Source organism: Terracoccus sp. 273MFTsu3.1 (assembly GCF_000383675.1).
In the GTDB taxonomy this organism is placed as follows: Bacteria; Actinomycetota; Actinomycetes; order Actinomycetales; family Dermatophilaceae; genus Terrabacter.
This window is the reverse complement of record NZ_KB911821.1, coordinates 1-113,088: the sequence shown is the minus strand read 5'-3', so window position 1 is coordinate 113,088 and position 113,088 is coordinate 1. Positions and strand designations below refer to the sequence as shown.

Sequence of the window (113,088 nt, the reverse complement as noted above, 5' to 3'; positions counted from 1 at the left end):
TGCCCCTGGCGGCGTGCGTCGGGGTGGACCCCGAGGACGATCAGCTCGGCGGTGCCGGCATCGGTGTCGGCGTCGTCGGACGCGCCGACCGCGGCGAAGCCGACGACCTGCTCACCCGCGCACGCCACGAGCAGCACGCCGTCCCCGGATCGCTCGCCCTCGAGCGTCGCGCGCCAGGCGTTCGCGAAGGCCCGGGGCTCGAAGGTGGCGAGTACCTCGGGAGCGAGCACGGCGGCATACGCATCCCGGAAGACGACGGCCTGCACGAGGCCCACCGCGGGGGCGTCGGAGCCGCGAGCGACCCGGACGGACGCGTCGGCGACGGGACCGCGCTCGTGCGCGTGGTCGTGTGCCTCGTCGGGTCCGTGGTCGTGCCCGTGCTGATGTGCGTTCGCGTCCTCGTGTGCCACCCCGGCATCCTCTCAGGCGTGGACGCGCCCGATGTCCACCCCGGCGCACCCCGGCTTTGGACGCCCTCCCCTCCATCTCGCATACTGGACTCATGTATGGCAATGACGTCATCGACCCGAACGAACCGCTGAACGCGGCCGAGACCGCCGCCTACGACGCGGCGGCCGAGCACGACGACCAGCGGGACGGTCGGGACGCCGTCGGTGACGACTTCGACGCCCTCCTCGCCGCCGACCAGCGCATCGAGCCGCGCGACGCGATGCCGGACGAGTACCGCGAGACGCTGATCCGCCAGATCGCCCAGCACGCGCACTCCGAGATCATCGGCATGCAGCCCGAGGGCAACTGGATCACGCGAGCCCCCTCGCTGCGCCGCAAGGCGATCCTCATCGCCAAGGTCCAGGACGAGGCCGGCCACGGGCTCTACCTCTACTCCGCGGCCGAGACGCTCGGCATCGACCGGCAGGAGCTGCTCGACCGGCTCCACAACGGCAAGCAGAAGTACTCCTCGATCTTCAACTACCCGACGCTCACGTGGGCCGACTGCGGCGCCATCGGCTGGCTCGTCGACGGTGCCGCGATCATGAACCAGGTGCCGCTCTGCCGGTGCTCCTACGGTCCCTACGCCCGCGCCATGATCCGCGTGTGCAAGGAGGAGTCCTTCCACCAGCGGCAGGGTTTCGAGATCCTCTGGAACCTCATGCGCGGCACCGAGTCCCAGCAGGCGATGGCGCAGGACGCCGCCGACCGCTGGTGGTGGCCGGCGCTGGCGATGTTCGGCCCGCCCGACACCGGTGAGGCCGCCAAGGGTGGCCACACCGAGCAGTCGATGGCCTGGGGCATCAAGCGGTTCAGCAACGACGACCTCCGCCAGAAGTTCGTCGACATGACCGTCCCGCAGGCCCAGAAGCTCGGCCTCACGCTGCCCGACCCCGACCTGCGCTGGAACGAGGAGCGCGGCCACTGGGACTTCGGCGAGATCGACTGGGACGAGTTCTGGCAGGTCCTGCGCGGCGACGGCCCGTGCAACGCCGAGCGCATCGAGCACCGCCGCCGGGCCCACGACGAGGGCGCCTGGGTGCGCGAGGCCGCCAACGCGTACGCCGCCAAGCAGGCGTCCCGGGAGCAGCAGCAGAAGGAGAGTGCCGCGTGAGCGGAGCCACCACCCCGTCCACCGGTGCCGGGGCCCCGTCCGAGCCTGCCCAGGGGGAGCGCAGCTGGCCCCTCTGGGAGGTGTTCGTCCGCGGCAAGCGCGGACTGTCGCACGTGCACGTGGGCTCCCTCCACGCCCCGGACGCCGAGCTCGCCCTGCGCAACGCACGCGACGTCTACACCCGCCGCCAGGAGGGCGTCTCCATCTGGGTCGTCAAGGCCGACGACGTCACCGCGAGCAGCCCGTCCGAGAAGGACTCCTTCTTCGACCCGGCCGGCGACAAGATCTACCGGCACCCCACGTTCTACGACGTGCCCGAGGATGTCGAGTACCTGTGAGCACCCCAGCCAGCCCGTCCTCGACCGACACCGGCACCGAGCCGGTCACCGAGCCGGTCACCGGCGCCGCGGCCTCCGCCTCGGAGTCCGCGCAGCGTGAGTCGCTGCCCGGCGCCGCCGAGAACACCGGCGCCGACCCCGGCGCCAAGCCGTATGCCGCCTACCTCCTCGGGCTGGCCGACGACGCCATGGTCTACGCCCAGCGCCTCGGCGAGTGGATGACGAACGCCCCGCAGATCGAGGAGGACATGGCGCTCGGCAACGTCGCGCTCGACCTCCTCGGTCAGGCGCGCGGGCTCTACCCCTACATCGGCTCCATCGACGGCACCGGTCGCGGCGAGGACGACTACGCCATGCAGCGCGACGAGCGGGAGTGGCACAACGTCCACCTCGTCGAGCAGGAGCGCGGTGACTTCGCCGACGAGATGGCCCGGCTGCTCTGGTTCTCCGCCTACCAGGTCGAGCTGCACTCAGCCCTCACCGGCTCGGGCGACGACGTCGTCGCGGGCGTCGCGGGCAAGGCCCTCAAGGAGGTGCGCTACCACCTCGACCATGCCTCGCTCTGGGTCGTGCGCCTCGGCGACGGCACCGAGGAGTCCCACCGGCGCATGCAGGCGGCGCTCGAGCGCGTGCTGCCGCACCTCGCCGAGCTCTTCGACGACGACGAGGCCTCGGTGCTCGCGGCCGACCTCGACGTCGGCGTGCTGCCCTCGACCCTCCATGACGCCGTCGTGGCCCGGGTCGCGCGTGTCGTCGAGCAGGGGACGCTGACGCTGCCCGACGGCTCGCGGTGGCGCTCGCGCGGCGGCCGCGCCGGCATCCACTCGCGCCCCATGGGCTCGCTCCTGGCCGAGATGCAGCACATCGCACGGTCGCATCCCGGCGCGACGTGGTGACCGCCGTGGCCGTGGAGTCCTCTGTGGCAGAGACGATCTCGCGCATCCCGGACCCCGAGGTGCCCGTCATCAGCATCGCCGACCTCGGCATCCTGCGAGCCGTCGACGTCGACGAGCAGGCGCACACCGTCGCCGTGACGATCACCCCGACCTACAGCGGGTGCCCCGCCATGGAGGCGATCGCCTCACGCATCGTCTTCGAGGCCGCACGACAGGGATATGCCGCCGACGTCCGCACGCAGCTGTCGCCCGCGTGGACGACCGACTGGATGAGCGACGAAGGCCGAGCGGCCCTGCTGCGTTTCGGGATCGCGCCCCCCGGCGCGGTGCCGGTGGGGGAGCCGCACGGTCCCGTCGCCGTGACCCTGAGCCGCCACGTCGTCGCCTGCCCCCGCTGCGGCTCCGCCGACACGACCGAGATCGCCCACTTCGGCTCGACCGCGTGCAAGGCCCTGCGCCGCTGCAACGCGTGCCTCGAGCCCTTCGACGAGTTCAAGGCCATCTGAATGACCGACGTCTCCACCCCGACCGCAACCGGTCCCGCCCCGGACACGGCGGCTGCCCAGGCCACGAGCGCCCGCCACCGCGCGCGGTTCCACCCGCTCACCGTGACCTCCGTCGAGCGCCTCACCGACGAGGCCGTGGCCGTCACCTTCGCGGTGCCCGAGGACCTCGTCGACGAGTTCGTCTTCGAGCCCGGCCAGCACCTGACGCTCCGCGCCGAGATCCGCGGTGAGGACGTGCGCCAGTCCTACTCGATCTGCCAGTCACGTCGAGCCGACCCCGCCGGACGCAGCCTCCGGGTCGCGGCCGCGCGCGTGCCCGAGGGTCGCATGTCGAACTGGCTCAACGACGGTGTCTCGCCCGGCGTGGTGGTCGAGGTCATGACCCCGCAGGGGTCCTTCACGTGCCAGACCCGGCCGGACGGCACACGCCATCACGTCGCGATCGCGGCCGGCTCGGGCATCACGCCCGTCATCTCGCTGCTCACCACGGCGCTCGAGGAGGAGCCCGGGTCGCGCGCGACGCTGCTCTTCGGCAACCGCCGCACCAGCTCGATCATGTTCCTCGAGGAGCTCGAGGACCTCAAGAACCGCTTCCCGGGGCGCTTCCACCTCGTCAACGTCCTGTCCCGCGAGGCCCAGGACGTCGAGCTCTTCCACGGGCGGCTCGACAGCGAGCGGCTCGAGGCGATCTTCGGCACGCTGCTCCCGGTCGGGTCTGTCGACGAGTGGTACCTCTGCGGGCCGTTCGGCATGGTGACGGGCGCCGAGGCGCTGCTCACCGCGCGCGGCGTCGACCCGCGGCACATCCACCACGAGATCTTCCACGTCGACGACGGCACCGAGCCGAGGCGCAAGGTCGTCGTCGACGCCGGCGCGCCGCCCGAGGCCACGGTCACGGTCAACCTCGACGGGCGCACGACGGTCATCCCCATGCCGAGCCGCGAGGAGACGATCCTCGACGCGACCCTGCGCGCCCGCCCCGACGCTCCCTACTCGTGCACGGGTGGCGTGTGCGGCACCTGTCGCGCCCGGCTCGTGTCCGGCGAGGTCCGGATGGATCGCAACTACGCGCTGGAGCCGGAGGAGGTGGCGGCCGGCATCGTGCTCGCCTGCCAGAGCCACCCGGTCACCGACGAGGTCAGCCTCGACTACGACGCCTGACCGACCCGGCGGTCGCGAGTTGCCGAATGTCGCGCAGGCGGCGGTCGGTCGGCGCACACTGGGGACGAAGGCGAGGCGGTGACAGATGAGCAACAACGCGGGCGCCGCGGGTGGGGGCGCGATCTACGGCCTGGGCATCTTCGGGGCCCTGGTCTACTTCTGGCAGCAGGCGGACCAGTTCTGGGAGTACCTGCTCGCCGTCTTCCAAGGCCTCTTCTGGCCGGCCTTCATGGTCTACGAGGTCTTCGCCGCGCTGGGAAGGTGAGCAGCGGTGTCGGACGTCGGTGTTAGGTTGCCGACGTGCGGCAGTACCTCGATCTCCTCGACCACGTCCTGACCCACGGTCAGGAGAAGTCCGACCGGACGGGCACGGGCACGCTCAGCGTGTTCGGCCACCAGATGCGTTTCGACCTCGCCGACGGCTTCCCGGCCATGACGACGAAGAAGCTGCACCTGCGCTCGATCATCGGCGAGCTGCTGTGGTTCCTGCGGGGCGACACCAACGTGCGCTGGCTCCAGGAGCGCGGGATCTCGATCTGGGACGAGTGGGCCGACCCCGCCACGGGCGACCTCGGCCCGATCTACGGCTACCAGTGGCGCTCGTGGCCCACGCCCGACGGGCGCCGCGTCGACCAGATCGCCAATGCCATCGAGCAGATCCGCACCAACCCCGACAGTCGTCGCCTCATCGTCTCGGCCTGGAACGTCGCCGACGTCGACGACATGGCCCTGCCGCCGTGCCACACGATGTTCCAGTTCTATGTCTCGCCGCCCGGGCCCGATGGCCGCCGACGCCTCTCGTGCCAGCTCTACCAGCGCAGCGCCGACATCTTCCTCGGCGTGCCGTTCAACATCGCGAGCTACGCCCTGCTGACGCAGATGGTGGCCCAGCTGACCGACCTCGAGCCGGGGGAGTTCGTGCACACGCTCGGCGACGCCCACCTCTACCTCAACCACCTCGACCAGGCCCGCCTGCAGCTGACCCGCACGCCGCACGCCCTGCCGACGATGCGCATCACGCCCGGCAAGACGAACATCGACGACTTCGACCTCGACGACTTCGAGCTCGTCGACTACGTCGCCGAGCCCGGCATCAGGGCACCCATCGCCGTCTGAGCCGCCCGAGTCTGGGAGCCTTGCCGCCATGACCACCGCGCTGCCGAACGTGACGATGATCGCCGCCGTCGGACGCAACGGCGTCATCGGTGACGGGCTGACGATGCCGTGGCACCTGTCCGAGGACCTCAAGTTCTTCAAGCGCACGACGATGGGCCACCCGATGGTCATGGGTCGGCGCACCTTCGACTCGATGGGCGCGCTCCCCGGTCGGCGCAGCATAGTCATCACCCGCCAGCGCGACTGGAGCGCTCCCGGCGTCGAGGTCGCGCACTCCCTCCCCGAGGCGCTCGCGCTCGTGGCCGACGCCGAGCAGGTCTTCGTCGTCGGCGGGGGAGAGGTCTACCGACAGGCCATGCCGTATGCCGTCCGCCTCCTCGTGACGGACGTCGACCAGTCCCCGGAGGGCTCGGTCACCTTCCCGGCCATCGACCCGGCCGTCTGGACCGAGACGGCCCGCGACGAGCAGCCCGGCTTCGCCTGGGTCACCTACGAGCGGCGCGGCTGACACGGCATACGCGATCTCTCGGAAAGAAAGCCCGGATCGGGCTGTAACGCCCGGGCGCACCCACCGATATAGGAGATGGCGAGGCACTACTCGGACCCCCGAGCGAGTAGTGCCTCGCCTCTGTCGTGCCCGCCCCCCGTTTCGCGCGCTCATGGACCAGTCGCGCGACACGGACTCGAGGCGCGCGACACAGCCCGCGCTCGACGGCAGGATCGCGCGCTTCACGACGGAGCGCGCGAAACCTCGGTCCGCCGGGGGCGCGGGTGGGCGTTCGACGAACCTCCCGATGGTGGGCGCTAACCTTGGCCTCATGGCTGACGCACCCGCCCTCGGACGTGTTCTCTCGGCGATGGTCACGCCCATGCGGCCTGACGGCTCGATCGACCTCGACGCCGCCCAGCGGGTCGCGACCCACCTCGTCGAGGCCGGTCACGACGGGCTCGTCGTCTCGGGCACCACCGGCGAGTCGCCCACCACCTCGTCCGACGAGAAGGACGAGCTGCTCCGCGCCGTCATCGAGGCCGTCGGCGACCGCTGCGTCGTCATCGCCGGAGCCGGCAGCAACGACACCGCCAAGAGCGTCGAGGCGGTGCGGCACGCGCAGAAGGCCGGTGCCGACGCCGTGCTTGCCGTGACGCCGTACTACAACAAGCCGCCGCAGGCAGGCCTCGTCGCCCACTTCACGGCCCTCGCCGACGCGAGCGACCTGCCGGTCATGGTCTACGACATCCCCGGGCGCTCGGGCATCGCCATCGCGCGCGAGACCTACCTGCGCATCGCCGAGCACGACCGCATCGCTGCCGTGAAGGACGCCCGCGGCGACCTCTGGTTCGCGAGCGAGATGATGCAGGAGACGGGCCTCGACTGGTACTCCGGCGACGACGCCATGAACCTCGGTCACTTCGTCAACGGGGCCGTCGGCTTCGTCGGCGTCACGTCCCAGGTGGCCCCGGCGGCCTACCGCGAGATGGCCGACGCCGTCGTCGACGGTCGCTGGGACGACGCCCGGGCCGTGCACCGACGACTCACCCCGATCGTCAACGCCGTCATGAACGTCACCCAGGGCGCCATCATGGCCAAGGCCGGCCTCGCCGAGCAGGGCATCATCGAGTCGACGGCCGTGCGCCTCCCGCTCGTGCCCGCCGACGAGGAGCAGACCGCCCTCGTCCGTGTCGCTCTCGCCGCCGTCGCGGCCCACCCGGCGGTCTGATGACCGCCCGCCTCACCTCTGACCGGAGCCCCCGACGGCCCGGCAGCACCACCGAATGACAGGACACCTGTGAGCCACCCCCACCCCGAGCTGACCACGCCCCCAGCCCTTCCCGACAACGGCCTGCGGGTCGTCGCGCTCGGTGGGCTCGGCGAGGTCGGCCGCAACATGGCCGTGCTGGAGACGAAGGGCAAGCTGCTCGTCATCGACTGCGGTGTGCTCTTCCCCGAGGACCACCACCCCGGAGTCGACCTCATCCTGCCGGACTTCACCTACATCGCCGACCGGCTCGACGACATCGAGGCCATCGTGCTCACGCACGGCCACGAGGACCACATCGGCGCAGTTCCCTACCTGCTCAAGCTCAAGGGCGACATCCCGATCATCGGCTCGACGCTGACCCTCGCGCTCATCGAGGCCAAGCTCAAGGAGCACCGCATCCGGCCGTACACCATGGCCGTCAAGGAGGGACAGCGCGAGAAGCTCGGCGTCTTCGACCTCGAGTTCGTCGCGGTCAACCACTCGATCCCCGACGCGCTCGCCGTCTTCGTGCGCACCGAGGCCGGCACGCTGCTGCACACCGGCGACTTCAAGATGGACCAGCTGCCGCTCGACGGCCGCCTCACCGACCTGCGTGCCTTCGCCCGCCTCGGCGAGGAGGGGGTCGACCTCTTCCTCACCGACTCGACGAACGCCGACGTCCCCGGCTTCACGACCCCTGAGCTCGAGATCGCGCCGGCCATCGACAAGGTCTTCCGGCACGCCGAGCGGCGGATCATCGTCGCCTGCTTCAGCAGCCACGTGCACCGGGTCCAGCAGGTGCTCGACGCGGCGGAGAAGGCCGGTCGGAAGGTTGCGATGGTCGGCCGGTCGATGGTGCGCAACATGGGCATCGCCGCCGAGCTCGGCTACCTCAAGGTGCCCGACGGCATCCTCATCGACATCAAGAAGATCGACAGCCTGCGCGACGACGAGCTCGTCCTCATCTGCACCGGCTCCCAGGGCGAGCCGATGGCGGCGCTGTCGCGGATGGCGAACCGCGAGCACCGCATCGACGTCGGCCCCGGCGACACGGTCCTGCTCGCGAGCAGCCTCATCCCCGGCAACGAGAACGCCGTCTACCGCATCATCAACGGCCTCATGCGCCTCGGCGCCAATGTCGTGCACAAGGGCAATGCCAAGGTGCACGTCTCGGGCCACGCGAGCGCGGGCGAGCTGCTCTACTGCTACAACATCGTCAAGCCGCGCAACGTCCTGCCCGTCCACGGCGAGTGGCGGCACATGTATGCCAACGCCCAGCTCGCCATCGCCTCCGGCGTCCACGAGGACAACGTCGTGCTCGCCGAGGACGGCATCGTCGTCGACCTCGTCAACGGGGTCGCCGAGGTGACCGGTGTCGTCGAGTGCGGCTACGTCTACGTCGACGGCAGCAGCGTGGGCGGCGCCGACGAGGCGCTGCTCAAGGACCGCCGGATCCTGCGCGACGAGGGCTTCATCACCTGCGTCGTCGTGCTCGACGCGGCCACCGGCAAGATCGCGAGCGGCCCGGAGATCACGGCCCGGGGTTTCGTCGAGGACGACGAGATCTTCCAGCAGGTCATCCCCAAGGTGGAGCGCGCCATCGAAGAGGCCGTCGCCAAGGGTGTCCGCGACGACCAGCAGCTGCAGCAGGTCATCCGGCGCGCGGTCGGCTCGTGGGTCGGTGGCAAGATCCGCCGCCGGCCAATGATCATCCCGGTCGTGCTGCAGGCCTGACGTGACGGTCCAGGAGGTCGCCGGGGAGACCCCGCACGTCGAACGCGACGACGCCCACGACGCCCACGAGGCACACGACGGGCCCCCCGGTCCGCCGGGGGAGCCCGCCGAGCCGTCGACGGCGGAGCCCGCGGGGCGTCGTCCCGGCCGGCGGTGGGTCGACATCGTCCTCGGCGTCCTCCTGCTCGGGCTGGTCGCGGTCGGGGCGTTGCGCTGGTACGACTCGACGGCATACGTGGTCGTCGTGCTCCAGACGGCAGGGCCCTTCGTCGTCATCGGCCTGGGCCTGCTCGCCGTGGCGACGCTGGTGCTGCGCCGGTGGTGGGTGCTCGTCCCCGTCGTCGTCGCCCTCGTCGTGGCCGCGACGGTCGCGGCGCCGGCCTTCCGGGCCACCTCCTCGCCGAAGGCCGACCGCGACCTCACGGTCATGTCGGCCAACGTCTGGATCGGGTCGGCCAACGCCGGCCAGCTCATGGACGCCGTGCGCTTCCACTCCGTCGACGTCCTCGTCCTCACCGAGGCGACACCCGCGATCCTGAGGCGGCTCGACGCCGAGGGGGCGGCCGACTACTTCAGTCAGCGCGAGGGTGTCGCCCGGGCCAGCACCTACACGGGGACGATGGTCCTGTCGCGCTACCCGCTCTCGGTGCGCAGCCTCGGCACCGACCCGGCGGTCGAGGGCACCCGGAGCGTCCAGCCCGAGGTCGACGTCACCGTGCCCAACGGCACGGTGCGTCTCAAGGTCGCCCACCCCACGGCGCCACTGCGTGGTGACACTGTCGAGTGGCGGGCGGGCCTGCGGGCGCTCCAGTCGTGGAAGCAGCGTCTCGACAGCGACGAGCTCCTCGTCATGGCCGGCGACTTCAACGCCGGCTTCGGCCACCCCGGCTTCCGCGACCTCGCGGCGGGCCTCGACGACGCGCAGCGCACCGACGGGCAGGGATGGGTGCGCACCTGGCCCTTCGCGGGCAACCGGCTCCCGGCCTTCGTGCAGCTCGACCACCTGCTGAGTCGCCGCCTCACGGTCGTCGAAGCCGGGCAGGTGGCCCTCAACCGGGCCGACCACGCCGCGGTCTGGGCCAGCTACGCCCTGCCGGCGCGCTGACCGACCCCGGGACCCCGAGCGCACCGACAAGGGCCAGCGTGCTGACGCACGGATCGGATCAGGCGCGAACGCCAGCGGTTCACCAGGGTCGCTCGACCTCGACGTCACGCGGGTCGGTGCCCTCGAGCGCCCAGCCGGTCTCGGTGAGCGTCCACTCGGCGTCGGTGCCGTGCTCGACGAGCCGCGCGACGGCCGCGACGAGACGCTCGACCCCCTCGAGCGTGCTGCCCAGGCCGATGCTGGCGCGGACGGCGGTGGCGGAACGCTCGCCCCACGGGTCCTCGAGGAGCTCGTCGACGAGCAGGTGGGCGCAGAACTTGCCGTCCCGCACGCCGATGCCGTGCTCGACGGAGAGGACCTGCGAGACGAGCGAGGAGTCCCAGCCGTCGACGGTGAACGCGACGACGCCGACGCGGTCGCTGTCGTCACCGAAGATCGAGAGGACCTCGACACCGGCGACGTCGTCGAGACCGGCGCGGAGCCGCTCGAGCAGGCGGGTCTCGTGCTCCTCGATCGCCTCGCGGTGACGGCTGATCGTCGAGCAGGCCGCGGCGAGGGCGATGGCGCCGATGACGTTGGGGCTGCCGCCCTCGTGGCGCGCCGGACCCGTGGCCCACGTCGTGCCGTCCTCGGTCACCGAGCGCGTCGCGCCGCCACCGAGCAGGTAGGGGTTGCCGGCGTCGAGCCAGTCGGAGCGCCCGGCGAGGACGCCCGCGCCGTAGGGGGCGTACGTCTTGTGCCCCGAGAACGCGACGTAGTCCGCGTCCCACCCGGCCAGGTCGACGGTGCGGTGCGCCGAGAGCTGGGCGGCGTCGACGGCGATCCGGGCGCCGTGCTCGTGCGCCAGGGTGGCGAAGCGCTCGACCGGCCAGACCTCGCCCGTGACGTTCGAGGCGGCCGCGACGACGACGAGGCGGTGGCGCGACGGGTGGTCGGACAGCGCCTCCTCGAGCAGGGCGTGCGCGTCCTCGACCGTCTGCGGGACCGGGAGGCGCACGGTGCGGAAGCGCCCCCACGGCAGCAGGGTCGAGTGGTGCTCGGTGCCGAAGACGAAGACCGTCGTGCGGCTCGGCAGCGCCTTGCTCAGCAACGCCCAGGAGTCGGTCGTCGTCCGGGTGAAGATGACGGAGTCACCCTCACGGGCGCCGACGAAGGCAGCGACCTCGGCCCGGGCCTGCTCGTACCACGCGCTCGTCAGCCGCGAGGCGAACCCGGCACCGCGGTGGACGGAGGAGTAGGTCTCGAGGGCTCGGTCGACGGCGGCCTTGACCGTCTCGAGCGCGGGCGTCGAGGCCGCGTGGTCGAGGTTGGCGTATGCCGTGTCGCCGTGGAGCGTGGGCACGCGCAGCCCCGCGCCGACGACGGTCGGCAGGCTGCGCGCCTCCGGCACGACGTGCAGGGCGCGGGTGCGCAGGACGGGTGCGGGGGAGCCGCCACAGAGGGAGGCGGCGGGGTGCGTCGAGGGAAGGACCGACATGGGGGTGCTCCTGGGTCATGGGACCCACCCGGTGCAGGTCCGCGCTTGCCGACCTCGATGACGTTCGGACCGAGGGCGGCCTGGTCGTCACCCGGAGCACCCCACCGCGGAGGAGGGTTGCTGGCCAGCGAGCCGGGGCTTGTCACTGGCACTCATGACCTGCGCACGACGATAAACGGCTCGGTCGCCGACTGTCCACCGGTCGGTCCCCGGGTGTCGCGATCTGAGACGCCGAGCCCGCCGGGGACCTGGCGCGACGACGGCAGGCCCGCCCACGGCATACGACACCGTCGCCCGACTGGTCAGCCCTGTTGCGCGTGTGACGCGTGAGTTCAGCGGTGCGTTGACGTACGGTGCGAGCATGGCGTCACGTCCGTCCACCAGCCAGCGCTCGAGCTCCGCCGCGGCCACCCGCGCCAAGGGGTCCGCGGGCAGCGCCTCGTCACGCCCTCCGGCAGCCCGGGGCGGCCGGCCCGCGCAGCGCAAGCCCGCGGCCCGCAAGCCCGCCGCCAAGACCGCGTCCAAGACGCGGGGCGGAGGCCTCCCGTTCCCGCTCGGTGCCATGCGCAACACGTGGATGGGCGTCTCGCACATGGCCGGTGGAGCGGTGCGCCGCGTCGGCCACAGCGCCGCCGACCTCGAGCCGGAGCACCGCCGCGACGGCATCGGCTTCGCGCTCATCGCGCTCGCCGTCGTCGTCGCCGCCCGCGAGTGGTGGGGCGTCTCCGGCACCTTCGGCCAGGTCGTGCACGCCGTCTTCGCCGGCACCTTCGGCCGCGTCGCGTACGCCGTCCCGCTCGTGCTGCTCGCGCTCGGCCTGCGCATGCTGCGCGCTCCCCAGGACGACGCGGCGACCAACCGGATCGTCGTCGGCACGATCGCGCTGACCTTCGCCGCGTGCGGTCTGTCGCACCTCGCCGACGGCATTCCGAACCCGCCCGACGGCGCCGACGGCATGCGTGCAGCCGGCGGCATCCTCGGCTTCCTCGCGTCGAGCCCCCTCGCGGCGGCCGTCTCGACCTACGGCGCGCTCGTCCTGCTCATCCTGCTGGGACTCTTCGGCCTGCTCGTCATCACGGCGACGCCGGTCAACATGATCCCGACCCGCCTACGGCAGCTGCGCGCCCTCGTGATCGACCGCGACCACGTCGACGAGCAGCCGGACGAGGAGCTCGACGCCCCGGCCGCCGCGGTCAAGCGGGCCCGACGCAAGGCCGTCGACCTCGCCGACCGGGACGGCGACGAGGCGTTCCGCCAGGCTGCGCAGAAGGCCCTCGAGGACGAGGCGACGACGCAGCTCCGGCCGGGCGAGAAGCGCCCGACCCCTCCCGGTCTGCTCGCCCCGCGTCCCGGCGGCGAGAAGGGGGTCGAGAAGGTCATCGACGCGACCGACCCGAAGACGCTCGGGGCGCCCGACACGAGTCGGGTCGGACCCAAGGCGGAGCTCATCCCGCCGCCCATGTCCGACCTGCCGGCCCGCGTCGAGCAGCTGAGCCTCGGCGGCGACATCACCTACCAGCTGCCCGACCACGCGATGCTGACGCCGGGCCCGCCGCACAAGACGCGCAGCGAGACCAACGACCGCGTCGTCGAGTCGCTGACCAACGTCTTCGACCAGTTCGACATCGACGCCGCCGTCACGGGGTTCACCCGAGGCCCGACGGTGACGCGGTACGAGGTCGAGCTCGGCTCGGGCACCAAGGTCGAGCGCGTCACCGCGCTCTCCAAGAACATCGCGTATGCCGTCGCCTCGGCCGACGTGCGCATCCTCAGCCCCATCCCGGGCAAGTCCGCCATCGGCATCGAGATCCCGAACCTCGACCGCGAGAACGTGTCGCTCGGCGACGTGCTGCGCAGCAACACGGCCCGCACCAACGAGCACCCGATGGTCATGGGCGTCGGCAAGGACGTCGAGGGCGCGTACGTCATCGCCAACCTCGCGAAGATGCCGCACCTGCTCGTCGCGGGCGCCACCGGTTCCGGCAAGTCGAGCTTCGTCAACTCGATGATCACCTCGATCCTCATGCGCTCGACGCCCGAGGAGGTCCGGATGATCCTCGTCGACCCGAAGCGCGTCGAGCTGACGGCCTACGAGGGCATCCCGCACCTCATCACGCCGATCATCACCAACCCGAAGAAGGCCGCCGAGGCCCTCGCGTGGGTCGTCAAGGAGATGGACCAGCGCTACGACGACCTCGCGGCGTTCGGCTTCAAGCACGTCGACGACTTCAACAAGGCGGTCCGGGCCGGCAAGGTCAAGCCGCTGCCGGGCTCCGAGCGCCAGATCACGACGTACCCGTACCTCCTCGTCGTCGTCGACGAGCTCGCCGACCTCATGATGGTCGCCCCGCGCGACGTCGAGGAGTCGGTGGTGCGCATCACCCAGCTCGCGCGCGCCGCCGGCATCCACCTCGTCCTCGCGACGCAGCGTCCGTCGGTCGACGTCGTCACGGGACTCATCAAGGCCAACGTCCCCTCGCGCATGGCGTTCGCGACGTCCTCGCTCGCGGACTCCCGCGTCGTGCTGGACCAGCCGGGGGCCGAGAAGCTCATCGGCCAGGGAGACGCGCTCTTCCTGCCGATGGGCGCGAGCAAGCCGATGCGTGTGCAGGGTGCGTGGGTCAACGAGTCCGAGATCCACGAGGTCGTCAAGTTCGTCACGACCCAGCTCAAGCCCAACTACGTCGAGAACGTCACCGTCGCGGCGCCGAAGAAGCAGATCGACGACGACATCGGCGACGACCTCGACGTGCTGCTCCAGGCCACCGAGCTCGTCGTCACGACCCAGTTCGGCTCGACGTCGATGCTCCAGCGCAAGCTGCGCGTCGGCTTCGCCAAGGCCGGCCGGCTCATGGACCTGCTCGAGTCGCGCGGCGTCGTCGGCCCGAGCGAGGGGTCCAAGGCCCGCGACGTGCTCGTGCGCCCCGACGACCTCGAGCAGACCCTCGCGCTGCTGCGTGGCGAGGACGTGCCGCACCCCAACGAGCCCATCGACGACGACGACCTCGCCGACATCATCGAGCCCGCCGAGCCGTATGCCGCCCCGCCCGTCGACGTGGAGCCCCCGCAGATGTCGGCCGGCTACGCCGACGAGCCCGAGGAGGCCGCGCCCCAGCGCACGGCGGCACTCGTCGCCGAGCGCGGCGAGCAGCGTGCCCACGAGGACGAGACGACCGCCGTGCCGACCGCCCGGTGGACGCCCGGTGACCTGACGCGCACGGTCGACGAGGACGACGAGGAGTCCGAGGACGCCTGGAACCTCACCGACCGCGGGCCCCGCGAGCGCTACTGACTCCGGGGGCGCGACGGCCCTCGCGCTTCAGGGGTTGAAGCGGTAGCCGAGGCCGGGTTCGGTGACGAGGTGCCGCGGGTTCGCCGGGTCGGGCTCGAGCTTGCGGCGCAGCTGGTTGGCATAGACGCGCAGGTAGTTCGACTCGCGACCGTAGGACGGGCCCCAGACGGCTCGGAGCAGGTCCTGCTGCTGGACGAGGTGACCGGGCTCGCGGCACAACGCCTCGAGCACCCGCCACTCGGTCGGCGTGAGCCGGACGTCCTCGCCCTCGACGGTCGCCCTCCGCTCGGCGAAGTCGAGGACGAAGTGGTCGGTCACGACCGGTCCGAGGTGTCGGCCGAGGTCGCCGCCGCGGCGCACGGCCGCGCGCACTCGAGCCAGGAGCTCCTCGACGCCGAAGGGCTTCGTGACGTAGTCGTCGGCACCGAGGTCGAGCGCCTCGATCTTGTCGTCGGACTCGTGCCGCGCCGACAGCACGATGACGGGGACGACGGACGCGGCCCGGATGCGGCGCAGCACCTCGGTGCCGTCGAGGTCGGGCAGTCCGAGGTCGAGGATGACGACGTCGGGTGCGTCCTCGAGGACCGACTGCACGGCGGTGCGACCGTCGGCGGCCGTGACGACCTCGTTGCCGTGGGCCCGCAGCGCGATCGTCAGGGTGCGCTGCAGCCGCGGGTCGTCGTCGACGACGAGCACTCGGGTCACGCGTCCTCCTTCGTCTGGGTCGGCCCGGCCAGCCCGGTGGGCCCGGTCGGCTCGGTCGGCTCGGTCGGGGTGATGCCGTCAGCCACGTCCGTGCCGCCCTCACCTCGAACCGAGGGACCCGGCGGGGTGCTGGTCGGCGTGCTGGTCGGCGTGAGGGGCAGCTCGACGACCATCGTGAGGCCACCCCCCGGGGTGTCCTCCGGCACGAGCGAGCCGCCCAGCACGGTCGTCAGCCCCCGGGCGACGGCGAGGCCGAGGCCGAGGCCGTCGCCCTGCGGTGCGTCCCCGGCCCGCTGGAACGCAGCGAAGATCCGCTCCTTGTCGGCATCGGACACGCCCGGTCCGCGGTCGATGACCCGCAGCTGCACGGTGTCCCCGATGCGACCCGCGGTGATGCGCACCTCCGCGTCGCCGCTGTGCCGCAGCGCGTTCTCGACGACGTTGGCGAGCACGCGGTCGAGCAGTCCCAGGTCGGTCCGCACGAGGGGGAGGTCCGGCTCGAGGTCGACCTCGACGCGCTGGGGGGCGGAGGTCGTGCGCACCGTCGACACGACGGCGTCGAGCAGGTCGATCGAGTGGTGGTGTGCGCGCACGGCTCCGGTCTCGAGACGGGACAGGTCGAGGAGGTTGCCGATGAGGGCGTCGAGGCGGTCCGCGCTCTCCTCGATCGACTCGAGCAGCTCCGCCTCGTCGTCGGCCGTCAGGTCGAGACCGGACTGGCGCAACGTCGAGACGCCCGCCTTGATGCTCGCGAGGGGCGTGCGGAGGTCGTGCGAGACGGCGGCGAGCAGGGTGGTGCGTGCGGCGTTGTCGCGGGCGAGCCCTGCCGCCTCTCGCGCGGCCCGGACGAGCTGCTCGCGTCCGTGCAGGATCGCGGCGTGGGCCGCGTACGCGTTGACGACGCGCTGGTCCTCTGCCGCCACGGGTGGTCCGTCGAGGAGCAGGTGGACGCCGTCGTCGACGGTGACGTCGAGCGCCCAGCCCGTGTCGGCCGGTAGGACGCTTCCCACTGGCAGGTCGGGGTCGGTCGAGGCGACGACGGTCGGGGGCCGGTCCGGGTGCACGTCGGCGAGCACGGCGGCCCGCATGCCGAGGTCCTCCCGCGCCCGGTCGAGCAGGGCAGGCAGGGGCCGGGGCTCCGCGAGCAGGTCACGGCTCATCGCGGCGAGCGCCGACGACTCGCGCTCGGCCGAGACCGCCTGCTCGGTGCGGCGGGCGGCGACGTTGACGACCGACGAGACGGCCATGGCCACGAGCACGAAGACGGCGAGGGCCAGGGCGTTGGGTGGGTCGCTGATCGTCAGGGTGCCGCGCGGCTCGGTGAAGAACCAGTTGACGACGAGCGAGCCGACGACGGCGCAGAAGAGCGCGGGCCAGATGCCACCGACGAGCGCGCAGAGGACCGTCAGCGCGAGGTAGAGGAGCAGGTCGAGCGAGAGGGTGTGCCCCTCCTGGGTCGCGACGAGCGCGGCGGTCAGGCCGACGAGGGCGACGACAGCGAAGAGCATCCCGCCGACGACCCTGCGCGCGGGCAGGCCGGTGGTGCTCCGCCGACGGCTGGCGACCTTCGACCCCTCGTGAGGGACCAGGTGGACGTCGATGTCGCCCGAGCCGTCGGCCACCTCGGAGGCGATGCTCGGACGCAGGATCTGCTGCCACCGGCCTCGCCGGCTGACGCCGACGACGATCTGCGTCGCGTTGACGCCGCGGGCGTGGTCGAGGATCGCCTCCGCGACGTCCTGGCCGGAGACGTCCTGGAACTCCGCGCCGAGGTCGCGAGCCAGCTGGCGCAGCCGGACCAGCACGGCGGGGTCGGTCGACGTGAGGCCCTCGGACGACCGGACGTGACAGGCGATGAGGTCACCGCCGGCCGCGCGGGTGGCGATCCGCGCCCCTCGTCGGAGGAGGGTCTCGCTGCCGGCACCCCCGGTGAGCGCCACGACGACGCGCTCTCGAGTGGGCCACTGCTCGCTGATCCCCTGGTCGGCCCGGTAGCGTTCGAGCGCCTCGTCGACCCGGTCGGCCAGCCACAGCAGCGCGATCTCGCGCAACGCGGAGAGGTTGCCGGTGCGGAAGTAGTTGGCCAGGGCGGCGTCGACCTTGTCCGGTCCGTAGATGTTGCCGTGGGCCATCCGGCGGCGCAGGGCCTCGGGCGACATGTCGACGAGCTCCACCTGGTCAGCCCGGCGCACGATCTCGTCGGGGACGGTCTCCTGCTGGCGGATGCCCGTGATCGACTCGACCACGTCGTTGAGCGACTCGAGGTGCTGGATGTTGACGGTCGAGATGACGTCGATGCCGGCCTCGAGGATCTCCTCGACGTCCTGCCAGCGCTTCTCGTGCCCGTCACGCGACGCCCCGGCCCCGTCGACCGGCGGGACGGACGAGCCGGGGACGTTGGTGTGGGCGAGCTCGTCGACGAGGACGACGTGAGGCCGACGCGCGAGGACCGCGGCGACGTCGAGCTCGGTGAGCCGGCTGCCGCGGTACTCGACCGTGCGACGGGGGAGGACCTCGAGGCCCTCGAGCATGGCCGCCGTGTGGGGCCTGTCGTGCGTCTCGACGTAGCCGACGACGACGTCCGTGCCCCGCGAGAGGCGTCGGTGGGCCTCGTCGAGCATGGCCACCGTCTTGCCGACTCCCGGCGCTGCCCCGAGATAGATCCGCAGCGAGCCACGCCCCATACGGCGATCCTCTCAGGTCACCCGGCGCTCGGCGCCGTGAGGCGCGCGAGCGCGAGGTTCAGCTCGAGGACGTCGACCCGAGGCTGGCCGAGGAACCCGGCCTCGCGTCCCTGCGTGTGGGCGGTCACGAGAGACCGCACCCGGCTGACGTCGAGGCCCCTTGCCGCGGCGACGCGCTCGACCTGGGCTGCGGCATACGCCGGCGAGACGTGCGGGTCGAGCCCGCTGCCGGATGCCGTGAGCGCGTCGGCGGGCGCCGTGCGCGGCTCGAGGCCGGCGGCCCGGGCTCTCTCGGCCACCGCCGTGTCGAGCTCGGGGCCGGCACCGAGGTTGGTGCCGCCGCTCGTGTCCCCGGCGTAGTCACTCGCCGAGGGCCGGCCGTGGAACCACTCGTCGCCCCGCCACTGCTGGCCGAGGAGGCTGGAGCCGACGACGCGGCCGCCGAGCGACACGAGGGACCCGGCGGACTGGTCCCGGGCCACGACCTGGCCCACGCCCCACACGACGGCGGGGTAGAGGAGACCGAGCAGCACGGTGAGGACGAGCATGGCCCGGAGGCCGGCGACGGACTGCTTGAGGACGGTGTTCACAGGACTCACATCATTCCGGGGAGGTGGCTCACGACGAGGTCGATCAGCTTGATGCCGATGAACGGGGCGATGACGCCGCCGACCCCGTAGACGAGGAGGTTGCGTCGCAGCAGGGCGGTGCTGCCGGCGGGCCGGTAGCGAACACCCCTCAACGACAGGGGGATCAGTGCGACGATGATGAGCGCGTTGAAGATGACGGCCGAGAGCATCGCCGACTTCGGGGTCGACAGGCCCATGACGTTGAGCGCGTCGAGGCCGGGGAAGAGCACGACGAACATCGCCGGGATGATCGCGAAGTACTTCGCGATGTCGTTGGCGATCGAGAAGGTCGTCAGGGCGCCGCGCGTGATGAGCAGCTGCTTGCCGATCGAGACGATGTCGATGAGCTTCGTCGGGTCCGAGTCGAGGTCGACCATGTTGGCGGCCTCCTTGGCCGCGGACGTGCCGGTGTTCATCGCCACGCCGACGTCCGACTGCGCCAGGGCCGGGGCGTCGTTGGTGCCGTCTCCGGTCATCGCGACGAGCCGGCCGCCCTCCTGCTCCTTCCGGATGAGCGCCATCTTGTCCTCGGGCGTCGCCTCGGCGAGGAAGTCGTCGACGCCGGCCTCGGCCGCGATCGACCTCGCCGTGAGCGGGTTGTCGCCGGTGATCATGACGGTCCGGATGCCCATGGCGCGCAGCTGGGCGAAGCGCTCCTTCATCCCGGGCTTGACGACGTCCTTGAGGTGCACGACGCCGAGCACCCGAGGCTGCTCGCCCGGCCGCGCGGAGGCGACGACGAGCGGCGTGCCTCCCGCGGTCGCGATCGCATCGACGATGGTCAGCACTCCCCGGGGCACGTCGCCGCCGTGCTCCGAGACCCAGCGGCACACGGCGTCCGAGGCGCCCTTGCGCACGGCCGTGCCGTCCGGCAGGTCCACCCCGGACATGCGGGTCTGCGCGGTGAACTCGACGAACGTCGCGCCGTCGCTCCGCGCCTCGTCGGCCCGCGTCCGGGTCCCCTCGGACAGCCCTGCGGCGGCCAGCTCGACGATCGAGCGCCCCTCGGGCGTCTCGTCCGCCAGCGACGAGAGGTATGCGGCCTCGGTGACCTCGGCATCGCCGAGGCCGGGGGCGGCGAGCAGCTCGGTGGCCCGCCGGTTGCCGAAGGTGATGGTGCCGGTCTTGTCGAGCAGGAGGGTCGACACGTCGCCGGCCGCCTCGACGGCGCGCCCCGACATGGCGAGGACGTTGTGCTGGACGAGCCGGTCCATGCCGGCGATGCCGATCGCCGAGAGCAGGGCTCCGATGGTCGTCGGGATGAGGCACACGAGGAGGGCGACGAGGACGACGACCGACTGCTCCTGGCCGGAGTAGATCGCGAGCGGCTGGATCGCCATGACGGCGAGGACGAAGATGATCGTCAGCGTCGTGAGCAGGATCGTCAGGGCGACCTCGTTCGGCGTCTTCTGTCGGGCCGCTCCCTCGACGAGCGAGATCATCCGGTCGATGAAGGTCTCGCCGGGCCTGGTCGTGATGCGCACGGTGATGCCGTCGGAGAGCACCGTCGTGCCGCCCGTGACGGCCGACCGGTCGCCGCCCGACTCGCGGATGACGGGCGCGGACTCGCCGGTGATCGCCGACTCGTCCACCGTCGCCATGCCCTCGACGACGTCACCGTCGCCGGGAATCACCTCACCGGGCCGCACGACGACGAGGTCACCGATCGTGAGGTCCGAGGCGGCGACCGTCTCGGTGGATCCGTCGGCGCTCCGGCGGCTCGCGGTCGTCGTGGTCCGCGTGGCTCGAAGCGTGGCCGCCTGCGCCTTGCCGCGGCCCTCGGCGACGGCCTCGGCCATGTTGGCGAAGAGGACGGTCGCCCAGAGCCAGACCGTGACGCTCCACGCGAACCAGGACGGGTCGACGACGGCGACGACGGTGGTCAGCAGCGAGCCGACCCACACGACGAAGACGACGGGGCTGCGCCAGACGTGGCGTGGATCGAGCTTGCGGACGGCCTCCGGGAAGGTCGCGACGAGCTGTCGACCCAGCGACCTGAGCGACAGCGCCGCCGTCGACCGCCCGTTCGAGTGCCTGGACGGCACCGGGTCCCGTTCTGCGGCAGCACTGTCCGGTCCGGCGGACCGCGTGTCACCGGGTGGGGTCGACGACGGGTCCGTCATGCGTGACGGGATGACGGAAGGGGTCATGACAGTGCCTCCGCGAGGGGACCGAGAGCCAGGGCCGGGAAGAACGTGAGTCCGGTGACGACGACCGCCACCCCGACGAAGAGGCCCGCGAACGTGGGTGTGTGGGTGGGTAGGGTGCCGGCGTTGACCGGCCGACGTCGTTGCGCCACCAGGGAACCGGCGAGTGCCAGGACGAGGACGATCGGGACGAAGCGTCCGAGGAACATGCAGAGCGCGAGGGTGAGGTTCGTGTAGGGGGAGTCCGCGGAGAAGCCCGCGAACGCGCTGCCGTTGTTGTTGGCGGCGGAGGCGTACGCGTACATCACCTCGGTGAGCCCGTGCGGGCCCGAGGCGGACATCTGCGACGAGACGAGTGGAGCCACCATCCCGATGCCGGTGAAGACGAGCACGAGGGCCGGCATGACGAGCAGGGCGAGCGCGGTCAGGGTGATCTCGCGGCGCCCGACCTGCTTGCCGAGCAGCTCGGGCGTGCGCCCGACCATGAGGCCCGCGATGAAGACGGTCAGCACGGCCAGCAGCAGCGCGCCGTAGAGCCCCGACCCGACGCCGCCGGGGGAGACCTCGCCGAGGAGCATCGAGAAGAGGACGCCGCCTCCACCGAGGGGGCTGAAGCTCTCGTGCATCGAGTTGACCGCCCCGGTCGAGGTGCCGGTCGTGCTGGCCGCGAAGAGGGCGGACGGCCAGACGCCGAAGCGCAGCTCCTTGCCCTCGAGGCCGCCGAGGGGGCCGCTCGCCGCGCTCACCTCGGCCCAGGTCACGGCGGCGACCATGAGACCCCACAGCGTCGCCATGAACGCGAGCACGGTCCAGCCCTGCCGGCGGTCGCCGACGAGGATCCCGTAGGTCCGCGGCAGCGAGAACGGGATGACGAGGAGCAGGAAGATCTCGATGAGGTTCGTCACCGCGGTGGGGTTCTCGAAGGGGTGGGCCGAGTTGGCGTTGAAGTAGCCACCGCCGTTCGTGCCGAGCTCCTTGATGGCCTCCTGCGAGGCGACGAGGCCGCCCTGGACGACCTGTGAGCCGCCGGAGAGCGTCGTGACGCTGGTCGGCGACGTGAGGTTCTGGATGACGCCGCCGAGCAGGAGGACGACGGCTCCGGCGACGGCGAGCGGCAGCAGGACGCGCACGGTGCCGCGCACGAGGTCGACCCAGAAGTTGCCGATCTGCGCCCCGCTCGAGCGGGCCAGGCCGCGCACGAGCGCGACGGCCACGGCGAGGCCCACGGCAGGTGAGACGAAGTTCTGCACGGTCAGCCCGAGCGTCTGGACGAGTGGCGACGCGCCGGACTCACCGACATACGACTGCCAGTTCGTGTTCGTCACGAACGACACGGCCGTGTTGAGCGCGGTGTCGAGGTTCATCGAGGCGCCGCGCGCGAGCGGAAGGACGCCCTGCAGGGCGATGAGCGCGACGAGCAGGACGATGCCCACGACGGAGAAGCCGAGGACGGCGACGGCATACGTGCTCCAGCGCTGCTCGGACGCGGGGTCGATGCGGCACAGCCGGTAGACGAGGCGCTCGACGCGCCAGTGGCGGGCGTCGGTGAAGACCCGGGCCATCCACGACCCGAGGGGCACGTGGGCGGCGGCGAGGGCGGCGACGAGGACGGCGATCGTGAGCAGCCCGCTGACGGTGTCGCTCATCAGAAGCGGTCCGGGTGGAGGAGCACGTGGACGAGGTAGGCCAGCACGGCGACCCCGGCCACGAGCAGGACGATGGAGGTGAACATGACTCCTTCCTAGGGTCGCCACCGGGCCGCTCCACGTCCGTTGACCTCGCGCTGATGGCTCTTGACGCGTTCTTGACGGGCCCGCCACTAGAGTCCGAGTCGTGAGTGCGTCGCTGGAGCTCTGGCCGTCATCGCCCCGTCGTGCGGGGCCGCCGTCACGGCTCGACCAGCTACGGCGCAAGGTCAACGAGCTGCCGTGCGCCCTGCTCCTCTTCGTCCAGCTCGCAGCCCTGCTGACCTATCCCTTCGTCGAGACCGCGACGCTCGGGGACTACCGGGAGGCGGGACGCGCGGTCTTCGGCCTCATCGGCCTCCTCGTGCTCTTCCTCGCCGTGCGCGCGGTGCGGGCGACCCCTGCGCTCACGTGGGTCGCCGTCGTGCTGGGCGGGCCGGTGGTCCTGCTCACCGTGGCCGAGGCCGTGTGGCCCGACAACAGCCCGGTCGCCTTCTGGAGCGCCCTGCTGCACGCGCTCTTCTACTTCTACACGGGCTACGGCCTGCTCCGGTACATGTTCGCCGACAACTGGGTGACCCGCGACGAGCTCTATGCCACCGGCGCGACCTTCACCGTCGTCGCCTGGGGCTTCGCCTACCTCTACGTCGCCGTGCAGTTCATCTGGCCGAACTCGTTCACCATCTACGGCGAGACGCTGCCCGGGGTGCGCACCTGGTACGAGCTGCTCTACCTATCGATCACGACGATGACCTCGACCGGTCTCTCCGACATCTACGCCGTGACCCCCCACGCCCGCTCGTTCGTGCTGCTCCAGCAGATCGCCGGCATGCTCTACGTCGCGCTCGTCGTCGCCCGCCTCGTCGGGCTGACGATCGCCCGCTTCCGTCAGTAGGGCTGCGCCCCACCGAGGGCGTATGCCGCGTGCCCGGGTCGCGCTCGAGCGGTGCTCAGCCGTGACCGTCGAGCTCGGCGAAGGTCCTGAGGCTCGGGGTGCGGGTCGTCTGGAGGTCGCGGGCCACGGCCTCGACGTCGCGCATGACACGCAGCGTGTTGCCGCGCACGAGCTGGACGACGTCGGCCTCGGACCACGACCGCGCGAGCAGGGCGGCGACGAGCCGCGGGTAGCCGCTGACGTCCTCGAGCCCGACGGGGAAGGTGTCGGTGCCGTCGTAGTCGCCGCCGATGCCGATGTGGTCGATGCCGGCGACCTCGCGGACGTGCTCGAGGTGGGCGACGACCTGATCGACCGTCGCGTCGGGCTTGGGGTGCTCACGCTGCCAGCCGGCGGTGAACCGGCCGAACGCCTCCCAGTCACGCGCCTCGACGCCGACCTCCGCCGCGGCGGCGGCGGCCTCGACGCGCCAGGCGGCGGTCGCGGGCGACACGAACTCGGGGACGAAGGTCACCATGCACACGCCGCCGTTGGCGGACAGCGCGCCGAGCACGTCGTCGGGCACGTTGCGGGGGGTGTCGCACAGGGCCAGGGCCGAGGAGTGGCTGAAGATGACCGGGGCGTCGGTGGTCTCGAGCGCGTCGCGCATCGTCGTGGCGGCGACGTGACTGAGGTCGACCATCATCCCGAGGCGGTTCATCTCACGCACGACCTCCCGGCCGAACTCGCTGAGGCCGCCGACGACGGGCACGTCGGTGGCCGAGTCGGCCCACGGCGTGTTGTCGTTGTGCGTCAGCGTCAGGTAGCGCACACCGAGCACGTGGAGCATCCGCAGGGTGCCGAGCGAGCAGCCGATCGAGTGCCCGCCCTCGGCGCCGAGCAGCGACGCGACGCGACCCGTCGCGGTGGCAGCCTCCACCTCGTCCGCGGTGCGGGCGAGCGCCAGCCGGTCGGCATACGACCCGATCATCCGGTGCACGCCGTCGACCTGCTCGAGCGTGGCGGTGACGGCCGAGTCGCCCTGGAGGGTGCTCGGCACGAAGACGGACCAGAACTGCGCGCCGACCCCGCCCTCGGTGAGGCGAGGCAGGTCGGTCTGCGTCGTCGTGAGGCGGCCGGAGATGTCGAGCGTCTCGAAGTCGTAGCCCGTCTGCTCGCGCGCCTCCCACGGGAGGTCGTTGTGGCCGTCGACGAGGGGGTGCGCTCGCAGCAGGTCGCGCGCCTTCATGAGCAGGTCGTCGTGGCCGTGGGGGGCGGTTCCGAGCATGTCGGCCATTGAACACCCCGGCATCTAGAGTGGACGCATGACCCCTCCCCACCCGAGCGCCGACAAGAGCGTCGCACTCGTCACCCTCGGGTGCACGCGCAACGAGGTCGACTCCGAGGAGCTGGCCGGTCGGCTGCTCGCGGAGGGATGGCGTCTCGTCGACGACGCGTCCGAGGCCGACGTCGCCGTCGTCAACACGTGCGGCTTCGTCGAGCAGGCCAAGAAGGACTCCATCGACGCCCTGCTCGAGGCCTCCGACCTCAAGGGCGAGGGCAGCCGCACGCAGAAGGTCGTCGCCGTCGGCTGCCTCGCCGAGCGCTACGGCAAGGAGCTCGCCGACCAGCTGCCCGAGGCCGACGCCGTGCTCGGCTTCGACTCCTACCGCGACATGAGCGCACACCTGCAGACGATCCTCGCGGGCGGCCACGTCGAGAGCCACACCCCCGGCGACCGCCGCACGCTGCTCCCGCTGACCCCGGTCGAGCGCCAGCAGGGCTCCGCGTCCGTCGCGCTGCCGGGCCACGGCGACGCCCGCCCCGACCTTGCCGACGCCGACGTGCCGACCCCCGCCTCCGGTCCCCGCGTCATCCGCGCGCGCCTCGACGGTCGCCCGTGGGCGCCGCTCAAGATCGCGTCGGGCTGCGACCGGCGCTGCTCGTTCTGCGCCATCCCGATGTTCCGTGGCGCCTTCCTCTCGCGCCGTCCCGCCGACATCGTCGCCGAGGGCCGCTGGCTCGCCGAGCAGGGCGTCAAGGAGCTCTTCCTCGTCTCCGAGAACTCCACGAGCTACGGCAAGGACCTCGGCGACCTCGCCCTCCTCGAGAAGCTGCTGCCCGAGCTGACCGCGATCGAGGGCATCGAGCGCGTCCGCGTCTCCTACCTCCAGCCGGCCGAGATCCGTCCCGGCCTGCTGCGCGCCATGGCCGACACCCCCGGCGTCGTGCCCTACTACGACATCTCCTTCCAGCACGCGTCCGAGCCGCTCCTGCGCTCGATGCGCCGGTTCGGCTCGCGCGAGGTCTTCCTCGAGCTCCTCGGCCGGGTGCGCGCCGACGCCCCCGAGGCCGGCATCCGCTGCAACGTCATCGTCGGCTTCCCCGGCGAGACCGAGGCCGACCTCGACGAGCTCGAGGCCTTCCTCACCGAGGCCCGCCTCGACGTCGTCGGCGTCTTCGGCTACTCCGACGAGGACGGCACCGAGGCCGAGGGGTATGCCGGCAAGCTGGCCCCCGAGGTCGTCGCCGAGCGCCTCGACCGCTTCACCCGCCTCGTCGAGGAGCTCAACGCCCAGCGCGCCGAGGAGCGCGTCGGCGAGCGCGTCCTCGTCCTCGTCGAGGAGATCGAGGAGGCGGAGGGCACCGTCGTCGGGCGCGCCGACTTCCAGGGCCCCGACGTCGACGGCGTCACCATCGTGCACGTCCCCGAGGGCGCTCCCGCCCCTCAGGTCGGCGACCTCGTGCCGGCTGTCGTCGTCGGCACCGAGGGGATCGACCTCGTCGCGGAGCCGCGATGACGCCACAGACCTTCCACCGGGGGGAGGGGCCGGCGCCCCGACCGACCGACTGGAACCTGCCCAACGCCCTGACGGTCCTGCGCTTCCTGCTCGTCCCGGTCTACGCCGTGCTGCTCTTCCAGGACGGCGGCAACGAGCCGTGGTGGCGCTTCTGGGCCTGGGTGGTCTTCGCGCTCGCAGCCGTCACCGACGGTGTCGACGGCAAGATCGCCCGGCGACGTGGGGAGATCACGAACTTCGGCAAGGTCGCCGACCCCATCGCCGACAAAGCGCTGACCGGCACGGCCTTCATCGGGCTGTCGCTGCTCGGGGTCGTCTGGTGGTGGGTGACCGTCGTCATCCTCGTCCGCGAGATCGGCATCACCGTGCTGCGCTTCGTCGTCATCCGGCACGGCGTCATGCCGGCCGGTCGCGGCGGCAAGCTCAAGACGATGCTCCAGACGCTGTCGCTCGGGGCCCTGACCTTCCCGCTCTGGGTGCTCCCGTTCGGTAGCGCGTGGTTGCTCGTGGCCTACGTCGTGCTCGGCGCGGCGCTCGTCATGACCGTGGTCAGCGGCATCGACTACGTCTTCAAGGCGGCACGGCTGCGCGAGACGAGCGAGCGCACGCTGGCCCGGCGGGCGGCGCGCGCCGCCGCCCGGGAGACGAGGGCCGGGGCGACCGAGGGCTCCACCGGCGACCCGGCGCCACCCCGGACGGCGAAGCGGGACTGACGTGGACGACGCGTCCGAGGCGCCGGGGGCACGTCTCGTGGCCCGGCTGACCGAGGCGCACGAGACCGTGGCCTGCGCCGAGTCGCTGACGGCGGGACTCGTCGCCGCCACCGTGGCCGACACCCCCGGCGCGTCCGCGGTGCTGCTCGGTGGGGTCGTCGCGTACGCCCCGGAGGTGAAGACGGCGCTGCTCGACGTGCCCGCCGAGCTCGTCGCGCGGGTGGGCACCGTCGACCCCGAGGTGGCCGCGCTCATGGCCGAGGGCGTACGCCGTCGGCTGGGCTCCACGTGGGGCCTGGCCACGACCGGTGTGGCCGGGCCGGGACCGGCGGAGGGCAAGCCCGCGGGCACCGTCCACGTGGCCGTCTCCGGTCCGTCGGGAACAGCGACGCGCGCCCTGGAGTTGAACGGGACCAGGGCCGAGATCCGGTCGGCCACCGTCGACGCGGTGCTCCGGCTCGCGGTGGAGGAGACGGGCGCCACGCGCCAAACACCTGCGCCGCCGTGGGACCCTCGGGGTACGGTAGGGCTGTCAGGTCACCCCGACGACGGCACGGCATCCGAACGCACGACACCAGCGACCTGAAGGAGGACGACATGACGACACTGCTGCGGCGCGAGCTCGGCGACGTCCTCCGTGAGCGCCGGCGCGCCCAGGGCCGCACCCTCCGTGAGGTCTCCGCGACGGCATCCGTCTCCCTCGGCTACCTCAGCGAGGTCGAGCGCGGCGAGAAGGAGGCCTCGTCGGAGCTGCTCGCCTCGATCTGCGGGGCGCTGGCGCTGCCCTTGTCGCAGGTCCTCATCGACGTGTCCAGCCGGATGGCCGAGAGCGAGGGCCTCGCCCCGACCGTCTCGCTGCCCGTCCCGTCGGGCGACGTGGTGTCGGCCTCCGCTGCCTGATCGTCTACCGTGCTGGGGTGCCCAGCCCCTTCTCGGACCTCGACTCACGTCTGGACCGTGCCGTCTCGGCCTCGGACCCCTCGGACCCCTCGAACCCTGACGCCGCGCTGTCGGTGTGGCTGGGAGACCTCGACGGCCGACCCCGCTACGAGCACGACGCGTTCGCGCCGCACTACGCCGCGTCCACGATGAAGCTCCCACTCGTCATCGCGGCCTTCCGGCGCATCGTGCGAGGCGAGCTCCACCTCGACGCGCCGGTCACGGTCACCGGCACCTTCGCCTCCGTGCTCGACGGCTCCCCGTTCGACCTCGACGAGGCCGAGGACCAGGACCCGCAGACGTGGGCGGCGCTCGGCGGCACCTGCACGCTGGGCGAGCTCGCGGAGCGGGCCATCACCCACTCGAGCAACATCGCCACCAACCTGCTCGTCGACGTCGTCGGTCTCGACGAGGTCGCCGAGGTGCTGCGCATCGTCGGCTGCTCGCCGGCCACCGTGGTCGGGCGCGGCATCGAGGACGCCGTGGCCCGTCGAGCAGGCATCACCAACACCGTGACCGCCGCCGACCTCGGGCTCGTCATGGCCGCGGTCGGGCGCCGCGAGCCCGCGCTCGGTGGCGCCGAGGTGCTGGCGCCCGTCGAGGAGATGCTGGCCCGCCAAGTGCACGTCGACCAGGTGCCGGCGGGCCTGCCGCCTGGCACCCCGACCGCGAGCAAGTCGGGCTGGATCCCGGGCGTCTCCCACGACGTCGCGCTCGTGCGTCCGGTGGGCGAGGAGCCGTTCGTCATCGCCGTCTGCACGACGATCGACCTCGACGAGACGGAGGCCGCCGTCTTCGTCGCCGGCATCGCCCGGGACGTCTGGCGCGCCGAGCACCCCACCGAGGGGGAGCGGGCATGACGACCGTCGCGCGGGTCACGACGACGACCTCGTCCGTGCGGCTCCACACGCCGTTCGTCACGGCCCTGCGCCGGACCGAGACCACCGACACCGTCGTCGTGACGGTCACCGACAGCGACGGGCGCACGGGGTGGGGCGAGGCGCCCCAGGTGTGGCAGGTGACGGGTGAGTCGCTCGCGAGCGCCACGGCGTGCATCGAGCAGATGCTCGCGCCCGCCGTGACGGGTCACCGGCTCGACGACCGCAGCGACCTCGCCGCTGCCGCCGGCGTCGTCCAGCGCGCCGTGGCCCGCAACTTCGGTGCCAAGGCCGCTGTCGACGCGGCCCTGCACGACCTCGTCGCCCGGGCGGAGGGCACGTCGGTGGCGGCGCTGCTCTCGACCCGGCCGGACGGCATACGCGAGGTGCTGACGACCGACGTCACCCTGTCGGCCGGTGCGGCTGACGCGCTCGCCGACACGGCTCGCGCGCGGGTCTCCGACGGCTTCCGCACCCTGAAGATGAAGGTCGGCACCGATGCCAGCACCGACGTGCAGCGCGTCGCGTCGGTGCGCGACGCAGTCGGCCCCGACGTCGCCATCCGGCTCGACGCCAACCAGGGGTGGACACGCGAGGAGGCCGTCCAGGTCATCCGGGCGCTCGAGGTCGCCGACCTCGGGGTCGAGTTCGTCGAGCAGCCGGTCGTGGCCGACGACGTCGAGGGTCTGGCCTGGGTGCGGGAGCGGGTCGGGCTGCCGGTCATGGCCGACGAGTCCTGCTACGGGCCCTACGACCTCGAACGGATCATCCGGCTCGGCGCCGCGGACCTCGTCAACGTCAAGCTCGCCAAGTGCGGCTCGCTCACCGTGGGTCGCGACATGCTGCGCCGCGCCCATGACGCCGGCCTGCGCACCATCGTGGGATCGATGATGGAGAGCCACGTCGGAGTCGGGGCCGCGGCAGCGCTGGTGGCTGCCGAACCGACGACCGAGGTGAGCGACCTCGACGCCGCCTGGTGGTCGGTGGCCTCACCTGTCGTGGGCGGAATCTCGTACTCGGGCAACCAGATCCGTGTGCCGATGGCGGACGGTCTCGGGATCAGCGGTTTCGTCGACCACGGCTGACCCAGCGCACACGCCGCACGCACGAAGGGCCCCGCCGGAGCGGGGCCCTTCGCGCGGATCCGACGGTGTCAGTCGCCGAGGACGCGGAGGCTGAAGGAGCCTTCACCGTTGCCGGTGTTGGTGGCGGTGAAGCCCACGGCGCGCAGCGACTCGAGGAAGGACTTGGCCTCGCCGTGGACGTCGCCCTTGACGATGGCGTCGACCTTGTCGAGGTCGACGAAGAGCGTCGCCGTCGCGTTGCTGACGTCACCGACGGCGAGCTTGAAGGTGTCGCCGTCGCCGAGCCTGCCGCCCGACTTGAGGTCGTCGGCGTAGTCGGGCGTCGTGGCCACGTAGACCTTGTCGCCCTCGACCTTGTGGGTCAGCACGTCGCTGCCGACACCGGCCGACTCCATGAGTCGGCCCACGAGCTCGTCGGCGCGCTTGGCGTCGCTGGAGACGACCTTGGCACCGAGGACGGGCACGTCGCTCTTGAGGTTCTGCTCGGGCATGGCCACGGTGAAGGACCGGCCGAGCAGCACCTTGAGGTCGTCGGGCAGCTTGATTCCGAGCTGCTGCTCGACCTGCCCGATCGGGTCGGACTCGCCGTCGGCCGCGGCGAGGCTCTCGATCTGCTTCTTCAGCTGGGGCCACGCGGAGTCGAGCATCAGGTCGGCCCCGGAGACGTTGAGGGCAGCCATCGTGTTGGCCGGCAGCGAGGCCACCTCGCTGCCGTCGCCCTTGACGGACTTCGTGGCGTCGGCGCCGCGCACGACGCCGGCCATCTCGACGTAGTCGGCGTCGAACCGGACCGCCGTCGCGAAGCGTCCCTTGGCCGAGGCCAGGGCCGTCGCGTCCATGCCGGTCGTGCCGCTGAACTTCTGGATCTCCTTCAGGCCCGTGCCCATGTCGAACCAGGCCGACAGGATGCCCTGCTCGCCGAGAGCCGCCATGTCGGAGGTGAAGTCGGCGTTCTGCGCGAGCGTCCCCTTGGCGGCTGCCGCGAGGGTGGCGTCGCCGACGCCGGGCGGCGTGACGATGGCGTAGCCGTCCTTCATGCGCAGCTCGGTGTCGGATCCGCCCTTGTCGCAGGCGAACAGCCTGGTCAGGGTGTCCTTGGCCGCGGACTCGTCCTTGACCTGGATCGCGACGGCGACGTTGGGCGCGTCCGCGGTGCCACCGGGACGGATGGCGGCGCCGACCCGGTCGCCGAGCCAGGGCGCGATGTCCGTGTCGTAGCTGAACTTGGCGACGCAGTCGTTGCTCGCGTCCTTCGAGACGAGCTGCCACAGCTGCTTGCGGGGGTCGTCGGCACCGAGCGTGTCCTTGACCTGGGGCAGCTTGCCCAAGAAGCGCACGGCGGCGATCTTCTGGCCGGCCGACGGGTCGATGTCGAGACGGAAGTAGGCGTAGGCGTCGCCGGGCAGTACGTCGGCCGGCTGGGAGCCGCCCCCGCTCAGCGTCTGGAAGGCGAAGGCGCCGGCGCCGCCGAGGACGAGGGCGGTGACGACGCCACCGACGAGCAGACCCGTGCGCTTGCGACCGCCGGACGCGGGCGCCTCCGGGTCGTCGGAGAGGGTGACCTCGCCGGGGACGGTCTCGGCCGCCCCGGCGGGAGTCGGGTACGCGTAGGGTCGGCTCGCTCCGTGCGGGTCGGCGCCGGCGTCGGTGGGCTCGCTGGGCCTCGTGGGCTCGGTCATGGTGTGCTCCCCTGAAGAGTTCGATGTGCCCCGCGGCGGTGCGCGGGACGAGAGGACGATACCGGCAGCGCCGGACGTTCGCGGCCGGTTGCGGTAACGCTCCGACGACGGGTTCGCGCGGAACGGTTCCGGCGCAACGGGTGGCACACTGCAGGGGTGCGGATCAGCCACTTCTGGACCTTGATGGACGACGAGTTCGGCGCGGCGTATGCCGGGTCGCTCGCCCGCGACCACGTGCTGGGTGCGCTCGGCAACCGCACCGTCGTGCAGGCCCTCGCCGAGGGCGAGGCGCCGCGCGCCGTGTGGGAGGCGCTGTGCGTCGACATGGACGTGCCGCCGGAGCGACGGCTCGGACGTGACACCCGCGTCGCCCGGGGAGCCCAGGGCGGTCAGGCCGGTCGCTGATGCGGGCGTCGCTCGAGCCCGGCCTGTCGCGGATCACCCTGCGGCACGGCGACATCACGAGCGACGACTCGGCCGACGCCATCGTCAACGCCGCGAACCGGTCCCTGCTGGGCGGCGGCGGTGTCGACGGGGCGATCCACCGGGCGGCGGGGCCGACCCTGCTCGCCGAGTGCCGGCTGCTCGGCGGCTGCGACACCGGCGACGCGAAGATCACCGGCGCCGGTCGGCTGCCCGTGCGGCACGTCATCCACACGGTCGGCCCGGTCTGGCGCGGGGGAGGGGACGGTGAGCCGGAGCTGCTGGCGAGCTGCTACGTGCGGTCGGTCGAGGTCGGCGACGCCGCCGGCTGCGCGGTGCTCGCCTTCCCTGCCGTCTCGTGCGGGGTCTACGGCTACCCGCTCGACGCGGCGGCGGCGGTGTCGCTCGAGGCGCTGGCGGCCGCGCTGTCGGTGCACGTCGGCGTGCGCGAGGCGCGGTTCTGGCTCTACTCCGACCCGGCGTACGCCGCCTTCGACCGGGCGCTGACGCAGCTGAGAGAGACACGCTGACGCTGGATCGGCGTGTCGTGCAGACTTCGAACACCTGTTCGGTAGTGTTCTCCACAGGTCCTGCGCCACCACCCGCATCGTCCACAGGCCGTCTCGTGGATCCTCCCGATGTCGGCGCCGGCACCTAGCGTCTGACCCGACAGCGGACCTCGCAGCACGAGGCCGTGGCCCGGGTCGAAGGTAGACGACCGCAACGCAGACGGCAGATAGGTGACCGACATGGCTTCGGTGCAGGAAAAGGACAAGGACAAGGCCCTCTCCTCGGTGATGGGCCAGATCGAGAAGAGCTACGGCAAGGGCGCGGTGATGCGCCTCGGCGACGACATCCGTCCCCCCATCGAGGTGATCCCCACCGGGTCGATCGCCCTCGACGTCGCTCTCGGCATCGGCGGTCTGCCGCGCGGACGCGTCGTCGAGATCTACGGCCCGGAGTCCTCGGGCAAGACGACCGTCGCGCTCCACGCGGTCGCCAACGCGCAGAAGGCCGGCGGCATCGCGGCGTTCATCGACGCCGAGCACGCGCTCGACCCGGACTACGCGAAGAAGCTCGGTGTCGACACCGACGCCCTGCTCGTGTCGCAGCCCGACACCGGCGAGCAGGCGCTCGAGATCGCCGACATGCTGATCCGCTCGGGCGCCATCGACATCATCGTCATCGACTCCGTGGCCGCACTCGTGCCCCGCGCCGAGATCGAGGGCGAGATGGGCGACAGCCACGTCGGTCTGCAGGCGCGACTCATGAGCCAGGCGCTGCGCAAGCTCACCGGTGCCCTCAACAACACCGGCACCACGGCGATCTTCATCAACCAGCTCCGCGAGAAGATCGGCGTCATGTTCGGCTCGCCCGAGACGACGACCGGTGGCAAGGCGCTGAAGTTCTACGCCTCGGTCCGCCTCGACGTGCGTCGCATCGAGACCCTCAAGGACGGCACCGAGCCGGTCGGCAACCGCACCCGCGTCAAGGTCGTCAAGAACAAGGTCTCCCCGCCGTTCAAGCAGGCCGAGTTCGACATCCTCTACGGCCACGGCATCTCGCGTGAGGGCGGCCTCATCGACATGGGCGTCGAGCACGGCTTCGTCCGCAAGGCCGGTGCCTGGTACACCTACGACGGCGACCAGCTCGGCCAGGGCAAGGAGAACGCCCGCAACTTCCTCAAGGACAACCCCGACCTCGCCGACGAGATCGAGAAGAAGGTCAAGGAGAAGCTCGGCGTCGGGCCGCGCGTCGACCAGCCCGCCGAGGTCTCGGACGTGCCTGTCGACTTCTGACGATGGGTCGCTCCGAGGAGGAGACCGCACGGGACCGTCTGGCTCGCGCCGCGGCCGCCCTGGCTGAGGCCGAGGGTGTGGCCGGGGTGCGGGCCGGCGGCGCGTCCGGTGAAGGATCGGGCGCAGAGTCGGGGGAGTCGGTGTCCGAGGACGGTGCGAGCCGACCCGGACTGCCGTGGTCGGTGTCGGCCCCCGCCGAGCCGACCGGCCACGAGAGGGGTCGTCCCGCGAGCACGCGCGCGACCCGACCCGGCGGGTCGGGATCGTCGGGCGGATCGGGCTCGTCGGGAGGGTCTCGCGGCGGCGGACGTTCGGGCCGGTCGGGCGGCGCCAGTGGCTCCGGCCGTCAGCGGCGCCGGTCTGCCACACCGCGCTCGGGCTGGGGTTCCGATGACGTGGGGGAGCGACCTGACTGGGCGCCCCCGCCGGAGGACGTCGAGACGGTGGTGCCCGAGGCCGATGCCGAGTCGGTGGCTCGCGCGATCGTCCTGCGGCAGCTGAGCATGGCGCCGCGCAGCCGTGCCCAGCTCGAGAAGAAGCTGCGTCAGCGCGGCTGCGAGGACGACGTGGCCGCGAAGGTCCTCGACCGGATGACCGAGGTCGGTCTCATCGACGACGAGGCGTACGCCCAGATGCTCGTCCGCTCGAAGCAGTCGGACAAGGGCCTGGCCAAGCGCGCGCTCGCGCACGAGCTGCGCAAGCAGGGCATCGACCAGGAGATCGCCGACGAGGCGCTCGGTCAGGTGGGTGCCGGGGACGAGAGGCTTCGGGCCGAGCAGCTCGTGGCCAAGAAGCTGCGCTCGATGCGCGGGCTGGCTCCCGAGGTCCAGACCCGACGTCTGGCCGGGCTGCTCGCTCGCAAGGGCTACTCGGGGGAGGTCGCGTGGCCGATCATCCGTGACGCGGTGGACGGGCTGCCCGAGCATCGTCGCGACTGAGGGGCGGCGCGGTGCGCTCGGCCTGCCCCGAGGACACCACGAGGGGGTGAGGACCGTGTGGTCCTCACCCCCTTGGGGCGTGCTGTGGTGCGGTGCGGCTCAGACCTCGGCGGGCACGTTGGCGATCGCGGAGACGTCGAACTCGAGCTTGACCTTCTCGCTCACGAGGACGCCACCGGTCTCGAGGGCCGCGTTGAAGGAGAGGTTCCACTCGGTGCGGTCGATGGTGACGTCACCCTCGAAGCCGACGCGCGTGTTGCCGAACGGGTCCTTGGCCGAGCCGGTCTCCTCGAAGGGGATCGTCACGGACTTGGTGACACCGTTGATGGTCAGGTCGCCGGTGATGTCCCACTCGGCGCCGTCGCGCTCGACGTTCGTCGAGACGAACGTGATCTGCGGGTAGTTGGCGATGTCGAAGAAGTCCGGGGTCTTGAGGTGACCGTCGCGCTGCTCGTTGCCGGTGGTGACGCTGGCGGCCTGGATCGTGACGGTGACCGAGGAGTTCGCCGGCGTCACGGTGTCGACGTGGGCCGAGCCCTCGAACTCGTCGAAGTGGCCGCGGACCTTCGTGACCATCGCGTGGCGGGCGGAGAAGCCGATGCGGGTGTGGCTCGGGTCGAGGGTGTAGTCGCCGGAGATGTTCTCGACGGCGACCGACGGGGTCTCGGTGACGGTCTCGTCCTTGGTGCGGTTGAACAGGCCCATGATGTGTCCTTCGAGGTAGGTTATTGAATCTTCAACAACTAGGATGCACCCAAGTTGTTGAACTGTCAAGCAATGGTCTCAACAGGGCGGTCACCGCCCCTATTCCTTCGTCTCGCTCGCTGGGACCGAGGCCGTAGCGGAGCGTCGGTCGTGCCCGGCGGTGGGAGCCGGCTGCACGACGTACCCTTGTCGGTGCCATGACAATGCAGAACTTCGCGCCCACGCCCGAGGCCGCCACCGCGCCCGCCGGCTCGCCCCGCACCTACGACGTCCGCACCCACGGGTGCCAGATGAACGTCCACGACAGCGAGCGTCTCGCCGGGCTGCTCGAGACGGCGGGCTACGTCGACCTCGCGAGCCTGCCGACGGGGGAGCGGCCGGAGGTCGCCGACGTCGTCGTCTTCAACACGTGCGCCGTGCGCGAGAACGCCGACAACAAGCTGTACGGCAATCTCGGACAGCTGCGCCCGGCCAAGCAGAAGAACCCCGACATGCAGATCGCCGTCGGCGGCTGCATGGCCCAGAAGGACCGCGGCACCATCGTCGAGCGCGCGCCGTGGGTCGACGTCGTCTTCGGCACCCACAACATCGGCTCGTTGCCCGCCCTGCTCGACCGGGCGGCGCACAACAAGCGGGCCGAGGTCGAGATCCTCGAGAGCCTCGAGGTCTTCCCCTCGACCCTGCCGACCCGTCGTGACTCGGCCTACAGCGCCTGGGTCTCCATCTCGGTCGGCTGCAACAACACGTGCACCTTCTGCATCGTGCCGAGCCTGCGCGGCAAGGAGCAGGACCGTCGCCCGGGTGAGATCCTCGCCGAGATCGAGGCGCTCGTGGCCCAGGGCGTCGTCGAGGTGACCCTGCTCGGTCAGAACGTCAACACCTACGGCGTGGAGTTCGGCGACCGCCTCGCCTTCGGCAAGCTGCTGCGTGCCTGCGGCGAGATCGAGGGCCTCGAGCGCGTCCGCTTCACGAGCCCGCACCCGGCCGCCTTCACCGAGGACGTCATCCTCGCGATGGCCGAGACGCCCAACGTCATGCCGAGCCTGCACATGCCGCTGCAGTCCGGCTCGGACAAGGTGCTCAAGGACATGCGCCGCTCCTACCGGAGCGCGAAGTTCCTCGGGATCATCGAGAACGTCCGCCGGCACATCCCGGACGCGGCGATCACGACCGACATCATCGTCGGCTTCCCCGGTGAGACCGAGGAGGACTTCCAGGGCACGCTCGACGTCGTGCGCGAGTCCCGCTTCTCCAGCGCCTTCACCTTCCAGTACTCCATCCGGCCCGGCACTCCCGCTGCGACGATGGAGGACCAGATCCCCAAGGCCGTCGTGCAGGAGCGCTTCGAGCGGCTCATCGCCGTGCAGGAGGAGGTCAGCTGGGCCGGCAACCGGGCCGTCGAGGGCCGTGAGGTCGAGGTGCTCGTCGCGCCGTCCGAGGGTCGCAAGGACGTCGAGACCAAGCGGCTGTCAGGGCGGGCCCGCGACAACCGGCTCGTCCACTTCGCCGTACCCGAGGGCGCCGAGGTGCCTCGCCCCGGCGACATGGTCACCGTGAAGGTCACCTATGGCGCGCCGCACCACCTCGTGGCCGACTCGGGCCTCGACGGCGGGACGTATGCCGTCCGGCGCACTCCCGGCGGCGACGCCTGGGCGGCGCTCCAGGACGCGCCGCAGGGGACGGGCAAGCCGGCCGTCAGCCTCGGCATGCCGTCGATCGGTCGACCGGCCGTCACCGCGGCGGCGCCGGGCTGCTCTGTCGTCTGAGCCGATTCGGGTCAGCACGTCCCCACGTGCTTGACTTGGCGCATGAGTGTGCGTCCCATCGTCATCACGGGTGAGCCCGTCCTGCACCGGGCCGCGGCCCTCGTCACGGACTTCGACGACGAGCTCCGCACGCTCGTCGAGGACATGTACGAGACGAACGTCGCGGCCAACGGCGTCGGCCTCGCGGCACCCCAGATCGGGGTCGGGCTGCGGGTCTTCATCTGGAAGATGGCCAACGAGGACGGCGTGCCCGAGCAGGGGCACGTCATCAACCCCACCGTCACCACCTCGAAGATCCCGCAGGAGCGCCCGAACCCCGACGAGGAGACCGAGGGCTGCCTCTCGGTGCCCGGTGAGGCCTTCCCCCTCAAGCGGGCCGACCGCGCCCACGTCATCGGCTTCGACGTCGACGGCAACCGTGTCGAGTTCGACGCGACCGGATGGTTCGCGCGGTGCATGCAGCACGAGTACGACCACCTCAACGGCACCCTCTACGTCGACCGTCTCGACGACCGCCAGTCCAAGAAGGCCCGCAAGGCCGTCAAGCGCAACGGCTGGGGCAAGCCCGGCAGCTCGTGGCACCCGGGCGTCGACAAGGACCCCTTCGGTCACGACGAGGACGAGGCCGACGAGTACGCCGACGACCTCATCGGCTGAGTGCCGGCCTCGTGACAGCAACGACCTGCTCGCGTCCGGACCCTCGTGACTCCTGAGAGCGCGCCGACGGTCACCGCCCCCGCGTCGACGGTCGCCGCCCCTGTGGTGGCGGTCGTCGGGCCGACGGCGACGGGCAAGTCCGACCTGGCCCTCGACCTCGCCGCGCGGCTCGGCGGTGAGGTCGTCAACGCCGACGCCATGCAGTTCTACCGTGGCATGGACATCGGCACGGCCAAGCTCCCGGCCGCCGAGCGGCGCGGCATCGCGCACCACCAGCTCGACGTCCTCGACGTGACCGAGGAGGCCAGCGTCGCCGGCTACCAAGCGGCGGCGCGCGCCGACATCGCCGCGATCCGCGGTCGGGGCCACCGGCCACTCCTCGTCGGCGGTTCGGGACTCTACGTCCGGGCCGCCCTCGACCGGCTCGAGATCCCGCCCACCGACGCCGTGGTGCGCGGGCGCCTCGAGGCCGAGGCCGAGGCCGTCGGCGGGGACGCGATGCATGCCCGGCTGCTCGCTCTCGACCCACGGGCCGCCGCCGCGATCCTGCCCGGCAACCGCCGACGCGTGATCCGGGCCCTCGAGGTCATCGAGCTCACCGGCCGTCCCTTCAGTGCGTCGATGCCGACGCGCGAGTTCGTCTCTCCGGCAGTGGTCCTGGGCCTCCGCGTCGACCGCGACCTGCTCGTGCAACGCATCGAGCGGCGTGTCGAGCGCATGTGGGAGGAGGGGCTGCGTGGCGAGACCGAGACCCTGCTCGCGCAGGGTCTGCGCGAGGGCGTCACCGCGAGTCGGGCCATCGGCTACAGCCAGGCCATCGCTGTCGTCGACGGCACCCTCGACGAGGCCACGGCGCGCACCGAGACCGCCCAGGCGACGCGCCGCTACGCCCGTCGGCAGGAGTCGTGGTTCCGGCCCGATCCGCGGATCGAGTGGCTCGACGCCACGAGCCCGGACCTGCTCGACCGGGCGCTCACGGCGGTTCGCGAGGCGGATGCGCTGGTGCGCGACGGCATACCGGAGAATGACTGACATGACGCGCTTCACCAAGGGCCACGGCACCGAGAACGACTTCGTCCTCGTCCCCGACCTCGAGGGCTCGCTCGAGCTCACCCCCGCCCAGGTGCAGCGCATCGCCGACCGGCACGCCGGACTCGGGGCCGACGGGGTCATCAGGGTCGTGCGGACGGCGCTGTCGACCGACGAGACCGTCCGCGCCCAGTCGCGCGAGGCCGAGTGGTTCATGGACTACCGCAACGCCGACGGGTCGCTCGCCGAGATGTGCGGCAACGGCACGCGGGTCTTCGCCGAGTACCTGCGGCGGGAGGGGCTCGCCTTCGGCTCGACGTTCAGCATCGCCACGCGTGCCGGCGTCAAGACGGTGCGCGTCGTCGAGCAGGGGTATGCCGTCGACCTCGGTCCGTGGCGCCTCGGCGACGAGGAGGGTGCCCGCCGCGACGGCTTCGACGTCATGGTGAAGCCGCGCCACGGCAAGCCCGTGCCGGCCCTGACCCTCGACCTGGGCAACCCGCACGCGGTCGTCATGCTGCCCGAGGGCATCGCCCTCGAGAACCTCGACCTCGGTGAGGCTCCCGAGCTCCACCCGGAGCCGGCCGACGGGTCCAACGTCGAGTTCGTCCGGGCCGTCGGACCCGGTCACATCGCCATGCGCGTCCACGAGCGTGGGGTCGGTGAGACCCGGTCGTGCGGCACGGGGGCTGCCGCGGCCGCCCTCGCGACGCGCTTCTGGTCCGGCGTGGAGGACCTCAGCCCGTGGACGGTCGACGTGCCGGGTGGGCGCCTCACGGTCACACCCCTGGCGGGCCAGCGGGTCGAGCTCGCAGGACCCGCGGTCCTCGTCGCCGACGGGGAGTTCCCGCTCTGACCGTTTCGCGACGGATGACACTCGGTGCGAACTAGGGTGCGGATGTCCTGGAACCGACGTCTGGAGCCGCCGTGGCGCTCGCCTCGTACCTCTCGCGCGACGACCTGCGCGCGGCGCCGGTGCGCCTCGTCGGCCGGAGGGTGCGTCTCGAGCTGACGCAGCGCCTCCGTCCGTCCCTCCTCTCGCGCGAGCGCACGTTCACCTACGCCGGGGGAGCCCTGACGGCGCGGATGCCGCTGGACGACTCCATCGGTCGGGCGCTCTACCTCTACGACGTCTACGAGTGGCCCACCGCACTGACGCTCGCCACGCTCGCGCGACCGGGCACGACGTGCGTCGACGTCGGTGCCCACGTCGGGTCGTACGCCGCCCTCGCGTCGCTCGCCGTGGGCCCCGCCGGGCGCGTGCTGGCCTTCGAGCCCGACGCCACCAACCGCGAGCGGCTCGAGCGACACGTGCGGCTCAACGACCTGGCCAACGTCGTCGTCCTCGACCACGGGCTGGCCGACGTCGAGTCAGAGGTCGCCATGGTGCGGCCCGTGGCGGCGAACTCCGGCATGACGCGCCTCGCCCGCTCTGGGGAGACCCCCGACTTCTCGATGGGGGTCCGACGGTTGGACGACGTGCTGGCGGGTCGGGAGGCCCCGTCGGTGTCGGTCGTGAAGATCGACGTCGAGGGCGCGGAGGTCGCGGTCGTCCGCGGCGCAGCAGACCTCATCGCGCGCGACCAGCCCTTCGTCGTCTTCGAGGAGAACGATCCCGAGTGCGGCGCCCATCTCACCGACACCCACGGCTACCGCCTCTACCGGATCACGCCCGACGGCTACGTGGACCGGGCGTCCACCGCGGCACGGCGCGACGACGCCATGGCGCCCAACGTCCTCGCCGTCCCGCCGGGGGCAGAGCTCCCACGTCTGCCGCGCCCGTCACAGGTCTGGCCGCGCCTGCGTCACGACCGGCGCCGCTGAGCCTCGGCGACCTCGCAGGCCTGAGGCAACTCGCTCGACCTGATGCCGGCACGCGCGTCGGGCTCGGGATCACCTCGGGCGGGGAGCCGGTGGTGCTGCCGGATCGGTGCCCGCGAGCCGGTGGCCCTCGAAGAGCGGTCCCCCGTTGCGGGCGAGCACGTCGTCGGCGAACGCCAGCAGCAGGGACACGTCGCCGGCAGCTGCCGTGACGAGCGCCCGCTCGTGGCGCTCGCGCCAGGTGCCGCCCTCGCGCTCGTCGAGGTCGGCCAGCTCGCGCGCCACCCACTTGCCGCGGCCCCACCAGTGACCCGACCCGTGCAGGAGCAGGTGGGCGGCCTCGTCGGCGAGCAGCACGGCGCAGACGAGTCGCTCGTGGGCGTCGTGCGCGTGGGTCACGTCGTCGAGCAGGTCGGTGACGGCATACCTCATGGTGTCGAGGTCGTCGCCGGTGAGCCGGGGAGGTCCGGCGGCGAGGAGCTGCTGGGCCGTGAGCTGCCACTGGGCACCGGAGCCGTCGCTGTCGAGGAGGACGACCGAGCGCCCGAGGAGCCGCACCATGGTGGGCCGTCCGACGGCGACGTCGCGCCGCACGTAGTGGCCGAGCGACGTCTCGGTGTGCACGAAGAGCTCCACTGGCCAGTCGCGGAAGCGCCGCGCGTCGCGGTACAGCGCTGGAGGTCCGGGCAGGAGCACGGTCACGTCGAGGTCCGAGCCCGGCGTGGCGGAGCCGAGGACGACGCTTCCGCCGAGCCAGGCGGCCCGCGCCTCGGGGAACCAGCTCGCCACGAGGGCCCGCGCGTCGTCGACGGCCTGGTCCACGTCAGGCACGACGCACCTCGAGGATGCGGAACGCCTTGGCGGACGACAGGCGCGTGCACCTGAGGCCCCAGTCCTGCTCGGTGATCCACCGCTGGAGCGAGTCGGAGCCGAGGTGCTTCTGGACGACGAGGTGGGCCACGCCGTCGTCGGTGAGGCGGGGGAGCCACCGCTCGAGGAGGGCGTGGAGGGCGGGCTTGCCGACGTGGATGGGCGGGTTGGACCAGATCGTCGTGAAGCGCACGTCGTCCGGGACGTCGTCCGGCTCGCAGAAGGTCGCGTTGTCGACCCCCACCGCCACCGCGTTGGTCCGTGCCAGGTCGAGCGAGCGGCGGTTGACGTCGACGCCCCAGACCCGGGCGCCGGGGGAGCGGAGCGCGAGGGTCAGGGAGATCGGCCCCCATCCGCAGCCGATGTCGAGCAGGTCGCCGGTCGGGCTCGGGTCGGGAGCGCCCTGGAGCAGCACGGCCGTGCCCGGGTCGAGGCGGTCGGGGGAGTAGACGCCGCGGGCCGTGGTCAGGGTGAACCGGTGCTCGTCGAGGGTGACCTCGATGGTGCGACGCTCCTCCGGGGTGGCCGGCTCGGCGGTGAAGTAGTGGTCGGTCGGCTCGCTCATCACGGTCACCGTATCGGCCCCCACCAGCCCTGCGCGCAGCCCGGCCCGCTAGGCGATGCACGTCGGTTCGGGCACAAACGAGTGGCTCGTGGCGTTGGACGAGTGGGACCATAGGGAGAACATGACGAGCAACCACACGAAGCACCCCAGCGAGACCGACCGCGCCGTGCAGCGCGAGCGCACCCTCTTCGCCACCCGCGCCGATGCGCTGGCCGAGGAGCTCCACGAGACCGACGAGACGGCATACCCGCTCTACGACGGCGACCAGCTCGACCGTGAGGAGCGCGCCGCGCTCCGCCGCGTCCAGGGCCTCTCGACCGAGCTCGAGGACATCACCGAGGTCGAGTACCGCCAGCTGCGCCTCGAGCGCGTCGTGCTCGCCGGTGTCTGGACCGAGGGCACTTCCGACGACGCCGAGAACTCCATCCGTGAGCTCGCTGCGCTCGCCGAGACGGCCGGCTCGACCGTGCTCGAGGGCGTCGTCCAGCGTCGTCAGAAGCCCGACCCGGCGACCTGGCTCGGCAAGGGCAAGGCGATCGAGCTGCGCGACATCGTCGTCGAGGAGGGCGCCGACACCGTCATCTGCGACGGCGAGCTGGCCCCGAGCCAGCGACGCGCCCTCGAGGACGTCGTCAAGGTCAAGGTCATCGACCGCACCGCGCTGATCCTCGACATCTTCGCCCAGCACGCCAAGAGCCGCGAGGGCCGCGCGCAGGTCGAGCTGGCCCAGCTCCAGTACCTCCTGCCGCGCCTGCGTGGCTGGGGTGAGTCGATGTCCCGTCAGGCCGGTGGCCGCGTCGCCGGCGGTGAGGGCATCGGCTCGCGTGGACCCGGTGAGACGAAGATCGAGCTCGACCGCCGTCGCATCAACACGAAGATCGCCAAGCTGCGCCGCGACATCAAGGGCATGAAGACGAGCCGCGACACGCGTCGCCACTCGCGCCGCGCCGGAGGCGTGCCGTCGGTGGCCATCGCCGGCTACACCAACGCCGGCAAGAGCTCGCTGCTCAACCGCCTCACGGGCGCCGGCGTCCTCGTCGAGAACCAGCTCTTCGCGACCCTCGACCCGACGGTGCGCCGCACCGAGACCGAGGACGGGCGCGTCTACACGCTCGCCGACACCGTCGGCTTCGTGCGGAGCCTGCCCCACCAGCTCGTCGAGGCCTTCCGGTCGACGCTCGAGGAGGTCAGCGACTCCGACCTGCTCCTGCACGTCGTCGACGGCTCGCACCCCGACCCCGAGGGCCAGATCTCGGCCGTGCGCGAGGTGCTCGCGGAGGTCGGCGGCGACCAGATCAAGGAGATCATCGTCGTCAACAAGGCCGACATCGCCGACCCGGAGGTGCTCGACCGGCTCCGCCGCCACGAGAAGCACTGCATCACGGTCTCGGCTCGCACCGGCGCCGGGCTCGACGAGCTCCGCGCCCTCATCGACCACGAGTTGCCGAAGCCCGACATCGAGGTGGACGTCCTCGTGCCCTACGAGCGCGGCGACCTCATCTCGCGCCTCCACGAGGAGGGGGAGATCCTCGAGAGCGAGCACGTGGCCGAGGGGACCCGTCTGCGCGCGAAGGTGACGCCGAGCATGGAGCCCGACCTCGCGGCCTACGCCGTCGTCGCCAGCTGAGACCGCTCGGCGCCGAAGGGCCTCCGACCGGGGGCCCTTCGGCATGTCGGGGGGAGGGGGCTCGGTCGCGTCGGGGAGGATGGGAGGCATGGCCCTCGAGATCCCGTGCCCCTACTGCGGCACCCAGATGTATGCCGAGCAGGCGCACAACCGCTGCCCGAAGTGCCTCTACATCGAGCCCTGCTGCGACGGCGCGCCCCTTGCCGCCTGTGAGACCCGCGCGCCCGAGCGACAGGCGCCGTGACCGCACCCGCCGGGGAGGCATCCGTCTGGCTGACGACCGAGCGCCTCGTCCTGCGACGTCCGCGGGCCGAGGACCTCGACGACTACGTCCGCCTGCACAGCGACCCGCGCACCTACGCCCACTCGCCGTCGAGCATGACGAGCCCCGAGCGCTGCCGTGAGCGTCTCGCGGACGACGTCGCCGACTGGGAGCGGGACGGGCTCGGGTATGCCGCGGTCGTCGACCGCGGCACCGGCGCGGTCATCGGGTGGGCGGGTCTGCGGCACAAGGACTCCGACGCCTCGAGCCTCAACCTCTACTACCGGCTCGCGCACGACCGCCTGGGTGCGGGACTCGGGCGGGAGATCTCGCGTGCGGTCGTCGCCTGGGGCGTCGAGCACTGCCCGGACGCGCTCGTGACGGCGATGGTCGACACGGTCAACACGGCGTCGCTGCGGACGGCGGTGTCGGCGGGACTCGTCCAGGTCGGCTCGCGGCAGATGAAGGGCGAGCCGGACAGCGAGCCGATGCCGTACTTCGTGGCCCCGAGCGTCGCGTCCGTGCCTCGTGAGGCAGTCGGTCCCGAGCTGTGCGGTGCCGTCGTCGACCTCTGGGTGCGCGTCAACGACGCCGGTGGGTCGGTCGGCTTCCTGCCAGGGGCGGCGAGGCGCGACGTGGCGGCCGCGCTCGACCGGCACCTCGCCGACGTCCACGAGCGACGCTCGCAGCTCTGTGTGCTGAGGGAGCCCACCGGGGCCCTGCTCGGCCTCGGCTTCTGGGAGCACTCGAGAGGGTTTCCCTACGACCACGTGGCCGGCCTCAAGCGCCTCATGGTCGACCCGGCCGCCCAGAGGCGCAACCTCGGGCGCATCCTCCTCGGTGGCATGGTCGGCATCGCCCGACGAGAGCTGCCGTGGGTCGAGCTGCTGCGCCTCGACTACCGCGACGGTCTGGGGCTGGGCGACTTCTACGCCCGTGCGGGCTGGACCGAGGTGGGTCGGGTGCCGCGCGGGCTCCGCCTCAGCGCGACGGACTACCGCGACGACGTCGCGATGGCCCGTCGTGTCGACGGCCGGTCCCTGCGCTGACCGGTCACGACTGGGCCGTGGTCCGTCGTGACGCGTCCGGGCCGTCGACGCGAGAGGCCACCAGTCGCACCCAGGTCACGAGAGGCCGGTGACGGCGCCGTCCTCGTCGATGTCGATGCGTTCGGCGTTGGGGGAGGTCGGCAGCCCGGGCATGGTCCGCATGTCCCCGCAGATGGCGTAGACGTAGCCGGCGCCGACCGCAGCCCTGACCTCGCGCACCGGCATCCGCCACCCGCGCGGCGCCCCGCGCAGCGAGGGGTCGGACGAGATGGACAGGTGCGTCTTGGCGATGACGACGGGCAGCCCGCCGTAGCCGAGGCGCTCGTAGTCCTTGAGTGCCCTGGCTGCCGCCGGGCTCACGTCGATGCCGTCGGCGCCGTAGATCTGCGTGGCGATCGCCTCGATCTTCTGCTCGAGCGGCAGGTCGAGGGGATAGAGGAACTCGAAGCTCGTCGGCTCGTGCGCGGCCTCGATGACGACCTGCGCGAGCTCCAGCGCGCCCGCTCCGCCCTCGGCGACGTGACGGGTCACTGCAGAGCGGACCCCGAGGCTGTTGCAGAAGCGGCGGATGACGGCGTGCTCGGAGTCGTGGTCGTCGGGGAACGCGTTGATCGCGACGACGGGCTGCACGCCGAAGCGCCGCACGATCTCGATGTGCTTGCGCAGGTTGGCCAGGCCGGCCTCGACGTCCTTGGGGCTCTCCTTGAGCAGGCCCGCGGGCAGTGGCTTTCCGGCCTTGACGGCATACCTCCCCGAATGGGTCTTGAGCGCGCGGACCGTCGCCACGATGACGGCGACGTCGGGCTTGAGCCCGCTGACCCGGCACTTGACGTCGAAGAAGCGCTCGGCCCCCATGTCGGCCCCGAAGCCGGCCTCGGTGATGGCGTAGTCACTGCCGCGCATGGCGATGAGGTCGGCCGTGACGGACGACGTGCCCGTCGCGATGTTGCCGAACGGCCCGCAGTGGATGATGGCCGGTCCGCCCTCGAGCGTCTGGAGCAGGTTGGGCTTGAGAGCGTCCGCGAGGATCGCCGTCATCGCCCCGGCGGCGTGCAGGTCGTCGGCGCTGACTCCCTTGCCCTCGGTCGTGTAGCCGACGACGATCCGGCCGAGGCGCTCGCGCAGGTCGCGCAGCGAGGTCGCGAGGGTGAGCAGCACCATGACCTCGCTCGCCGCCGTGATGTCGAACCCCGTCTCGCGGGCCACGCCGTCCTGACGTGCACCGAGACCGATGACGACGTTGCGCAGGGCCCGGTCGTTGACGTCGAGCACCCGGCGCCACGTGATGTTGCGGACGTCGAGGCCGAGCGTGTTGCCGTGGTGCAGGTGGTTGTCGATCATCGCGGCGAGCAGGTTGTGGGCCGACGTGACGGCGTGGAAGTCGCCCGTCAGGTGCAGGTTGAGCCGCGCCATCGGGACGACCTGGCTGTAGCCGCCTCCGGCCGCGCCGCCCTTGATCCCGAACGTCGGACCCATGGACGGCTGGCGCAGCGCGACGACGGCACGCTTGTCGAGCCGCTGGAGCGCCTGGGCGAGCCCGACCGAGGTCGTCGTCTTGCCCTCGCCGAGCGGCGTCGGCGTGATCGCCGTGACGACGACGTACTTAGCGTCGGGCTGGTGGCGCGGCTCGTCGAGGACGGCGAGGTCGATCTTCGCGACGTCACGCCCCCACGGCTCGAGGTGGTCGGAAGTGACGCCGAGATCGGCCGCGACGTCGGCGAGCGGACGCAGGGTCGCCGCGTTCGCGATGTCGAGGTCGGTGGGCAGGGGTGCGCTCATGCTTCGATACAACCCCCGGACCTGCCTCCGCACAACGAGATCGGCGAACCCGTGGCGTGACGTGCGTCCCAGAAGGGCCGACCCGGGCGTGCGTCGACGACGACCGCGCGGCGCCGCTCAGGCCGTGGGTGACCAGCGGGGATCGCGTCCGAGGTAGCGCAGCAGCCGGTCGACGGCATCTCCGTCGTCGCCGGGAAGTGCTGCGGCATAGGCGAATCCGCGCAGGGGTTCGACGATCTCGACAGCAACGGCGTACAGCTGCTCGGCGAGCGCTGCGTCCATCGGGGAGTGCTGACCGGTCGCGACCGCGATGTCCCAGGCGTGCACCGCTGCGTCCAGCGCAGCCGCGCCGACGGCGACCGGGGCGGCCAGTCGTGCCTGCGGGAGGGGCACGGCGACCGCGGCGTCGTCCGCACCGACGCGCGAGAAGGCGTGACGGGATGCCGTGAGCGGCGGGTCGAGCAGCTCGAGCGCGCTCGTCTCCACCGTGCCGGAGGGGGAGAAGGGGTCGTATGCCGGGAAGTCGCCTTCGCCGAGCACCGCGGCGTAGGCCTGCTGGTCGCCGGCTGCGTGCTGGAGCACCTGCGTCACGGTCCAGCCGGAGCACGGGGTGGGACCGTCCCACTGGTCGGTGCGCACTCCGGTCACGGCGTCTCGCAGGGCCGTGTGCGCCGCGTCGAGGATCGTCCAGGTGGTCGGCGTCGTGTCCATCAGTGGGCCTCTCTATCGGAATGAATCGTTCCGTATTGAGCGTAACGGAATGCATCATTCCGTTCAAGTGGTACGGTCGACCCATGTCGAGCCGCACGCCACGGAAGGCCGCCACCGATGAGGCACCGGACCGCCCGCGACGTGGTCGCCAGGCCGAGGCGACCCGCAACGACAGCGCCATCGTCGAGGCGGCGCGGGAGGCGCTGCTGCGCGACCCTGAGGCCTCGATGGCCGCGATCGCCCAGGCGGCCGGCGTCGGTGTCGGTGGGCTCTACCGCCGGTATGCCGGCCGGGACGAGCTGCTGCAGAAGGTGTGCGGCGACGGGCTGCGTCGTTTCGTCGAGCTGGCCGAGCAGGCGCTCGCCGATGACCGTGACGCGTGGTCGGCCTTCGAGGCGTTCCTCGGCCACGTCGTCGAGGCCGACGTCCACGCCCTGACCGTCCGGCTGGCCGGCACGTTCCGGTCGACGGTCGAGCTGCGCGAGCTCGCCGTCCGCGGCGGCGACCTCGTCGACGACCTGGTGCGGCGGGCGCAGGCCACCGGTCGCCTGCGCCGCGACGTCGAGGCGGCCGACGTTCCCATGCTCCTCGAGCAGCTGACCGCCGTACGCGTCAACGACCCCGAGCGGACCGTCGCCCTCCGGCGCCGCTACCTCGGCCTGCAGCTCGACGCGTTGCGCACGCCCGAGCCCTCGATGCTCGACGCGACCGCGCCCACGGGCACCGAGCTCGGCGAACGCTGGGCACGGAGTCACTGAGCCTCGGGTTCACAGCGACCCAACGGCAACGCCCGGACCGCGGGTCACGCGACGCGGGGGACGGGTGGCACGGCGAGTCGGCCCTGCGGCATACGCTGATCCAATGCCTCAGCGACCCGCGCTCGACGACCTCCTCCACGCCGCGGTGTCGGGGGTCGGCGGTGCCGAGCGCCCCGGGCAGGTCGAGATGGCCAAGGCCGTCGCCCACGCCATCGACGGCGGTGAGCACCTGCTCGTGCAGGCCGGCACCGGCACCGGCAAGTCGCTCGCCTACCTCGTGCCCGCCGTCGCGCACGCCTTCGAGGCGGGCAAGCCGGCCGTCGTCGCGACCGCCACGTTGGCGCTGCAGGCGCAGATCGTCGACCGCGACATGCCGCGCGTCGCCGACGCGCTCGCGCCGGTGCTCGGCCGACGACCGACGTACGCCCTCGTCAAGGGCCGGCGCAACTACGTGTGCCTCAACAAGCTCGAGGGCGGCTTCCCCGACGACGAGGACGGGCTCCTGTCGGTCGGGCAGGTCGACGCCGCCGTCGGCCGTCTGGGCCAGGAGGTCGTCCGGCTGCGCGAGTGGGCGAGCACGACGGACTCCGGGGACCGCGACGAGCTCGTGCCCGGCGTCTCGGAGCGCGCGTGGCGGCAGGTCTCGGTGTCGGCGCACGAGTGCATGGGTGGCAAGTGCCCGCTCGTCGCCGAGTGCTTCGTCGAGCGCGCCCGCGAGGCCGCCAAGGACGTCGACGTCGTCGTCACCAACCACTCCTTCATGGCCATCGACTCCTTCGAGGGCCGGCAGATGCTGCCCGAGCACGACGTCCTCGTCGTCGACGAGGCCCACGAGCTCGTCGACCGCGTCACCGCGACGATCACCGACGAGCTGACCGGCACGATGGTCATGACGGCCGCGAAGAAGGCCGGCCGCATGTCCGAGAACACCGCCGCCATGGACGAGGCGGGAGAGATGCTCGCCCAGGCGCTCGAGCCGCTCGAGGAGGGACGGATGCTCGGCGTCCCCGACTCCGTCGGGCTCGCGCTCGCCCGGGTCCGCGACACGGCCCGCATCGTCCAGAGCGACCTCAAGCCACCACCCGGGCAGGAGGCCGACGGCGCCCGCCAGGTGGCCCGCGCCGCCGTCGACGAGATCCACGAGAACGCCGAGCGGATCCTCGAGGAGCGCGAGCTCGACGTCGTCTGGCTCAATCGCGACCAGCGCCGCGGACCCGTGCTGCGCGTCGCACCGATGAGCGTCGCGATGCTCGTGCGCGACAAGGTCTTCGACGAGCGCACCGTCGTCCTGACCTCCGCGACGCTCGAGCTCGGCGGCACGTTCGACGCCGTGGCCGGCACCATCGGGCTGCGCGGCGAGGGCGCCCCGAAATGGCAGGGCCTCGACGTCGGCAGCCCGTTCGACTACCCGAAGCAGGCCATCGCCTACGTCGCCGCCCACCTGCCGCCGCCCGGCCGTGACGGCGCCGGCGACGACACGCTCGACGAGATCGAGGAGCTCGTGCGTGCCGCCGGCGGCCGCACCCTCGGTCTCTTCTCGTCGATGCGCGCGGCCCAGACGGCCGCCGAGGTCATGCGCGCGCGGTTCGGCGACGACATCCCGGTCCTCTGCCAGGGCGAGGACCAGATCACGACCCTCGTGCGGCAGTTCGCGCGCGACCCGCGCACGTGCCTCTTCGGCACGCTCACCCTCTGGCAGGGCGTCGACGTGCCGGGCTCGTCGTGCCAGCTCGTCATCATCGACCGCATCCCGTTCCCGCGACCCGACGACCCGCTCGCCTCCGCCCGGTCGCAGGCGATCGCGCGGATGGGCGGCAACGGCTTCATGGCTGTCTCGGCCACCCACGCCGCGCTTCGCCTCGCCCAGGGCGCCGGGCGTCTCGTGCGCCGAGCCGACGACCGTGGCGTCGTGGCCTTCCTCGACTCCCGGATGATGACGGCGAGGTATGCCGGCTTCCTCCAGCGATCGCTGCCGCCCTTCTACCCGACGACCGACAAGACGATGGTGCTCTCCGCGCTGGCCCGGCTCGACGCCATGGCGCCCCCGCCCGTCGCCGTCGAGGAGCCGGCCCTGCGGTCGCTCACCGGGGCCCGGTCCGACGCCGACGGCACGGAGCACCCGAGGCCGGTCGCGGTGGCCCCACCGGCCCCGGTCTCCTCGCGCAGCGCGGTCACGTCCGGGCACGCGTGGACCGACGAGCAGGACGAGGAGCTGCGCGACGCAGCGGAGACGGGCATGCAGCTCGACGAGCTCGTCGACCACTTCGAGCTGCCCGAGGAGACGATCGCCGCCCGCGTCGCGCAGCTCGGGCTCACCATCGCGTCGGGCGCGCTCTTCGACTGACTGTGAGGATCGCCCCCCTCCCGCAACACACCGAGAAGGTCACAACACCCCGGCATCCGATCCCGGGGCGTCGTGACCTTCTCGGTGTGTTTGGAGGTGGGTGGCGGCGCCGTCGGGGCGTGGCGGCCAGGTGTGGGCGTCCCATGACAGAGTTGGGGCCATGACCGATCCGGCCATCCTTCCCTTCGTGCTCGTGACCGGCCCCGAGGGCGTCCTCGTCGAGCGGGCCGTCGCCGGCGTCCTCACCGGCGCGAAGGAGGCCGACGTCGAGGTCATCCGCATCGAGGCCGCGACCTACGAGTCCGGCGCCCTGCAGATGCACGCCAGCCCCTCGCTCTTCGGCGGCACCAAGACGATCGTCGTGCGCGACCTCCACGAGTCACCCGACGAGCTCCAGCTCGACCTGCTCGCGCTCCTTGCGGCGCCCGACCCCGACGTCGGTCTCGTCGTCGCACACGGGGGAGGGATGAAGGGCAAGAAGGTCCTGGACACGATGAAGAAGGCCGGGGCCCGCGTCATCGAGTGCCCCGCGATCAAGACCGACCGCGACAAGACCGACTTCGTCATGAAGGAGTTCTCGGCCGCCCGGCGCAAGATCACGAGCGAGGGCGTGCGAGCCCTCATCGAGGCCGTGGGCAAGGACGTCCGCGAGCTCGCCGCCGCCTGCTCCCAGCTCGTCTCCGACACCGAGGGCACCGTCGACGACGCCGTCGTCGACACCTACCACGGGGGCAAGGTCGAGGCCACGGGCTTCCGCGTCGCCGACGCGACGATCGCCGGGCACTCCGGAGAGGCGCTGCGCCTGCTCCGACACGCCATCGCCACCGGGGTCGACCCCGTCCCGATCGTCGCCGTCATCGCCTCGCAGCTGCGCCAGCTCATCAAGGTCGGCGCGGCCGGCCGGGGCAGCTCGGCCCAGCTCGCCAAGAGCCTCGGCATGGCCCCCTGGCAGATCGACAAGGCTCGCCGCGCCGTCGGCCACTGGACCGCCGACGGGCTCGCCGTCGCCGTGCGGGCCGTCGCCGCTGCGGACTTCGAGGTCAAGGGCGGCGGCCGCGACCCCGTGTATGCCGTCGAGCGGGCGATCCTGACCATCTCCCGCGCGCGAGCCGCCCGCTGAGGACGAGCCCACCGAGGGAGCGCGCGGACCGTCCCGGACGGCATACCTCCGGTTTGGTCGAGCGCCCCGCCCGCTGGTAACTTTGACCCTTGCGTGCGCGCTCAGGTCGTGCGCGCATGCATGCACCATCCAGAGCCGCTCACGCAGGGTGTCCCCACGCCCGGTCCCGAGCAGCTTTGCCGCCCTCTAACGGCAACCATCCGACCGAACGAAAGAAACCATCAACGTGGCAAACATCAAGTCGCAGCTCAAGCGCATCAAGACGAACGCGACGCGCACCGAGCGCAACAAGGCCGTCAAGAGCGAGCTTCGCACGTGGGTCCGCAAGGTCCGCGAGGCCACGGCCTCCGGCGACAAGGACGCTGCTGCCGAGGCCCTCAAGACCGCCTCGAAGAAGCTCGACAAGGCTGTCAGCAAGGGTGTCATCCACCAGAACCAGGCTGCCAACAAGAAGTCGGCGCTGGCGAAGAAGGTCGCGTCGCTCTGACGCACCACCCTCGCGTCTGAACGGGCCCGTCACCTCGTGGTGACGGGCCCGATCTGCGTCTCAGCCGTGGTGGGCGCGCGCGGCGGCCACGACCTCGTCGTAGCGGTCGCGGGGGAGCACCGCACCCTCGCGGCGCACCCCGCCGGGGTCGACCCGCACGAGCCGGTTGACCCGGACCTCGCTCGGGCGTCCTCTGCCGTCCCACGCGCCGGTGCCGATGTCGACCCACTCCCGGCCGGAGTGCCGCTCCTGCCGCTCGTCACGGTCGTGGTCCTTGCTCGTCAGCGGCAGCGCCACGAGCCAGTCCCCCTCGCGCCCGATGACGAGGACCGGCCGGTCCTTGCCCTGGCTGTGGTCCTCCTCGTAGGGCACCCACGTCCAGACGATCTCGCCGGGATCGGGGCGGCCGTCCGGTCGCGGCGCATACGTCGTGTCCGGCAGGGTCGTCGCGTCGCCGGGGTAGGGCGTCGCAGTTGCGGACGGTGCCGCGGCACCGGGACCCTCCGGCGCGCTGGGCGCTGACGAACGGGTGCGGGTCGTGGAGGGCGAGGCTCGCACGAGGCCGCGCAGGCGACCGACCAGGCGTTCGAAGGTGCTGGGCATGGGAATCACCGTAGCCGCGCCGCCGTTACCGTTGGCGTCCGAGACCGGGTCGACGGCGATCCGCACCACTCCTGCACGCCGCCACGATCGTGGATGCCGACGAACGACCGAACCCGGAGAACCCTGTGAGTCCCGCAGCACGCCGCACGACCCTCGCCATCCTCGCCATCGCGGTCGGCGGCTTCGCCATCGGCACGACCGAGTTCGTGACGATGGGGCTGCTGCCGCAGATCGCCGACGGGACCGGAGTCGGCATCGCCACCGCCGGTCACTACGTCTCCGCCTACGCCCTCGGTGTCGTGGTCGGTGCGCCGCTCATCGCCATCGCGTTCGCCAAGGCGCCGCGCAAGGGTCTGCTCATGGGGCTCATGGCCTTCTTCGCCGTCGCGCACCTGGCGATCCTCGCGGCTAACACGTACCCGACCGTCATGGCGGCCCGTTTCCTCGCGGGTATGCCGCACGGTGCCTTCTTCGGCATCGGCTCGGTCGTCGCCGCGTCCCTCGTGTCGCACCGGCGCCGCACCGCGGCCGTCGCCGCCATCCTCGGTGGCCTCGGGGTCGCCAACGTCGTCGGCGTGCCGCTCGCGACCCTGCTCGGACAACGCTTCTCCTGGCACCTGCCCTACGTCCTCGTCGGCGTCATCGCGGCCGTGACCGTCGCGGCCATCGCCGTGTTCCTGCCGCACCAGCCGCCGAGCGGCGAGGAGTCGATGCGGGCCGAGATGCAGGCGCTGCGCCGGCCCCAGGTCTGGCTCGCGCTCCTCATCGGCGTCGTCGGCTTCGGCGGCATGTTCGCGATGTACTCCTTCATCACCCCGACCATGACCGAGCTCGCCGGGCTCGACGAGCGCTACATCCCGTGGGTGCTCGCGGCCTACGGCGTCGGCATGGTCGTCGGCATGGTGCTGAGCGGCCGCGTCGCAAACCGTGTCGGCGTGCTCAAGGGGATCATCGGAGCGCTCGCCGCCATCGCCGTGCTCCTCGCCCTCTTCGGGTGGGCCGCCCAGATCCTCTGGCTCGCGGTGCTCATGGTCTTCGTCCTGGGCCTGCTGCCCTCGATCGTCGTGCCGCTGCTCCAGACGCGCCTCATGGACGTCGCGCACGAGGGCCAGTCGCTGGCGGCTGCCCTCAACCACTCGACGCTCAACACCGCGAACGCCCTCGGCGCCTGGCTCGGCTCGATCGTGCTCGCCGCGGGCTGGGGCTACGGCGCTCCGAGTCTCGTCGGTGCCGGTCTCGCGGTGCTCGGTGTCGGCGTCGCCGTGCTGTCAGCGGTGCTCGAGCGGCGCTCCAGGGTCGCCGCGACCGGCTCAGGTCCTCAGGTCGAGCAGGCGGCCACCGTGTCGGCCGCGACGAACGCCTGACGTCCGAGCGGGTCGGTCACTCGAGCCATTCGGTGACGAAGCGATCGTTGGCGTGGATGTGGACCGCTTCGTAGCCATCCGGCCCCGTGCGGAACCGGTGCGGTGTCGCAGCCGGCACGACGAGCACCTGACCGGCGTGGCCGACGACCTCCTCCGTCCCGACCGTGAACGTCGCCGACCCGCGCCGGATGATGAAGGTCTCGGCGTAGGGATGCCGGTGCAGGCGGGGTCCCACACCCTCGCGCGTCGTCGACTCGAGGATGATGCTGATGCCCGCACCGCCAGGCAGCTGCTCGTAGTTCTCGGTCCAGTCCTCGCCGTCGTCGCGGCCGTCGGCCCGCTCGATCAGGGTCTCCATCGCTCGTCCTCTCGGTTCGGCGGCGCCGCCGTCGGCGCCGTCGCATCGGGGTAGGGCGCGGCGACGCCCTCACCGTCACGTCGAACGGCGGGAACGACGTTCGACATGGCATCGACCTGGACGCCCTGGGTGACCTCCCGGGTGGACCGGACCTCGGGGAGCGGGGTCGGCGAGAAGCCGACCATCGCGGGAAGGGCGTACGCGCCGGGCGCCGCGGGAGCGCCCCACAGCCACGGTTCCCTCGGACGCCAGAGCAGCCGCCCCGGACGGCGCCGGTCGCGCAGGGCGTGCATGCGCCACAGCAGCGCCGGGTGGCTCGCCGCCGCGTTGGTCACCCACACGAAGAAGCCCGGCTCCGTGACGGCGCGGTCCGCCATCGCGTCGACGTCGACCGACCGGCCGAGGTACTTGCCCCCGGCGAGGGTCGCCATCGCCGACCGGGCGCCCTGGGGCGCGAGTGCGTGGCCGTAGTTGTCGGCGGTGTACTCCTGGGCCCGGCTCAGCGTCGAGCCGACGAGCGGGATCCACTGTGAGGCGAACGTGCCGAGGATGCGCCAGTAGCTGACGTGACCCGCGGCGATGTGCCCGACCTCGTGGGCGATGACGAACCGGAGCGCGTCGGGCTCTCGCGCTGCTCCACCGACCTCGAGGAGGTCGCTGTTGACGAAGACGAACCGCCGGAAGCCGTGTCCGGACGCCGCCGCGTTGATGACACCGTTGCCGAGCACGACGTACGCGTCGGGCACGTAGGAGAGGCCGGAGCGTCCCGCGGCGTCGACGAGCATCGCGTACGCCTCGGGGAACTGCTCGGGGGTCAGCTTGATGCCGGTGAGCCGCTGCTGCGCCCACAGCTGCCCGCGCGCGAACCAGACGAGCAGCGGGGCGAAGACGAGCGCCAGCGCGTAGACGTCCGGCGTGCGCTGCTCGTCGATGGCGGCCGACACCTCCGCGAAGGCGGCCAGGAGCAGGAGCAGCGAGGCGATGATCGCGACGACGAGCGTCAGGATCTCCCGCGGGTGCCGCACGTGACGGCGCAGCGGCACGTGCGACCCGGGGGCCACGGGCAGGACCTGCATGGGTTGGGCGCGCATGGCCGCCATTGTGCGTCACGACCCGGGTCGGTGGTGGGCACGGGCCACGAGGGCGTGAGCGCCGCGTCCCCAAAGCATGGGAGACTGTGGTGGCTGCAGCCGCGTCCGACGCCGGCCGCCCACCGACCAGCACCATCCCCGTCACCCTGACTCTGCGAGGTTCGTCCCACGTGTCGCCCATGGCCCGCTCCGCGTTGGCTCCCAACGCAACGCCGCCGGACCTGATCCGCAACTTCTGCATCATCGCGCACATCGACCACGGCAAGTCCACGCTGGCCGACCGCATGCTGCAGCTGACCGGTGTCGTCGACGCGCGCGCCATGCGCGCGCAGTACCTCGACCGGATGGACATCGAGCGCGAGCGCGGCATCACCATCAAGAGCCAGGCCGTGCGCATGCCGTGGGAGCTCGACGGCACGACGTACGCCCTCAACATGATCGACACCCCCGGGCACGTCGACTTCACCTACGAGGTGTCCCGGTCGCTCGCGGCCTGCGAGGGTGCGGTGCTCCTCGTCGACGCCGCCCAGGGCATCGAGGCGCAGACCCTCGCGAACCTCTACCTCGCGATGGAGAACGACCTCACGATCATCCCGGTCCTCAACAAGATCGACCTCCCGGCCGCGCAGCCCGAGAAGTACGCCGAGGAGCTGGCCAAGCTCATCGGCTGCGAGCCCGAGGACTGCCTCCAGGTCTCCGGCAAGACCGGTGTGGGCGTCGAGCCGCTGCTCGACAAGATCGTCGGCACCCTGCCGGCCCCCGTGGGCGACCCGGACGCCCCGGCGCGCGCCATGATCTTCGACTCGGTCTACGACACCTACCGCGGTGTCGTCACCTACGTCCGCGTCGTCGACGGCAACCTCAGCCCACGCGAGAAGATCGTCATGATGTCGACGCGGGCGACCCACGAGCTGCTCGAGATCGGCGTCATCAGCCCGGAGCCGGTCCCCGGCAAGGGCCTCGGCGTCGGTGAGGTCGGCTACCTCATCACCGGCGTCAAGGACGTGCGCCAGTCGCGCGTCGGTGACACGGTGACCAACGCCAGCAAGCCGGCGACGAAGGACCTCGGCGGCTACCGCGACCCGAAGCCGATGGTCTTCTCGGGTCTCTATCCCATCGACGGGTCCGACTACCCCGACCTGCGCGACGCGCTCGACAGGCTCAAGCTCAACGACGCCGCGCTCGTCTACGAGCCCGAGACGTCCGCGGCCCTCGGTTTCGGCTTCCGCGTCGGCTTCCTCGGGCTGCTGCACCTCGAGATCGTCCGTGAGCGGCTCGAGCGCGAGTTCGACCTCGACCTCATCTCGACCCAGCCCAACGTGGTCTACGACGTCACGCTGGACGACGGCAAGGCCGTGCACGTGACCAACCCCAGCGAGTACCCCGACGGCAAGATCCGCGAGGTGAGCGAGCCGATCGTGCGCGCCACGATCCTCGCGCCCTCGGAGTTCGTCGGCGCGATCATGGAGCTGTGCCAGCAGAAGCGCGGCAACCTGCGCGGCATGGACTACCTCTCCGAGGACCGCGTCGAGATGCGCTACACCCTGCCGCTCGCCGAGATCGTCTTCGACTTCTTCGACCAGCTGAAGTCGCGCACCCGCGGCTACGCCTCGCTCGACTACGAGCCCGACGGCGAGCAGGTCGCCGACCTCGTCAAGGTCGAGATCCTGCTCCAGGGCGAGACCGTCGACGCGTTCTCGGCCATCGTCCACAAGGACAAGGCGTACGCCTACGGCGTCATGATGGCGAGCAAGCTCAAGGACCTCATCCCGCGTCAGCAGTTCGAGGTTCCGATCCAGGCGGCCATCGGCTCACGGATCATCGCCCGAGAGAACATCCGCGCCATCCGCAAGGACGTGCTCGCCAAGTGCTACGGCGGCGACATCAGCCGCAAGCGCAAGCTCCTCGAGAAGCAGAAGGAGGGCAAGAAGCGCATGAAGATGGTCGGTCGGGTCGAGGTGCCGCAGGAGGCCTTCGTCGCTGCGCTGTCGAGCGACGGCGACAAGGGCGACAAGAAGAAGTAGCCCGCGGCGCCGGGCACTCGAGGGCGCCGGACGGCATACGGCACTGCACGGCATACGGCATGGGGTGGGTACGGCCCGCCAGCCCACGCTGTCGGCTGGGGTGGCAGTTGGGTTACCTGTCGGTAACCTCATCCCATGATCGACGCCTACGCGCTCTACCGCCGTCTCGAGCACCGCCCCCTCGGCAAGAGGGTCTTCGCCAGGGCCTTCACGGCCGCGGCGCCCTACTTCGCCTCCGTGCATCCGCGGGTCGTCGAGGTGGGGCCGGACCGTGCGGTCGTCGTGGTGCCGAAGCGACGTCGCGTGCACAACCACATCGGCACGGTCCATGCCATCGCAGCCTGCAACGGTCTCGAGGCGGCGATGGGACTGCTGGCGGAGGCGAGCATCCCGCCGACCCATCGTTGGATCCCGCGCGGGATGGAGGTGCGCTACCTCGCGAAGTCGACGACCGACCTGACGTGCGCGGCCGAGACCGACCCGCAGGTGTGGCGCGACGGGCGGGCGGAGGTGCTGGTGCGCGTGACCGCGACGCGAGCCGACGGCGTCGTGACGGTCGAGGGGACGATCCACCTCTACGTGAGCCGTCGGGAGTGAGCCTCCGCCGAGGCTCCGGGCGTGGCGGCTCAGGCCTCGAGGAGCTTGCGGCGCAGGCGCTCCGTGTCGGCCGCCGTCCAGCCCTGGGAGTCGAGCCAGCCCAGCGGGCCGCCGTAGCGCTCGTCGAGCGTGGCGAGCAGCAGGCGCATCGTGTCGGTGGTCGGCGACTGCTGCGCCACCGTCTTGTCCTTGAGGTTCGCGGCGTACGCCTCCTTGGCGCGCAGCCGGTCCATGATCGCGGCGACGCGCTCGGCCGATGCCGCGTAGTCGGCCACGACGAGGTCGTCGGGCACTCCCACGACCTTGAGCGCGAGTCCCACGACGGTGCCGGTGCGGTCCTTGCCGGCGGCGCAGTGCACGATCGCGGCACCCTCGCTCGCAGCGATGGCGTGCAGTGCCGCGACGACCGAGTCGGGACGGCTCGCGAGGTAGCCGAGGTAGTGCTCCGACCAGAACTGGTCGTGGCTCGGGGAGTGTCCACCGTTCCTCTCGGCAGCCGCAGCGGCGGCGGCGTCCCGACGCTCGTCGGTCTCCCACGGGAGGGCGCGCTCCGCGGCCGGGATGCCCGACTCGGTCGTGTCCTCGCGGTAGAGCGTGTGGTGGTGGTGTCGGATGCCGTCCAGCGCGCGGAGCGGGCCGTCGCCCTCCTTCGCGACCTCGACGTCGGTGCGCAGGTCCACGACGTCACTGACGCCGTAGCGGTTGACGAGGGCGTCGACGGAGCCGGGGGTGAGGTCCTGGAGGTTGTCGGAGCGCAGCAGCCGGCGCGGTCGGAGGGTGTCGCCGTCCGCGGTCACCATGCCTCCCAGGTCACGCATGTTGACGACGCCGTCGAGCTCGATCCAGTTGGGGCGGTACACCCCAGCACCCTATGCGACGGTCGACAACGACTTGCACCGATGTGCCCACCGCCAGATATCTTGACGTCGAGAGAAAATTGGGACGAGGGAGAGTGCCATGACGTCGACGACGACCCAACCGCTGACCAGCCGGGGCATCCCGGTGGACCGCGACCTGCGCATCCTCGCGCTGGGGTCGTTCGCCAACCGTTTCGGCGCTGGCGCCGTCCTCACGACCAGCGCCCTCTACTTCACCCGCCAGGTCGGCTTCAGCGCCACCGAGGTGGCCCTCGCGATGTCGGTGTCGGCGGTGGTGGGCATCGTCGTCCAGGTGCCGGCCGGCCACCTCGGGGACACACGCGGCCCGCGCCGGGTGCTCACGGCGTTCATGGTCGGCGCGGCCGTCTTCAGCGCGCCGCCGGTCCTGGCGACGACCCCGTGGATGCTGGCGCTCCTGCTCGGCGTCCTCGCCTTCTTCGAGCGGGGGGCGGGCGCGGTCAACCAGGGTGTCATCGCCCAGCTCGCCACCGGTGGTCGGGGCGTGCTCTTCAAGGCCTACCTCCGGGCCGTCACGAACACGGCGCTCGGCCTCGGGTCCGTCTTCGGTGGTGCGGCGCTCATCATCGACGAGCGGTGGGCCTACGTCACCGTCTTCGTCCTCAACGCCGTCTTCACGGGGTTTGCCGCCTGGAACTCGACGCGGCTGCCCGACATCGCACCTCACGCGCGGGCCGTCGGCGAGCCGCGGCTCGCGGTCATCCGCGACTGGCCCTACGTCGTCATCACCGTCATCACGGGGCTCTTCTCCCTCCACTTCTTCGTCATGGAGCTCGGCCTGGCGCTCTACGTCTCGGCCCACACGGCCGCACCGACGGTCATGGTGGCCGTCCTGCTCATCATCAACACTGCCGCCGTCGCGCTCTTCCAGGTCCGGCTCTCACGTCGCGCCGACTCCGTCGTGGCCGGTGCCCGGGCGCTCGTGCGCGGGGCGTGGTGGATCGCCGCGGGCTTCGCGATCGTCGCCCTCGCCGACCGGGGGTCGATGTGGCTCGCCGTCGCCGCCCTCGTCGCCGGCTCCCTCGTTCACGTCGTCGGCGAGATGATCGGCTCGGGTGGGCAGTGGGGACTGCAGATGGGCCTCGCGCCGCACGAGCGGCAGGGGCAGTACCAAGGCTTCGCCGGTCTCGGTTTCAGCGTGCTCGCGGTCGTCGCACCCCCGGTCGTCACCTACCTCTGCGTCGACCTCGGCGAGACCGGCTGGCTGGTCCTGGCGGCCTTCATGGTCGTCATCGCGCTCGTGTCGGTGCCTGCTGCCCGCTGGGCGCTCGCCTCCCGGGGCCGCTACGGCGTCACGACGCACTCGGGCTGAGCCCGCCCTGTGAGGTCTCCGGCAACCGCCCCGTCCTGACGTGCCCGGTGGCGACGGCGTGCTTGGATGTCCCCTGTGCCAGCCACGCGACCAACGGACAGTGATGCCGCCGGCCCCGTCGTGGGGGAGCCTGCAGTGCACCCGGCGAGCGAGCTGGTCCGGCGTGCCGACCAGCAGCGGTGGGCCGACGTGCGGCCGCACCTCGCTGCCATGGAGGTCGTCGTCGACGCCCTGCGGGGTCGCACGGACGGTGCCGTTCTCGTCGTGGGCGGCCGCGACGCCGCGCCGTGGGCGGCGATCCTCGCGGACCAGTGGCCGAGCCTGCGCGTGTCGACGGTGCAGCTGCCCGACGACGCCTCGACGACACATGCGCGGCTCACCGTCGAAGGACCCTTCGACCTCGTCGTCGACGCGTCCGACGAGACCGGCAACGAGCAGGCTCTGCTCTTCGAGCGGGTCTTCATGCACCTGCGCCGGGGCGGCGAGTACGTCGCCCGACGTCTCGTGCCCCAGGTGGGTCCGTCGGCCGCGACGACCGACTCCCAGGCGCAGGGCCGGGCGAGCGACGCCGTGACCGACGGAGCCGCGACCCTCGAGGTGGCTGACCCCCCCAACGAGAACCCCACTCCTGGACCGCCCTACGCGGGTGACCTCTGGACCCTGCTGAGCGCGGCCCAGTCGGCCCGGACGCGCGACTTCACGAACATCGAGAGCGAGACGGGGGTCTATCCCGACGCCGAAGGCGTCGGGCGGTGCCTCGAGCGGCTCCAGGTCAGCAGCAAGGTGCTCCGTGTCGTCAACGGCGCGCGTGTGGCGTCCCTGGTGCGGGAGGAGGAGCTCTCGGTGGTTCTCGAGGGCCGTCCAGAGCTCGGCGCGGTGCTGGAGTCACGCCCGGCCGTCACGTGGGACGCCGCCTTCCACTACTCCGTGAACCGGTCGGACGACCCCTTCGTGCGGCGGCGATACGCCGTCCCGGAGCTGTCCCTCCGTCGGTACGACAGCCCGGTCTGCAGCCGAGGCCAGCTCGTCACGAGGGATGACGTCATCTTCCCGGACTCGTTCCGTCAGAGCTGGATGTCGCGGTTCTCCAATGTCTACATGGTCGATGCCGCCCCCCGCTTCGGCAGGGTCCGCAGAGATCTGAGCGACCCCGACGAGCTGCCGGGCGCCTGGTTTCACCTCGACTGCGAGTGGCCCGGTCAGTTCGGTCACCTCATGACGGAGCAGCTCGGGCGGATGTGGGCCTGGGAGGCTGCCAAGCGCCGCGAGCCCGAGCTCAAGGTGCTCCTCACGCTCGAGCCCGAGCGAGACCCAGCAGTGCTCGCCGACTTCGAGATCGACATCCTGGGGGCCTTCGGTGTGCGGCCCGAGGACGTGCACATCTTCCAGAAGCCATGCCGTCCCGAGCGGCTCTACTCGGCCACCTCGATGTTCGCGCTTTCCCGATATGTGCACCCTGACATGGGACGGTTGTGGACACAGATCGGCGACGCGGTGGTGCGTGACGCACCGCGTGCTCGGCGCCCCCGTCGAATCTTCGTGTCACGTTCGAAGACGCTGAAGCGGTCGTGCCACAACGTGGAGGTCGTCGAGCAGATCTTCGCCTCGCGCGGCTTCCACGTGTTCCGACCGGAGGAGCACCCCCTCTCGGAGCAGGTCGCCCTGTTCAGGTCCGCTGACGTCGTCGCCGGTCTCGCCGGAAGCGCCTTGTTCTCGCTCGGTTTCTGCACGACGGGAAAGCGGGTCATCCTGCTCGCACCAGATGCGTACACGGCGCGCAACGAGCACCTCATCTCGGCGGTCCGAGGCCACGATCTCACAGCGGTCCACAGCCGCTCCGACGTCGAGCATCCGCCCGGGGGCTGGAGCTGGGAGGCCTTCGCCACGAGCTTCACCTTTGATGTCGACGACGAGGGGCGCTACCTCGAGAAGGTCCTGGACGGGCTGGACCGATGACCCACCACGACGGCATCAGTCGCGGCGCACTTCGACTCCGAGCACGCTGATCGACTGGAAGGGTGGCGCGTCGGACCGGAAGTCCTCGCCGCCGAGTCCAGCGATGTGCTCCACGACCTGCTGCCCCGAGGTCGCCCTCCCGATGAGGGAGTAGACCGGCGCCTCGGGTGGCACCGTGAAGTCCCGGTAGACGACGAAGAACTCCCCGGCGGTGCCCGGGTAGCCGTCTCCCCGGGCCAGCCCGACGTCGCCGACCCGGTAGGTGCGGTCCGCGGGCACGTTCTCGAGGGGCAGGTCGTAGCCGGGCTCGGCCGTGCTGCGTCCCGACGGGTCACCGCACTGGAGAAAGGCGGTCGGGGCCGGCTCCGAGGTGAGCCGGTGGCAGACGCTGTCGGTCCAGTAGCCCGCCCGGGCCAGCGTGACGAACGACGCGACGCTCCTGGGAGCGCGCCTCCCGTCGAGGCGGAGCGTCAGGTCGCCACACGTCGAGCGGACGTGGGCGGTCCAGCTCGAGCCCGCTGCCACGGACGCATCCGGCGCTGCCGTGAAGGTCGGGAACGCCGTGGGCGGCAGCGGGGGAGCCGTGCACGAGATGTCGTCCGCGGCAGGCGTGGGTGCCGGCTCCCCGCCGCGCACCGCGACGGCGGCGACGTACAGCGCGGCCGCCAGCGCTGCGACGACCAGCGCGACCGTCGCGAGGAACCGCACGTTCCTGCGTCGCGGCGACGGCGCCTCGGGCATGGGGGCAGCGTACGACCGGCGGAGTGGACGGGACATGCCTTCCGGGCTGGGACAATGGACGTATGCCGCCCTCCGCCCTTCCCGACGGCGACCCCGCCCCCAGCACGGGTGAGCTGCCCGCCGCGGCCCTGGCCGGCCTCCCGGGCACCGACCTCGGCATCTACGTGCACGTGCCGTTCTGCACGGTCCGATGCGGCTACTGCGACTTCAACACCTACACGCTGACCGAGCTCGGCGGCCCCGGCGCGAGCATCGGCATCGACACGTACGCCGACGCGGCCCTGCACGAGCTCGACCTGGCCCGCTCGGTGCTGGGCGACGAAGCGCCCCTGGTGTCAACGGTGTTCGTCGGCGGTGGCACTCCCACGATGCTGAGGTCCGCCGACCTCGTGACGGTGCTGGACGGCATACGCACGCGGTTCGGGCTGGCCCCCGACGCGGAGGTCACGACCGAGGCCAACCCCGACTCCGTGACGCCCGACTCGTTGCGGGAGCTTGCCGAGGGCGGCTTCACGCGCGTCTCCGTCGGGATGCAGTCGGCGGTGCCCCACGTGCTCCGCACGCTCGAGCGCACGCACGACCCGGACAACGTCGCGCGAGCCGTCGCCGCGACGAGGGCGGCCGGGATGCAGGTCAGCGTCGACCTCATCTACGGCACGCCGGGGGAGTCGCTCGAGGACTGGCGCCGCAGCCTCGAGGCCGCCGTCGCCCTCGAGCCCGACCACATCTCGGCCTACGCGCTCGTCGTCGAGGACGGCACCAAGCTCGCGGCCCAGGTGCGCCGCGGGGTCGTGCCCGCCCCCGAGGACGATGACGAGGCCGACAAGTACGAGCTCGCAGACGAGCTGCTCTCCGCCGCCGGGTTCGGGTGGTACGAAGTGAGCAACTGGGCGCGCTCGGAGCAGACCCGGTGCCGTCACAACGTCGCGTACTGGTCGGGGACGAACTGGTGGGGTGTCGGGCCGGGCGCGCACAGCCACGTCGGCGGCCTCCGCTGGTGGAACGTCAAGCACCCGAGTGCGTATGCCGCCCGGCTTGGCGCGGGGGAGTCGCCCGCCCAGGCGCGCGAGATGCTCACGGACGACCAGCGCTACGACGAGCGTGTGCTGCTCGGCACACGCCTCGTCGAGGGACTGCCGGTCTCCGATCTGCGAGGATCGGGTCGCACCGCCGTGGCCGGACTCATCGCCGACGGCCTGCTCGACGGCACGGCCGTCCTGCGGGACTCGCGCCTCGTGCTGACCCGGCGCGGGCGCCTGCTCGCGGACACGGTGGTGCATCGGCTCCTCGCCTCCTGAGGAGCCCTCGACGAGGAAGGCCCCGATGAGCGAGACCCTGTCGACGACCACCGGTGACGCGGCGGACTCCCACGCGAGCCGCGGCGCGGTCTCGCACGCGGCGGAGGTCGTCGCCGCGGCCCGACGTGCCTTCGACGACGGGGTCACCAAGCCCCGGGACTGGCGGGTCGCCCAGCTGCGGGCCCTCCGTGCGCTGCTCGTCGACCACGAGGACGAGATCGCCGAGGCGCTGCACGCCGACCTCGGCAAGAGCGCCACCGAGGCCTGGGTCACCGAGACCGGGTTCGTCGTCCGCGAGATCGACCACACGCTGCGACACCTCCGGTCGTGGACCGCCCCGCGCCGCGTGCCCGTGCCGCTCTCGCTCGCACCGGGCCGAGCCAGGGTCGTGCGGGAGCCGCTCGGCGTCGTCCTCGTCATCGCGCCGTGGAACTACCCGGTCCAGCTGTGCCTCGCTCCGCTCGTCGGCGCGCTCGCCGCCGGCAACGCGGTCGTCCTCAAGCCGAGCGAGGTCGCCCCGGCCACCTCACGCGTGCTCGCGCGCCTGCTGCCCCAGCGCCTCGACGCCGCGGCGGTCCACGTCGTCGAGGGGGCGGTCCCGGAGACGACGGCGCTGCTCGCGGAGCGGTTCGACCACATCTTCTACACCGGCAACGGAGCCGTCGGCCGGGTCGTCCTCGAGGCCGCCGCCCGACACCTGACGCCGGTGACGCTCGAGCTCGGCGGCAAGTCCCCGGCCTACGTCGCCGACGACGCCGACCTCGAGGTGACCGCACGCCGGCTCGTCTGGGGCAAGTTCACCAACGCCGGCCAGACGTGCGTGGCGCCGGACTACGTGCTCGCGAGCCGTCCGACGCTCGATGCCCTCAAACCCCTTCTCGGACAAGCGATCCGGGAAGCGTTCGGTGACGACCCGTCGACGTCGGCCGACTACGGCCGGATCGTCAACACCCGCCACTTCGAGCGGCTCACTGCTCTCGTCGACCCGGCCAGGGTCGTCGCCGGCGGTCGGTCCGACGCGTCCACGCGCTACCTCGAGCCCACTCTCGTCGAGGTCGACGACGCGGACGACCCGCGTGAGGTCGTCATGCGTGAGGAGATCTTCGGGCCCGTCCTGCCCCTCGTCGCCGTCGACGGACTCGACGCGGCGATCGACGTCGTCAACCGGCGTGACAAGCCCCTGGCGCTCTACGTCTTCACCAGCTCCGACGAGGTGCGTCAGCGCTTCGTGCGCGACACCTCGTCCGGCGCGCTCGGCGTCAACATTCCCCTCGCGCACCTCGCCGTCCCCGGCCTTCCCTTCGGTGGGGTGGGTCCCAGCGGCATGGGCGCCTACCACGGCGAGCGGTCCGTCGCGCTCTTCTCGCACGACAAGGCCGTGCTCGCACTGCCCACCCGACCCGACACCACGGTCTGGGTGCGGCCGCCCTTCACCTCGCTCAAGGAGCAGGTCATCGCCCGCGTCGCCGTCCCCGGCCGCCGGCGACGCAGGGACCGCTCGCAGCCGCAGCAGGGCGAATGACAGTGGTGTCATTAACACAGGAGTGGCCCGAGGTCACGTAGATCGCTCGCGTGTCGCATGGGATTTCTGGGAAACCAGTGATCGTGTAGCCCGATTGTCCTAGATTGCCGAGTGCACCCACGGCGACCACGGGAGACACCTATGCCACGCGAGCGCGACCTCATGGCCGAGCCCCGTCTCTCCGGAGCCGGGACGGCCTCCACCCGGGACTCGCGTCCCGCACGGACGCGCACCGGCGCCGTGCTCCTCGCAGTGGTCGCGCTCCTGCTCGGGGCGGTCGGGACGGTCGGTCTGGCGGGACCTGCTCGCTCCGCCGAGTGGATCGTGCTGTGCACCGGCTACGACCCGTGCCAAGCGGCGGGCTACCCGAACTCCGGCTACAAGGACAACAGCGCCACGAGCTACTGGCGCCAGTCGACGGGGCACAACTGCACGAACTACGTCGCCTACCGCCTCGTCAGGAACGGCCTGCCCAACACCAAGCCCGCCACCCTGTCGGGCAACGCCTACAACTGGGGTCCGGCCTTCCCGAGCCAGACCAACGACGACCCAGCCGTCGGCTCGGTCGCCTGGTGGAACACCTCCTTCTCCTCGACGGGACACGTCGCCTACGTCGAGAAGGTCGTGTCGGCCGACGAGATCCTCGTGTCCGAGGACAACTGGGGTGGCGACTTCAGGTGGCGCAAGGTCACGAGGGCCGGCGGCAAGTGGCCCAACGGCTTCATCCACCTCAGGGACCAGGGCGCGACGGTCGTCGACACCGACGTCTACCGCCCCCTGACCCCCACCCGGCTGCTCGACACCCGCACCGGCCTCGGGGCCCCGGCCGCCAAGGTCGCGGCCGGCACGTCGCTCGCCCTGCAGGTCAGCGGCCGGGCCGGCGTCCCGAGCGGCGGGGTCGGCACCGCGATCCTCAACGTGACGGTCACCGCGCCCGCTGCGGCCGGCTACCTCACGAGCTACCCGTCCGGCGCGACCCGCCCCGGATCCCGCAGCGTCACCTACCCGGCCGCCGGCACGATCAGCGAGCTCGTCCCGGCCCGCCTCGGCGCCGACGGCAAGGTCCGGCTCTACACCTCGGCGGCGGCGCACCTCGTCGCAGAGGTCGTCGGGTGGTACCCCACGACGGGGCACCTCGTCTCCGTCACGCCCACCCGAGTCCTCGACACGCGCACCGGCCTGGGCACCGCCCAGGTGCGCGTGCCCGCCAACGGCAGCGTCGACCTCCCGGTGGCCGGCGCCGGCATCGTCCCGAGCACGGGGGCGTCGGCCGTCGTCCTCGCCGTGTCGGCGGCCGCCCCCAGTGCGGGCGGGTGGCTGACGGCATACCCGACGGGGACGACCCGGCCGACGACGGCGCACGTGCGCTACGACGCCGACGCCGCCATGACGGGCGTCGTCGTGTCGCGGATGGGCACCGGCGGCAAGGTGACCATCCAGTCCACGGCCGAGACCGACCTGCTCGTCGACGTGGTCGGCTGGTTCAGGACGGGCGGCGACCACGTGGCCCTCGCCCCGTCACGAGTGCTCGACACGCGCATCGGGCTCGGTGCCCCGACGGGGCGGGTCGCGGCGGGCTCGACCGTCTCGGTGCCCGTCCTCGGCCGGGCAGGGGTGCCCACGGTCGGGGTGGCGGCGGTGTCGATCACCCTGACGCCCATCGCGCCGACGGCGACGACCGCAGTGACGGCGTACGCCTCGGGCACGACCCGACCGACCCCCGCGAACGTCACGGTGGCCTCGGGTCGCACCAGGGTCAACGCCGTCGTCGTCCCGGTCGGCGCCGACGGGTCGATCACGGTGCACACGAGCGCGGCGTCCTACCTCGTCGTCGACGTCCAGGGCTACCTCAAGAAGTGAGCTGGGCGCCTCGGGCGCCCGGCGGGCCGCCGCCGGTCAGGCGCCGGGCTCGGTGACGAAGTCGATGAGCTCCTCGACGCTCGCGAGCAGCGTGGGCTCGAGGTCGGCGTAGGTGCGCACCGTGCCGAGGATCCGTTTCCACGCGTTGGCGATGTCGGCCTGGCTCGCGTGCGCCCAGCCGAGCTCGGCACAGATGCCGTGCTTCCACGACGTCCCGCGCGGGATGACGGGCCACTGCTGCCAGCCGAGCCGCTCGGGGCGCACGGACTGCCAGACGTCGACGTAGGGGTGGCCGAGGATGCGCACGTGCTGGGACAGGCCCGGGAGTGCCTGGGCCTGCGCGACGATGCGGGCCTCCTTGGTGCCGGGGACGAGGTGGTCGACGAGCACGCCGAGGCGCCGTCCGGGGCCCGGCTGGAAGTCGGCGATGATGCCGGCGAGGTCGTCGACGCCGTCCATGAGCTCGACGACGACGCCCTCGACGCGCAGGTCGTCGCCCCAGACCTTCTCGACGAGCTCGGCGTCGTGGCGACCCTCGACGTAGATCCGCGACCCGCTCGCGATGCGCGCTCGCGCGCCCTCGACGGCCACCGATCCGCTCGCGGTCCGGGACGCGGCCCGGCGTGCGTCGGCGAGGGCGGCGCCCGCGGCGGCCTGCGGGGGAGTGAGCGTCACCGGGGCCCCGTCGACGAGGAAGCCCGGGCCGAGGGGGAAGGCCTTGGTGCGCCCGCGGCGGTCCTCGAGGTGGACGACGTGCATCCCGCCGGCCTTCTCGACGCGCACGACGGCCCCGACCCAGCCGGTCTCGACCTCCTCGACGACGAGGTCGGGCTCCGCCGGGGTCGGGGTCGACCGGCCGCGCCGCGGGGCACGCCAGTCACCGGTGAGCACGTCGGATCCGTAGCGATCGTTGGGGGACACGACCAGTGAGGGTATGCCGCCGGGTGGGTTCGGACGCAGCCGCCACGCGGGCGGGGGCGCAGGTGCCCCGACGGCATACGGTTGGATGAAATCGGAGATCCGCGAGGCACGACGTAGACTTGGCACTCGTCGATCGAGAGTGCCAGACCCGTGAAGGAGGGGACGCGATGAGCGAGGACCGCAGGCTGATGGTGCTGCGCGCGATCGTGCAGGACTACGTCCAGACCTCCGAGCCCGTGGGGAGCCGGGCCCTCGTCGAACGCCACCACCTCGGCGTCAGCGCCGCGACCGTGCGCAACGACATGGCCCTGCTCGAGGAGGAGGGCCTCATCCACGCGCCGCACACGTCGGCCGGGCGCGTCCCGACCGACGCCGGCTACCGCGTCTTCGTCGACCGGCTCAGCGCCGTCAAGCCTCTCGGGTCGGGCGAGCGCCGGGCCATCGGCCAGTTCCTCGAGGGCGCCGTCGACCTCGACGACGTCGTCGACCGCACCGTGCGCCTGCTCGCGAGCCTGACCCGCCAGGTCGCCGTCGTGCAGTACCCCTCGCTCACCCGCTCGACGGTGCGCCACATCGAGCTCGTGCCGATGGGGTCCTCGCACCTGATGATCGTGCTCATCGTCAACACCGGTCGCGTCGAGCAGCGCGTCGTCGACACGGGCCGCGTGCTCTCCGACGGCACGGGCGAGTCGCTCGTCGCCACGATCCGCGCTCGCATCAACGAGGTGGCGGCGGGAGTCCCGTTCACCGTGGCTGCGACCCGCCTCCGGCGCCTCGTCGACGAGGCCGACGATGCCGACCGCGCAGCCATGGAGGCCGTCGTGTCCGCCCTCGGCGACGCCCTCGTCGAGGAGCGTGAGGAGCGCGTCGTCCTCGCCGGTCAGGCCAACCTCGCGCGAGCCGGCACCGACTTCCCCCGCACCATCGGCCCGATCCTCGAGGCGCTCGAGGAGCACGTGACGCTGCTGCGCCTGCTCGGCCAGCTCGGCGACGACCCCGACCTCGTCTCCGTGCGCATCGGGACCGAGAACCCCGTGACCGGGCTCCAGTCGACGTCCCTCGTGTCGATGGGCTACGGCTCCGGCGCCGAGCGTGTCGCGAGCCTCGGGGTCCTGGGCCCGACGCGCATGGACTACCCCACGACGATGGCCTCGGTCCGCGCCGTCGCGCGCTACGTCTCCGAGATCCTCGACGAGAACCAGGCCACCTGACCCTCTGCAGCACAGCGGCCAGTCCGCCGGCGCAGCGCCGCGCCGGAACCGAAAGCACCACGTACCAAAAGGAATCTCAGCTTGAACGACTACTACGCCGTCCTCGGGGTCTCGCGCGACGCGAGCCAGGAGGAGATCAAGAAGGCCTACCGTCGGCTCGCCCGCAAGCTGCACCCGGACGTGAACCCCGGCGCCGAGGCCGAGGAGGAGTTCAAGCGGGTCTCGCAGGCCTACGACGTGCTCTCCGACCCGCAGAAGCGCCAGTCCTTCGACATGGGCGCCGACCCGTTCGCCTCGGGTGGCGGCGCCGGTTTCGGTGCGGGACAGGGCTTCTCGTTCAGCGATGTCATGGACGCCTTCTTCGGCGCCGGCGCCCAGGCGGGCACGCGCGGCCCCCGGGCGCGCGTGCAGCGCGGTCAGGACGCACTCGTGCGGCTCGACATCGACCTCTCGAAGGCCGTCTTCGGCTCCGAGGAGGAGCTGACGCTCGACACCGCGGTCGGCTGCAAGCGCTGCGACGGCGACGGCGCCGAGCCCGGCACGGGCCGCCAGACCTGCCAGATCTGCAAGGGCGCCGGTGAGGTGCAGCAGATCCAGCGGAGCTTCCTCGGCCAGGTCATGACCTCGCGCCCCTGCGTCAACTGCCAGGGCTACGGCTCGACCCTGACCGACCCGTGCCACGACTGCTCGGGTGACGGCCGCGTGCGCACCCGTCGCTCGCTCAAGCTCAAGGTCCCCGCGGGCGTCGACACCGGCACCCGCATCCAGCTGACCGGAGAGGGCGAGGTCGGCCCCGGCAACGGACCCAAGGCCGACCTCTACGTCGAGATCCGCGTCGTCAACCACGACACCTACACCCGTCGCGGTGACGACCTGCACTGCAACGTCGAGCTGCCCATGGCCGCGGCCGCGCTCGGTACGAGCTTCAAGCTGTCGACCTTCGACGGCATGCAGGACCTCGAGATCAAGCCCGGCACCCAGAGCGGTGACGTGCTGACCCTGCGCGGTCTCGGCGTCACCCACCTGCGCCACGGGGGTCGCGGCGACCTGCTCGTGCACGCCACGGTGCAGACGCCGACCCGGCTCACCGAGGAGCAGCGGGAGCTGCTGCACCAGTTCGCGACCCTGCGCGGCGAGGAGCGGCACGAAGGTCGCCTCACCCCCGCCAACAAGGGGCTCTTCGGCAAGCTGCGCGACGCCTTCAAGGAGAAGTGACCCCCACGTGAGCGCCCGGTGACCCACCAGCTCTTCCTCGGCGAGCCGTCCGCGGTCGCCGGGGCCGTGGTCGGGGCGTCCCTGCTCCTCGAGGGTGACGAGGGGCGCCACGCCGCGACGGTCGTGCGCATCCGCCCGGGTGAGCGCTACTTCGTCGCCGACGGCGCGGGCCGGCGCGCCCTGCTCGAGGCCACCGACGTCGACCGGGCCTGGGTGCGCGGCCGCGTGGTCGAGGTGAGCGAGGAGGCCGAGCCCTCCCCACGACTCGTCCTCGTCCAGGCCCTCGCCAAGGGAGACCGTGACGAGCAGGCCGTCGAGGCCGCCACCGAGCTCGGTGTCGACGAGGTCGTACCCTGGCAGGCGGAGCGCTCCGTCGTGGTCTGGCGCGGGGACCGCGCCGCCAAGTCGCTCGCCAAGTGGGCCGCGGTCGTGGCCCGGGCGACCAAGCAGTCGCGCCGCTCGCGTATGCCGGTGACGTCCCCCGCGGTCGGGCTCGCTCCGCTCGTGGCCCGTGTCGGGGAGGCGGCCCTCACGCTCGTGCTCCACGAGGACGCCACCGAGGCCCTCGCGTCCGTCGAGCTGCCGACATCGGGCGACGTGCTCGTGGTCGTCGGACCGGAGGGCGGCATCACCGACCGCGAGATCGAGGCCCTCACGCTCGCCGGGGCGCGTCCAGTCCGACTCGGGTCGACGATCCTGCGGGCGTCATCCGCCGGTCCCGCCGCCCTCGCCGTCCTCAGCGCACACGCCCGCTGGACCTGACGGCATACGCCCTCTGGTCCGCGGTGGTCACGCCACGCACGTGGTGCCGCGATCACCTCGAACCGGGTGGAGCGGTCCGGTTCAGCGAGCGGTCACGGGGACGAGCTGCTCGGCGATCGGCGACCCGTCCTTCGCGCTGCTGGCGAAGACGCGGACGACGTAGGCGCCCGGCGTCAGGGACGCCTTCGTGGTGAACCGGTACGTGCCGCGGTCCGGTGCACCTGCCGAGGCCGTCGTGAAGCCGCGGTCGACGCGCTGGCCGTCGCGGAGGAGCTCCCACTCGACGGTGGCCTCGAACGTGCTGGCGACGCCCTTGACGGTGAGGCGGTTGCCGGCCGAGACGGCCGAGCCACGGGCCGGCTCGTCGACCCAGACGGGGGCGACCTGGTCGAGGACCGCCATCGGGTCGGTTGGCCGGGTGAAGACCGAGGAGACGGGGTGGCCGGGCGAGACCTCGGCGCCTCCGTCGGCGAGCTCGAAACGTACGGGCCGTGCCAGGCCAGCCGCGGCCTGGGCGGTCCAGCCGAGCTGCTCCGCCGCGAGGGAGTCCGTGCTGGTCGTGCCCGACGAGAGCCGGACGGTGATCGCGCCCGGGCCGATCGACACGGACTCGACGGTCACCCCTGACCACGCGGAGGCGTAGGAGGAGCCCTCCGGTGGGGCGGCCGTCGCGAGGCGGAGCGCGGCGAGGGCCTTGCCCTCACCGGTCGCGGGGGCCGGGATGCTCGTCGACACGAACTCGCGGAAGAGGCGGAGCTGGTCGCTGCCGGCCACGACCGGTCCGAGGTAGTAGACCGGCACGCTCGCGGTCGTCGTGGCCGGAGGCGGGACCGCGGTCGTCGCCGGGGAGGTCGGCGTCTGAGCGGTCTGCGTCGGGACGCTCGAGGGTGCGCCGGACGATGTCGGGGACGTCGCCCTCGCGGTCGACGTGGCCACGGCGGTCGGAGTGCCGGCGACCGGCGGCGTCGGCGCGGACGGCCGGTTCACGGCCCAGACGGTGCCGGCGACGAGGACGGCGGCGGCCGCCGCCACCGCGGGTACGAGCCACCGGTGGCGCCGGGACCCGGCGAGTCCGCTGCCGCTACCCCAGGACGACTCGTCCGACGCGTGGGCGTCGGCGAGGATCGCGCCGAGGCGGTCGGTCGGGGTGATCGACCGCGCCTCGGCATCGAGGGCGCGGCGCACCCGGTCCTCGACCGGGCGCAGGCCGGCACCGATGAGGGTCGGCTCCTCGCCGGGCGTCTCGCCCGGTCGCGTCGGCTCGGTGTTCATGACAGCTCCAGGGGGTCGATGGTGCGGCGCAGGGCCGTCAGGCCGCGATGGGCGTGGGTCTTCACGGCGCCCGGGGAGATCTCGAGGGTGTGAGCGATCTGGGCCTCGGAGAGGTCGGAGTAGTAGCGCAGCACCAGCACCTCCCGCTGGCGGTCCGGGAGGGTGCGCAGAGCGTCCAGGACCGCGTCGCGGTCGGCCGTGTGCAGCACCTGCGTCTCGGCGCTGCCGTGGCTGCCCCGCCCCGGGGCGTCGGCTGCGCCCGCCTCGCGGACGTTCTGTCGGTCGACGACGACGTTGTGACGCTGGACCGACCGGCAGCCGTTGACGACGGCGGTCTGGAGGTAGCCGACGACGCGGCCACCGTCCCGGATGGCCGACCAGCTGCGATGCGTGGCGACGAACGCGTCCTGGACGACGTCCTCGGCGGCGAGCTGGTCGCGCAGCAGCAGCCACGCGAGGCGCACGAGGCGTTGCCAGTGTGCGTGGTAGAGCTCGGTGATGCCCACGTCGGGGTCGGTCGGCAGCTCGGACCCGCCGACCCCTCCGGTCGGGCCCGGCGCAGGGCGCCCGGGGCTGCCCGCGGCAGAACGCCCAGCAGCCTCCGAGGCCCCGGGGTCACTGAGCTGGCCGGCCGGCATACCCAACGTTCTCACGGACAGATGACGCGCACCGGGAGCACGGGGTTGACACGTCGGTGGGGGAAATGTCCCGGATGCCCGGCGGCCCGCCGCCACCCGGCCGAGCAGCGCCGCGCCGGGCGGGACGGATGCGCGTGGTCCACGTCGTGCCTAGGGTGCAGTCATGACCTCGCAGACCCCCAGTGACTGCCTCTTCTGCAAGATCGTCGCCGGTGAGATCCCGTCCGACCGGGTCGCCGAGAGCGAGCGGTCGATCGCCTTCCGCGACATCAGCCCGGCCGCGCCGGTCCACGTCCTCGTCGTGCCCAGGCGGCACGAGCCGACCGTCGGGGCGCTGGCGGCAGCGTCCGGTGACGACCTCACCGACGTGTTCCTGCTCGCCGCGCGCGTCGCGGAGCAGGAGGGCGTGTCCGACGCCCACCGGATGATCGTCAACACGGGAAGCGGCGCCGGCCAGACCGTCTTCCACGCGCACGTCCACGTGCTCGCCGGCGCGGCCTTCACCGAGGGGAGGATGGTGTGAGCGACGAGCGCCCCACCACCGACGAGAAGCCCACGGCGACAGCGGGATCGGCGGACGAGACGCCGAAGCCGGCCGACGCCGAGGCGAAGCCGGTCGATCCCGTCGACGACCTCGTGACGACCCACCACACGCTCAAGATCGGCCGACGCCGGCTGCGCTACACCGCGACGACGGGGCGGGTCGTGCTCCGCGAGGAGGAGCACAAGGACGGCACCTTCGGCGGCCACAAGGCGCGCGCGGAGCTGTCGATGACGAGCTACGTCCTCGACGACGCCGATGCGCGCTCACGTCCGGTCACCTTCGCCTTCAACGGTGGTCCCGGCAGCTCGAGCGTCTGGCTGCACCTCGGCCTGCTCGGCCCGCGCCGCGTCGTCACCGGTGACGTCGGCGCTCTCGAGCCGCCGCCCTACGACCTCGTCGACAACCCCGAGTCGCTCCTCGCGGTCAGCGACCTCGTCTTCATCGACCCCATGTCGACCGGCTACTCGCGAGCCGTCGAGGGCGGCAAGCCGGGGGACTACCACGGCTACCAGAAGGACATCGAGTCCGTCGGCGAGCTGATCCGGCTCTGGACGTCGCGCAACGGCCGCTGGATGTCGCCGAAGTTCGTCGCGGGTGAGTCCTACGGCACGCTCCGCGGCGCGGCGCTCGCCGAGCACCTCCAGTCCCGCTACGGGATGTACCTCAACGGGCTCGTCCTCATCAGCAGCGTCCTCGACCTCAGCTCGGTCGACTTCGAGAACCAGCGCAACGACCGCGCACACGCGCTCTACCTGCCGACGTATGCCGCCGTGGCCCACTTCCACGGCAAGCACGGCCGCCGCTCCCTCCGGTCCGTCCTCGACGAGGCCGAGGCGTATGCCGCCCGCGACTACCCGTGGGTGCTATCCCGCGGGCACCGGCTGACGAAGGCCGAGCGAGCCGAGGCGGTCTCGACGCTGGCTCGGCTGTCGGGGCTGACCGAGGACTACGTCGACCGCGCCGATCTGCGCATCGAGCACTGGCGCTACTTCACCGAGCTGCTGCGCGACGAGCGTCTGTCCGTGGGGCGCCTCGACGCGCGCTTCACCGGACCGGCCGCCGCGGCCATCGCCGAGAACATGGACGCCGACCCGTCGCACGACGCCATCGCCGGCCCCTACGCCGCGGCCTGGAACCACTACGTCCGCGACGAGCTCGGCTACGTCAGCGACCTGCACTACGAGCAGATCTCGCGCCTCGTGCACCCGTGGAGCTTCAAGGACTTCGAGGGGCGGCCCATCGACGTTTCACCGAAGCTCGAGCGCGCGATGCGCCAGAACCCGCACCTCAAGGTCCACATCGCCTACGGCTACTACGACGGGGCCACCCCGCACTTCGCCGCGGAGGACGTCGTGGCCCACCTCCAGCTGCCCGCCGACCGGCTCGCCGACGTCGAGCACGCCTACTACGAGGCCGGCCACATGATGTACGTCCACGAGCCGTCACGCGTGCAGCAGAGCAAGGACCTCGCGGAATTCGTGGTGAGGAGCTCGGGCCGCGACACGTAGACTCGTCACCACGATGAATGACGCGCAACCTCGACCATCCGACAGCGCCGGCCCTGACGCCCCTGACGGCACGCAGCTCCCCGCGGGAGCCGAGAGCGGCGGCGACGCGCCGGTGCTGACCCGGCAGATCCCGCCGCCGATCGAGATGGTGACCCTCCTCGGTCCCCGGGACGAGCTGCTGCGCACCATGGAGCGCCAGTTCCCCCTCGTCGACACCCACGTGCGCGGCAACGAGATGACCTTCACGGGTCCGGCCGGGGAGCTCGAGATCATCGACACCCTCGTCGACGAGCTGCTGACGATCGTCTCGACCGGCCAGCCGCTCAACCGCGACGCCGTCGAGCGGTCGATCTCGATGCTGCGCGGACAGACCTCCGAGCGCCCGGCCGACGTGCTGACGATGAACATCGTCAGCAGCCGCGGTCGCACGATCCGTCCCAAGACGCTGAACCAGAAGCGCTACGTCGACGCGATCGACGAGCACACCGTCGTCTTCGGCATCGGCCCCGCCGGCACGGGCAAGACCTACCTCGCGATGGCCAAGGCCGTCGCGGCACTGCAGGCCAAGCAGGTCAACCGCATCATCCTGACCCGCCCCGCCGTCGAGGCCGGCGAGCGACTCGGCTTCCTGCCCGGCACGCTCAACGACAAGATCGACCCCTACCTGCGCCCGCTCTACGACGCGCTCCACGACATGGTCTCTCCCGAGACGATCCCGCGGCTCATGGCCTCCGGCACGATCGAGGTGGCGCCGCTCGCCTACATGCGCGGACGCACGCTCAACGACGCGTTCATCATCCTCGACGAGGCGCAGAACACCTCGAGCGAGCAGATGAAGATGTTCCTCACGCGTCTCGGTTTCGGCTCGAAGATGGTCGTGACGGGCGACATCACCCAGGTCGACCTGCCCGGTGGCACCCGGTCGGGACTGCGCGTCGTGCGCGACATCCTCGAGGGCGTCGAGGACGTCCACTTCGCCGAGCTGACCTCGCACGACGTCGTGCGCCACCGCCTCGTCAGCGCGATCGTCGACGCCTACGAGCGGGACGAGGTGCGTGCCGAGCGTCGCGCCCGGGCGCGAGCCGCGTCGGGCGACCACCGTGACCACCGCGGGTCGCGTCGGGCCTCCGACCGTTCCCCTGACCGGGGAGCCGACCGCGACGACCACGGTGGACGCCGTGACGCCACGGAGGCCGGCGCGTGAGCATCGACGTCCTCAACGAGACCGACCACGACGTCGACGAGCTCGAGCTGCTGGCCTGCGCCGCCTACGTCATGGAACAGATGCGTGTGCATTCTCAGGCCGACCTCTGCATCAAGCTCGTCGACGAGGACGCCATGGAGGTCCTCCACGTGCAGTGGATGGACCTGCCCGGGCCCACCGACGTCATGAGCTTCCCGATGGACGAGCTACGGCCCGGGCGTGAGGGCCAGGAGCCCGAGGAAGGCACCCTCGGCGACATCGTGCTGTGCCCGTCCGTCGCGACGAAGCAGGCGCTCGACGCCGGTCACGCGCCGATGGAGGAGATGCTGCTGCTCACGACGCACGGCATCCTCCACCTGCTCGGCTACGACCACGCCGAGCCGGACGAGGAACGCGAGATGTTCGAGCTGCAACGTCAGCTGCTCCTCACCTTCCTCGCCACGCGCAACCGCCCGAGCGTCTGACCGCGGACGAGAGACCGAGATGTTCCCGCAGTTCGCGCTCCCGGCCCTCATCAGCATCGTCGTGGCGTTCCTGCTGTCGGCCGCCGAGGCCGCCATCTTCCGCATGTCCCGCGTGCGCGCCCAGGAGCTGTTCGACGAAGGCCGGTCGGGCGCCAAGTCGCTGATGATTGTGGTCGGCGACTCCCCGGCATACCTCTCGGTCATCGCGTTCCTGCGCGTCGTCGCCGAGGCCACCGCGGCGGTCCTCGTCACCCTGGCCGTCGCCGGGCGGTTCGAGTCGACGTGGAGCCGTGCCCTCATCAGCATCACGATCATGGCCGTCGTGTCGTTCGTCGTCGTCGGCGTCTCCCCGCGCACCCTCGGACGCCAGAACTACGACACCGTCGCTCTGTGGAGCGCCCCCTTCGCCGTCGGCCTGCGGCGCGTGCTCGGGCCGGTGGCCAAGCTCCTCGTCGTCCTCGGCAACGCGGTCACCCCCGGCAAGGGCTACACCGACGGCCCCTTCCAGACCGAGTCCGAGCTGCGCGACCTCGTCGACATGGCCGGTGACTCCGACGTCATCGAGGCCGACGAGCGCGAGATGATCCACTCGGTCTTCGAGCTCGGCGACACCCTCGCCCGCGCGGTGATGGTGCCCCGCACCGACATGGTCGTCCTCGACGCGGACAAGACGCTGCGCAGCGCGATGTCGCTCTTCCTCCGCTCCGGCTTCTCCCGGATCCCGGTCGTCGGCGAGGACAGCGACGACGTCCGTGGCCTGCTCTACTTCAAGGACGTCGCCCGCCGGCTCAACGCCGCGCCCGAGGACGGCCGCCACCCCGCCACCGAGGTCATGCGGCCCATGCACTTCGTGCCCGAGAGCAAGCCCGTCGACGACCTGCTGCGCGAGATGCAGCGCGACCAGAACCACTTCGCCATCGTCGTCGACGAGTACGGCGGCACTGCCGGCCTCATCACGATCGAGGACATCATCGAGGAGATCGTCGGCGAGATCGCCGACGAGCACGACCGTGAGGCCCCCGGCGTCGAGCAGCTCGAGGACGGCACCCTGCGGGTACCGGCGTCGATGGACATCGACGACCTCGCCGAGCTCTTCGACGTCACCATCGACGAGGAGGACGTCGACACCGTCGGCGGTCTGCTCACGAAGGTGATCGGGCGGGTCCCGATCGTCGGGTCGTCCGGTACGGTCGCCGGGTTGGAGCTGACGGCCGAACGCATGGCCGGACGCCGCCACCGCGTCGCGTCGGTCATCGTGCACCGGGCCTCGGTGCCGGAGGACGACGCGGCGTACACCGAGACGGAGGACGCCCATGGGCACCCAGGACGCTGACCCGACGCACGGCGACACCTCGGCCTCGGGGACGACCGACCGATCCGACGACTACCGTGCGGGCTTCGCCTGCCTCGTGGGGCGGCCCAACGCGGGCAAGTCGACGCTGACCAACGCGCTGGTGGGGCAGAAGGTCGCGATCACGAGCTCGAAGCCGCAGACGACCCGCCACACGATCCGAGGCGTCACGACGACCGCGACGGCCCAGCTGATCCTCGTCGACACCCCGGGCCTGCACAAGCCGCGGACCCTCCTCGGCCAGCGCCTCAACGACCTCGTCCGCGAGACCCTGCTCGAGGTCGACGTCATCGGCTTCTGCCTGCCCGCCGACCAGCGCATCGGCCCCGGAGACACCTTCATCGCCCACGAGCTCGCCGAGCTGCGCTCGGTCCGACGCCGTCCGGTCGTCGCCATCGCCACGAAGGCCGACGCCGTCGACCGCGAACGGCTCGCGGAGCACCTCATCGCCATCGACCAGCTGGGGGAGTGGGACGCGATCATCCCGTGCTCCGCCGTCTCCGGGAGCCAGGTCGAGGAGGTGCGCGACGTCCTCGCGTCCTTCCTGCCGCGCTCGCCGCAGCTCTACCCCGACGGGATGCTCACGGATGAGCCCGAGATGGTCATGATCGCCGAGCTCGTGCGCGAGGCGGCGCTCGAGGGCGTGCGCGACGAGCTGCCGCACTCGCTCGCCGTCGTGGTCGAGGAGATGGTGCAGCGCGAGGGCCGGCCTGACGACAAGCCGCTGCTCGACGTGCGCGTCAACGTCTTCGTCGAGCGCCCCAGCCAGAAGGCCATCGTCATCGGCCGCGGCGGGTCCCGGCTGCGCGAGGTGGGCACCAACGCCCGTAAGGGCATCGAGGCCCTCCTCGGTCAGAAGGTCTACCTCGACCTCCACGTCAAGGTGGCCAAGGACTGGCAGCGCGACCCCAAGCAGCTCCAGCGCCTCGGCTTCTGACGCTCGACCGGCGCTGCGGCGCAACGGATTTCGGGCTCGCAGCGCGGTGCTCTAACCTGCCGCGATGAGCAGTCCCATCCAGCGCCGCGTCGGTCAGGTCTTCGTCCCCGTCCGCGACATGGCTGCCGCCATCCGGTGGTATGCCGCCGTGCTCGGTTTCGAGCCCGGCGCGGCCTCCCACGAGGACACGATCTACGACGTCCCCACCGACGGGGAGACCCGGCTCGCCCTCGACGCGAACCGCCCCGACTTCATCGCGTCCGGGCCGCCGCGCTTCTTCCTCTGGACCGACGACATGGCGGCGACGGTCGAGCACCTGCGGCGCCTCGAGGTCACGATCACCTCGGACGTCGAGGACATCGGCAGCGTCTTCTTCGTGCAGTTCGAGGACCCGGACGGCAACGCGCTCATGGTCTGCCAACGCACCTGAGGTCGGTGTCTCGCCCTACACTCCGGGCAAGGAGGCACACATGTCCGAGCAGGCAGCGCACGACCACGAGCTCGAGGTCCTCGAGGAGGACCAGACGGTGCCCCCACGTCCGGAGGAGCAGATCGCGGACGCCCGCGAGGACTCGACCGAGCCCGACACCACCCAGCTCACGGACACGCCTTGATGGACGACCCCTGGGGACTCCACGCGCCACCCGCCGTCGCCGAGGCGGACCTCGAGCCGCTCCCCGCGGTCCTCGCCGAGATCGCTTCGGCCATGGAGTCGGGTGAGCGGCTGGCCGCCTCTGAACGCGGGCACCTGGAACGACCCGGGGCGCGCGACCTCCCTGAGGTCGACGCTCTCGTCCGGCAGGGGTGGGAGCCGCTGGCCGCCCTGCGACTCGGCTCCGACGTCGGTCTTCTGCCGGCCGTGTGGCCTACCCAGCATCGGTGTTGGCTGCACGACCGGGTCCCCAGCTTCGGCGTGTGTGCATACGGACCCGGCGAGACGTACATCGAACCGGACATGCGCAACCCGCAGCGGGAGCACTGGGAGCTCGCGCGGCACGCGCGCTCCGCGGGTCTCCCGCCCCCGCCCTCGGGGCGACTGTGGCTGCTGCACTCACCGTGGCCCGGGATCAGTGCCGGCAGCCTCCTGCTCGCCATCAGACAGGTGCGCGACGCCGAGGCCTTCGGCTGGGACGCCGTCGGCATGATGCGGGCGGCCGCGGACGTGCTCGATCACGGCGAGGACGCCCTCTGGGACCGGTGGACCGGGCGCCAGGCGGATGCGGCCCTGGCCTGGCGTCCCGAGGGCGCCACCGGACCGGACGTCGACCAGTGGGTTCGTCTCGGGCTGCGACCCGACGACCTCGCCGCACTGACCGCGCCCCTCGGTGAGGGCGGAGCCGGTCTGTCGCCCAGGTCGGTGCCCGAATGGTGCGAGTCCGTCACCGCCATGATGGGAGAGCCGCGGGACGACGACGTCTCTCGCGTCATCGCCTGGCGGAGCATCGGGCTGTCGGAGGACGCGCCGGTATGGCGTCTGTCAGCAGTGATGTTCGAGCGCGAGCCGGCGTACGTCAAGGCCTGGCTCGACGCCGGCCTCACGGTCGAGGATGTCGCGGCCTGGGAGGCCGACGACCTGTCCCGGGCCCTGCGGTGGCGCGAGGCGGGCGTGGAAGCGGGCGACGCCAGGGCCCTGACCCTGGCAGACCCGACGCTGAGCCCGGAGGAGGCGCTCGCCTTCGACGCCGTGGGGATCGAGCGACGGGCCAGGCATCGCTGGGTCGAGGCCGGGTTCTCGGCCGAGGAGGCCCGGGCGTGGACGGAGCTCGACATCGTCGCGTCCGAGGCGCGCGTCTGGCGGTCCCTCGGTCGCGGACCCGACGAGGCCAGGGCCCAGAGAGCCGCCGGGGGAGGTGCGCTCCCCCTCGGCGTGGAGCTCGGATGGGCGGCGATGGGCTCGGATCGCGACGACGTCAGCTACGGCGTCACCGACCCACCGGGCACCCGCGGAAGCGCAGCCAACATCGGTCCGGACGGCATACCCCACTTCCCGTGAGCCTGACACAGGCTCTGGTCTCACGATCCGGGCAGCGGTCCCGAGGGGTGGACGGGGACGGAGCGACCGGCATACGGTGAACGGGTGCGAGCGGTGAGCCTCCTTCTTCTCTGCCGCGACGAGGCCTGATCCCGGCCCTCCTCGTCGCGGAGTTTCCCGTGTCCGGCCGGACACCGAGCGAAACGCAGACGAGAGAGTGACGCGATGATCCACCCCCAGCAGACGTCGGGAATGCCGTTCCAGAAGTACGTCCCGTTCCACGAGCAGATCCCGTTCGAGCTCCCGGACCGCACGTGGCCGACGAAACGCATCGAGTCGGCCCCGCGCTGGTGCGCCGTCGACCTGCGCGACGGCAACCAGGCGCTCATCGACCCGATGAACTCCGAGCGCAAGCTCCGGATGTTCCAGCTGCTCGTGAAGATGGGCTACAAGGAGATCGAGGTCGGCTTCCCGTCGGCGAGCCAGACCGACTTCGACTTCTGCCGCGAGCTCATCGAGGGTGGGCACATCCCCGACGACGTGACGATCCAGGTGCTGACGCAGTGTCGCGACCACCTCATCGAACGCACCTACGACGCGATCCGGGGCAGCAAGCAGGCCATCGTCCACTTCTACAACTCGACGTCGGCACTGCAGCGCAAGGTCGTCTTCGGCCTCGACCAGGACGGCATCATCGACATCGCCGTCCAGGCCGCGCGCCTGTGCAAGAAGCTCGAGGAGACGATCCCCGACACGACGATCTACTACGAGTACTCGCCGGAGTCCTACACCGGCACCGAGCTCGACTTCGCGATGCGGATCTGCAACGCCGTCGTCGACGTCATCGACCCGACGCCCGACCACAAGATCATCGTCAACCTGCCGGCGACCGTCGAGATGGCGACGCCCAACGTGTATGCCGACTCCATCGAGTGGATGGTCCGCCACCTCGAGCGCCGAGAGTCGATCGTCGTGAGCCTGCACCCCCACAACGACCGCGGCACCGGAGTGGCCGCGGCGGAGCTCGGCTACCTCGCCGGCGCCGACCGCATCGAGGGCTGCCTGTTCGGCAACGGTGAGCGCACCGGCAACGTCTGCCTCGTCACGCTCGGGATGAACCTCTTCAGCCAGGGCATCGACCCGCAGATCGACTTCAGCGACATCGACGAGGTACGCCGCACCGTCGAGTACTGCAACCAGCTGCCCGTGGGCGAGCGCCACCCCTACGGCGGCGACCTCGTCTTCACCGCCTTCTCCGGCTCGCACCAGGACGCCATCAAGAAGGGCTTCGAGGCCATGGCGTCCGAGGCCGAGGCGAAGGGCACGGGGATCGACGACCTCGTCTGGGGCGTCCCCTACCTCCCCATCGACCCGCACGACCTCGGCCGCTCCTACGAGGCCGTCGTGCGTGTCAACAGCCAGTCCGGCAAGGGCGGCGTCGCCTACATCATGAAGACCGAGCACCAGATGGACCTGCCGCGTCGGCTGCAGATCGAGTTCTCCGGTGTCGTCCAGCGCGGTGTCGACCAGGACGGCGGCGAGGTCGCTCCCGCCGACCTGTGGGCGAGGTTCCAGGACGAGTACCTCCCCGACCCGAGCCGGGCCTGGGGCCGCTTCGAGCTCGTCAACGTCGTCACCGACTCGACCGTCGACGGGGCGAGCACGATCGAGGCGACCGTCCGCGACGGTGGCGAGTCCCTGACCGTCACCGGCACGGGGAACGGCCCGATCGCGGCCTTCGTCGACGCCCTCTCGACCGTCGAGGGCACCCCTGACGTGCGGGTCCTCGACTACGCCGAGCACGCCCTCTCCGCCGGTGGCGACGCCCGTGCCGCCGCGTACGTCGAGTGCGCGGTGGGCGACCGCGTCCTGTGGGGTGTCGGTGTCGACCCGTCGATCGTCACGGCGTCCATCAAGGCGATCGTCTCGGCGGTCAACCGTGCACACCGGGACGCCGTTCCGAGCCCTTCGTCGGACGCCTGATCTGACGCCCACCCGCGTGGGGTAGCGTCTGGCGCCATGGAGTCCCCGGTCGGTCGAGCGCTGCTTCGACTGGCCGGGGTCTCGCTCGTCGCGGTCGCGGTCGTCGGACTCGTCGCGCCACGACCGGTCAACGTCGAGCACCGCTGGCAGGTGGTGGTGCCCGTCACACTCGGGCTGGTCCTGCTCGCTGCGGTCGTCCGTGTCCCGGGATGGGCGAAGCGGCGGTGGGTGCCTGTGGTGGTCGCGGTCGGCGGGGGCGTCGTGGCGACGCTCGTCGGCCTCATGACGCGTTACCGCTACGGCTGGGACGCGCGGATGGTGATGGACATGGCGCGCCACCTCCAAGGAGGGCTACCGCTCAGCCAGGGGGAGTACCACTACCTCTCCCTCTACCCCAACAACCTGCCGCTGCTTGCCATCGACCGAATGGGCGTCGCTGTGGGACAGGCGTTCTCGCTCGCACCCGAGGCCGTCCTCATCCCGCTCAACGGGATCTGCGTGGGCCTGACGCTGTATGCCGTCCACGACCTCGTCGGGCGCGTCGCAGGTCGCGGTCCTTCCCTCGGGGCCCAGCTCGCGACCCTCGTCCTCGTCGGCACGAGCCCGTGGCTGGCGGTGCCCTACACCGACTTCTACGCGATGCCGTTCGTCGTCGGGGGAGTCGCCCTGGCCGTCCGGGCCATGACCCCACGCCCGCGCACCGGACGAGTCGTCCTGTGGCTGCTCGCGATCGTGTCGGTGACCGTGGCCTACTCCATCAAGACCACACCGGTCGTCATCGCCATCGCCGCGGTCCTCACGGCGGTCGTCGCGATCTTCGACCACGACCTCCTCCCGGCCCGGCGCGCGCGCGTCATCCTCGCCTGCGCGGCCTCCGCCCTCGCGTTCGTCGTCCTCGGCGTGGGCCTGGGTGCCGCGGCCACCGCGGCCTCCGGGGTCGACTCCGCGCGCATCGACTCGGCGGTCTCGCCGCCGATCCTCTGGTGGGTCGCGCTCGGCGCCGACGAGCAGCGCTCGACCACGGGGGCGGTCAGCTACGGCGCGTACTCACGGGAGATGGTCGACGCGGTGACCGACCGCAGCCAGGCCGAGATGAAGACGTATGCCGCGGGCGTCCTCGCAGACCGGTGGGCCGCGCGAGGTCTCGGCGGCACGCTCGCCTTCTACGGCAGCAAGGCGGCCTGGAACTGGGGCGACGGGATGTTCTGGGCCTGGGGCGAGGGTCGCGACTCGCTGCCGGGCACCCTCGAGCCGGCGACCGGCGTGACCGGCATCGTCCACGACCTCAACGGCTACCACGGGGCGGCGTACGAGCTGCGCTCCGACCTGACCCAGGCCCTGTGGCTGGCCGTGCTTCTCGTGGCCGGGATCGGGCTGCTGCGCGCCCCCTACCGGCGGGAGACGCTGCTCGTCGCTGCCTCGGTGCTCGGCATCGCGGCCTTCACGCTCGTGCTCCAGGGACGCTCGCGCTACCTGTTCGCGTTCGTCCCCCTCGTCGTCGTCCTGGCGGCGATGGTCCACGCCTGGCTCCCGCGCCCGAGGCGATCAGGTCGCCTCGGGCGCCGCACTGGCTGAGCCGCCCCGGTCAGTCGATCGAGTCGGCGAGGACGGCGTCGACGGCGGCCAGCGCCGCCGCGTCGCCGTCGCGGCTGATCTCGCCCTCGACCGAGCGGTTCCACAGCCAGCAGTCGATGTCGGCCGCAGCCCCGCTGATCTCGGCAGCCGCGGCGTCGTCCGGTCCGTCGCTGACGAGGAAGCGAAGCACGTCGATCTCGTCGCCGTTCCACGTGCCGGTGATGCGGACGGGGGTGACCGTCCAGGCGTGCATGGCATCGACCGTCGCGATCGTCACCGGCGCCGAGACCGGCACGTGCGTCAGGTCGGGCTCGGGCTCGTGGCCGCGCATGATCCGCAGGGCCTCGTCGATGCCGTCGGCGGCGAGCCGACAGTCGAGCGGAGTCCGTTCACCGACTGTGAGCTCGGCGTCGACGCGGTGCACCATGGCCTCATGGGCCTGACGTCGGCGGATGTAGCCGGCGGTCTTGTCGTCGGACCACATCCAGAGCGGCGTCTCGGGGGGAAGCCCGCCGAGCACCCGGTGCAGCCGCTCGCTCGAGCGGTCGAAGAAGGCGAGCAGCCCGGCGCGGTCGGCCGGGCGCTCCTCACGGGTCGCGTTCATCGCGTCGAGGTCGTCCGGGTCGGTGAGCCCCCGCTCGGCGATCTCGCCCCAGAACCACTGCACCTCACCGAGGTGCCACAGCAGGTCGTCGGCGTCCCAGTCGGGACACGTCGGCACCCGGGCATCGGCCGGCGCCGTCGCGAGCACCGTCCGGAAGCGGGCCGAGTCGGCCGCGAGGTGGTCGAGGAAGGGAAGGGGGCCACCTGAGCGGCTGGACGGCATACGTGGGTCTCCTGTCAGCGAACGCCGGCTACACGGAACTGCACCGAGATGCGCGGCCCCATCGGCTCGGACGTCTTGGGGACCGAGTGGTCCCACGTCCGCTGGCACGTGCCGCCCATCACGACGAGGTCACCATGTCCGAGGGGATAGCGCAAGCTCTTTGACGTCGAGCCGGGGATCGGCCCCCCGTCACGGGGACGCAGGGCCAGGGTCCGTGCGGAACCGAGCGAGAGGATCGCGATCATCGTGTCGCTGTCGCGCGAGCGCCCGATGCGGTCGCCGTGCCAGGCGACGCTGTCGCGACCGTCGCGGTAGAGGCACAGGCCGGCCGTGACGAAAGGCTCGCCGAGCTCGGGCGCGTAGTGCCGGCTCAGGGCCTCGCGGGCCTCGACGAGCATCGGGTGGGGCAGCGTCTCGTCGCCGGCGTAGAACTTCGTCAGCCGGGGGACGTCGACGACGGAGTCGTACATCTGCCGGCGCTCGGCGTGCCACGGCACGTCACGCAGCAGGGCCGTGAAGAGCTCGTCGCCGGCCGCGAGCCAGCCGGGCCGGACGTCGACCCACGCGCCGTGGGCCAGGTGGTGGCGGGTCTTCCCGGTGCCGACGTCGCGCAGCGTCATCGCGTCGGTGAGGTCGAGGAGCGAACCCTGGAGGGAGAGGTCCATGATCCCACGATAGCCCACGGGATCGAACGGGTGTTCGAACCATGGCGGCGTTTCGCGGCGACCGAGTGAACACCGGCGCGTGCGGTGCCGCCCACGCCCCGGCGGGGGAGAGAATGGGTGCATGCCCCTCTACCGTGACGAGGCGATCGTCCTGCGCACCCACAAGCTGGGCGAGGCCGACCGCATCATCACGATGCTGACCCGCACGCGGGGTCGGGTCCGGGCCGTCGCCAAGGGTGTGCGTCGCACGAAGTCGCGCTTCGGGTCGCGCCTCGAGCCCGGCATGGTCATCGACGTGCAGTGCTACGAGGGTCGCAACCTCGACACCGTCACGCAGGTCGAGACCCTGGCGCCCTACGGCGACGCCATCGCCCGCGACTACATCGCCTACACGTGCGCCACCTCGATGCTCGAGACGGCGCTCCAGCTCACCGAGGAGCACGAGCCCCAGACGCAGCAGTACCTCCTGCTCGCGGGCGCGCTGCGCTCCCTCGCCGAGCACAGCCACGACGCCGGGCTCGTCCTCGACGCCTACCTGCTGCGCTCGCTCGCCGTCGCCGGCTGGGCACCGAGCTTCGTCGACTGCGCGAAGTGCGGTGCTCCGGGCCCGCACCGGGCCTTCAACGTGCAGGCCGGCGGCGCCGTCTGCTCCGTATGCCGTCCGCCCGGGTCGAGCGCCCCCGCCCCCGAGACCTTCGAGCTGCTCGCGTCACTGCTGACCGGCGACTGGGACGTCGCGGACGCCAGCGACGAGCGCTGCCGTCGACAGGGCAACGGCCTCGTCTCCGCCTTCCTCCAGTGGCACATCGAGCGAGGGTTGCGGTCGCTGCGCCTCGTCGAGCGCGCCTGAGCCAGCAGCGAACCCGATCCCGACCGACCGGAGACCCATGTACGCCAAGCCCTTCCCGCACCCGTCCGGCGCCACCCCGCCCGCCATCGCGCCTGCCCTGCTGCCCAAGCACGTCGCGATCGTCATGGACGGCAACGGCCGGTGGGCCAACGCGCGAGGGCTCCCGCGGACCAAGGGCCACGAGGCCGGGGAGGCGTCACTGCTCGACGTCGTCGCCGGAGCCATCGACATCGGCGTGACCCACCTGTCGGCCTATGCCTTCTCGACCGAGAACTGGCGGCGTTCTCCTGACGAGGTGCGCTTCCTCATGGGCTTCAACCGCGACGTCATCCGCCGCCGACGCGACCAGCTCCACGAGTGGGGCGTGCGGATGCGCTGGGTGGGACGCGCGCCGCGCCTGTGGCGCTCGGTGATCAAGGAGCTGGAGATCGCCCAGGAGCTGACGCAGCACAACTCCGGGCTCACCCTCTACTTCTGCGTCAACTACGGCGGTCGTGCCGAGATCGCCGACGCCGTGCAGCGGATCGCCCACGACGTCAAGGACGGTCGGCTCCGGCCGGGCTCGGTCGACGAGAAGACGATCAAGCGCTACCTCGACGAGCCGACGATGCCCGACGTGGACCTCTTCGTGCGCAGCTCGGGCGAGCAGCGCACGAGCAACTTCCTGCTGTGGCAGTCGGCCTACGCCGAGATGGTCTTCCAGAACCGGCTGTGGCCCGACTACGACCGTCGCGACCTCTGGGCCGCCATCGAGGAGTACGTCGACCGCGACCGCCGCTACGGCGGAGCCGTCGACACCCCGACAGCCAGCTCCTGACGGCAGCGGCACGCGGCCTTCTCGATCGAACGCCGCGTTCGGTGTCGAGAACCTCGGTGGAACACGGCTTTCGAGACCGAACGCGGCGTTCGGTGCGGAGAGCTGCTGGGGTCAGTCGGCGGTGGCGGTGCAGTCGGCGCAGGTGCCGAAGATCTCGAGGGTGTGTGTCACGCCGCTGAAGCCGTGGTCGCTCGCGACCTTGTCGGCCCATCTCTCGACGGCGGGACCCTCCACCTCGACGGTGCGACCACAGGCGCGGCACACGAGGTGATGGTGGTGGTGGGTGGAGCAGGCCCGGTAGACCGCCTCGCCGTCGTCGGTGCGCAGCACGTCGACCGTGCCGGCCTCGACCATCGACTGGAGCGTCCGGTAGACCGTTGCCAACCCGACGCCGGCTCCCGCGTCGCGGAGCCGGGCGTGAACCGTCTGGGCAGAGGTGAAGTCGTCCGAGCGCTCGAGCAGCTCGGCAACCGCCACCTGCTGCCGGGTCGGCTTGCGTGAGGTCGCCGCGGTGCTCGAGGTGTTGGTGCCGCTCGTCATGGTCTCGATCCTGTCGTCGGGCCGGCGGTCGTGCCGGCCGGGCCCGTGCTCGCCGTCTCCGGGCCGGGCGGTGCGGGGTGGTCGTGGTGGACGCCGTGCTCGTCGTAGTGGCCCTCGTGGGCGGCGTGCAGGTGCCCGTCGTGGACGTAGTCGACGTGGTCGCCGTGGGTCACTGCGGGGTGCCCGCACTCAGCGCCGTGCTCGTGCGCATGGGTCTCCGCGACGTCGTGCCTCCGACCGCCGACCCTGGCCATGACGCCGGTCACGAGGGCCGTGACGACGAAGAGCGCGACGGCGAGCAGCACGATGGTGCCGCCGGACGGGGTGTCGAGCGGGTAGGAGAGCGCCACGCCTCCGACGGACGAGACGAGACCGAAGGCGATGGCCCATCTCAGGCCACCGCTGAACGACCGGGCGACGAGCTGGCTCGCGGCGTTGGGCACGATCATGAGCGCGCTGATGAGCAGGAGCCCGACGACGCGCATGGCGACGACCACCGTGGTCGCGGTGAGGACGGCCAGCACGATGTTGAGCGGCAGCACGGGCAGGCCCACGGCGCGGGCGTACTCCTCGTCGTTGGCCACCGCGAAGAGGCGTGGCCGAAGCGCCCACGTGGTGACGGAGATGAGCAGGGCCAGTCCGGCGAAGACGTAGAGGTCGGTGCGCTGGGTCGTGAGGATCGACCCGAAAAGGTATTTCATGAGGTTCGCGGGAGTGCCGCTGGGGGACTTGCTGATGATGACGACGCCGCCCGCGATGCCGCCGTAGAAGATGACGGCGAGGGCCACGTCACCGTTGGTGCGGCCCCGGGCCCGGAGCAGCTCGATGACGACGGCGGCGACGACGGCGGCCAGCAGTGCCGTCAGCACGGGCGCGGCCCCGGCGACCAGGCCGATCGCGACGCCGGCGAGGGCGACGTGGCCCATGCCGTCACCGATGAGCGAGAGCCGGCGCTGGACGAGGAAGATCCCGACCATCGGGGCGACGGTGCCCACGAGCAGCGCGGCGATGAGCGCTCGCTGCATGAAGTCGACGGAGAGCAGGTCGATCACGGTCGGCTCCTGTCGGTGTGGTCGACGTCGAGCGGGCCGTGGGCCAGGGACGGGTGGTGCCCGTCGAGCTCGAGGTCGTGGTGGTGGCTGTCGTGGTCGTGGTGCACGCTGTCGCGCGCGGCGGCGTACGCCTGCGGTGTCCCGTCGAAGCGGATGCGTCCGCCGTCGATGACGACGATGCGGGTCAGCAGGCGCTCGAGGGCCCCGAGCTCGTGCGTGACGATGACCATGGTGACGTCCCGCTCGACGAGGCGGTCGAGGACGTCGGCGAGCACGTGCTGGTTCGCCGCGTCGACCCCGGCGGTGGGCTCGTCCATGATGAGGACCTCGGGCTGCCCGGCGAGGGCACGAGCGATGAGGACCCGGCGCTGCTGGCCGCCCGACAGCGTGCTCACCTCGGTGGCGGCGCGGTCGGCGAGGCCGACGACGTCGAGCGAGCGGGCCACGATCTGCCGATCGGTGGCGCGGAGCCGGCCGAGCCAGCCGATGCGGGGGAGGCGTCCTGTCGCGACGATCTCCTCGGCCGTCGCCCGCACCGACGCCGAGAGGGTGTGCCGTTGGGGCACGTAGCCGAGCCGGGCCCGGTCGTGGAACTCGGTGCTGTCGGTGCCGAAGAGCGTCACGGTGCCGGCCACCCGCTCGTTGAGGCCGAGCACGCCCTTCATGAGCGTCGACTTGCCCGACCCGTTCGGTCCGACGATCGCCACGATCTCACCCTTGCGGATGGACAGGTCGACGTCGCTGAGCACGGCGCCGTCGCCGTAGCCGAAGCTGGCGCCCTGCAGGGTGACGACCGCGTCCGACGGGGCGGCATCCGGGGAGACGAGCGGCGCCGACCTCATGAGCACTCCTGACCGTCGCGCAGGGTCACGAGGTTGCTCCGCATGACCTCGAAGTAGTCGGAGCCGACCGACGCGCTCGTGATCCCCTCGATGGGGTCGAGCGTCGCGACCTTCGCACCCGTCGACTCCGCGACCGTCTGCGCGAAGTGCGGCTCGACGAGCGTCTCCTGGTAGATCGTGGTCACGCCGGCAGACCTCACGAGGTCACCGACGGCCTTGAGGGCCGCCGCGCTCGGCTCGGCCTCGGGCGAGACGCCGGTGATGCCGTGCTGGTGGAAGCCGTAGCGCGCCGCGAGGTAGCCGAAGGCGGCGTGGCTCGTGACGAGCTCCTTGACCGTGCACTGGCGCAGGCCCGTCCGCATCTCGTCGTCGAGCTCGGAGAGCTTCTCGACGAAGACCGCGGTGTTCTTCGCGTACGTCGGGGCGTTCTCCGGGTCGTCCGCGGACAGGCGCGCGCTGATGGCCTCGGCCACGGCCGCGTAGCGCGACGGGTCGAGCCAGAAGTGGGGGTCGTCCGCGCCGTGGTCGTGGCCGTCGTGCCCGTCGCCGGTGCCGCCGGTGTCGTGCGGCTCCGTCTCGGTGCCCGACTCGTCGGCGTGGTCGCTGCCGTCGCTCGACGCGGGTACGAGCTTCGCGACGTCGGCGACGTCGAGCACCTTCGCGGCGTCGACGAGCCCGACGGCCTCGTCGACCGCCGGCTGGAAGCCGTCGGCGTAGACGACGAGGCGTGCCTTGGTCATGCCGCCGATGTCCTGAGGCGCCAGCTCGAGGTCGTGCGGTTCGGCGCCGGGCTTCGTCAGGACGGTCACGGGGAGCCGGCCGCCGGTGATCTGCTGCGTCGCGAACTGGATGGGGTAGAAGGACGTGACGATCGAGCCGTCCGCGGAGCCGGCGCCCGATCCGGTGTCCGGACCGCGCTGGCACGAAGCGGTCGTGAGCGCCAGTGCCGTCGCGGCGAGGATCGCGGACAGGGCTCGGCGTGGGGGAGCGGAGGGCATGGCACCCATCATTCTCAAAGTGAGAATGATTGTCAAAACCGTTCTCGCGAAGGAGGCGTCCGACTCAGCCGGCCGGGACGATCCTCACCACGGCGACGGCCACGGCGAGCACGAGCACTGCCGTGCGCATCAGCCGCTCCGGCAGGGTCAGTCGCTGCCACGTGAGGAAGAGCAGCCAGCCGACGAAGGCCGCGACGACGAGGAAGGCGATACCGCCCCACGGGCGCGGCGCGAGGATGCCGACCGCCAGCAGGACGACGAGGCCGCCGAGGGCGACGGGACGCGGGACGGCGTTGAGCCGCTCCACCCACGGGTAGGAGGCGTGCTCGAGACGGGAACGGAAGCTCAGGGCCACGCGACGAGCCTAGGGGACGCGACGGCATACCCCGGACGCGTGGCAAAGCAGTGGCGCCGGCCCGATAACCTGTCCCGCATGGCCAAGCAGACATCCATCGTGGACACCGTCGTCAGCCTCTGCAAGCGCAGGGGCTTCGTCTTCCCGAGCGGCGACATCTACGGAGGCACGCGGTCTGCCTGGGACTACGGTCCCCTCGGCGTCGAGCTCAAGGAGAACATCCGCCGGCAGTGGTGGAAGTCGATGGTGACGAGCCGCGACGACGTCGTCGGCCTCGACTCCTCGATCATCCTGCCGCGCGAGACGTGGGTCGCCTCAGGCCACGTCGGCACCTTCACCGACCCGCTCGTCGAGTGCCTCAGCTGCCACAAGCGCCGCCGCCAGGACCACCTCCAGGAGGCGCTCGCCGAGAAGAAGGGCATCGAGGACCCCGACTCGATCCCGATGTCCGACATCGTGTGCCCCGACTGCGGCACCAAGGGTCAGTGGACCGCGCCCCGCGAGTTCAACATGATGCTCAAGACCTACCTCGGCGTCATCGAGGACGAGTCGGGCCTGCACTACCTGCGCCCCGAGACCGCCCAGGGCATCTTCGTCAACTTCAACAACGTCATGCAGGCCTCGCGCAAGAAGCCGCCGTTCGGCATCGCCCAGACCGGCAAGAGCTTCCGCAACGAGATCACGCCGGGCAACTTCATCTTCCGCACCCGCGAGTTCGAGCAGATGGAGATGGAGTTCTTCGTCAAGCCGGGCGAGGACGACGAGTGGCTCCAGTACTGGCTCGAGGAGCGCACCCGCTGGTACGTCGACCTCGGCATCAACCCCGACAACCTGCGTCACTTCGAGCACCCCGCCGACAAGCTCTCGCACTACTCGAAGCGCACCGTCGACATCGAGTACCGCTTCAACTTCGTCGGCTCGGAGTGGGGCGAGCTCGAGGGCATCGCGAACCGCACCGACTTCGACCTGTCGACGCACAGCAAGCACTCGGGGACCGACCTCGTCTACTTCGACCAGCAGACGGGCGAGAAGTACACCCCGTACGTCATCGAGCCGGCGGCCGGTCTGTCCCGCTCGCTCATGACGTTCCTCGTCGACGCGTACCACGAGGACGAGGCCCCCAACACCAAGGGCGGGGTCGACAAGCGGGTCGTGCTGCGCCTCGACCCGCGCCTCGCGCCGGTCAAGGCCGCGGTGCTGCCGCTCTCGCGCAACGCCGACCTCTCGCCCAAGGCGCGCGACCTCGCGGCCACGCTGCGCAGGCACTGGAACATCGACTTCGACGACGCCGGCGCCATCGGCAAGCGCTACCGCCGCCACGACGAGATCGGCACGCCGTTCTGCATCACCGTCGACTTCGACACGCTCGAGGACCACGCCGTGACGATCCGCGAGCGCGACTCGATGGCCCAGGAGCGCGTCGCACTCGACCAGGTCGAGGGCTACCTCGCGCAGCGCCTCATCGGCTGCTGACGCCACGTCACGACACCGCCGACGTATGCCGTCCGCCCACCCGGGTGGGCGGCATACGTCCGTCCGGGGCGACGTGAGCCCCAAGCGCCGTCTGCCCCATGCGCGCGAATCATCACCGGTCACAAAGGGGTTCGCATCCTGAGCCGGGCGTCCTGACGATGAAATGGGTTTCAAGGACTTCTCTTGACCGAACCCGGAGGCAAGCCTGAGTCGGTCCATGGACCGGTCTTGGGCGGCCCTTCCTAGGTTCGACGTCGTCGGCCGGAACCGCGGCCGACGAGCCCGACACAGGAGAAGCGCGCCCATGATCCGCACCAGTCTCACCACCCTGGCCGCCACGGCCGCGATCGCCACCGCGATCACCGTGATGCCGGCCCAGGCATCGACCCTCGCGTCCGACCCGACCCCCGCGCCGACGCCAGCGGCGTCCACCGACTCAGGCCAGTCCGTCGCCGAGATGTCGGCGCGCTGGCTCGCGAAGGACCGTGCCATCAGCCTCGCCACGGCTCGCCAGCGCGTCGCGGCCCAGGACGGACAGACCCGCACGGCGGCCTCGCTCGAGCGCGCGCTCGGCGCCCGGGCCGCAGGGTCCTACATCGACGCCACCTCCGGCGCGCTCGTCGTCAACGTCGTCGACACCGCGTCCGTCGCCAGGGTGCTGTCTGCCGGTGCCGTCGCCAAGGTCGTCGACCGCTCGACGAGCGAGCTGTCCGCGACCGAGCGCGCGGCACGCGCACGTGCCGGGTCGGCCGTCGTGTCCTCCTACACCGACCCCGTCACCAACGGCGTCGTCCTGACCGTCCCCAGCGCGCGGGTCTCGGAGGTCCGCAGCGAGGTCGTTGGTCTCGACGGGGTGACCGTCGCAGGCACCGACGCACGGACGACGACGCAGGCCAACGTCTACGGCGGCCAGCAGATCGAGTTCAGCGGCTACGTCTGCTCGCTCGGCTTCAACGCCACCCGCGGCGGTGCTCCGGTGTTCGTCACCGCCGGCCACTGTGGTGAGGGTTACCAGACCTTCAGCAAGGGAGGCACGACGCTGGGGTCGACGCAGGCGTACTCCTTCCCGGGCAACGACTACGCCTACTCGACCCTGACGTCGAGCTGGACCGGGGTCGGTGCCGTCGACCTCTACGACGGCGTCAACGCCCGCCGGGTCTCGGGCTACTCGAACGCCCCGGTCGGGACCGCGATCTGCAAGTCGGGCCGCACGACCGGCTGGACCTGCGGCTCGGTGCAGGCCAAGAACGTCACCGTCAACTACAGCAACGCCGACGGCTCGACGAGCACCGTGAGCGGCCTGACGAAGAGCAACACCTGCACCGAGGGTGGCGACTCGGGCGGCTCGTGGATGGCGAGCACGTCGGCACAGGGCGTGACGAGCGGTGGTGCCGGCTACGGCGCCAACAGCGTCTGCGGCCAGAAGGTCGGCCAGCCCAACATCGCCTACTTCCAGCCCGTCGACGAGATCGTGTCGGCCTACGGCCTGACGCTCAAGACCTCCTGAGGTCCGCCTCCACCACCCGGACTCCGGGGGACGCGACCGCCGGCCCGCACCACGACGAGGTGGTGCGGGCCGGCGGCGTCCCGGGCGCCGGGCGTCCGGGATCGGCGGCATACTGCCGGCATGGTCGAGCCCGAGGTGCTGCGCGCCACGCCCGGCGACCGGGCGCGCGCGGCTGCGGATGCGCTCGGCGACGACGTGCTGACGGACTGGTGCGCCGATCTGCTGTCGGGCCGCGCCACCTGGGGCGACTCGGCCCTGCCCGACATCGGCTGGGTCGGGGGTCAGGTGGTGTCGGGCTGGGGGTCGCCCGACCACCTCGACGACGACACCCGCTACTGGTCACGCGTGTGGGCAGCGCGCACCCTGCTGTACGTCTGGAGCGAGCGGTGCGGTGCGGATGTCGTTGCGGCACTGGGCGATCCAGCGTGGCGTGTCCGCGAGATGTGCGCGAAGGTCGCGGCCCGCTGGGAGTTAGGTCCGGCGGCAGAGACCTGCGCCGACCTCGTCACGACCGATGCCGTGCCCAGGGTCCGGGTCGCCGCCGCGCGTGTCCTCGCGGTCACCGGGGAGGGAGAGCACGCCGACGCGCTGCACGAGGCCCTGGACGACCCGGACGAGTCCGTGCGCGTCGCGGCCGCCCGGGCGCTCAGCACGCTCGAGCGACGTCTCGACCGCGACCTCTGACCCGGCAACACACCGAGCAGGTCACAACCCGCCGGGATCCGATCGCGGTGAGTTGTGACCTGCTCGGTGTGTTGCGAGGTCGTCGGGGGGCTCAGCCGGGGGAGTGGCCGGTCGCGACCGGCCGCGCGGGATCGCGGATCCACTCGCTCCACGAGCCGGGGTAGAGCACCGTGTCGACGCCGAGCTCGGCCAGCGCGAGCATCTCGTGGGCCGCGGTCACACCCGACCCGCAGTAGACCCCGACCGCCCGGTCGCCGAGGTCGACGCCGTCCGTGACGCCGGCCCAGTGCTCCGCGAGATCCCGGCGGAACGTGCCGTCGGCGGTGATCCACGCCGCCGTGGGGCTGTTGCGCGCTCCCGGGACGTGCCCGGCCACGGGGTCGATCGGCTCGGTCTCGCCGGCGAAGCGCTCGGCCGCCCGGGCGTCGAGGAGCAGCCCGTCGCGGGCCAGGGCGGCGGCACCGGCGGCGTCGAGCGTCGGCAGGTGACCCGGCTGCACGACGACGTCGCCGTGCCGGTCGGCGGGTTGCTCGGTCGAGACGGGAAGCCCGGCCGCCAGCCACGCGGCATACCCCCCGTCGAGCACGCGGACGTCAGGGATGCCCACCCAGCGCAGCACCCACCAGGCGCGCGCGGCGGCATACGACTCCTTGCCGTCGTACGTCACGACACGGGTGTGCGCGGTGATGCCGGCGCGACGGAGCAGTGCCTCGACGACGGCGGGGTCGGGGAGCGGGTGGCGCCCGCCGTCCCCGGGGGGAGCGGCGAGCTCGGTGTCGAGGTCGACGAAGTAGGCGCCGGGCACGTGGCCGGCGTCGTAGTCCGCGCGGCCCGCAGACGTGTTCGCCGTCGTCAGCGCCCAGCGCACGTCGAGGACGACGACGTCCTCGATCTCTCGGGCGAGCTCGGTGGCGGTGATGAGGTGGGTCACCGGGCCATCGTGGCATCCTCACCGTGTGCGTGCTCACCTGGTCCTCGTGCACGGGTCGCGCCTGTCGAGCAGCCAGTGGGCGCCCCAGGTGCCGCTCCTGCGCGACCACGTCGACCTGACCCTCGTCGACCTGCCCGGGCACGGCGCCCGCGCCGACGAGGACTTCACGCTCGCGCGGTGCGTGGACGTCATCGGCGGTGCAGTGAGTACCGTCCCAGCCGGTGGCCCGGTCGTGCTCGTCGGCCACTCGCTCGGCGGCTACGCCGCGATGGCGTATGCCGCCGCCCACCCCGACACGCTCGACGGACTCGTCCTCGCCGGGGCCAGCGCGGTCCCGACCGGTCCCGGAGCCGCCGTGTACCGCGGCGTCGCGGCGCTGACGGACCGACTCGGCGCCGAGCGGATGACGCGCGTCAACGACCGCGTCCTGCACCTCCTCTACCCACCCGAGCGCATCGACCCGGTCATCGCCGGCGGCTACTTCTTCGCGCCGACGGCCGCCGCGTGGCGGGAGGTCATGGCGCACTGCCGGCCGTCGATGCTCGAGCACGTGCGGTGCCCGGTGCTGCTCCTCAACGGCCAGTTCGACCAGCTGCGGATCGGCGCGCGGGCCTACCTGCGCGCGTGCCCGAGCGCACGCGAGGAGATCGTGCGCCGGGCCGGGCACCTGTCCGGCCTGGACCAGCCCGAGGCCTTCGCCGACGCCCTGCTGCGCTTCACGCGCAGGGTCACCGATTCGGCCGAGCGCGCCTGATCGGGGACAATCGAGCCCGTGACCGACGTGATGACCCCTGTGACGCAGGCCGGTGAGGCCGCCCCCGCACACGCGGACGGCGCCGTGCTGCCCCCGCTGCGCATCGGCCGCCACGTCATCGAGTCACCCGTCGTGCTCGCGCCGATGGCCGGCATCACGAACCGTGCCTTCCGCCGACTGTGCCGCGAGTACGGCAACGAGGGGCGCGCGATCGGCGGCGCCAGCGGTGCGACGAGCCTCTACGTCAGCGAGATGATCACCTCTCGCGCCCTCGTCGAGCGCACCCCCGAGTCGATGCGCCTCATCGAGCACGACCCCGACGAGAACCCCCGCTCCATCCAGCTCTACAGCGTCGACCCCGCCACCGCGCGGGCCGCCGCCCGGATGCTCGTCAGCGAGGACCGGGCCGACCACATCGACCTCAACTTCGGCTGCCCCGTCCCGAAGGTCACCCGCAAGGGCGGCGGTTCTGCCCTGCCGTGGAAGAAGGACCTCTTCAAGGCCATCGTCGGGGCCGTCGTCGAGGAAGGCGCCAAGCGCGACATCCCGGTCACGGTCAAGATGCGCAAGGGCATCGACGACGTCCACCTCACCTTCCTCGACGCGGGCCTGACCGCCGAGGCCGAGGGCGTCGCGGCCGTCGCCCTGCACGGCCGCACCGCCGCGCAGGCCTACTCGGGCACTGCCGACTGGAGCGCCATCCGGATGCTCAAGGAGACCGTGACGAGCATCCCCGTCCTCGGCAACGGCGACATCTGGTCGGCCGAGGACGCCCTGCGCATGGTCCGCGAGACCGGCTGCGACGGCGTCGTCGTCGGTCGCGGCTGCCTCGGTCGGCCGTGGCTCTTCACCGACCTCGCGGCCGCCTTCGCCGGCACCTCGGCGCGCGTGACCCCGACGCTCGGGGAGGTCGCCGAGACGCTCCGGACGCACACGGCATACCTCTGCGACTTCTACGGCGAGGAGGAGCGCGCCTGCCGCGACATCCGCAAGCACATCGCGTGGTACCTCAAGGGATTCCCGGCCGGCTCGACGATCCGCAACTCGCTCGCGCTCGTCGACTCGATGGCGGCACTCGACCGCCTGCTCGCGACCCTCGACCCCGACGTGCCGTGGCCCGGTGAGGCCGCAGAGGGCCAGCGCGGGCGAGCCGGGTCGTCGCGCACCGTGGCACTGCCCGACCGCTGGCTCGAGTCGCGCGAGCTCTCCGAGGAGCACCGGCGCACCATCGCCGAGGCCGAGCTGTCCGTCAGCGGCGGCTGAGCCTCACTTCAGCCAGACGCTGAGCGGGCCGATCAGCTCGCAGCCGGCCGAGACCGCTGCGGCGACGCTCGCGCCGGCCTCCCAGCCGACGAGGGGTATGCCGCCCGCGACGTCTCGCGCGGCGGCAGCGGCCGCGCCCCACGCCCGCTCCACGTCGCCGTCGAGCGTGAAGACGTTGCCGAGGCCGGCGACGTCACCCGTCACGTTGACGATAGCCCCCGCGACGACGGGGGAGTGCGGGTCGTCGGACGCGCGCTGCGCGAGGAACGAGACGCCCGGCTCGTCGAGCAGGGACGGCCGCAGGATGGCCTCGGCGTCGGGGTCGCTCGCCCACGCGCGCACCCAGGCAGCCATCGCGTCGGGCGTCGTCACGCGCTGCCAGCGGCCGTCGGGAGCGCGCGCCGGTCGGGAGGGGTCGAGCCAGACCCACTCGCCGACGACGAGCCGGGCGAAGTCCTCCATCGACAGGTCCAGACGCGACCACGAGTCCTTGACCGAGCAGCCGTCCGAGTCGTCGACGCGCGCGAGGACGTCGTACTCGCCGGCGTCCGGCGACAGCGTCACGGCGTCGGGGTAGTAGGGCGGCGTGCGCGTGGACGCGGTCCACGCCTCGTCGTCGAGGGTGCACGCGACACCGTGCGAGCGGGCCACGGCGTCGCACCAGAGGGCGTTGTTGCGGGCGGCGAGCAGGATGCGGTCGGTCACGGCACCGATCCTCCCAGCGTCGGTGGCCGGTGGCAGGATCGGGTCATGCGACAGGGCGGATCGGGCGAGCGGCCCGCGATCTTCTTCAACGACGCAGAGGACTTCCGGGCCTGGCTCGAGGCCCACCACGAGAGCGCCACCGAGCTGTGGATGGGCCTCAACAAGAAGCACGTCGAGCCCCGCGGGCTGCAGTGGGCCGACGCCGTGCGCGAGGCCCTCTGCTTCGGCTGGATCGACTCGATGGCCCAGCGCATCGACGAGGACGCGGTGCGCCAGCGCTGGACCCCGCGCAAGCCGGGCAGCAACTGGAGCGCCATCAACATCAACGCCGTCGCGGAGCTCACAGCCGCCGGGCGCATGCGTCCGGCCGGCCTCGCGGCGTTCGCCAAACGGCGCGAGGACCGCTCCGGCGTCTACGCCTACGAGAACCGCGAGCTCACCTGGTCCGACGACTACGAGGCGATGCTGCGCGCCGACCCGCGCGCCTCGGCCTTCTGGGACGGCGCGACGCCGTCCTACCGCAAGCTCGCCACGAACTGGGTGCTCACGGCCAAGCAGGAGGCGACGCGCGACAAGCGCATGGCCGAGCTCGTGCAGGACTGCTCTGCGCTGCGCCTCATCAAGACGCAGCGCTACGGCACCGAGCCGGCCTGGGTGCGACGCATGCAGGCCGAGCTCGGCTGAGCCGCGGCGGTGTGGGACCAGGTCCCTGCCGCGTCAGGCCAGGATCAGCGCTTGGCCTTGGGCGGGATGATCTCGGTGTGGTCCTTGGCGGCGGACTTCGCGTGCTTGTCGGCACGCTTCTCCTTGAGCGATCTGGCCTTCGTGGACATGTGGGACTTCGGTGACTTGTCGCCCATGGCGCGCTCCTGAGTTCGGAAGCCTGAGCGGCTCCATCCCTGAAGTATGCGCCCCGGGAGCGGCGCCGTGGTCGGCCGTGCCGCGCCGCATAGAGTTCCCGTGTGGGCTACGAGGGTCGGGACCGGGAGCGCTGGGTCGCGGAGGACCCTGCCCAGAAGCGCGCCGACCGTGACGACTTCGCCCGCGACCGGGCGCGGGTCGTGCACTCGTCGTCGCTGCGGCGGCTCGCCGCCAAGACCCAGGTGCTCGCCCCCGGCCACGACGACTTCGTCCGCAACCGGCTGACCCACTCGCTCGAGGTCGCGCAGATCGGCCGCGAGTTCGGTGCCGCGCTCGGCTGCAACGCCGATGTCGTCGACACCGCGTGCCTGGCCCACGACCTCGGCCACCCGCCCTTCGGGCACAACGGAGAGACGGTCCTCGACGACATCGCGTCGGGGATCGGCGGTTTCGAGGGCAACGCGCAGACGCTGCGACTGCTGACGAGGCTCGAGGCCAAGCGGGCGCACCCCGACGGCACGTCCGCCGGGCTCAACCTGACGCGCGCGAGCCTGGACGCGACGACGAAGTACCCGTGGGCCCGCGGTCGGGGCCCCTACGAGACCCACAAGTTCGGCGTCTACCCGTCCGACCTGCCCGTCTTCGACTGGATCCGCGACGGCGCGCAGGAGCAGCGCCGGTGCCTCGAGGCCGAGGTCATGGACTGGTCCGACGACGTCGCCTACTCCGTCCACGACGTCGAGGACGCCATCGCCTCGGGCTGGATCGACCCCAGGCTGCTGCACTCCCGAGACATGGCCGACGTCATCGACGTCGCGGGCCGCACCTACGCGCCCGACCTCGGCGCCGACGCGCTCGGGGCCGCGCTCGAACGCATCCTCGCCTCGGGGGCGGTGCCGACGGCATACGACGGCTCGCGGGGCGACCTCGCGCGGCTCAAGGACATGACGAGCAGGCTCATCGGGCACTTCGTGCTCGTCGTCGAGCAGGCCACGCGCGAGCGGCACGGCCCGGGAGAGCTGTGCCGCTTCGAGGCCGACCTCGTCGTGCCCGACGACACGCGCGCCGAGTGCTCCGTGCTCAAGGCGATCGCGAACCACTTCGTCATGACGACCGACGAGCGCCTCGCGATCATGTCGGGGCAGCGCGACGTCGTGCGCGCCGTCGTCGAGGCGTATGCCGCCGCGCCCGAGGAGCGCCTCGACGTGGCCTTCCGGCTCGACCACGAGGCGGCCGCCGACGACGGGGAGCGGCTGCGCGTCGTCATCGACCAGGTGGCCTCGCTGACCGACGTCCGGGCTCTCTCCCTCCACAGCCGGTGGTGCCGGTGACGGGACGCACCCGGGCGAGCACCTAGAATCACGGATGGCGACAGGAGGCAGATGGCGGGGCTGATCAACAGCGAGGACATCGCGGCGGTCAAGGCGCGGTCGTCCATCGAGGACGTCGTGCGCGAGCACGTGACGCTCCGCTCCGCCGGTCCGGGATCGCTCAAGGGCCTGTGTCCCTTCCACGACGAGAAGTCGCCGTCGTTCAACATCCGCCCGGCCGTCGGTGCGTGGCACTGCTTCGGCTGCGGCGAGGGCGGCGACGTCATCTCCTTCATCCAGAAGGTCGACCACCTCAGCTTCTCCGAGGCCGTCGAGCGGCTCGCGCAGAAGCTCGGCATGGAGCTGCGCTACGAGAACGGCGACCGCCCGCGCGAGGAGGGGCTCGGCCGCCGCAGCCGGCTCGTCGAGGCCCACCGCGTCGCCGAGGAGTACTACACCGAGCTGCTCCTCGGCAGCCAGGGCGCGCGTCAGGCCCGTGACTTCCTCCGTGCCCGAGACTTCAACAGCGAGCACGTCAAGCAGTTCGGCGTCGGCTTCGCGCCGCGCGGGGGCGAGGACCTCGTGCGTCACCTGCGCGCCAAGGGCTTCACCGACGACGAGCTCGTCACCGGCGGCATCGCCGGGCGCGGATCGCGCGGGCTCTACGACCGCTTCCGCGGGCGTCTCGTCTGGCCGATCCGCGACATCACCGGCGACACCGTCGGCTTCGGTGCGCGCCGGATCTTCGACGACGACCGCATCGAGGCGAAGTACCTCAACACGTCCGAGACGCCGATCTACAAGAAGTCGACCGTGCTCTACGGCCTCGACCTCGCCAAGAAGAAGATCTCGCAGGGCCGTCGGGCCGTCGTCGTCGAGGGCTACACCGACGTCATGGCCTGCCACCTCGCCGGCGTCGAGACCGCCGTCGCCACGTGTGGCACGGCCTTCGGCGCGGACCACATCAAGACCCTGCGTCGCCTCATGCGTGACGAGGCCGGTCTCGCCCCGGCCCGGGTGATCTTCACCTTCGACGGTGACGCCGCCGGCCAGAAGGCGGCCATGCGTGCCTTCGCCGACGACGAGAAGTGGACCTCGCAGTCGTTCGTGGCCGTCGAGAAGTCGGGCAAGGATCCGTGCGAGCTGCGTCAGGCCGGGGGCGATCCGGCCGTCCAGGCGCTCATCGAGGACGCCGTCCCGATGTTCGAGTTCGCGGTGCGCACGACGATCAAGCGCTTCGACGTCGCGACGGCCGAGGGGCGCATCCAGGCCGTGCGCGCCGTCGCGCCCATCATCGCCTCGATCCGTGACCAGTCGCTCCGGCCGGAGTACACCCGCGAGGTGTCCGGCATGCTCGGGCTCGACGTCGAGCAGGTCGCGACCGAGGTCTCCCGGGCCGGCAAGATCAAGGTCGACGAGGACGCCCGGACGGAACGGAGCGATCGTGGCGACCGTGGTGACGGCCGGGACGACGCCGAACCGCACGTGGCCGACGGTGGAGGCATGCCGGTGCCCGACCGTCGCGACCCCGTCGTCCACGCCGAGCGACAGCTGCTCCAGGTCCTGCTCCAGTTCCCGACGGTCTTCAAGCCGGGGGCCATCGACCTGCTGACCCCCGAGGCCTTCTCGGCGCCGGCGCACCGAGCGGTCTTCGACGGCATCCGCATCGCCCACCACAGCGGCGACAAGGGCAACGCCCGCGCCTGGACCTCGGCCGTCACCGAGGCCGCACCGTCGCCCGTCGCCGGACTCGTCAGCGAGCTCGCCGTCGACACCCTGCCGACCCGGATGGACGCCTCGACCGGGCTGCCCACCTCGCGCTACGTCGACGAGCTCTTCGACCGGGTGCGCACCATCGCCCTGACCCGACAGATCGCCGACTCGATGAGCGAGATGCGCCGGCTCGACCACGCCGAGACACCGTCGCCCGAGCGCACGCGTGAGCTGGGCATCCAGCTGCAGACGCTCCAGCGCGAGCTCGCGGCGATCAAGGCGGGAATGGGCTGATGGCACTCTTCGAGCGGCGGCGTCGACCGGCGCTGCCCCCCGACGTCCGCGCGGTCGTCCCGCTCGACCCGGGCGAGCAGGTGCTCGCCTGGGCCCGGGACGAGACGACGGACGCGCACGTCGTCGCGACGACCTACCACCTGGCACTCGTCGACGCCGAGGGCCGGCTCCTCTGGCGGCGACCCTGGCACGAGGCGGAGTCCGGCACGTGGCAGGGCGAGTCCTCCCGGCTCACGGTCACGTGGGTCGACCGGGGCGTCCCGGCGCGCTGGCACCTGACCGAGCCCTCGCTGCTCCAGCAGGCCCTGCGTGAGCGGCTCCAGGCGAGCGTCGTGCTCGCCGACGAGTTCCGCACGGCCGGGCGGCGCACGGTGCGCGTCGTGATCCGTCAGGACCTCGCCAGCGGTGCCCTGCTCGAGCAGACGATCCCCGGCAAGGGGGCCGACCTCGACGACCCGCAGGTGGCCCGGGAGGCGGCTCAGCGCATGGCCCGACTGCGGTCCGAAGTGGGCCTCTGAGGGGGTCGCCCCGGCGCGGTCCGAGGCCCTTCGCGACACCGACGGCGACGCGCCGAACCCGATTTCTCGCCCGCCCGGATGCTTTGCTATGGTTGCGCAGCAGCATTCCCCTGTAGCTCAATTGGCAGAGCAGCCGGCTGTTAACCGGCAGGTTATTGGTTCGAGTCCAATCGGGGGAGCACCGAGCAGAAGGGCCCCGACACGATGGTGTCGGGGCCCTTCTTCGTCTGCCGTGCGGCCCGCTGGTGGCCCGCTGCCAGTGCCGCAGACGTGGAGCGCTGCCGGACCCCTGGCGGGTGTCCGGCGGCGCTCCACGGTGGTGCTGGTCGGCTCGTCAGCGGTTCGTCGCGTCACCGGTGTGGACGCCCGCGCCGGCGATGCCGTCGGTGGGGGTGTCCACGGTGCCGGCCCCGGTGACCCCGGTGGCCAGGGCACCCCTGCGGGGGCCACGGCCGCGACGGTTGAGCCGGCTCTCGACCCGGCCCGCCAAGGTGGTGAGACCGAAGTTGAGCGCGATGAAGATGGCCGCGGCGAGGACGTAGGCGGGGATGACCGTGGCGTAGGCCGTGCCCATGTCCCGCATGCTCTGGAGCAGCTCGGGATAGGTGATCGCAGCGCCGAGCGCGCTGTCCTTGAGGATGACGACGACCTGGCTGACGAGAGCAGGCAGCATGGCCGTCAGCGCCTGGGGCAGCTGGATCGACCGCATCGTCTGCGGCGCGGTGAGACCGATCGAGAGGCCGGCCTCGGACTGACCCTTCGGCAGCGAGTACACGCCCGAGCGGACGAGCTCGGCGATGACGGAACCGTTGTAGAGCGTCAGGGCGATGACGACCGCCATGAAGGAGTTCAGGCTCGCGACGAAGATGTTGTTGAAGGCGAAGAGCTGGAAGAGGAAGTACATCATCAGCAGCACCGGGACGGCCCGGAAGAACTCGACGATGATGCCGCTGAACCAGCGGATCGCGGCGTTCTGGGACAGGCGTCCCATGCCGAAGAGGACGCCGAACACCATCGCGGCGACGATCGAGACCGCGGCCGCCTTGAGGGTGTTGATCAGGCCGGGCACGACGTACGAGGTCCACACCTCGGGGTCGACGAGCGGCGACCACAGCGCTGCGGTCAGCTGACCCTGGGCGTTGAGCTTCCACAGCACGAGCGCGAGGGTCGCGAGGAGCAGGACGACTCCGAAGGCCGTGAGGATCGCGTGGCGGCGCCGGGCGCGGGGGCCGGGGGCGTCGAAGAGGACGTTCTCGGCACTCATCGCTTCACCGCCAGTCGACGTGAGAGGGACGTGAAGAAGACACCGACGGGCAGCGTGAGGATGACGAAGCCGAGCGCGAAGACGAGGAAGACGGCCACGCTGGCCGTCTCGTTCTCGATGATGACCTTCATGAGGGCCGACGCCTCGGCGACGCCGATGACGGAGGCGACCGTGGTGTTCTTGGTCAGGGCGATGAGCACCGAGCCGAGTGGGGCGATGGCGCCGCGGAACGCCTGCGGGAGGATCACCTCACGCAGGCTCTGGCCGAAGGTCAGCCCGATGGAGCGCGCTGCCTCGGCCTGGCCGAGCGGCACGGTGTTGAACCCGCTGCGGATGGCCTCGCAGACGAAGGCCGCGTGGTAGACGGCGAGGGCCACGATGGCCCAGCGGATCGCGTTGTCGCGCAGCGACGTGGAGGAGCTCTGGTCGACGAGGCTCACCTCGAGGACGATCCCGACTCCGGCGAGGGAGAAGAACATGATCAGCGTCAGGGGGGTGTTGCGCACGGTGTTGACGTAGAAGGCACCGAGTCGGCGGAGCACCGCGACCGGGGACACCCGCATGATCGCGAGGACCGTGCCGATGACGAGCGCGCCGATCGCCGAGAAGAACGTCAGCCTGATGGTCATCCAGAAGGCTTCGAGGATGTTGTATTTCTCGAGAATGTCGAGCATGTCCCTCCTTCACGCACAAGGGATCTGGCCCGCACGAGCCGCGGCGCCGGCGTGGCGCCGCGGCTCGCACGAGGAAGGAGTCAGGAGCAGGCGGCCGGGGTGGGCGGGTTGCCCGCGCCGGGCTTGTAGCCTGCCGGTCCGAGGTTGGCGTCGAGCGACTTCTGCCACGAGCCGTCGCTGATCATCTTCTTGATGGCGTCCGTGATCTTCGTGCACATCGCGGTGTCGCCCTTCTTGACGCCGATGCCGTAGTTCTCCTCGGAGAACGGCTTGCCGACGACCTTGAACTTGCCCTTGTACTGCTCCTGCGCGGCGTAGCCGGCGAGGATCGTGTCGTCCGTCGTCAGGGCGTCGACGCCGCCGGTCTGGAGGGCAGGGAGGCACTCGGAGTACGTGCCGAACTCCTGCAGCTGCACGCCGGGGTACTTGTCCTTGACCTTCTGGGCCGAGGTGGACCCGGTGACCGAGCAGAGCTTCTTGCCGGTGAGGCTGTCCGGGCCGGTGATCGACGAGTCGTCGGCACGGATGAGGAGGTCCTGGCCGGCGATGAAGTACGGACCGGCGAAGGAGACCTTCTCCTTGCGGGCGTCGGTGATCGAGTAGGTCGCGACGACGAAGTCGACCTGACCGGTCTGGATGAGCGTCTCGCGCTGGGCGCTCGGTGCCTGCACCCAGGTGATCTTGTCCTCGCTCGTGCCGAGCTCCTTGGCGACGTACTTGGCGACCTCGACGTCGAAGCCGCTGTACTCGCTGCCCTTCTTCAGGCCCATGCCTGGCTGGTCGAACTTGATGCCGATCTTGAGTCCGCTGTCGCCGCCGCCGCCGGTGGCGGCGGGCTGACCGGATCCGCACGCGGCGAGCGTGAGAGCCAGTGCCGCAGCCGCGGCCACGGCTCCGATTCGTCGTGCCTTCATCTGGGTTCCTCCCTGAGTGGTTGCTCGCGGCACGCGGTGCTGCGTGCCGCTCCCTGTCGCTAGGTCCCGTGGGTGGTGGGTTCGGTGGGTTCGGTGGGTGGGTCAGTGGGTGAGGATCTTGCCGAGGAAGTCCTTGGCCCGGTCGCTCTTCGGGGCGGTGAAGAACTCCTGGGGCGTGCCGATCTCGACGATCTGGCCGTCGGCCATGAAGACGACGCGATCGGCCGCCTTGCGGGCGAAGCCCATCTCGTGGGTGACGACGATCATCGTCATGCCCTCCTTGGCGAGGCCGACCATGACGTCGAGGACCTCGTTGACCATCTCCGGGTCGAGGGCCGAGGTGGGCTCGTCGAAGAGCATGACCTTGGGTCCCATGGCGAGCGAGCGCGCGATGGCGACACGCTGCTGCTGTCCACCGGAGAGCTGCGCGGGGTACTTGTCGGCCTGGGCCTCGACACCGACGCGCTTGAGCAGGTCGGTCGCCTGCTGGTCCGCCTCGGACTTGGACTTCTTGCGGACCTTGACCGGTCCGAGCGTCACGTTGTCGCGGATCGTCTTGTGCGCGAAGAGGTTGAAGGACTGGAAGACCATGCCGACGTCGGCACGCAGCTGCGCGAGCGGCTTGCCCTCCTCGGGCAGGGTCTTGCCGTCGATCGAGATGGTGCCCGACTCGATGGTCTCGAGGCGGTTGATGGCGCGGCACAGCGTCGACTTGCCCGAGCCGGACGGTCCGAGGACGACGACCACCTCGCCCTTGCCGACCGTGAGGTTGATGTCGCGCAGCACGTGCAGGTCACCGAAGTGCTTGTTGACGCCGTCGATGACGACCATGGGGTCACGAGGCGTGTCCGGGGTGCGATCGCTCGGCGCCGCGGTGTCGGGGTTCACGTCGTCCATCCCGGAAACCTATCGGCTCCGGGCACCGGCGAGCACCCTCCGCGCCGAGCGTGCTCGAATCGTGAGGAGTCCCGACGACGGACGCGCACCCGGTCCTCCGTCGCAGACGGGGCCGGTCAGTCGTCACGTACGGGCACGGCCCCGACGGCGGGAGGACTCAGGGCGTGCCCTCGGCCGCCGTCGTCGAGGAGGCGGTCGGCTGGTTCGTCGACGTGTCGGCAGCCGTCGCGATCGCGGTCGCGACCTCCGTGGCCGCCGTGAGCACCTGGGTCGCCGTCGCCGTCGCCGTGGCCGTCGGTGACGGTGCGGGGTCCGCCGCGACCGGCGCGGCCGCAGGAGCGCTCGGCGCGACCGATGTCGAAGGCGGCGGGGGCGGCGGGTCGCTCGTGGTCACGGGGGGCGGGTCCACCGTCGTCGTGGTCGACGGGGCGGTCGTCGTGGTCGACGGGGCGGTCGTCGTGGTCGACGGGGCGGTCGGAGCCGGGGTCGTCGGCGGGACCGTCGTGGACGGCGAGCTCGTCGTCGTGGTGGGCGACGGCTTGGTGGGCGTGGGCTTGGACGTGGTCGTCGGGCTCGGGGCGCTCGTCGTCGTCGAGGGGCGCGTCGTCGGCGTGCCTGTCGTGGTCCCGGGCTGCGACGTCGTCGGGGTCGTGGTCGGCGGACGACCACCCGTGCTCGGCGTGTCGGTCGGTGCCTGGGTCGCCTGGGGGATCGGCACGTCGCCGTCGGCGACGGTCCGGATGACGCGGCCGCCCGGGTCGAGCACGAGGTGCGGGACGACGGCATAGGGCACGGAGGCGGTGGCCGACGGCGCGAAGCCGAGGTACGGCGCAGGGTCGACGTAGCGGTCGTTGACGATGACGTCGAAGTGCAGGTGGCAGCCGGTCGACCATCCCGTGGTGCCGCTCAGCCCGATGACCTGGCCCTGCGTGACGTGCTGGCCCTCGGTGACGAGGAACTTCGACTGGTGGCCGTAGGCCGTCTTCAGCGTCGGGGTGTGCTGGATGATCGTGCGTCCACCCCACGACGCGGAGACCCGGGCGTAGATGACGGTGCCGTCGGCGGCCGCGTGGATCGGGGTGCCGCAGGCGGCGGCGAGGTCGATGCCCGTGTGGAACATCGGGCGACCGAGGAGCGGGTGGATGCGCGGTCCGAAGGGCGAGGTCTCGCCGCCCGGGACCGGGTGGATGAACAGCGGGCGGCCGATGATCGGGGCCGCGATGGCCTGGGCCGTGGCGGGTGCCAGGCTGATGGCCGGGAACATGAAGAGGCCGCCTCCGATGGCGGCGCTGAAGGCGGAGTCGACCGGGGCCAGGGCGACCGTCGGCGAGCCGGTGACCGATCCGGTCAGCTCCTTGCGGGCCTGGCTGACAACGGCGGCGGCGTCCTGGACGGCGGCCGGCGAGCCGGCCGCGAGCACGACCGAGGCGGTCGGGGGCGCGGGGGTGCTGCCCCCGAGAAACGGCAGCAGGGCGAACAGCAGCAGCATCGTCGCGAAGGGCACGAGTCGACCGCTCATCCTGATGTTCAGGACGAACGGACCACTGCGCTCATTGGCGTCTGTCACCGTCAAGCCACCCCCTCGAGGCACACCCACTGTCACCTTCGACACTCTCCCGGCGGTCGCGCCGCCGCAACCGGAAGGCCCCCACGAACGCCCCCACGTCCTGACCGGCCGGTCTCGACCACCATAGGTCGAGCCGTTGCGCAGGGGGCGGTTCCCGCGAAAATGCCTCGGGAATCGGTGACGTATGTGACTGATGGGGACAATGTCCGTCTCTCGGCCGGTCGGGAATCGGGGACGCCGTCGGGCGGTTGGCGCTTGAGAACCTATCCCGTAGAGCAGATGGAGCCAGCCATGACCCCGCAGGCAGCCTGGATCGATGCCGTCCGTACGTCCCACGAGCGCCTCCGCGGCGTCCTCGACCGCGTCCAGCCGCAGCAGTACGAGAGCAGGGCCTACCCCGACGACTGGAGCATCGCCCAGGTCGCGTCCCACCTGGGGAGCCAGGCCGAGATCTTCGGTCTCTTCCTCGACGCGGGTCTCGCCGACGGCAGCGCCCCGGACGGCGACGCCTTCAAGGCCGTGTGGGCGCGGTGGGACGCCATGGCACCGGCCGACCAGGTCAGCGAGAGCGTCGTGGCCAACGACCGCTTCGTCGCCCGGCTCGAGGAGGTCGCGTCGTCCGGTTGGCCCTTCGAGGTCGAGCTCTTCGGCGGACCGGCCGACCTCTCGGGCGTCGCCGCCGCCCGGCTGGCCGAGCACGCCGTGCACACGTGGGACGTCGAGGTCGTCCTCGACCCCGCCGCGACCGTGGGGCCGGAGGCCGTGGACCTGCTCGTCGACCGGCTCCCGGGCACGGTCGCCTTCGCCGCCCGACCGTCTGCGGACGTCGCCCCCACCTCGGTCGTCGTCGGGACGCACGGGACCGAGCGGCGCTTCCGGCTCGACGTCGACGCGGACACGATCCGGCTCGAGCCCGTCGACGAGGACGCCACGACGACGTCCGGAGGAGAGTCCTCGGACGACGCCACCGACGTGGTGCTGCCCGCGGAGTCGCTCGTTCGCCTCGTCTACGGCCGACTCGACGCCGAGCACACCCCCGACGACGTCACGGGCGCCGAGCACCTGCCGGCGCTGCGGGCGATCTTCCCGGGCTTCTGACCGCACGGAACGCACCCGAGCGCACTGGAGCCCGCCGGCCACGAGGCCGGCGGGCTCCGACGTCCGAAGCACACGGCATACGCCATCTGCCGAGCGGGGCAGCGACGGTCAGGTCGTCGGGACCTTGCGGAAGGCGACCCAGGCGTCGTTCATCCGCTCGACCTGGCCCTTCGTGAACATGTTCATGCAGGAGTCCTGGGTGTAGTCCATGAAGTTGTGGATCGGGTCGAGCCCGGGTGCGCTGCACGTGTCGGCGCCCGTGGGGCAGTCGAACTGAGCGATCGCCTCGCGCGGGGTGTCGGCCACGAAGTCGCCGCTGGCCGAGCAGGCGCCCTTGAAGGTGTGCTCGAGCATGAGCCAGTGGCCGACCTCGTGGGTCAGGGTGTCGCCCTCGGCGTACTTGCCGGCCGTCCCGCCGGGCATCGACTCGTCGAGCATGACGACGCCGTCGATGTAGTCGCGGCCGTTGTTGTAGCCCTTGGGGAAGTAGGCCCAGCCGAGCAGGCCCCCGCCGATGTCGGCGGAGTAGACGTTGAGCGTCTCGGAGTTGCCCGTGTAGAGGGCCTTCTTCATGTCGCGCTCGGTCTTGCCCGGCGTGACGGTGTACCACTGGGCGTTGACGGTGTAGTCGATCTTCGCCAGTGAGAACCGGAACGGGGAGTCGGCGGCGCCCGGCGCCGTCCTGCCGCTGTAGGAGTCGTTGAGCACCGTCATCTGCGCGGTGATGAGCCGCTGCCACCGTGCCTTCTCGGCGACCGAGAGCGCGTGGTCGGAGACGACGTGGAAGACCGTGGGGATGTGGACGCTGCCGTTGGCCATCCGTGGCGCGTCCTTGACGACGCCGTATGCGTTCGCCTCGTTCGTGGAGTAGAGCTCCGGCTCCTTGGCGGTGCTGCCGGCGCGGACGCGCGCGACGTCGGGCGCCGCCTCGCACGCAGCCGCGCCCGGCGAGGCCTCCGTGGGGGCGTGGGCGGCGGCACCGGTCGTGGCGGCGCTGACCGTCGCGCTGGAGGACCCGGCGGCGACGACGCTGAACGCGGCCGCGGTGACGGCCATCCAGCGCAGGGCGGGCTTGCGTGGCATACGTGATCTCCCATGTGGTGGTCCCGAGCGTGCAGTAGCCGGAACCTACTGCGCGCCGGGGCCGTCACGGGGCCTTGGGAGGTCACGAAGACGGACGGGCCTAACGACGGGCCTGTGCAGCGTGACGCGACGGATCCCGTCGTCCGGCTTGCGGCAATCTTGCGGAAACCACGGCATTTGGGGGGTTTCGATCTTGCAGTCCGCACGGCACAGTGGTCGCTGTGGGGGAAGAAGCCCGACCAGGACCGTGGGGGGACGGGTCGGGGTAGGACCGGCGGGGGAGCCGGCTGGGGGGTGAGGACGGGGCGGGTTCTGCCGGGGGAGTCGGCGGGACCCGCCCCGACCGCTGTCCGGCGACGTCGTGGCCCGGACGGCCGGTGTCCTGACTGCCCCGATCTGTGCGGTTTCCTCACGAGACATGCGTGGGCGGGTGGACACTGGGGGCAGGGCCCGCAGGCCCCCTCTCGGGAGAAGGGTCGGCGCGGCCCGGCGGACGGCGCGGCCCTCGTGGTCGACGAGCACCGGGCCCGACTCCCACCCCCGGGGCCCGTGCTCTCCCCTCAACACCGTCCGGGTGCCGACCGGTCCGCGAGCGGACCACTCGGTGCAGGACTGGCCGGCGGTGGTCGCACCCCGCCGGCCAGCCCCCACCGTTTCCGCGCCCGTTGCCACCGGTGTCCGGTGGGGCTGTCCGGTGGGGCTGTCCGGTGGGGCTGTACGGGTTCGGTTGATGGTTGACGGTTGTGTGTCGGTTGATCCTTGACACTCGTTGTTGGTGTTCATTCTGCTCTGGTCTTGGTCAGGGCACCTCCCAGGGGTCGCTTGTTGCGGACGGATCCGGTGCTCTCGCGTCGCACGGTGCGGAGCAGTTCGTTGCCGATCCAGAACTGCAGGATCTCCGGTCCGACGTGCACGTCGCAGCGTTCCCCGGCCCGGTGTCGTCCAACGGACACCTGCTGCCAGGAGACGCACACGACGCCGACGGTCGACACCTTCC

Annotated in this window: 108 protein-coding genes, 1 tRNA gene, 1 pseudogene and 1 riboswitch (1 of these 111 only partly in view); of the genes and pseudogenes, 70 read left to right on the top strand and 40 right to left on the bottom strand. The window is 71.7% G+C overall.

From position 1 onward, the window contains the following. On the bottom strand, positions 1-410 hold the 5' portion of the coding sequence (locus H283_RS0106160) for a GNAT family N-acetyltransferase (RefSeq protein WP_020142642.1). 334 nt of this gene lie to the left of the window's left edge; 410 of the gene's 744 nt are visible here — the first part of the coding sequence; it begins with the start codon at positions 408-410; the stop codon falls past the left edge of the window. Positions 411-502: 92 nt separating this feature from the next. Here H283_RS0106160 and paaA point away from each other — a divergent pair, with 92 nt between their 5' ends. From paaA to H283_RS0106105, 11 genes are all read left to right on the top strand, one after another. Beyond that, positions 503-1,564 carry a 1,2-phenylacetyl-CoA epoxidase subunit PaaA gene (gene paaA, locus H283_RS0106155; protein WP_020142641.1) on the top strand — a complete coding sequence of 354 codons (1,062 nt, stop codon included), beginning with the start codon at positions 503-505 and terminating at the stop codon, positions 1,562-1,564. Then, complete coding sequence (paaB, locus tag H283_RS0106150) at positions 1,561-1,902, top strand: 1,2-phenylacetyl-CoA epoxidase subunit PaaB (RefSeq protein ID WP_020142640.1); 342 nt, start codon at positions 1,561-1,563, stop codon at positions 1,900-1,902. The genes paaA and paaB overlap by 4 nt, the downstream gene beginning before the upstream one ends. After that, positions 1,899-2,798, top strand: coding sequence for a 1,2-phenylacetyl-CoA epoxidase subunit PaaC (gene paaC, locus H283_RS0106145; protein ID WP_020142639.1), 900 nt, complete (start codon positions 1,899-1,901; stop codon positions 2,796-2,798). Before paaB ends, paaC begins: the two co-directional genes overlap by 4 nt. A 23-nt stretch (positions 2,799-2,821) precedes the next feature. Then, positions 2,822-3,304: a 1,2-phenylacetyl-CoA epoxidase subunit PaaD gene (gene paaD, locus H283_RS0106140; RefSeq protein WP_020142638.1), complete on the top strand. Its 483-nt coding sequence runs from the start codon at positions 2,822-2,824 to the stop codon at positions 3,302-3,304. Next, positions 3,305-4,465 carry a 1,2-phenylacetyl-CoA epoxidase subunit PaaE gene (gene paaE / locus H283_RS0106135; protein ID WP_020142637.1) on the top strand — a complete coding sequence of 387 codons (1,161 nt, stop codon included), beginning with the start codon at positions 3,305-3,307 and terminating at the stop codon, positions 4,463-4,465. An 85-nt stretch (positions 4,466-4,550) separates the two neighbouring features. Further along, positions 4,551-4,730, top strand: a complete 180-nt coding sequence (locus H283_RS0106130; RefSeq protein ID WP_020142636.1) for a hypothetical protein — start codon at positions 4,551-4,553, stop codon at positions 4,728-4,730. A 35-nt stretch (positions 4,731-4,765) separates the two neighbouring features. Further along, positions 4,766-5,581 (top strand): thymidylate synthase, encoded by an 816-nt coding sequence (locus H283_RS0106125; RefSeq protein WP_020142635.1) that lies wholly within the window; start codon positions 4,766-4,768, stop codon positions 5,579-5,581. 28 nt (positions 5,582-5,609) lie between these two features. Then, positions 5,610-6,089, top strand: coding sequence for a dihydrofolate reductase (locus H283_RS0106120; protein ID WP_020142634.1), 480 nt, complete (start codon positions 5,610-5,612; stop codon positions 6,087-6,089). Positions 6,090-6,399: 310 nt separating this feature from the next. After that, positions 6,400-7,299, top strand: coding sequence for a 4-hydroxy-tetrahydrodipicolinate synthase (gene dapA / locus H283_RS0106115; protein WP_028785361.1), 900 nt, complete (start codon positions 6,400-6,402; stop codon positions 7,297-7,299). A gap of 69 nt (positions 7,300-7,368) precedes the next feature. Next, the gene (locus H283_RS0106110) at positions 7,369-9,054 is read left to right on the top strand and encodes a ribonuclease J (protein ID WP_020142632.1); all 1,686 of its coding nucleotides are present in this window, start codon (positions 7,369-7,371) and stop codon (positions 9,052-9,054) included. Between the two features lies 1 nt (position 9,055). Further along, positions 9,056-10,159 (top strand): endonuclease/exonuclease/phosphatase family protein, encoded by a 1,104-nt coding sequence (locus H283_RS0106105; protein WP_020142631.1) that lies wholly within the window; start codon positions 9,056-9,058, stop codon positions 10,157-10,159. Between the two features lie 79 nt (positions 10,160-10,238). On the opposite strand, the gene H283_RS0106100 is transcribed toward H283_RS0106105, so the two are convergent. Continuing rightward, positions 10,239-11,636, bottom strand: coding sequence for an aminotransferase class V-fold PLP-dependent enzyme (locus H283_RS0106100; protein ID WP_020142630.1), 1,398 nt, complete (start codon positions 11,634-11,636; stop codon positions 10,239-10,241). A 36-nt stretch (positions 11,637-11,672) separates the two neighbouring features. Beyond that, positions 11,673-11,796: riboswitch (SAM riboswitch) on the bottom strand. A gap of 201 nt (positions 11,797-11,997) precedes the next feature. Here H283_RS0106100 and H283_RS0106095 point away from each other — a divergent pair. After that, the gene (locus H283_RS0106095; RefSeq protein ID WP_051103580.1) at positions 11,998-14,928 is read left to right on the top strand and encodes a DNA translocase FtsK; all 2,931 of its coding nucleotides are present in this window, start codon (positions 11,998-12,000) and stop codon (positions 14,926-14,928) included. Positions 14,929-14,955: 27 nt separating this feature from the next. On the opposite strand, the gene H283_RS0106090 is transcribed toward H283_RS0106095, so the two are convergent. From H283_RS0106090 to H283_RS28670, 6 genes are read right to left on the bottom strand one after another with little or no spacing between them, the layout of a single operon-like run. Then, entirely contained in the window at positions 14,956-15,633 is a 678-nt protein-coding gene (locus H283_RS0106090; RefSeq protein WP_020142628.1) for a response regulator transcription factor, read from the bottom strand. Further along, positions 15,630-18,317, bottom strand: coding sequence for a sensor histidine kinase KdpD (locus tag H283_RS24210; protein WP_020142627.1), 2,688 nt, complete (start codon positions 18,315-18,317; stop codon positions 15,630-15,632). The genes H283_RS0106090 and H283_RS24210 overlap by 4 nt, the downstream gene beginning before the upstream one ends. Positions 18,318-18,334: 17 nt before the next feature. Further along, positions 18,335-18,907, bottom strand: coding sequence for a potassium-transporting ATPase subunit KdpC (gene kdpC, locus H283_RS0106080; protein ID WP_020142626.1), 573 nt, complete (start codon positions 18,905-18,907; stop codon positions 18,335-18,337). 5 nt (positions 18,908-18,912) lie between these two features. After that, the gene (kdpB, locus tag H283_RS0106075; RefSeq protein WP_020142625.1) at positions 18,913-21,069 is read right to left on the bottom strand and encodes a potassium-transporting ATPase subunit KdpB; all 2,157 of its coding nucleotides are present in this window, start codon (positions 21,067-21,069) and stop codon (positions 18,913-18,915) included. Positions 21,070-21,092: 23 nt separating this feature from the next. Beyond that, positions 21,093-22,739 (bottom strand): potassium-transporting ATPase subunit KdpA, encoded by a 1,647-nt coding sequence (gene kdpA / locus H283_RS0106070; RefSeq protein WP_020142624.1) that lies wholly within the window; start codon positions 22,737-22,739, stop codon positions 21,093-21,095. After that, on the bottom strand, positions 22,739-22,825 hold the full coding sequence (locus H283_RS28670; protein WP_081633796.1) for a potassium-transporting ATPase subunit F: 87 nt from the start codon (positions 22,823-22,825) through the stop codon (positions 22,739-22,741). Before H283_RS28670 ends, kdpA begins: the two co-directional genes overlap by 1 nt. Before the next feature lie 101 nt (positions 22,826-22,926). On the opposite strand from H283_RS28670, the gene H283_RS0106060 reads away from it, so the two are divergent. Beyond that, positions 22,927-23,673 (top strand): ion channel, encoded by a 747-nt coding sequence (locus tag H283_RS0106060; RefSeq protein ID WP_020142623.1) that lies wholly within the window; start codon positions 22,927-22,929, stop codon positions 23,671-23,673. Between the two features lie 55 nt (positions 23,674-23,728). Here the strand turns inward: H283_RS0106060 and H283_RS0106055 are convergent, their stop codons facing one another. Further along, positions 23,729-24,940 carry a dipeptidase gene (locus H283_RS0106055; protein ID WP_051103578.1) on the bottom strand — a complete coding sequence of 404 codons (1,212 nt, stop codon included), beginning with the start codon at positions 24,938-24,940 and terminating at the stop codon, positions 23,729-23,731. Between the two features lie 37 nt (positions 24,941-24,977). On the opposite strand from H283_RS0106055, the gene rimO reads away from it, so the two are divergent. From rimO to H283_RS0106025, 6 genes are read left to right on the top strand one after another with little or no spacing between them, the layout of a single operon-like run. Continuing rightward, positions 24,978-26,453: a 30S ribosomal protein S12 methylthiotransferase RimO gene (rimO, locus tag H283_RS0106050; protein WP_020142621.1), complete on the top strand. Its 1,476-nt coding sequence runs from the start codon at positions 24,978-24,980 to the stop codon at positions 26,451-26,453. Continuing rightward, on the top strand, positions 26,450-27,166 hold the full coding sequence (gene pgsA / locus H283_RS0106045; protein WP_020142620.1) for a CDP-diacylglycerol--glycerol-3-phosphate 3-phosphatidyltransferase: 717 nt from the start codon (positions 26,450-26,452) through the stop codon (positions 27,164-27,166). The genes rimO and pgsA overlap by 4 nt, the downstream gene beginning before the upstream one ends. A 1-nt stretch (position 27,167) precedes the next feature. After that, entirely contained in the window at positions 27,168-27,752 is a 585-nt protein-coding gene (locus tag H283_RS0106040; RefSeq protein WP_020142619.1) for a nicotinamide-nucleotide amidohydrolase family protein, read from the top strand. A gap of 11 nt (positions 27,753-27,763) precedes the next feature. Further along, on the top strand, positions 27,764-28,066 hold the full coding sequence (locus H283_RS0106035) for a helix-turn-helix domain-containing protein (RefSeq protein WP_020142618.1): 303 nt from the start codon (positions 27,764-27,766) through the stop codon (positions 28,064-28,066). Between the two features lie 17 nt (positions 28,067-28,083). Then, positions 28,084-28,965, top strand: coding sequence for a serine hydrolase (locus tag H283_RS24205; protein WP_020142617.1), 882 nt, complete (start codon positions 28,084-28,086; stop codon positions 28,963-28,965). Further along, positions 28,962-30,068, top strand: a complete 1,107-nt coding sequence (locus H283_RS0106025; RefSeq protein ID WP_020142616.1) for a dipeptide epimerase — start codon at positions 28,962-28,964, stop codon at positions 30,066-30,068. The genes H283_RS24205 and H283_RS0106025 overlap by 4 nt, the downstream gene beginning before the upstream one ends. Before the next feature lie 68 nt (positions 30,069-30,136). Here H283_RS0106025 and H283_RS24200 read toward each other — a convergent pair whose 3' ends face one another. Next, positions 30,137-31,747 carry a DUF3352 domain-containing protein gene (locus H283_RS24200; RefSeq protein ID WP_020142615.1) on the bottom strand — a complete coding sequence of 537 codons (1,611 nt, stop codon included), beginning with the start codon at positions 31,745-31,747 and terminating at the stop codon, positions 30,137-30,139. Positions 31,748-31,903: 156 nt separating this feature from the next. Here H283_RS24200 and H283_RS0106015 point away from each other — a divergent pair, with 156 nt between their 5' ends. From H283_RS0106015 to H283_RS27595, 4 genes are all read left to right on the top strand, one after another. Further along, on the top strand, positions 31,904-32,152 hold the full coding sequence (locus tag H283_RS0106015; protein WP_081633794.1) for a DUF3046 domain-containing protein: 249 nt from the start codon (positions 31,904-31,906) through the stop codon (positions 32,150-32,152). After that, positions 32,152-32,700, top strand: coding sequence for an O-acetyl-ADP-ribose deacetylase (locus H283_RS0106010; protein ID WP_020142613.1), 549 nt, complete (start codon positions 32,152-32,154; stop codon positions 32,698-32,700). The genes H283_RS0106015 and H283_RS0106010 overlap by 1 nt, the downstream gene beginning before the upstream one ends. Positions 32,701-32,919: 219 nt before the next feature. After that, on the top strand, positions 32,920-33,969 hold the full coding sequence (gene recA, locus H283_RS0106005; protein ID WP_028785358.1) for a recombinase RecA: 1,050 nt from the start codon (positions 32,920-32,922) through the stop codon (positions 33,967-33,969). 395 nt (positions 33,970-34,364) lie between these two features. After that, a complete protein-coding gene (locus tag H283_RS27595; RefSeq protein ID WP_020142611.1) occupies positions 34,365-34,907 on the top strand; it encodes a regulatory protein RecX in 543 nt (180 codons plus the stop codon). Between the two features lie 99 nt (positions 34,908-35,006). Here H283_RS27595 and H283_RS0105995 read toward each other — a convergent pair whose 3' ends face one another. Continuing rightward, positions 35,007-35,612, bottom strand: a complete 606-nt coding sequence (locus tag H283_RS0105995) for a YceI family protein (protein ID WP_020142610.1) — start codon at positions 35,610-35,612, stop codon at positions 35,007-35,009. A gap of 197 nt (positions 35,613-35,809) precedes the next feature. On the opposite strand from H283_RS0105995, the gene miaB reads away from it, so the two are divergent. From miaB to H283_RS0105970, 5 genes are all read left to right on the top strand, one after another. Further along, a complete protein-coding gene (gene miaB / locus H283_RS0105990) occupies positions 35,810-37,378 on the top strand; it encodes a tRNA (N6-isopentenyl adenosine(37)-C2)-methylthiotransferase MiaB (protein ID WP_196805931.1) in 1,569 nt (522 codons plus the stop codon). Positions 37,379-37,420: 42 nt separating this feature from the next. Next, complete coding sequence (gene def / locus H283_RS0105985; RefSeq protein ID WP_043648542.1) at positions 37,421-38,035, top strand: peptide deformylase; 615 nt, start codon at positions 37,421-37,423, stop codon at positions 38,033-38,035. 45 nt (positions 38,036-38,080) lie between these two features. Continuing rightward, positions 38,081-39,067, top strand: coding sequence for a tRNA (adenosine(37)-N6)-dimethylallyltransferase MiaA (gene miaA / locus H283_RS0105980; RefSeq protein ID WP_020142607.1), 987 nt, complete (start codon positions 38,081-38,083; stop codon positions 39,065-39,067). Between the two features lies 1 nt (position 39,068). Then, complete coding sequence (gene dapF / locus H283_RS0105975; protein WP_020142606.1) at positions 39,069-39,920, top strand: diaminopimelate epimerase; 852 nt, start codon at positions 39,069-39,071, stop codon at positions 39,918-39,920. A 71-nt stretch (positions 39,921-39,991) separates the two neighbouring features. Further along, positions 39,992-40,888, top strand: a complete 897-nt coding sequence (locus tag H283_RS0105970) for an FkbM family methyltransferase (RefSeq protein ID WP_020142605.1) — start codon at positions 39,992-39,994, stop codon at positions 40,886-40,888. A gap of 69 nt (positions 40,889-40,957) precedes the next feature. Here H283_RS0105970 and H283_RS24195 read toward each other — a convergent pair whose 3' ends face one another. Together H283_RS24195 and H283_RS0105960 are read right to left on the bottom strand one after the other, a co-directional pair. Beyond that, positions 40,958-41,716: a nucleotidyltransferase domain-containing protein gene (locus tag H283_RS24195; RefSeq protein ID WP_020142604.1), complete on the bottom strand. Its 759-nt coding sequence runs from the start codon at positions 41,714-41,716 to the stop codon at positions 40,958-40,960. Continuing rightward, positions 41,709-42,320, bottom strand: coding sequence for a class I SAM-dependent methyltransferase (locus tag H283_RS0105960; protein WP_020142603.1), 612 nt, complete (start codon positions 42,318-42,320; stop codon positions 41,709-41,711). The genes H283_RS24195 and H283_RS0105960 overlap by 8 nt, the downstream gene beginning before the upstream one ends. 121 nt (positions 42,321-42,441) lie before the next feature. Here H283_RS0105960 and hflX point away from each other — a divergent pair, with 121 nt between their 5' ends. The 3 genes from hflX (at position 42,442) to H283_RS26525 (ending at position 45,258) form a co-directional block, all read left to right on the top strand. After that, positions 42,442-43,947, top strand: a complete 1,506-nt coding sequence (gene hflX, locus H283_RS0105955) for a GTPase HflX (protein ID WP_020142602.1) — start codon at positions 42,442-42,444, stop codon at positions 43,945-43,947. Between the two features lie 88 nt (positions 43,948-44,035). Continuing rightward, on the top strand, positions 44,036-44,191 hold the full coding sequence (locus tag H283_RS27590; RefSeq protein WP_020142601.1) for a hypothetical protein: 156 nt from the start codon (positions 44,036-44,038) through the stop codon (positions 44,189-44,191). After that, complete coding sequence (locus H283_RS26525) at positions 44,188-45,258, top strand: GNAT family N-acetyltransferase (protein WP_020142600.1); 1,071 nt, start codon at positions 44,188-44,190, stop codon at positions 45,256-45,258. The genes H283_RS27590 and H283_RS26525 overlap by 4 nt, the downstream gene beginning before the upstream one ends. 75 nt (positions 45,259-45,333) lie before the next feature. Here the strand turns inward: H283_RS26525 and H283_RS0105940 are convergent, their stop codons facing one another. Both H283_RS0105940 and H283_RS0105935 read right to left on the bottom strand, forming a co-directional pair. Further along, positions 45,334-47,037: a formate--tetrahydrofolate ligase gene (locus H283_RS0105940; protein WP_020142599.1), complete on the bottom strand. Its 1,704-nt coding sequence runs from the start codon at positions 47,035-47,037 to the stop codon at positions 45,334-45,336. A gap of 117 nt (positions 47,038-47,154) precedes the next feature. Beyond that, positions 47,155-47,748 carry a TIGR03086 family metal-binding protein gene (locus H283_RS0105935; protein WP_020142598.1) on the bottom strand — a complete coding sequence of 198 codons (594 nt, stop codon included), beginning with the start codon at positions 47,746-47,748 and terminating at the stop codon, positions 47,155-47,157. An 83-nt stretch (positions 47,749-47,831) separates the two neighbouring features. Here H283_RS0105935 and H283_RS24185 point away from each other — a divergent pair, with 83 nt between their 5' ends. The 4 genes from H283_RS24185 to rpsT all read left to right on the top strand — a co-directional run bounded on the left by H283_RS24185 (position 47,832) and on the right by rpsT (position 52,457). Next, a complete protein-coding gene (locus tag H283_RS24185) occupies positions 47,832-48,506 on the top strand; it encodes a TetR family transcriptional regulator (protein ID WP_020142597.1) in 675 nt (224 codons plus the stop codon). 103 nt (positions 48,507-48,609) lie between these two features. Continuing rightward, positions 48,610-50,850, top strand: a complete 2,241-nt coding sequence (locus H283_RS0105925) for an ATP-dependent DNA helicase (RefSeq protein WP_020142596.1) — start codon at positions 48,610-48,612, stop codon at positions 50,848-50,850. 160 nt (positions 50,851-51,010) lie between these two features. Next, positions 51,011-51,970, top strand: a complete 960-nt coding sequence (gene holA / locus H283_RS0105920) for a DNA polymerase III subunit delta (protein ID WP_020142595.1) — start codon at positions 51,011-51,013, stop codon at positions 51,968-51,970. Between the two features lie 226 nt (positions 51,971-52,196). Beyond that, the gene (gene rpsT, locus H283_RS0105915; RefSeq protein ID WP_020142594.1) at positions 52,197-52,457 is read left to right on the top strand and encodes a 30S ribosomal protein S20; all 261 of its coding nucleotides are present in this window, start codon (positions 52,197-52,199) and stop codon (positions 52,455-52,457) included. Positions 52,458-52,517: 60 nt separating this feature from the next. Here rpsT and H283_RS0105910 read toward each other — a convergent pair whose 3' ends face one another. Continuing rightward, a complete protein-coding gene (locus tag H283_RS0105910; protein ID WP_043648651.1) occupies positions 52,518-53,060 on the bottom strand; it encodes a type II toxin-antitoxin system PemK/MazF family toxin in 543 nt (180 codons plus the stop codon). Between the two features lie 125 nt (positions 53,061-53,185). Here H283_RS0105910 and H283_RS0105905 point away from each other — a divergent pair, with 125 nt between their 5' ends. Next, positions 53,186-54,424, top strand: a complete 1,239-nt coding sequence (locus H283_RS0105905; protein WP_020142592.1) for an MFS transporter — start codon at positions 53,186-53,188, stop codon at positions 54,422-54,424. A gap of 16 nt (positions 54,425-54,440) precedes the next feature. Here H283_RS0105905 and H283_RS0105900 read toward each other — a convergent pair whose 3' ends face one another. Further along, a complete protein-coding gene (locus H283_RS0105900; protein ID WP_020142591.1) occupies positions 54,441-54,782 on the bottom strand; it encodes a cupin domain-containing protein in 342 nt (113 codons plus the stop codon). After that, positions 54,770-55,873: a M48 family metallopeptidase gene (locus H283_RS24180; protein ID WP_231372231.1), complete on the bottom strand. Its 1,104-nt coding sequence runs from the start codon at positions 55,871-55,873 to the stop codon at positions 54,770-54,772. Before H283_RS24180 ends, H283_RS0105900 begins: the two co-directional genes overlap by 13 nt. Positions 55,874-56,052: 179 nt before the next feature. Between H283_RS24180 and lepA the strand changes: the two genes are divergently transcribed. Together lepA and H283_RS0105885 are read left to right on the top strand one after the other, a co-directional pair. Then, positions 56,053-57,897, top strand: a complete 1,845-nt coding sequence (gene lepA / locus H283_RS0105890) for a translation elongation factor 4 (protein ID WP_020142589.1) — start codon at positions 56,053-56,055, stop codon at positions 57,895-57,897. A gap of 135 nt (positions 57,898-58,032) precedes the next feature. Continuing rightward, positions 58,033-58,494 (top strand): hotdog fold domain-containing protein, encoded by a 462-nt coding sequence (locus H283_RS0105885; RefSeq protein ID WP_020142588.1) that lies wholly within the window; start codon positions 58,033-58,035, stop codon positions 58,492-58,494. A 29-nt stretch (positions 58,495-58,523) separates the two neighbouring features. Here H283_RS0105885 and H283_RS0105880 read toward each other — a convergent pair whose 3' ends face one another. Beyond that, the gene (locus H283_RS0105880; protein ID WP_020142587.1) at positions 58,524-59,354 is read right to left on the bottom strand and encodes a tyrosine-protein phosphatase; all 831 of its coding nucleotides are present in this window, start codon (positions 59,352-59,354) and stop codon (positions 58,524-58,526) included. Positions 59,355-59,451: 97 nt separating this feature from the next. Between H283_RS0105880 and H283_RS24175 the strand changes: the two genes are divergently transcribed. After that, positions 59,452-60,702 carry an MFS transporter gene (locus H283_RS24175; RefSeq protein ID WP_020142586.1) on the top strand — a complete coding sequence of 417 codons (1,251 nt, stop codon included), beginning with the start codon at positions 59,452-59,454 and terminating at the stop codon, positions 60,700-60,702. Between the two features lie 135 nt (positions 60,703-60,837). After that, positions 60,838-62,658 carry a DUF563 domain-containing protein gene (locus H283_RS0105870; RefSeq protein ID WP_020142585.1) on the top strand — a complete coding sequence of 607 codons (1,821 nt, stop codon included), beginning with the start codon at positions 60,838-60,840 and terminating at the stop codon, positions 62,656-62,658. A gap of 15 nt (positions 62,659-62,673) precedes the next feature. On the opposite strand, the gene H283_RS0105865 is transcribed toward H283_RS0105870, so the two are convergent. Continuing rightward, positions 62,674-63,399, bottom strand: coding sequence for a peptidylprolyl isomerase (locus H283_RS0105865; protein ID WP_020142584.1), 726 nt, complete (start codon positions 63,397-63,399; stop codon positions 62,674-62,676). Positions 63,400-63,461: 62 nt separating this feature from the next. On the opposite strand from H283_RS0105865, the gene hemW reads away from it, so the two are divergent. From hemW to H283_RS0105850, 3 genes are all read left to right on the top strand, one after another. After that, on the top strand, positions 63,462-64,697 hold the full coding sequence (hemW, locus tag H283_RS0105860) for a radical SAM family heme chaperone HemW (protein WP_020142583.1): 1,236 nt from the start codon (positions 63,462-63,464) through the stop codon (positions 64,695-64,697). 25 nt (positions 64,698-64,722) lie between these two features. Next, positions 64,723-66,219 (top strand): aldehyde dehydrogenase family protein, encoded by a 1,497-nt coding sequence (locus tag H283_RS0105855; protein ID WP_020142582.1) that lies wholly within the window; start codon positions 64,723-64,725, stop codon positions 66,217-66,219. A 141-nt stretch (positions 66,220-66,360) separates the two neighbouring features. Further along, positions 66,361-68,079: a CHAP domain-containing protein gene (locus tag H283_RS0105850; RefSeq protein WP_020142581.1), complete on the top strand. Its 1,719-nt coding sequence runs from the start codon at positions 66,361-66,363 to the stop codon at positions 68,077-68,079. Positions 68,080-68,115: 36 nt separating this feature from the next. Here H283_RS0105850 and H283_RS0105845 read toward each other — a convergent pair whose 3' ends face one another. Beyond that, entirely contained in the window at positions 68,116-69,006 is an 891-nt protein-coding gene (locus H283_RS0105845; protein WP_051103577.1) for a DUF3097 domain-containing protein, read from the bottom strand. A gap of 161 nt (positions 69,007-69,167) precedes the next feature. On the opposite strand from H283_RS0105845, the gene hrcA reads away from it, so the two are divergent. The 3 genes from hrcA to H283_RS0105830 all read left to right on the top strand — a co-directional run bounded on the left by hrcA (position 69,168) and on the right by H283_RS0105830 (position 72,188). Further along, on the top strand, positions 69,168-70,211 hold the full coding sequence (gene hrcA, locus H283_RS0105840) for a heat-inducible transcriptional repressor HrcA (protein ID WP_020142579.1): 1,044 nt from the start codon (positions 69,168-69,170) through the stop codon (positions 70,209-70,211). An 81-nt stretch (positions 70,212-70,292) separates the two neighbouring features. Then, the gene (gene dnaJ / locus H283_RS0105835) at positions 70,293-71,426 is read left to right on the top strand and encodes a molecular chaperone DnaJ (RefSeq protein WP_020142578.1); all 1,134 of its coding nucleotides are present in this window, start codon (positions 70,293-70,295) and stop codon (positions 71,424-71,426) included. A gap of 18 nt (positions 71,427-71,444) precedes the next feature. Continuing rightward, positions 71,445-72,188 carry a 16S rRNA (uracil(1498)-N(3))-methyltransferase gene (locus tag H283_RS0105830; protein ID WP_020142577.1) on the top strand — a complete coding sequence of 248 codons (744 nt, stop codon included), beginning with the start codon at positions 71,445-71,447 and terminating at the stop codon, positions 72,186-72,188. An 81-nt stretch (positions 72,189-72,269) separates the two neighbouring features. Here the strand turns inward: H283_RS0105830 and H283_RS0105825 are convergent, their stop codons facing one another. Continuing rightward, complete coding sequence (locus tag H283_RS0105825; RefSeq protein ID WP_028785352.1) at positions 72,270-73,460, bottom strand: Gmad2 immunoglobulin-like domain-containing protein; 1,191 nt, start codon at positions 73,458-73,460, stop codon at positions 72,270-72,272. Continuing rightward, on the bottom strand, positions 73,457-74,098 hold the full coding sequence (locus H283_RS24170; RefSeq protein ID WP_081633791.1) for a SigE family RNA polymerase sigma factor: 642 nt from the start codon (positions 74,096-74,098) through the stop codon (positions 73,457-73,459). The genes H283_RS0105825 and H283_RS24170 overlap by 4 nt, the downstream gene beginning before the upstream one ends. Before the next feature lie 163 nt (positions 74,099-74,261). Between H283_RS24170 and H283_RS0105815 the strand changes: the two genes are divergently transcribed. The 11 genes from H283_RS0105815 (at position 74,262) to H283_RS0105765 (ending at position 85,636) form a co-directional block, all read left to right on the top strand. Next, positions 74,262-74,621, top strand: coding sequence for a histidine triad nucleotide-binding protein (locus tag H283_RS0105815; RefSeq protein ID WP_020142575.1), 360 nt, complete (start codon positions 74,262-74,264; stop codon positions 74,619-74,621). Beyond that, the gene (locus H283_RS24165) at positions 74,618-76,150 is read left to right on the top strand and encodes a S10 family peptidase (protein ID WP_020142574.1); all 1,533 of its coding nucleotides are present in this window, start codon (positions 74,618-74,620) and stop codon (positions 76,148-76,150) included. The genes H283_RS0105815 and H283_RS24165 overlap by 4 nt, the downstream gene beginning before the upstream one ends. A 13-nt stretch (positions 76,151-76,163) precedes the next feature. Continuing rightward, positions 76,164-77,354, top strand: a complete 1,191-nt coding sequence (locus tag H283_RS0105805) for a PhoH family protein (protein WP_020142573.1) — start codon at positions 76,164-76,166, stop codon at positions 77,352-77,354. Further along, positions 77,351-77,818 carry an rRNA maturation RNase YbeY gene (ybeY, locus tag H283_RS0105800; RefSeq protein ID WP_020142572.1) on the top strand — a complete coding sequence of 156 codons (468 nt, stop codon included), beginning with the start codon at positions 77,351-77,353 and terminating at the stop codon, positions 77,816-77,818. The genes H283_RS0105805 and ybeY overlap by 4 nt, the downstream gene beginning before the upstream one ends. 19 nt (positions 77,819-77,837) lie before the next feature. After that, the gene (locus H283_RS0105795) at positions 77,838-79,151 is read left to right on the top strand and encodes a hemolysin family protein (RefSeq protein WP_020142571.1); all 1,314 of its coding nucleotides are present in this window, start codon (positions 77,838-77,840) and stop codon (positions 79,149-79,151) included. Continuing rightward, positions 79,132-80,106: a GTPase Era gene (gene era, locus H283_RS0105790; RefSeq protein ID WP_020142570.1), complete on the top strand. Its 975-nt coding sequence runs from the start codon at positions 79,132-79,134 to the stop codon at positions 80,104-80,106. Before H283_RS0105795 ends, era begins: the two co-directional genes overlap by 20 nt. Positions 80,107-80,170: 64 nt before the next feature. Then, the gene (locus H283_RS0105785) at positions 80,171-80,536 is read left to right on the top strand and encodes a VOC family protein (RefSeq protein WP_020142569.1); all 366 of its coding nucleotides are present in this window, start codon (positions 80,171-80,173) and stop codon (positions 80,534-80,536) included. 40 nt (positions 80,537-80,576) lie between these two features. Then, positions 80,577-80,720 carry a hypothetical protein gene (locus H283_RS27585; RefSeq protein ID WP_020142568.1) on the top strand — a complete coding sequence of 48 codons (144 nt, stop codon included), beginning with the start codon at positions 80,577-80,579 and terminating at the stop codon, positions 80,718-80,720. After that, positions 80,720-82,099, top strand: coding sequence for a hypothetical protein (locus tag H283_RS0105775; RefSeq protein ID WP_020142567.1), 1,380 nt, complete (start codon positions 80,720-80,722; stop codon positions 82,097-82,099). Before H283_RS27585 ends, H283_RS0105775 begins: the two co-directional genes overlap by 1 nt. Positions 82,100-82,303: 204 nt before the next feature. Further along, entirely contained in the window at positions 82,304-84,061 is a 1,758-nt protein-coding gene (gene leuA / locus H283_RS0105770; protein ID WP_020142566.1) for a 2-isopropylmalate synthase, read from the top strand. Between the two features lie 36 nt (positions 84,062-84,097). Next, positions 84,098-85,636, top strand: a complete 1,539-nt coding sequence (locus tag H283_RS0105765) for a hypothetical protein (RefSeq protein ID WP_020142565.1) — start codon at positions 84,098-84,100, stop codon at positions 85,634-85,636. 10 nt (positions 85,637-85,646) lie between these two features. On the opposite strand, the gene H283_RS0105760 is transcribed toward H283_RS0105765, so the two are convergent. Together H283_RS0105760 and H283_RS0105755 are read right to left on the bottom strand one after the other, a co-directional pair. Continuing rightward, the gene (locus tag H283_RS0105760; RefSeq protein WP_020142564.1) at positions 85,647-86,462 is read right to left on the bottom strand and encodes a maleylpyruvate isomerase family mycothiol-dependent enzyme; all 816 of its coding nucleotides are present in this window, start codon (positions 86,460-86,462) and stop codon (positions 85,647-85,649) included. Between the two features lie 14 nt (positions 86,463-86,476). Further along, the gene (locus H283_RS0105755; RefSeq protein WP_020142563.1) at positions 86,477-87,127 is read right to left on the bottom strand and encodes an alpha-ketoglutarate-dependent dioxygenase AlkB; all 651 of its coding nucleotides are present in this window, start codon (positions 87,125-87,127) and stop codon (positions 86,477-86,479) included. 121 nt (positions 87,128-87,248) lie between these two features. Between H283_RS0105755 and recO the strand changes: the two genes are divergently transcribed. Then, on the top strand, positions 87,249-87,977 hold the full coding sequence (recO, locus tag H283_RS0105750) for a DNA repair protein RecO (protein WP_020142562.1): 729 nt from the start codon (positions 87,249-87,251) through the stop codon (positions 87,975-87,977). Between the two features lie 37 nt (positions 87,978-88,014). Then, positions 88,015-88,794 carry an isoprenyl transferase gene (locus tag H283_RS0105745; RefSeq protein WP_020142561.1) on the top strand — a complete coding sequence of 260 codons (780 nt, stop codon included), beginning with the start codon at positions 88,015-88,017 and terminating at the stop codon, positions 88,792-88,794. Between the two features lie 111 nt (positions 88,795-88,905). Here H283_RS0105745 and H283_RS0105740 read toward each other — a convergent pair whose 3' ends face one another. From H283_RS0105740 to H283_RS0105720, 5 genes are all read right to left on the bottom strand, one after another. Further along, on the bottom strand, positions 88,906-89,334 hold the full coding sequence (locus H283_RS0105740; protein ID WP_020142560.1) for a Fur family transcriptional regulator: 429 nt from the start codon (positions 89,332-89,334) through the stop codon (positions 88,906-88,908). Continuing rightward, positions 89,331-90,386 carry a metal ABC transporter permease gene (locus tag H283_RS0105735; protein WP_020142559.1) on the bottom strand — a complete coding sequence of 352 codons (1,056 nt, stop codon included), beginning with the start codon at positions 90,384-90,386 and terminating at the stop codon, positions 89,331-89,333. Before H283_RS0105735 ends, H283_RS0105740 begins: the two co-directional genes overlap by 4 nt. Continuing rightward, positions 90,383-91,228, bottom strand: coding sequence for a metal ABC transporter ATP-binding protein (locus H283_RS0105730; protein WP_020142558.1), 846 nt, complete (start codon positions 91,226-91,228; stop codon positions 90,383-90,385). The genes H283_RS0105735 and H283_RS0105730 overlap by 4 nt, the downstream gene beginning before the upstream one ends. Next, positions 91,225-92,226, bottom strand: a complete 1,002-nt coding sequence (locus H283_RS0105725; RefSeq protein ID WP_020142557.1) for a metal ABC transporter substrate-binding protein — start codon at positions 92,224-92,226, stop codon at positions 91,225-91,227. Before H283_RS0105725 ends, H283_RS0105730 begins: the two co-directional genes overlap by 4 nt. A gap of 64 nt (positions 92,227-92,290) precedes the next feature. Continuing rightward, entirely contained in the window at positions 92,291-92,581 is a 291-nt protein-coding gene (locus H283_RS0105720; RefSeq protein ID WP_020142556.1) for a DUF6703 family protein, read from the bottom strand. A gap of 78 nt (positions 92,582-92,659) precedes the next feature. Between H283_RS0105720 and H283_RS0105715 the strand changes: the two genes are divergently transcribed. The 3 genes from H283_RS0105715 to H283_RS0105705 all read left to right on the top strand — a co-directional run bounded on the left by H283_RS0105715 (position 92,660) and on the right by H283_RS0105705 (position 96,245). Next, a complete protein-coding gene (locus tag H283_RS0105715; RefSeq protein WP_020142555.1) occupies positions 92,660-94,054 on the top strand; it encodes a glycine--tRNA ligase in 1,395 nt (464 codons plus the stop codon). A 304-nt stretch (positions 94,055-94,358) separates the two neighbouring features. Next, a complete protein-coding gene (locus H283_RS0105710; protein WP_020142554.1) occupies positions 94,359-95,561 on the top strand; it encodes a S1 family peptidase in 1,203 nt (400 codons plus the stop codon). Between the two features lie 120 nt (positions 95,562-95,681). After that, complete coding sequence (locus H283_RS0105705; RefSeq protein ID WP_020142553.1) at positions 95,682-96,245, top strand: HEAT repeat domain-containing protein; 564 nt, start codon at positions 95,682-95,684, stop codon at positions 96,243-96,245. 91 nt (positions 96,246-96,336) lie between these two features. Here the strand turns inward: H283_RS0105705 and H283_RS0105700 are convergent, their stop codons facing one another. Further along, positions 96,337-97,176 carry a sulfurtransferase gene (locus H283_RS0105700; protein WP_020142552.1) on the bottom strand — a complete coding sequence of 280 codons (840 nt, stop codon included), beginning with the start codon at positions 97,174-97,176 and terminating at the stop codon, positions 96,337-96,339. Positions 97,177-97,201: 25 nt separating this feature from the next. On the opposite strand from H283_RS0105700, the gene H283_RS0105695 reads away from it, so the two are divergent. Further along, positions 97,202-97,930, top strand: a complete 729-nt coding sequence (locus H283_RS0105695; protein ID WP_020142551.1) for an alpha/beta fold hydrolase — start codon at positions 97,202-97,204, stop codon at positions 97,928-97,930. A gap of 30 nt (positions 97,931-97,960) precedes the next feature. Continuing rightward, complete coding sequence (dusB, locus tag H283_RS0105690; protein ID WP_043648630.1) at positions 97,961-99,193, top strand: tRNA dihydrouridine synthase DusB; 1,233 nt, start codon at positions 97,961-97,963, stop codon at positions 99,191-99,193. Positions 99,194-99,196: 3 nt separating this feature from the next. On the opposite strand, the gene H283_RS0105685 is transcribed toward dusB, so the two are convergent. Next, positions 99,197-99,898 (bottom strand): hypothetical protein, encoded by a 702-nt coding sequence (locus tag H283_RS0105685; RefSeq protein WP_020142549.1) that lies wholly within the window; start codon positions 99,896-99,898, stop codon positions 99,197-99,199. Positions 99,899-99,943: 45 nt separating this feature from the next. On the opposite strand from H283_RS0105685, the gene H283_RS0105680 reads away from it, so the two are divergent. Continuing rightward, a complete protein-coding gene (locus H283_RS0105680; RefSeq protein WP_020142548.1) occupies positions 99,944-100,582 on the top strand; it encodes a YdeI family protein in 639 nt (212 codons plus the stop codon). Between the two features lie 44 nt (positions 100,583-100,626). On the opposite strand, the gene H283_RS28585 is transcribed toward H283_RS0105680, so the two are convergent. Next, a complete protein-coding gene (locus tag H283_RS28585) occupies positions 100,627-100,758 on the bottom strand; it encodes a hypothetical protein (RefSeq protein ID WP_020142547.1) in 132 nt (43 codons plus the stop codon). Between the two features lie 102 nt (positions 100,759-100,860). On the opposite strand from H283_RS28585, the gene H283_RS0105670 reads away from it, so the two are divergent. The 4 genes from H283_RS0105670 (at position 100,861) to H283_RS0105655 (ending at position 104,773) form a co-directional block, all read left to right on the top strand. Then, a complete protein-coding gene (locus H283_RS0105670) occupies positions 100,861-102,090 on the top strand; it encodes a deoxyguanosinetriphosphate triphosphohydrolase (RefSeq protein WP_020142546.1) in 1,230 nt (409 codons plus the stop codon). A gap of 51 nt (positions 102,091-102,141) precedes the next feature. Continuing rightward, entirely contained in the window at positions 102,142-104,076 is a 1,935-nt protein-coding gene (dnaG, locus tag H283_RS0105665; RefSeq protein ID WP_020142545.1) for a DNA primase, read from the top strand. Then, positions 104,076-104,594, top strand: coding sequence for a hypothetical protein (locus tag H283_RS0105660; protein ID WP_020142544.1), 519 nt, complete (start codon positions 104,076-104,078; stop codon positions 104,592-104,594). Before dnaG ends, H283_RS0105660 begins: the two co-directional genes overlap by 1 nt. A 106-nt stretch (positions 104,595-104,700) precedes the next feature. Beyond that, positions 104,701-104,773 (top strand) — tRNA-Asn (locus H283_RS0105655). 155 nt (positions 104,774-104,928) lie between these two features. Here H283_RS0105655 and H283_RS0105650 read toward each other — a convergent pair. The 5 genes from H283_RS0105650 to H283_RS26520 all read right to left on the bottom strand — a co-directional run bounded on the left by H283_RS0105650 (position 104,929) and on the right by H283_RS26520 (position 109,862). Beyond that, positions 104,929-105,858 (bottom strand): amino acid ABC transporter permease, encoded by a 930-nt coding sequence (locus H283_RS0105650; RefSeq protein WP_020142543.1) that lies wholly within the window; start codon positions 105,856-105,858, stop codon positions 104,929-104,931. Further along, positions 105,855-106,532 carry an amino acid ABC transporter permease gene (locus H283_RS0105645; protein WP_020142542.1) on the bottom strand — a complete coding sequence of 226 codons (678 nt, stop codon included), beginning with the start codon at positions 106,530-106,532 and terminating at the stop codon, positions 105,855-105,857. The genes H283_RS0105650 and H283_RS0105645 overlap by 4 nt, the downstream gene beginning before the upstream one ends. Before the next feature lie 80 nt (positions 106,533-106,612). After that, entirely contained in the window at positions 106,613-107,446 is an 834-nt protein-coding gene (locus H283_RS0105640; RefSeq protein ID WP_028785351.1) for a glutamate ABC transporter substrate-binding protein, read from the bottom strand. Between the two features lie 102 nt (positions 107,447-107,548). Continuing rightward, positions 107,549-108,277 (bottom strand): amino acid ABC transporter ATP-binding protein, encoded by a 729-nt coding sequence (locus H283_RS0105635; protein ID WP_028785350.1) that lies wholly within the window; start codon positions 108,275-108,277, stop codon positions 107,549-107,551. 223 nt (positions 108,278-108,500) lie between these two features. Further along, positions 108,501-109,862 (bottom strand): M23 family metallopeptidase, encoded by a 1,362-nt coding sequence (locus tag H283_RS26520; RefSeq protein ID WP_020142539.1) that lies wholly within the window; start codon positions 109,860-109,862, stop codon positions 108,501-108,503. Between the two features lie 339 nt (positions 109,863-110,201). Here H283_RS26520 and H283_RS0105625 point away from each other — a divergent pair, with 339 nt between their 5' ends. Beyond that, complete coding sequence (locus H283_RS0105625) at positions 110,202-111,008, top strand: maleylpyruvate isomerase family mycothiol-dependent enzyme (protein WP_020142538.1); 807 nt, start codon at positions 110,202-110,204, stop codon at positions 111,006-111,008. 108 nt (positions 111,009-111,116) lie between these two features. On the opposite strand, the gene H283_RS0105620 is transcribed toward H283_RS0105625, so the two are convergent. Next, entirely contained in the window at positions 111,117-112,091 is a 975-nt protein-coding gene (locus H283_RS0105620) for a zinc metalloprotease (protein ID WP_020142537.1), read from the bottom strand. 779 nt (positions 112,092-112,870) lie between these two features. Continuing rightward, a pseudogene (locus H283_RS28060) lies at positions 112,871-113,088 on the bottom strand (hypothetical protein); the annotation flags it as partial.

What these genes read in the sequence shown, in the direction of transcription:
- paaA (WP_020142641.1), top strand. Translation starts at nt 503, where the DNA reads ATGTATGGCAATGACGTCATCGACCCGAACGAACCGCTGAACGCGGCC.
- paaE (WP_020142637.1), top strand. Translation starts at nt 3,305, where the DNA reads ATGACCGACGTCTCCACCCCGACCGCAACCGGTCCCGCCCCGGACACG.
- H283_RS0106130 (WP_020142636.1), top strand. Translation starts at nt 4,551, where the DNA reads ATGAGCAACAACGCGGGCGCCGCGGGTGGGGGCGCGATCTACGGCCTG.
- H283_RS0106120 (WP_020142634.1), top strand. Translation starts at nt 5,610, where the DNA reads ATGACCACCGCGCTGCCGAACGTGACGATGATCGCCGCCGTCGGACGC.
- dapA (WP_028785361.1), top strand. Translation starts at nt 6,400, where the DNA reads ATGGCTGACGCACCCGCCCTCGGACGTGTTCTCTCGGCGATGGTCACG.
- H283_RS0106100 (WP_020142630.1), bottom strand. Translation starts at nt 11,636, where the DNA reads ATGTCGGTCCTTCCCTCGACGCACCCCGCCGCCTCCCTCTGTGGCGGC.
- H283_RS0106095 (WP_051103580.1), top strand. Translation starts at nt 11,998, where the DNA reads ATGGCGTCACGTCCGTCCACCAGCCAGCGCTCGAGCTCCGCCGCGGCC.
- H283_RS24210 (WP_020142627.1), bottom strand. Translation starts at nt 18,317, where the DNA reads ATGGGGCGTGGCTCGCTGCGGATCTATCTCGGGGCAGCGCCGGGAGTC.
- kdpB (WP_020142625.1), bottom strand. Translation starts at nt 21,069, where the DNA reads ATGACGGACCCGTCGTCGACCCCACCCGGTGACACGCGGTCCGCCGGA.
- kdpA (WP_020142624.1), bottom strand. Translation starts at nt 22,739, where the DNA reads ATGAGCGACACCGTCAGCGGGCTGCTCACGATCGCCGTCCTCGTCGCC.
- H283_RS28670 (WP_081633796.1), bottom strand. Translation starts at nt 22,825, where the DNA reads ATGTTCACCTCCATCGTCCTGCTCGTGGCCGGGGTCGCCGTGCTGGCC.
- H283_RS0106055 (WP_051103578.1), bottom strand. Translation starts at nt 24,940, where the DNA reads ATGCTCGGAACCGCCCCCCACGGCCACGACGACCTGCTCATGAAGGCG.
- rimO (WP_020142621.1), top strand. Translation starts at nt 24,978, where the DNA reads ATGACCCCTCCCCACCCGAGCGCCGACAAGAGCGTCGCACTCGTCACC.
- pgsA (WP_020142620.1), top strand. Translation starts at nt 26,450, where the DNA reads ATGACGCCACAGACCTTCCACCGGGGGGAGGGGCCGGCGCCCCGACCG.
- H283_RS0106035 (WP_020142618.1), top strand. Translation starts at nt 27,764, where the DNA reads ATGACGACACTGCTGCGGCGCGAGCTCGGCGACGTCCTCCGTGAGCGC.
- H283_RS0106025 (WP_020142616.1), top strand. Translation starts at nt 28,962, where the DNA reads ATGACGACCGTCGCGCGGGTCACGACGACGACCTCGTCCGTGCGGCTC.
- H283_RS24200 (WP_020142615.1), bottom strand. Translation starts at nt 31,747, where the DNA reads ATGACCGAGCCCACGAGGCCCAGCGAGCCCACCGACGCCGGCGCCGAC.
- H283_RS0106010 (WP_020142613.1), top strand. Translation starts at nt 32,152, where the DNA reads ATGCGGGCGTCGCTCGAGCCCGGCCTGTCGCGGATCACCCTGCGGCAC.
- recA (WP_028785358.1), top strand. Translation starts at nt 32,920, where the DNA reads ATGGCTTCGGTGCAGGAAAAGGACAAGGACAAGGCCCTCTCCTCGGTG.
- H283_RS0105995 (WP_020142610.1), bottom strand. Translation starts at nt 35,612, where the DNA reads ATGGGCCTGTTCAACCGCACCAAGGACGAGACCGTCACCGAGACCCCG.
- miaB (WP_196805931.1), top strand. Translation starts at nt 35,810, where the DNA reads ATGACAATGCAGAACTTCGCGCCCACGCCCGAGGCCGCCACCGCGCCC.
- def (WP_043648542.1), top strand. Translation starts at nt 37,421, where the DNA reads ATGAGTGTGCGTCCCATCGTCATCACGGGTGAGCCCGTCCTGCACCGG.
- dapF (WP_020142606.1), top strand. Translation starts at nt 39,069, where the DNA reads ATGACGCGCTTCACCAAGGGCCACGGCACCGAGAACGACTTCGTCCTC.
- H283_RS0105960 (WP_020142603.1), bottom strand. Translation starts at nt 42,320, where the DNA reads ATGAGCGAGCCGACCGACCACTACTTCACCGCCGAGCCGGCCACCCCG.
- hflX (WP_020142602.1), top strand. Translation starts at nt 42,442, where the DNA reads ATGACGAGCAACCACACGAAGCACCCCAGCGAGACCGACCGCGCCGTG.
- H283_RS27590 (WP_020142601.1), top strand. Translation starts at nt 44,036, where the DNA reads ATGGCCCTCGAGATCCCGTGCCCCTACTGCGGCACCCAGATGTATGCC.
- H283_RS0105940 (WP_020142599.1), bottom strand. Translation starts at nt 47,037, where the DNA reads ATGAGCGCACCCCTGCCCACCGACCTCGACATCGCGAACGCGGCGACC.
- H283_RS0105935 (WP_020142598.1), bottom strand. Translation starts at nt 47,748, where the DNA reads ATGGACACGACGCCGACCACCTGGACGATCCTCGACGCGGCGCACACG.
- H283_RS24185 (WP_020142597.1), top strand. Translation starts at nt 47,832, where the DNA reads ATGTCGAGCCGCACGCCACGGAAGGCCGCCACCGATGAGGCACCGGAC.
- H283_RS0105925 (WP_020142596.1), top strand. Translation starts at nt 48,610, where the DNA reads ATGCCTCAGCGACCCGCGCTCGACGACCTCCTCCACGCCGCGGTGTCG.
- holA (WP_020142595.1), top strand. Translation starts at nt 51,011, where the DNA reads ATGACCGATCCGGCCATCCTTCCCTTCGTGCTCGTGACCGGCCCCGAG.
- H283_RS0105910 (WP_043648651.1), bottom strand. Translation starts at nt 53,060, where the DNA reads ATGCCCAGCACCTTCGAACGCCTGGTCGGTCGCCTGCGCGGCCTCGTG.
- H283_RS0105900 (WP_020142591.1), bottom strand. Translation starts at nt 54,782, where the DNA reads ATGGAGACCCTGATCGAGCGGGCCGACGGCCGCGACGACGGCGAGGAC.
- H283_RS24180 (WP_231372231.1), bottom strand. Translation starts at nt 55,873, where the DNA reads ATGCGCGCCCAACCCATGCAGGTCCTGCCCGTGGCCCCCGGGTCGCAC.
- lepA (WP_020142589.1), top strand. Translation starts at nt 56,053, where the DNA reads ATGGCCCGCTCCGCGTTGGCTCCCAACGCAACGCCGCCGGACCTGATC.
- H283_RS0105885 (WP_020142588.1), top strand. Translation starts at nt 58,033, where the DNA reads ATGATCGACGCCTACGCGCTCTACCGCCGTCTCGAGCACCGCCCCCTC.
- H283_RS24175 (WP_020142586.1), top strand. Translation starts at nt 59,452, where the DNA reads ATGACGTCGACGACGACCCAACCGCTGACCAGCCGGGGCATCCCGGTG.
- H283_RS0105865 (WP_020142584.1), bottom strand. Translation starts at nt 63,399, where the DNA reads ATGCCCGAGGCGCCGTCGCCGCGACGCAGGAACGTGCGGTTCCTCGCG.
- hemW (WP_020142583.1), top strand. Translation starts at nt 63,462, where the DNA reads ATGCCGCCCTCCGCCCTTCCCGACGGCGACCCCGCCCCCAGCACGGGT.
- H283_RS0105855 (WP_020142582.1), top strand. Translation starts at nt 64,723, where the DNA reads ATGAGCGAGACCCTGTCGACGACCACCGGTGACGCGGCGGACTCCCAC.
- H283_RS0105850 (WP_020142581.1), top strand. Translation starts at nt 66,361, where the DNA reads ATGCCACGCGAGCGCGACCTCATGGCCGAGCCCCGTCTCTCCGGAGCC.
- hrcA (WP_020142579.1), top strand. Translation starts at nt 69,168, where the DNA reads ATGAGCGAGGACCGCAGGCTGATGGTGCTGCGCGCGATCGTGCAGGAC.
- H283_RS0105825 (WP_028785352.1), bottom strand. Translation starts at nt 73,460, where the DNA reads ATGAACACCGAGCCGACGCGACCGGGCGAGACGCCCGGCGAGGAGCCG.
- H283_RS24170 (WP_081633791.1), bottom strand. Translation starts at nt 74,098, where the DNA reads ATGCCGGCCGGCCAGCTCAGTGACCCCGGGGCCTCGGAGGCTGCTGGG.
- H283_RS0105815 (WP_020142575.1), top strand. Translation starts at nt 74,262, where the DNA reads ATGACCTCGCAGACCCCCAGTGACTGCCTCTTCTGCAAGATCGTCGCC.
- H283_RS0105805 (WP_020142573.1), top strand. Translation starts at nt 76,164, where the DNA reads ATGAATGACGCGCAACCTCGACCATCCGACAGCGCCGGCCCTGACGCC.
- H283_RS0105795 (WP_020142571.1), top strand. Translation starts at nt 77,838, where the DNA reads ATGTTCCCGCAGTTCGCGCTCCCGGCCCTCATCAGCATCGTCGTGGCG.
- era (WP_020142570.1), top strand. Translation starts at nt 79,132, where the DNA reads ATGGGCACCCAGGACGCTGACCCGACGCACGGCGACACCTCGGCCTCG.
- H283_RS0105785 (WP_020142569.1), top strand. Translation starts at nt 80,171, where the DNA reads ATGAGCAGTCCCATCCAGCGCCGCGTCGGTCAGGTCTTCGTCCCCGTC.
- H283_RS27585 (WP_020142568.1), top strand. Translation starts at nt 80,577, where the DNA reads ATGTCCGAGCAGGCAGCGCACGACCACGAGCTCGAGGTCCTCGAGGAG.
- H283_RS0105775 (WP_020142567.1), top strand. Translation starts at nt 80,720, where the DNA reads ATGGACGACCCCTGGGGACTCCACGCGCCACCCGCCGTCGCCGAGGCG.
- leuA (WP_020142566.1), top strand. Translation starts at nt 82,304, where the DNA reads ATGATCCACCCCCAGCAGACGTCGGGAATGCCGTTCCAGAAGTACGTC.
- H283_RS0105765 (WP_020142565.1), top strand. Translation starts at nt 84,098, where the DNA reads ATGGAGTCCCCGGTCGGTCGAGCGCTGCTTCGACTGGCCGGGGTCTCG.
- H283_RS0105760 (WP_020142564.1), bottom strand. Translation starts at nt 86,462, where the DNA reads ATGCCGTCCAGCCGCTCAGGTGGCCCCCTTCCCTTCCTCGACCACCTC.
- H283_RS0105755 (WP_020142563.1), bottom strand. Translation starts at nt 87,127, where the DNA reads ATGGACCTCTCCCTCCAGGGTTCGCTCCTCGACCTCACCGACGCGATG.
- recO (WP_020142562.1), top strand. Translation starts at nt 87,249, where the DNA reads ATGCCCCTCTACCGTGACGAGGCGATCGTCCTGCGCACCCACAAGCTG.
- H283_RS0105745 (WP_020142561.1), top strand. Translation starts at nt 88,015, where the DNA reads ATGTACGCCAAGCCCTTCCCGCACCCGTCCGGCGCCACCCCGCCCGCC.
- H283_RS0105740 (WP_020142560.1), bottom strand. Translation starts at nt 89,334, where the DNA reads ATGACGAGCGGCACCAACACCTCGAGCACCGCGGCGACCTCACGCAAG.
- H283_RS0105730 (WP_020142558.1), bottom strand. Translation starts at nt 91,228, where the DNA reads ATGAGGTCGGCGCCGCTCGTCTCCCCGGATGCCGCCCCGTCGGACGCG.
- H283_RS0105725 (WP_020142557.1), bottom strand. Translation starts at nt 92,226, where the DNA reads ATGCCCTCCGCTCCCCCACGCCGAGCCCTGTCCGCGATCCTCGCCGCG.
- H283_RS0105715 (WP_020142555.1), top strand. Translation starts at nt 92,660, where the DNA reads ATGGCCAAGCAGACATCCATCGTGGACACCGTCGTCAGCCTCTGCAAG.
- H283_RS0105710 (WP_020142554.1), top strand. Translation starts at nt 94,359, where the DNA reads ATGATCCGCACCAGTCTCACCACCCTGGCCGCCACGGCCGCGATCGCC.
- H283_RS0105705 (WP_020142553.1), top strand. Translation starts at nt 95,682, where the DNA reads ATGGTCGAGCCCGAGGTGCTGCGCGCCACGCCCGGCGACCGGGCGCGC.
- dusB (WP_043648630.1), top strand. Translation starts at nt 97,961, where the DNA reads ATGACCCCTGTGACGCAGGCCGGTGAGGCCGCCCCCGCACACGCGGAC.
- H283_RS0105680 (WP_020142548.1), top strand. Translation starts at nt 99,944, where the DNA reads ATGCGACAGGGCGGATCGGGCGAGCGGCCCGCGATCTTCTTCAACGAC.
- H283_RS28585 (WP_020142547.1), bottom strand. Translation starts at nt 100,758, where the DNA reads ATGGGCGACAAGTCACCGAAGTCCCACATGTCCACGAAGGCCAGATCG.
- dnaG (WP_020142545.1), top strand. Translation starts at nt 102,142, where the DNA reads ATGGCGGGGCTGATCAACAGCGAGGACATCGCGGCGGTCAAGGCGCGG.
- H283_RS0105660 (WP_020142544.1), top strand. Translation starts at nt 104,076, where the DNA reads ATGGCACTCTTCGAGCGGCGGCGTCGACCGGCGCTGCCCCCCGACGTC.
- H283_RS0105650 (WP_020142543.1), bottom strand. Translation starts at nt 105,858, where the DNA reads ATGAGTGCCGAGAACGTCCTCTTCGACGCCCCCGGCCCCCGCGCCCGG.
- H283_RS0105645 (WP_020142542.1), bottom strand. Translation starts at nt 106,532, where the DNA reads ATGCTCGACATTCTCGAGAAATACAACATCCTCGAAGCCTTCTGGATG.
- H283_RS0105640 (WP_028785351.1), bottom strand. Translation starts at nt 107,446, where the DNA reads ATGAAGGCACGACGAATCGGAGCCGTGGCCGCGGCTGCGGCACTGGCT.
- H283_RS0105635 (WP_028785350.1), bottom strand. Translation starts at nt 108,277, where the DNA reads ATGGTCGTCATCGACGGCGTCAACAAGCACTTCGGTGACCTGCACGTG.
- H283_RS26520 (WP_020142539.1), bottom strand. Translation starts at nt 109,862, where the DNA reads ATGAGCGGTCGACTCGTGCCCTTCGCGACGATGCTGCTGCTGTTCGCC.
- H283_RS0105625 (WP_020142538.1), top strand. Translation starts at nt 110,202, where the DNA reads ATGACCCCGCAGGCAGCCTGGATCGATGCCGTCCGTACGTCCCACGAG.
- H283_RS0105620 (WP_020142537.1), bottom strand. Translation starts at nt 112,091, where the DNA reads ATGCCACGCAAGCCCGCCCTGCGCTGGATGGCCGTCACCGCGGCCGCG.